The organism is Streptomyces sp. NBC_01381 (genome assembly GCF_026340305.1).
GTDB lineage: Bacteria > Actinomycetota > Actinomycetes > Streptomycetales > Streptomycetaceae > Streptomyces.
The window spans coordinates 3,929,601-4,042,643 of the sequence record NZ_JAPEPI010000001.1; the positions used below are offsets into that span (position 1 = coordinate 3,929,601).

The 113,043-nt window shown below is 70.5% G+C and carries 107 protein-coding genes and 1 riboswitch (2 of these 108 running past the window's edge); of the genes, 76 read left to right on the forward strand and 31 right to left on the reverse strand.

Translation table 11 applies throughout. The features are described from left to right. From OG453_RS18355 to OG453_RS18395, 9 genes are all read left to right on the forward strand, one after another. Positions 1 to 445, forward strand: the 3' portion of a protein-coding gene (locus OG453_RS18355; protein ID WP_190082512.1) for a YebC/PmpR family DNA-binding transcriptional regulator. Its footprint begins 308 nt before the window's first position; only the last 445 of its 753 coding nucleotides appear in the window; its start codon lies beyond the left edge, outside the window; its stop codon occupies positions 443 to 445. Positions 446 to 576: 131 nt separating this feature from the next. Further along, positions 577 to 1,134: a crossover junction endodeoxyribonuclease RuvC gene (gene ruvC, locus OG453_RS18360; RefSeq protein WP_266868987.1), complete on the forward strand. Its 558-nt coding sequence runs from the start codon at positions 577 to 579 to the stop codon at positions 1,132 to 1,134. Further along, complete coding sequence (ruvA, locus tag OG453_RS18365; protein ID WP_266868988.1) at positions 1,131 to 1,739, forward strand: Holliday junction branch migration protein RuvA; 609 nt, start codon at positions 1,131 to 1,133, stop codon at positions 1,737 to 1,739. Before ruvC ends, ruvA begins: the two co-directional genes overlap by 4 nt. Positions 1,740 to 1,776: 37 nt before the next feature. Then, positions 1,777 to 2,859, forward strand: a complete 1,083-nt coding sequence (gene ruvB / locus OG453_RS18370) for a Holliday junction branch migration DNA helicase RuvB (RefSeq protein WP_266868989.1) — start codon at positions 1,777 to 1,779, stop codon at positions 2,857 to 2,859. Between the two features lie 165 nt (positions 2,860 to 3,024). After that, on the forward strand, positions 3,025 to 3,492 hold the full coding sequence (gene yajC, locus OG453_RS18375) for a preprotein translocase subunit YajC (RefSeq protein ID WP_266868990.1): 468 nt from the start codon (positions 3,025 to 3,027) through the stop codon (positions 3,490 to 3,492). A 169-nt stretch (positions 3,493 to 3,661) separates the two neighbouring features. Continuing rightward, entirely contained in the window at positions 3,662 to 5,419 is a 1,758-nt protein-coding gene (secD, locus tag OG453_RS18380) for a protein translocase subunit SecD (protein ID WP_266868992.1), read from the forward strand. Position 5,420: 1 nt separating this feature from the next. Further along, complete coding sequence (gene secF / locus OG453_RS18385) at positions 5,421 to 6,542, forward strand: protein translocase subunit SecF (RefSeq protein ID WP_266868993.1); 1,122 nt, start codon at positions 5,421 to 5,423, stop codon at positions 6,540 to 6,542. Continuing rightward, on the forward strand, positions 6,539 to 7,087 hold the full coding sequence (locus OG453_RS18390) for an adenine phosphoribosyltransferase (RefSeq protein WP_266868994.1): 549 nt from the start codon (positions 6,539 to 6,541) through the stop codon (positions 7,085 to 7,087). Before secF ends, OG453_RS18390 begins: the two co-directional genes overlap by 4 nt. Positions 7,088 to 7,305: 218 nt before the next feature. After that, positions 7,306 to 9,900: a bifunctional (p)ppGpp synthetase/guanosine-3',5'-bis(diphosphate) 3'-pyrophosphohydrolase gene (locus OG453_RS18395; RefSeq protein ID WP_266868995.1), complete on the forward strand. Its 2,595-nt coding sequence runs from the start codon at positions 7,306 to 7,308 to the stop codon at positions 9,898 to 9,900. A 69-nt stretch (positions 9,901 to 9,969) separates the two neighbouring features. On the opposite strand, the gene OG453_RS18400 is transcribed toward OG453_RS18395, so the two are convergent. After that, the gene (locus tag OG453_RS18400; protein ID WP_266868996.1) at positions 9,970 to 11,202 is read right to left on the reverse strand and encodes a DUF349 domain-containing protein; all 1,233 of its coding nucleotides are present in this window, start codon (positions 11,200 to 11,202) and stop codon (positions 9,970 to 9,972) included. 134 nt (positions 11,203 to 11,336) lie between these two features. Further along, positions 11,337 to 12,158: a peptidylprolyl isomerase gene (locus tag OG453_RS18405; RefSeq protein ID WP_266868997.1), complete on the reverse strand. Its 822-nt coding sequence runs from the start codon at positions 12,156 to 12,158 to the stop codon at positions 11,337 to 11,339. A gap of 142 nt (positions 12,159 to 12,300) precedes the next feature. On the opposite strand from OG453_RS18405, the gene OG453_RS18410 reads away from it, so the two are divergent. The 5 genes from OG453_RS18410 (at position 12,301) to rpsD (ending at position 17,493) form a co-directional block, all read left to right on the forward strand. Beyond that, positions 12,301 to 13,008: an MBL fold metallo-hydrolase gene (locus OG453_RS18410; RefSeq protein ID WP_266868998.1), complete on the forward strand. Its 708-nt coding sequence runs from the start codon at positions 12,301 to 12,303 to the stop codon at positions 13,006 to 13,008. Between the two features lie 13 nt (positions 13,009 to 13,021). Then, entirely contained in the window at positions 13,022 to 14,284 is a 1,263-nt protein-coding gene (gene hisS / locus OG453_RS18415) for a histidine--tRNA ligase (RefSeq protein ID WP_266869000.1), read from the forward strand. Positions 14,285 to 14,470: 186 nt separating this feature from the next. Beyond that, positions 14,471 to 15,100, forward strand: a complete 630-nt coding sequence (locus OG453_RS18420; RefSeq protein WP_266869001.1) for a vitamin K epoxide reductase family protein — start codon at positions 14,471 to 14,473, stop codon at positions 15,098 to 15,100. Positions 15,101 to 15,146: 46 nt separating this feature from the next. Beyond that, a complete protein-coding gene (locus tag OG453_RS18425; protein ID WP_266869002.1) occupies positions 15,147 to 16,508 on the forward strand; it encodes a replication-associated recombination protein A in 1,362 nt (453 codons plus the stop codon). Positions 16,509 to 16,878: 370 nt separating this feature from the next. Then, on the forward strand, positions 16,879 to 17,493 hold the full coding sequence (rpsD, locus tag OG453_RS18430; RefSeq protein WP_135330893.1) for a 30S ribosomal protein S4: 615 nt from the start codon (positions 16,879 to 16,881) through the stop codon (positions 17,491 to 17,493). Here the strand turns inward: rpsD and OG453_RS18435 are convergent. Continuing rightward, positions 17,481 to 19,658: an AAA family ATPase gene (locus OG453_RS18435; RefSeq protein WP_266869003.1), complete on the reverse strand. Its 2,178-nt coding sequence runs from the start codon at positions 19,656 to 19,658 to the stop codon at positions 17,481 to 17,483. The genes rpsD and OG453_RS18435 overlap by 13 nt on opposite strands. Positions 19,659 to 19,818: 160 nt before the next feature. Here OG453_RS18435 and OG453_RS18440 point away from each other — a divergent pair, with 160 nt between their 5' ends. The 14 genes from OG453_RS18440 to nusB all read left to right on the forward strand — a co-directional run bounded on the left by OG453_RS18440 (position 19,819) and on the right by nusB (position 32,979). Next, positions 19,819 to 20,268: a DUF948 domain-containing protein gene (locus tag OG453_RS18440; RefSeq protein ID WP_135330894.1), complete on the forward strand. Its 450-nt coding sequence runs from the start codon at positions 19,819 to 19,821 to the stop codon at positions 20,266 to 20,268. 7 nt (positions 20,269 to 20,275) lie between these two features. Next, complete coding sequence (locus OG453_RS18445) at positions 20,276 to 20,623, forward strand: DUF6167 family protein (RefSeq protein WP_266869004.1); 348 nt, start codon at positions 20,276 to 20,278, stop codon at positions 20,621 to 20,623. Then, positions 20,623 to 23,292, forward strand: coding sequence for an alanine--tRNA ligase (gene alaS / locus OG453_RS18450; protein ID WP_266869006.1), 2,670 nt, complete (start codon positions 20,623 to 20,625; stop codon positions 23,290 to 23,292). Before OG453_RS18445 ends, alaS begins: the two co-directional genes overlap by 1 nt. A 20-nt stretch (positions 23,293 to 23,312) precedes the next feature. Next, positions 23,313 to 23,777, forward strand: a complete 465-nt coding sequence (gene ruvX / locus OG453_RS18455; protein ID WP_266869918.1) for a Holliday junction resolvase RuvX — start codon at positions 23,313 to 23,315, stop codon at positions 23,775 to 23,777. A gap of 124 nt (positions 23,778 to 23,901) precedes the next feature. Further along, a complete protein-coding gene (mltG, locus tag OG453_RS18460; RefSeq protein ID WP_266869007.1) occupies positions 23,902 to 25,596 on the forward strand; it encodes an endolytic transglycosylase MltG in 1,695 nt (564 codons plus the stop codon). Next, positions 25,586 to 26,419, forward strand: a complete 834-nt coding sequence (locus tag OG453_RS18465) for a shikimate dehydrogenase (RefSeq protein ID WP_266869008.1) — start codon at positions 25,586 to 25,588, stop codon at positions 26,417 to 26,419. The genes mltG and OG453_RS18465 overlap by 11 nt, the downstream gene beginning before the upstream one ends. A 54-nt stretch (positions 26,420 to 26,473) precedes the next feature. After that, positions 26,474 to 26,698: a hypothetical protein gene (locus OG453_RS18470; protein ID WP_266869009.1), complete on the forward strand. Its 225-nt coding sequence runs from the start codon at positions 26,474 to 26,476 to the stop codon at positions 26,696 to 26,698. 129 nt (positions 26,699 to 26,827) lie between these two features. Then, entirely contained in the window at positions 26,828 to 28,012 is a 1,185-nt protein-coding gene (gene aroC, locus OG453_RS18475; RefSeq protein WP_266869010.1) for a chorismate synthase, read from the forward strand. Continuing rightward, on the forward strand, positions 28,009 to 28,524 hold the full coding sequence (locus OG453_RS18480; RefSeq protein ID WP_266869011.1) for a shikimate kinase: 516 nt from the start codon (positions 28,009 to 28,011) through the stop codon (positions 28,522 to 28,524). Before aroC ends, OG453_RS18480 begins: the two co-directional genes overlap by 4 nt. Before the next feature lie 5 nt (positions 28,525 to 28,529). Beyond that, positions 28,530 to 29,624: a 3-dehydroquinate synthase gene (gene aroB / locus OG453_RS18485; RefSeq protein ID WP_266869919.1), complete on the forward strand. Its 1,095-nt coding sequence runs from the start codon at positions 28,530 to 28,532 to the stop codon at positions 29,622 to 29,624. 172 nt (positions 29,625 to 29,796) lie between these two features. After that, the gene (locus tag OG453_RS18490) at positions 29,797 to 30,714 is read left to right on the forward strand and encodes a Pro-rich N-terminal domain-containing protein (protein WP_266869012.1); all 918 of its coding nucleotides are present in this window, start codon (positions 29,797 to 29,799) and stop codon (positions 30,712 to 30,714) included. Between the two features lie 95 nt (positions 30,715 to 30,809). Further along, the gene (locus tag OG453_RS18495; protein WP_266869014.1) at positions 30,810 to 31,916 is read left to right on the forward strand and encodes a M24 family metallopeptidase; all 1,107 of its coding nucleotides are present in this window, start codon (positions 30,810 to 30,812) and stop codon (positions 31,914 to 31,916) included. A 59-nt stretch (positions 31,917 to 31,975) separates the two neighbouring features. Beyond that, on the forward strand, positions 31,976 to 32,542 hold the full coding sequence (gene efp, locus OG453_RS18500) for an elongation factor P (protein WP_266869015.1): 567 nt from the start codon (positions 31,976 to 31,978) through the stop codon (positions 32,540 to 32,542). Between the two features lie 2 nt (positions 32,543 to 32,544). After that, complete coding sequence (gene nusB, locus OG453_RS18505; protein WP_266869016.1) at positions 32,545 to 32,979, forward strand: transcription antitermination factor NusB; 435 nt, start codon at positions 32,545 to 32,547, stop codon at positions 32,977 to 32,979. 201 nt (positions 32,980 to 33,180) lie between these two features. Here the strand turns inward: nusB and bldD are convergent, their stop codons facing one another. Beyond that, positions 33,181 to 33,681 (reverse strand): transcriptional regulator BldD, encoded by a 501-nt coding sequence (bldD, locus tag OG453_RS18510; RefSeq protein WP_135330908.1) that lies wholly within the window; start codon positions 33,679 to 33,681, stop codon positions 33,181 to 33,183. A gap of 223 nt (positions 33,682 to 33,904) precedes the next feature. Between bldD and pyrR the strand changes: the two genes are divergently transcribed. From pyrR to OG453_RS18580, 14 genes are all read left to right on the forward strand, one after another. Beyond that, on the forward strand, positions 33,905 to 34,477 hold the full coding sequence (gene pyrR, locus OG453_RS18515; RefSeq protein ID WP_266869017.1) for a bifunctional pyr operon transcriptional regulator/uracil phosphoribosyltransferase PyrR: 573 nt from the start codon (positions 33,905 to 33,907) through the stop codon (positions 34,475 to 34,477). Between the two features lie 81 nt (positions 34,478 to 34,558). Next, positions 34,559 to 35,545, forward strand: a complete 987-nt coding sequence (locus OG453_RS18520; protein ID WP_266869018.1) for an aspartate carbamoyltransferase catalytic subunit — start codon at positions 34,559 to 34,561, stop codon at positions 35,543 to 35,545. Positions 35,546 to 35,549: 4 nt separating this feature from the next. Then, positions 35,550 to 36,836 (forward strand): dihydroorotase, encoded by a 1,287-nt coding sequence (locus OG453_RS18525; RefSeq protein ID WP_266869020.1) that lies wholly within the window; start codon positions 35,550 to 35,552, stop codon positions 36,834 to 36,836. After that, on the forward strand, positions 36,833 to 37,411 hold the full coding sequence (locus OG453_RS18530; protein WP_266869021.1) for a hypothetical protein: 579 nt from the start codon (positions 36,833 to 36,835) through the stop codon (positions 37,409 to 37,411). Before OG453_RS18525 ends, OG453_RS18530 begins: the two co-directional genes overlap by 4 nt. Then, positions 37,408 to 38,550 (forward strand): glutamine-hydrolyzing carbamoyl-phosphate synthase small subunit, encoded by a 1,143-nt coding sequence (gene carA / locus OG453_RS18535; RefSeq protein ID WP_266869022.1) that lies wholly within the window; start codon positions 37,408 to 37,410, stop codon positions 38,548 to 38,550. The genes OG453_RS18530 and carA overlap by 4 nt, the downstream gene beginning before the upstream one ends. Further along, positions 38,543 to 41,851 carry a carbamoyl-phosphate synthase large subunit gene (carB, locus tag OG453_RS18540; RefSeq protein ID WP_266869023.1) on the forward strand — a complete coding sequence of 1,103 codons (3,309 nt, stop codon included), beginning with the start codon at positions 38,543 to 38,545 and terminating at the stop codon, positions 41,849 to 41,851. Before carA ends, carB begins: the two co-directional genes overlap by 8 nt. Before the next feature lie 54 nt (positions 41,852 to 41,905). Next, positions 41,906 to 43,012, forward strand: coding sequence for a quinone-dependent dihydroorotate dehydrogenase (locus OG453_RS18545; protein WP_266869024.1), 1,107 nt, complete (start codon positions 41,906 to 41,908; stop codon positions 43,010 to 43,012). A 5-nt stretch (positions 43,013 to 43,017) separates the two neighbouring features. Further along, the gene (gene pyrF / locus OG453_RS18550; RefSeq protein WP_266869920.1) at positions 43,018 to 43,863 is read left to right on the forward strand and encodes an orotidine-5'-phosphate decarboxylase; all 846 of its coding nucleotides are present in this window, start codon (positions 43,018 to 43,020) and stop codon (positions 43,861 to 43,863) included. A gap of 331 nt (positions 43,864 to 44,194) precedes the next feature. Further along, entirely contained in the window at positions 44,195 to 44,521 is a 327-nt protein-coding gene (locus OG453_RS18555) for an integration host factor (RefSeq protein WP_055698939.1), read from the forward strand. 38 nt (positions 44,522 to 44,559) lie between these two features. Continuing rightward, positions 44,560 to 45,153, forward strand: a complete 594-nt coding sequence (gmk, locus tag OG453_RS18560) for a guanylate kinase (protein WP_266869026.1) — start codon at positions 44,560 to 44,562, stop codon at positions 45,151 to 45,153. A 70-nt stretch (positions 45,154 to 45,223) separates the two neighbouring features. Then, complete coding sequence (gene rpoZ, locus OG453_RS18565; RefSeq protein ID WP_005319902.1) at positions 45,224 to 45,496, forward strand: DNA-directed RNA polymerase subunit omega; 273 nt, start codon at positions 45,224 to 45,226, stop codon at positions 45,494 to 45,496. Positions 45,497 to 45,628: 132 nt separating this feature from the next. Continuing rightward, positions 45,629 to 46,834 carry a bifunctional phosphopantothenoylcysteine decarboxylase/phosphopantothenate--cysteine ligase CoaBC gene (gene coaBC / locus OG453_RS18570; RefSeq protein WP_266869027.1) on the forward strand — a complete coding sequence of 402 codons (1,206 nt, stop codon included), beginning with the start codon at positions 45,629 to 45,631 and terminating at the stop codon, positions 46,832 to 46,834. A gap of 358 nt (positions 46,835 to 47,192) precedes the next feature. Continuing rightward, positions 47,193 to 48,401, forward strand: a complete 1,209-nt coding sequence (metK, locus tag OG453_RS18575; RefSeq protein WP_266869028.1) for a methionine adenosyltransferase — start codon at positions 47,193 to 47,195, stop codon at positions 48,399 to 48,401. Positions 48,402 to 48,760: 359 nt separating this feature from the next. Beyond that, the gene (locus OG453_RS18580; RefSeq protein WP_266869029.1) at positions 48,761 to 50,920 is read left to right on the forward strand and encodes a primosomal protein N'; all 2,160 of its coding nucleotides are present in this window, start codon (positions 48,761 to 48,763) and stop codon (positions 50,918 to 50,920) included. Between the two features lie 459 nt (positions 50,921 to 51,379). On the opposite strand, the gene OG453_RS18585 is transcribed toward OG453_RS18580, so the two are convergent. Then, on the reverse strand, positions 51,380 to 51,958 hold the full coding sequence (locus OG453_RS18585) for a hypothetical protein (protein WP_266869030.1): 579 nt from the start codon (positions 51,956 to 51,958) through the stop codon (positions 51,380 to 51,382). Between the two features lie 270 nt (positions 51,959 to 52,228). Between OG453_RS18585 and fmt the strand changes: the two genes are divergently transcribed. Both fmt and OG453_RS18595 read left to right on the forward strand, forming a co-directional pair. Then, positions 52,229 to 53,173 carry a methionyl-tRNA formyltransferase gene (gene fmt, locus OG453_RS18590; RefSeq protein WP_266869031.1) on the forward strand — a complete coding sequence of 315 codons (945 nt, stop codon included), beginning with the start codon at positions 52,229 to 52,231 and terminating at the stop codon, positions 53,171 to 53,173. A gap of 34 nt (positions 53,174 to 53,207) precedes the next feature. Further along, entirely contained in the window at positions 53,208 to 54,656 is a 1,449-nt protein-coding gene (locus OG453_RS18595; RefSeq protein ID WP_266869032.1) for an RsmB/NOP family class I SAM-dependent RNA methyltransferase, read from the forward strand. Here the strand turns inward: OG453_RS18595 and OG453_RS18600 are convergent. Further along, positions 54,630 to 56,834 (reverse strand): MMPL family transporter, encoded by a 2,205-nt coding sequence (locus OG453_RS18600; protein WP_266869034.1) that lies wholly within the window; start codon positions 56,832 to 56,834, stop codon positions 54,630 to 54,632. The genes OG453_RS18595 and OG453_RS18600 overlap by 27 nt on opposite strands. A 132-nt stretch (positions 56,835 to 56,966) precedes the next feature. Between OG453_RS18600 and rpe the strand changes: the two genes are divergently transcribed. The 5 genes from rpe to OG453_RS18625 all read left to right on the forward strand — a co-directional run bounded on the left by rpe (position 56,967) and on the right by OG453_RS18625 (position 61,308). Beyond that, positions 56,967 to 57,653, forward strand: coding sequence for a ribulose-phosphate 3-epimerase (gene rpe / locus OG453_RS18605; RefSeq protein ID WP_266869035.1), 687 nt, complete (start codon positions 56,967 to 56,969; stop codon positions 57,651 to 57,653). 158 nt (positions 57,654 to 57,811) lie between these two features. Then, positions 57,812 to 58,858: a sugar-binding transcriptional regulator gene (locus tag OG453_RS18610; protein WP_135329993.1), complete on the forward strand. Its 1,047-nt coding sequence runs from the start codon at positions 57,812 to 57,814 to the stop codon at positions 58,856 to 58,858. A gap of 91 nt (positions 58,859 to 58,949) precedes the next feature. Beyond that, a complete protein-coding gene (locus OG453_RS18615) occupies positions 58,950 to 59,312 on the forward strand; it encodes a ribonuclease domain-containing protein (protein WP_266869036.1) in 363 nt (120 codons plus the stop codon). Next, positions 59,309 to 59,692, forward strand: coding sequence for a barstar family protein (locus OG453_RS18620; protein ID WP_266869037.1), 384 nt, complete (start codon positions 59,309 to 59,311; stop codon positions 59,690 to 59,692). The genes OG453_RS18615 and OG453_RS18620 overlap by 4 nt, the downstream gene beginning before the upstream one ends. A gap of 173 nt (positions 59,693 to 59,865) precedes the next feature. Beyond that, on the forward strand, positions 59,866 to 61,308 hold the full coding sequence (locus OG453_RS18625; RefSeq protein ID WP_266869039.1) for a GuaB1 family IMP dehydrogenase-related protein: 1,443 nt from the start codon (positions 59,866 to 59,868) through the stop codon (positions 61,306 to 61,308). Between the two features lie 79 nt (positions 61,309 to 61,387). Here OG453_RS18625 and OG453_RS18630 read toward each other — a convergent pair whose 3' ends face one another. Further along, entirely contained in the window at positions 61,388 to 62,200 is an 813-nt protein-coding gene (locus OG453_RS18630; RefSeq protein WP_266869040.1) for an NAD(P)H-binding protein, read from the reverse strand. Between the two features lie 80 nt (positions 62,201 to 62,280). Here OG453_RS18630 and OG453_RS18635 point away from each other — a divergent pair, with 80 nt between their 5' ends. Next, the gene (locus tag OG453_RS18635; protein WP_266869041.1) at positions 62,281 to 62,706 is read left to right on the forward strand and encodes a helix-turn-helix domain-containing protein; all 426 of its coding nucleotides are present in this window, start codon (positions 62,281 to 62,283) and stop codon (positions 62,704 to 62,706) included. On the opposite strand, the gene OG453_RS18640 is transcribed toward OG453_RS18635, so the two are convergent. Genes OG453_RS18640 through OG453_RS18660 form a run of 5 tightly spaced genes read right to left on the reverse strand, consistent with a single transcriptional unit; the run spans position 62,685 to position 66,241 of the window. Further along, a complete protein-coding gene (locus tag OG453_RS18640; RefSeq protein ID WP_266869921.1) occupies positions 62,685 to 63,779 on the reverse strand; it encodes a GDSL-type esterase/lipase family protein in 1,095 nt (364 codons plus the stop codon). The genes OG453_RS18635 and OG453_RS18640 overlap by 22 nt on opposite strands. Continuing rightward, positions 63,776 to 63,901, reverse strand: coding sequence for a hypothetical protein (locus tag OG453_RS18645; protein ID WP_266869968.1), 126 nt, complete (start codon positions 63,899 to 63,901; stop codon positions 63,776 to 63,778). Before OG453_RS18645 ends, OG453_RS18640 begins: the two co-directional genes overlap by 4 nt. Before the next feature lie 17 nt (positions 63,902 to 63,918). After that, entirely contained in the window at positions 63,919 to 64,305 is a 387-nt protein-coding gene (locus tag OG453_RS18650) for a hypothetical protein (protein WP_266869042.1), read from the reverse strand. A gap of 17 nt (positions 64,306 to 64,322) precedes the next feature. After that, complete coding sequence (locus OG453_RS18655) at positions 64,323 to 65,129, reverse strand: SDR family NAD(P)-dependent oxidoreductase (RefSeq protein ID WP_266869043.1); 807 nt, start codon at positions 65,127 to 65,129, stop codon at positions 64,323 to 64,325. Continuing rightward, positions 65,126 to 66,241 (reverse strand): LLM class flavin-dependent oxidoreductase, encoded by a 1,116-nt coding sequence (locus OG453_RS18660; protein WP_266869044.1) that lies wholly within the window; start codon positions 66,239 to 66,241, stop codon positions 65,126 to 65,128. The genes OG453_RS18655 and OG453_RS18660 overlap by 4 nt, the downstream gene beginning before the upstream one ends. A 308-nt stretch (positions 66,242 to 66,549) precedes the next feature. Between OG453_RS18660 and OG453_RS18665 the strand changes: the two genes are divergently transcribed. Both OG453_RS18665 and OG453_RS18670 read left to right on the forward strand, forming a co-directional pair. Then, the gene (locus tag OG453_RS18665) at positions 66,550 to 68,019 is read left to right on the forward strand and encodes an amino acid permease (protein ID WP_266869045.1); all 1,470 of its coding nucleotides are present in this window, start codon (positions 66,550 to 66,552) and stop codon (positions 68,017 to 68,019) included. Between the two features lie 10 nt (positions 68,020 to 68,029). Continuing rightward, a complete protein-coding gene (locus OG453_RS18670; protein ID WP_223773496.1) occupies positions 68,030 to 68,485 on the forward strand; it encodes an Lrp/AsnC family transcriptional regulator in 456 nt (151 codons plus the stop codon). A 77-nt stretch (positions 68,486 to 68,562) separates the two neighbouring features. Here the strand turns inward: OG453_RS18670 and OG453_RS18675 are convergent, their stop codons facing one another. Then, positions 68,563 to 69,102: a Repetin gene (locus tag OG453_RS18675; protein ID WP_266869047.1), complete on the reverse strand. Its 540-nt coding sequence runs from the start codon at positions 69,100 to 69,102 to the stop codon at positions 68,563 to 68,565. Between the two features lie 198 nt (positions 69,103 to 69,300). Next, positions 69,301 to 69,924 carry a Repetin gene (locus OG453_RS18680; protein WP_266869048.1) on the reverse strand — a complete coding sequence of 208 codons (624 nt, stop codon included), beginning with the start codon at positions 69,922 to 69,924 and terminating at the stop codon, positions 69,301 to 69,303. Between the two features lie 324 nt (positions 69,925 to 70,248). Here OG453_RS18680 and OG453_RS18685 point away from each other — a divergent pair, with 324 nt between their 5' ends. Further along, positions 70,249 to 71,046 (forward strand): carbon-nitrogen hydrolase family protein, encoded by a 798-nt coding sequence (locus tag OG453_RS18685; RefSeq protein WP_266869049.1) that lies wholly within the window; start codon positions 70,249 to 70,251, stop codon positions 71,044 to 71,046. A gap of 57 nt (positions 71,047 to 71,103) precedes the next feature. Continuing rightward, on the forward strand, positions 71,104 to 72,813 hold the full coding sequence (locus tag OG453_RS18690) for an NAD(P)/FAD-dependent oxidoreductase (RefSeq protein ID WP_266869050.1): 1,710 nt from the start codon (positions 71,104 to 71,106) through the stop codon (positions 72,811 to 72,813). 95 nt (positions 72,814 to 72,908) lie between these two features. Here the strand turns inward: OG453_RS18690 and OG453_RS18695 are convergent, their stop codons facing one another. After that, positions 72,909 to 73,841 (reverse strand): LLM class F420-dependent oxidoreductase, encoded by a 933-nt coding sequence (locus OG453_RS18695; RefSeq protein ID WP_266869052.1) that lies wholly within the window; start codon positions 73,839 to 73,841, stop codon positions 72,909 to 72,911. 84 nt (positions 73,842 to 73,925) lie between these two features. Further along, a complete protein-coding gene (locus OG453_RS18700) occupies positions 73,926 to 74,630 on the reverse strand; it encodes a DUF5995 family protein (protein WP_266869053.1) in 705 nt (234 codons plus the stop codon). A 219-nt stretch (positions 74,631 to 74,849) separates the two neighbouring features. Here OG453_RS18700 and OG453_RS18705 point away from each other — a divergent pair, with 219 nt between their 5' ends. Beyond that, complete coding sequence (locus OG453_RS18705; RefSeq protein ID WP_266869923.1) at positions 74,850 to 75,980, forward strand: glycoside hydrolase family 6 protein; 1,131 nt, start codon at positions 74,850 to 74,852, stop codon at positions 75,978 to 75,980. Here OG453_RS18705 and OG453_RS18710 read toward each other — a convergent pair. Together OG453_RS18710 and OG453_RS18715 are read right to left on the reverse strand one after the other, a co-directional pair. Further along, complete coding sequence (locus OG453_RS18710; RefSeq protein ID WP_266869054.1) at positions 75,959 to 77,377, reverse strand: uracil-xanthine permease family protein; 1,419 nt, start codon at positions 77,375 to 77,377, stop codon at positions 75,959 to 75,961. The two genes, OG453_RS18705 and OG453_RS18710, sit on opposite strands and share 22 nt — an antisense overlap. A gap of 137 nt (positions 77,378 to 77,514) precedes the next feature. Further along, positions 77,515 to 78,726 (reverse strand): MFS transporter, encoded by a 1,212-nt coding sequence (locus tag OG453_RS18715; RefSeq protein ID WP_266869055.1) that lies wholly within the window; start codon positions 78,724 to 78,726, stop codon positions 77,515 to 77,517. A 121-nt stretch (positions 78,727 to 78,847) separates the two neighbouring features. Between OG453_RS18715 and OG453_RS18720 the strand changes: the two genes are divergently transcribed. Then, a complete protein-coding gene (locus OG453_RS18720) occupies positions 78,848 to 80,008 on the forward strand; it encodes an ROK family transcriptional regulator (RefSeq protein WP_266869056.1) in 1,161 nt (386 codons plus the stop codon). Positions 80,009 to 80,091: 83 nt separating this feature from the next. Here the strand turns inward: OG453_RS18720 and OG453_RS18725 are convergent, their stop codons facing one another. Continuing rightward, a complete protein-coding gene (locus OG453_RS18725; protein ID WP_266869057.1) occupies positions 80,092 to 80,847 on the reverse strand; it encodes an SDR family oxidoreductase in 756 nt (251 codons plus the stop codon). Positions 80,848 to 80,914: 67 nt separating this feature from the next. After that, a complete protein-coding gene (locus OG453_RS18730) occupies positions 80,915 to 81,808 on the reverse strand; it encodes an RNA polymerase sigma-70 factor (protein WP_266869058.1) in 894 nt (297 codons plus the stop codon). Between the two features lie 131 nt (positions 81,809 to 81,939). Next, a riboswitch (FMN riboswitch) is annotated at positions 81,940 to 82,070 on the forward strand. A 154-nt stretch (positions 82,071 to 82,224) separates the two neighbouring features. On the opposite strand from OG453_RS18730, the gene ribD reads away from it, so the two are divergent. The 10 genes from ribD (at position 82,225) to OG453_RS18780 (ending at position 90,752) form a co-directional block, all read left to right on the forward strand. Beyond that, positions 82,225 to 83,349, forward strand: coding sequence for a bifunctional diaminohydroxyphosphoribosylaminopyrimidine deaminase/5-amino-6-(5-phosphoribosylamino)uracil reductase RibD (gene ribD / locus OG453_RS18735; RefSeq protein ID WP_266869060.1), 1,125 nt, complete (start codon positions 82,225 to 82,227; stop codon positions 83,347 to 83,349). Continuing rightward, positions 83,350 to 83,982, forward strand: a complete 633-nt coding sequence (locus OG453_RS18740) for a riboflavin synthase (RefSeq protein WP_266869061.1) — start codon at positions 83,350 to 83,352, stop codon at positions 83,980 to 83,982. 56 nt (positions 83,983 to 84,038) lie between these two features. Beyond that, positions 84,039 to 84,626 carry a nicotinamide mononucleotide transporter family protein gene (locus OG453_RS18745; RefSeq protein ID WP_266869924.1) on the forward strand — a complete coding sequence of 196 codons (588 nt, stop codon included), beginning with the start codon at positions 84,039 to 84,041 and terminating at the stop codon, positions 84,624 to 84,626. Further along, complete coding sequence (locus tag OG453_RS18750; RefSeq protein ID WP_266869062.1) at positions 84,623 to 85,921, forward strand: bifunctional 3,4-dihydroxy-2-butanone-4-phosphate synthase/GTP cyclohydrolase II; 1,299 nt, start codon at positions 84,623 to 84,625, stop codon at positions 85,919 to 85,921. The genes OG453_RS18745 and OG453_RS18750 overlap by 4 nt, the downstream gene beginning before the upstream one ends. A gap of 42 nt (positions 85,922 to 85,963) precedes the next feature. After that, positions 85,964 to 86,449 (forward strand): 6,7-dimethyl-8-ribityllumazine synthase, encoded by a 486-nt coding sequence (ribH, locus tag OG453_RS18755; protein WP_266869063.1) that lies wholly within the window; start codon positions 85,964 to 85,966, stop codon positions 86,447 to 86,449. A gap of 34 nt (positions 86,450 to 86,483) precedes the next feature. Further along, positions 86,484 to 86,756: a phosphoribosyl-ATP diphosphatase gene (locus tag OG453_RS18760; protein ID WP_135330016.1), complete on the forward strand. Its 273-nt coding sequence runs from the start codon at positions 86,484 to 86,486 to the stop codon at positions 86,754 to 86,756. 53 nt (positions 86,757 to 86,809) lie between these two features. Next, positions 86,810 to 87,658 (forward strand): ATP phosphoribosyltransferase, encoded by an 849-nt coding sequence (gene hisG, locus OG453_RS18765; RefSeq protein WP_266869064.1) that lies wholly within the window; start codon positions 86,810 to 86,812, stop codon positions 87,656 to 87,658. Positions 87,659 to 87,681: 23 nt separating this feature from the next. Beyond that, entirely contained in the window at positions 87,682 to 88,128 is a 447-nt protein-coding gene (locus OG453_RS18770) for a PH domain-containing protein (protein ID WP_266869065.1), read from the forward strand. Positions 88,129 to 88,326: 198 nt separating this feature from the next. Beyond that, positions 88,327 to 89,676 carry a hemolysin family protein gene (locus OG453_RS18775; RefSeq protein WP_266869066.1) on the forward strand — a complete coding sequence of 450 codons (1,350 nt, stop codon included), beginning with the start codon at positions 88,327 to 88,329 and terminating at the stop codon, positions 89,674 to 89,676. Next, positions 89,673 to 90,752 carry a hemolysin family protein gene (locus tag OG453_RS18780; RefSeq protein WP_266869068.1) on the forward strand — a complete coding sequence of 360 codons (1,080 nt, stop codon included), beginning with the start codon at positions 89,673 to 89,675 and terminating at the stop codon, positions 90,750 to 90,752. The genes OG453_RS18775 and OG453_RS18780 overlap by 4 nt, the downstream gene beginning before the upstream one ends. A 9-nt stretch (positions 90,753 to 90,761) precedes the next feature. Here OG453_RS18780 and OG453_RS18785 read toward each other — a convergent pair whose 3' ends face one another. Then, a complete protein-coding gene (locus OG453_RS18785; RefSeq protein ID WP_266869069.1) occupies positions 90,762 to 92,633 on the reverse strand; it encodes an AAA family ATPase in 1,872 nt (623 codons plus the stop codon). 438 nt (positions 92,634 to 93,071) lie between these two features. Further along, entirely contained in the window at positions 93,072 to 93,716 is a 645-nt protein-coding gene (locus tag OG453_RS18790; protein WP_266869070.1) for a uridine kinase, read from the reverse strand. A 227-nt stretch (positions 93,717 to 93,943) separates the two neighbouring features. Between OG453_RS18790 and OG453_RS18795 the strand changes: the two genes are divergently transcribed. Next, on the forward strand, positions 93,944 to 95,308 hold the full coding sequence (locus tag OG453_RS18795) for a peptidase C39 family protein (protein WP_266869071.1): 1,365 nt from the start codon (positions 93,944 to 93,946) through the stop codon (positions 95,306 to 95,308). A 53-nt stretch (positions 95,309 to 95,361) separates the two neighbouring features. Here OG453_RS18795 and OG453_RS18800 read toward each other — a convergent pair whose 3' ends face one another. After that, a complete protein-coding gene (locus OG453_RS18800; protein ID WP_266869072.1) occupies positions 95,362 to 95,721 on the reverse strand; it encodes a hypothetical protein in 360 nt (119 codons plus the stop codon). A gap of 128 nt (positions 95,722 to 95,849) precedes the next feature. Beyond that, positions 95,850 to 97,328 carry a M1 family metallopeptidase gene (locus tag OG453_RS18805; protein ID WP_266869073.1) on the reverse strand — a complete coding sequence of 493 codons (1,479 nt, stop codon included), beginning with the start codon at positions 97,326 to 97,328 and terminating at the stop codon, positions 95,850 to 95,852. Positions 97,329 to 97,581: 253 nt separating this feature from the next. On the opposite strand from OG453_RS18805, the gene OG453_RS18810 reads away from it, so the two are divergent. Continuing rightward, positions 97,582 to 97,734: an SCO1431 family membrane protein gene (locus tag OG453_RS18810; protein WP_266869074.1), complete on the forward strand. Its 153-nt coding sequence runs from the start codon at positions 97,582 to 97,584 to the stop codon at positions 97,732 to 97,734. On the opposite strand, the gene OG453_RS18815 is transcribed toward OG453_RS18810, so the two are convergent. From OG453_RS18815 to OG453_RS18825, 3 genes are all read right to left on the reverse strand, one after another. Continuing rightward, positions 97,712 to 98,626, reverse strand: coding sequence for a hypothetical protein (locus OG453_RS18815; protein WP_266869075.1), 915 nt, complete (start codon positions 98,624 to 98,626; stop codon positions 97,712 to 97,714). The two genes, OG453_RS18810 and OG453_RS18815, sit on opposite strands and share 23 nt — an antisense overlap. Positions 98,627 to 98,642: 16 nt before the next feature. Continuing rightward, complete coding sequence (locus OG453_RS18820) at positions 98,643 to 99,539, reverse strand: DUF6114 domain-containing protein (protein WP_266869925.1); 897 nt, start codon at positions 99,537 to 99,539, stop codon at positions 98,643 to 98,645. Between the two features lie 71 nt (positions 99,540 to 99,610). Beyond that, positions 99,611 to 100,225, reverse strand: coding sequence for a DUF6230 family protein (locus OG453_RS18825; protein WP_266869076.1), 615 nt, complete (start codon positions 100,223 to 100,225; stop codon positions 99,611 to 99,613). A gap of 177 nt (positions 100,226 to 100,402) precedes the next feature. Here OG453_RS18825 and OG453_RS18830 point away from each other — a divergent pair, with 177 nt between their 5' ends. Further along, on the forward strand, positions 100,403 to 100,990 hold the full coding sequence (locus OG453_RS18830) for a TetR/AcrR family transcriptional regulator (RefSeq protein WP_266869077.1): 588 nt from the start codon (positions 100,403 to 100,405) through the stop codon (positions 100,988 to 100,990). 54 nt (positions 100,991 to 101,044) lie between these two features. On the opposite strand, the gene OG453_RS18835 is transcribed toward OG453_RS18830, so the two are convergent. Then, a complete protein-coding gene (locus OG453_RS18835) occupies positions 101,045 to 102,307 on the reverse strand; it encodes a glycoside hydrolase family 18 protein (protein ID WP_266869078.1) in 1,263 nt (420 codons plus the stop codon). A gap of 384 nt (positions 102,308 to 102,691) precedes the next feature. Here OG453_RS18835 and OG453_RS18840 point away from each other — a divergent pair, with 384 nt between their 5' ends. The 3 genes from OG453_RS18840 (at position 102,692) to OG453_RS18850 (ending at position 106,644) form a co-directional block, all read left to right on the forward strand. Further along, complete coding sequence (locus OG453_RS18840) at positions 102,692 to 103,864, forward strand: acyl-CoA dehydrogenase family protein (protein ID WP_266869079.1); 1,173 nt, start codon at positions 102,692 to 102,694, stop codon at positions 103,862 to 103,864. A gap of 531 nt (positions 103,865 to 104,395) precedes the next feature. Beyond that, the gene (locus OG453_RS18845; protein ID WP_266869080.1) at positions 104,396 to 105,523 is read left to right on the forward strand and encodes a hypothetical protein; all 1,128 of its coding nucleotides are present in this window, start codon (positions 104,396 to 104,398) and stop codon (positions 105,521 to 105,523) included. Between the two features lie 29 nt (positions 105,524 to 105,552). Beyond that, complete coding sequence (locus OG453_RS18850; protein ID WP_266869081.1) at positions 105,553 to 106,644, forward strand: phosphotransferase family protein; 1,092 nt, start codon at positions 105,553 to 105,555, stop codon at positions 106,642 to 106,644. A gap of 4 nt (positions 106,645 to 106,648) precedes the next feature. On the opposite strand, the gene OG453_RS18855 is transcribed toward OG453_RS18850, so the two are convergent. After that, positions 106,649 to 107,110, reverse strand: coding sequence for a hypothetical protein (locus OG453_RS18855; protein ID WP_266869082.1), 462 nt, complete (start codon positions 107,108 to 107,110; stop codon positions 106,649 to 106,651). A 199-nt stretch (positions 107,111 to 107,309) separates the two neighbouring features. Here OG453_RS18855 and OG453_RS18860 point away from each other — a divergent pair, with 199 nt between their 5' ends. The 4 genes from OG453_RS18860 (at position 107,310) to fxsA (ending at position 111,425) form a co-directional block, all read left to right on the forward strand. After that, a complete protein-coding gene (locus tag OG453_RS18860; RefSeq protein ID WP_030789227.1) occupies positions 107,310 to 107,750 on the forward strand; it encodes an Lrp/AsnC family transcriptional regulator in 441 nt (146 codons plus the stop codon). Positions 107,751 to 107,807: 57 nt separating this feature from the next. Further along, positions 107,808 to 109,451 (forward strand): amidohydrolase, encoded by a 1,644-nt coding sequence (locus OG453_RS18865; protein WP_266869083.1) that lies wholly within the window; start codon positions 107,808 to 107,810, stop codon positions 109,449 to 109,451. Between the two features lie 489 nt (positions 109,452 to 109,940). Next, on the forward strand, positions 109,941 to 110,732 hold the full coding sequence (locus OG453_RS18870) for a polyprenol monophosphomannose synthase (RefSeq protein ID WP_266869084.1): 792 nt from the start codon (positions 109,941 to 109,943) through the stop codon (positions 110,730 to 110,732). Positions 110,733 to 110,849: 117 nt separating this feature from the next. Then, the gene (gene fxsA, locus OG453_RS18875) at positions 110,850 to 111,425 is read left to right on the forward strand and encodes an FxsA family membrane protein (protein ID WP_266869085.1); all 576 of its coding nucleotides are present in this window, start codon (positions 110,850 to 110,852) and stop codon (positions 111,423 to 111,425) included. Between the two features lie 86 nt (positions 111,426 to 111,511). Here the strand turns inward: fxsA and OG453_RS18880 are convergent, their stop codons facing one another. Further along, positions 111,512 to 111,886 carry an RNA polymerase-binding protein RbpA gene (locus OG453_RS18880; RefSeq protein ID WP_030360404.1) on the reverse strand — a complete coding sequence of 125 codons (375 nt, stop codon included), beginning with the start codon at positions 111,884 to 111,886 and terminating at the stop codon, positions 111,512 to 111,514. Between the two features lie 256 nt (positions 111,887 to 112,142). After that, on the reverse strand, positions 112,143 to 113,043 hold the 3' portion of the coding sequence (locus OG453_RS18885) for an MFS transporter (protein WP_266869086.1). 452 nt of this gene lie beyond the right edge of the window; only the last 901 of its 1,353 coding nucleotides appear in the window; the start codon falls outside the window, past its right edge; it ends in the stop codon at positions 112,143 to 112,145.

A 113,043-nucleotide genomic window follows, 5' to 3' on the forward strand; every position in this document is an offset into this window, starting at 1 on the left:
CACCGACAACCGCAACCGCGCCGCATCGGACGTCCGCGTCGCCATGACCCGCAACGGCGGCTCCATGGCCGACCCGGGCTCCGTCTCGTACCTGTTCAACCGCAAGGGCGTCGTGATCGTCCCCAAGGGCGAGCTGTCCGAGGACGACGTCCTGGGCGCGGTCCTTGACGCGGGCGCCGAAGAGGTCAACGACCTCGGTGAGTCCTTCGAGGTGCTCTCCGAGGCCACCGACATGGTCGCGGTCCGCACCGCGCTCCAGGACGCCGGGATCGAATACGACTCGGCCGACGCCAACTTCGTCCCGACCATGCAGGTCGAGCTGGACGAAGAGGGCGCGCGCAAGATCTTCAAGCTGATCGACGCGCTCGAGGACAGCGACGACGTGCAGAACGTCTTCGCCAACTTCGATGTGAGCGACGAGGTCATGGAGAAGGTCGACGCGTAGCGCTGCCGCGAGCTGAGCAGTTTCGGCGGGCCGGGTGGGACACACGTCCACCGGCCCGCCGCTGTTGTCAGTGGCAGCGGATAGCCTGGCGTGAAGTTCGAAGATCACCGCGGCGACGAGGGGAGGCGCGCATGCGCGTACTGGGGGTGGACCCCGGGCTGACCCGGTGCGGCGTCGGCGTCGTCGACGGGGTCGCCGGGCGACCACTGACCATGCGCGGCGTCGGTGTCGTACGGACGCCGCCGGACGCCGAGTTGGGCCACCGCCTCGTCGCCATCGAGCAGGGCATCGAGCAATGGCTCGACGAGCACGAGCCCGAAGTCCTCGCCGTGGAGCGGGTGTTCAGCCAGCACAACGTCCGTACGGTGATGGGCACGGCCCAGGCGAGCGCCGTCGCCATGCTGTGCGCGTCGCGCCGCGGCATCCCCGTCGCCCTGCACACGCCCAGCGAGGTCAAGGCCGCCGTCACCGGCAGCGGCCGGGCCGACAAGGCGCAGGTCGGCGCGATGGTCACACGGCTGCTCCGGCTCGACGCACCGCCCAAGCCCGCCGACGCGGCGGACGCCCTCGCCCTCGCCATCTGTCACATCTGGCGCGCCCCCGCGCAGAACCGCCTCCAGCAGGCCGTGGCCCAGAACCGCCTCCAGCAGGCCGCAGCCCTGCACGCATCGAAAGGCCGTACCGCATGATCGCCTTCGTCAGCGGCCCCGTCGCCGCCCTCGCCCCCGATGCCGCGGTGGTCGAGGTCGGCGGCATCGGCATGGCCGTCCAGTGCACGCCGAACACGCTCTCCACACTCCGCGTCGGCCAGCAGACCAAGCTCGCCACGTCCCTGGTCGTACGGGAGGACTCGCTCACCCTGTACGGCTTCGCGGACGACGACGAGCGGCAGACCTTCGAGCTCCTTCAGACCGCGAGCGGTGTCGGACCGCGCCTTGCCCAGGCGATGCTCGCCGTGCACAGCCCCGACGCCCTGCGCCGCGCGGTCGCCACCGGTGACGAGAAGGCGCTCACCGCCGTCCCCGGCATCGGCAAGAAGGGCGCCCAGAAGCTGCTCCTGGAGTACAAGGACCGGCTCGGCGAGCCCCTCGGCACGGGCGGCCCTGCGATCGGCAAGGCCGTCACCTCCGGCTGGAGCGACCAGCTGCACGCGGCACTGATCGGCCTCGGGTACGCGACCCGCGAGGCCGACGAGGCGGTCGCCGCCGTCACCCCGCAGGCCGAGGCGTCCGAGAAGCCGCAGGTGGGCCAGCTCCTGAAGGCCGCCCTGCAGACGCTGAACCGCACCCGCTAGCCCACCGACCACCCGAACCACACCGCGAGGCGACCTCATGAACTGGGACGAGACCACCGACGACACGACCACACCGGCGGGTGCGGCCGAGCGTCTTGTCGGTGCGTCCGCCGACGGCGAGGACCAGGCGGTCGAGGCGGCGCTGCGCCCCAAGGACCTGGACGAGTTCATCGGCCAGGAGAAGGTCCGCGAACAGCTCGACCTGGTCCTGCGCGCGGCCCGAGCGCGGGGCGCCACCGCCGACCACGTACTGCTTTCCGGCGCCCCGGGCCTCGGCAAGACCACCCTCTCCATGATCATCGCGGCCGAGATGGGCGCCCCGATCCGCATCACCAGCGGCCCGGCCATCCAGCACGCGGGCGACCTCGCGGCGATCCTCTCCTCCCTCCAGGAGGGCGAGGTCCTCTTCCTCGACGAGATCCACCGGATGTCGCGGCCCGCCGAGGAGATGCTCTATATGGCGATGGAGGACTTCCGCGTCGACGTCATCGTCGGCAAGGGCCCCGGCGCCACCGCCATCCCGCTGGAACTGCCGCCCTTCACCCTGGTCGGCGCCACCACCCGCGCGGGCCTTCTGCCGCCGCCGCTGCGCGACCGCTTCGGCTTCACCGCCCACATGGAGTTCTACGAGCCCGCCGAGCTGGAGCGGGTGGTCCACCGCTCCGCACAGCTGCTCGACGTGGCCATCGACCCGGCCGGCGCCGCCGAGATCGCCGGGCGCTCCCGCGGCACGCCCCGTATCGCCAACCGTCTGCTGCGCCGCGTACGCGACTATGCGCAGGTCAAGGCCGACGGCGAGATCGACAGGGACATCGCGGGCGCGGCCCTGAAGGTCTACGAGGTGGACGGCCGCGGCCTCGACCGCCTCGACCGGGCCGTCCTGGAGGCCCTGCTCAAACTGTTCGGCGGCGGACCCGTGGGTCTGTCGACGCTCGCCGTCGCCGTGGGGGAGGAGCGCGAGACGGTCGAAGAGGTGGCCGAGCCCTTCCTGGTACGGGAGGGACTCCTCGCCCGCACGCCCCGCGGCCGCGTCGCGACGCCCGCGGCATGGGCGCATCTCGGCCTTGTTCCCCCGCGTCAGGCGGGCGGAATCGGACAAGGGGACCTGTTCGGGGCGTGACGGCGCGCGTACTCGCACGGTCAGGAACTGCGGTGCCATGCTGAGCGTTGTTCGTTAGGTGCGGACTCGCTTAGACTCCGCCGATGCCGTCCCTTGCGGGCGGCGTGCCCACCCCCGTCCATCAGGCCGCTTACCTGCGCGGTCATGCGAAGGAAACTCCGTCCCGTGAATATCGTGACCCTCCTCCCCTTCATCGTGCTCATCGGGGCCATGTTCCTGATGACGCGGTCCGCCAAGAAGAAGCAGCAGGCGGCCGCGGCGATGCGCAATGAGATGCAGCCCGGCACCGGCATCCGCACGATCGGGGGCATGTACGCCACCGTCAAGGAGGTTCACGACGACGCGGTCCTCCTTGAGGTGGCTCCGGGCGTGCACGCGTTTTACGCGAAGAACGCCGTCGGCGCCGTCCTCGAGGACGACGAGTACAACCGCATCGTCCACGGCGTGGGTGCCGACCTGAAGTCGGACACCCCCATCGTTCCGGACGACGCCTCCTCCCTGACCGAGACCGACGAGCCCGCCGCCGACGCTTCCGACGACTCGCCCATCGACCTCGGCAAGAAGGACGCGGACACCGCTCCCGAGGACGACGCAGAGCCGAAGAAGACCGACGGCGAGTCCGACGCGAAGTAGCCACCACCGGGGTCCGTGGGGCGCGCCGCTCGCGCCGCCACGGTCCCCGCAGTGCGTGGGTTTCGTGACGGGTCTCGACACCATTTCATGGCCGCCCACCTGGGAACTCCCCGCTCAGTGACGGGGCAGGGCACCGGACGCCGGGCGGTTGGACAGGGAGAACGAGAAGGTGGCAGCACCTAAGAAGGGCCGAAGGCAGAGCGCCCCGGGCAAGCCGGGCCGCTCTTTGGTCTTCATCCTGATCGCCCTCGTGGCGCTCACCGGGGGGATGTTCCTTTCCGGGAACACCACGCCCCGCCTCGGCATCGACCTCGCCGGCGGTACGAGCATCACGCTCCAGGCGAAGAACGAGCCCGGCCAGAAGAACGCGATCAACCCGACCAACATGAACACCGCGGTCAGCATCATCAACAACCGCGTCAATGGTCTGGGTGTGTCCGAGGCCGAGGTGCAGACCCAGGGCGCAGACAACATCATCGTCAACATCCCCAAGGGCACGAACGAGAAGCAGGCGCGCGAGCAGGTCGGCACGACCGCTCAGCTCTACTTCCGTCCCGTCCTGACGGTGGCCCCCGGCGAGCCCACCCCCGAGCCGTCCGCCTCCTCGTCCGGCAAGGGCACGGACAAGGACAAGGACAAGGCGACCGAGAAGGGCGAGGACAAGGCGACGCCCTCCTCGACCCCCACGGCGACGCCCACCTCCCAGGGCCGCGCCGTCACCGACGGCCTGAAGGCCGACGCCACCCCGTCCCCCAAGTCCTCGGACAAGGGCGGCGACAAGGACAAGGCGGCGCCGACCCCCACCCCGTCGGCCGACCCGGCCACCGCGGCCCTGCAGAAGAAGTTCACCGAGCTCGACTGCACCGACAAGGCGCAGCGCGGCAAGGTCGGCGACGGCATCAAGCCGTCCGAGCAGACCATCGCCTGTGGCAAGAACAACGCCGGGCAGTGGGAGAAGTACGTACTCGGCCCGGCCGAGCTGAACGGCAAGGACGTCGACGACGCCAAGGCCAGCATCAGCCAGCAGAGCGGCGCCTGGATCGTCAACATGGACTTCACGAAGGACGGCTCGAAGAAGTTCTCGAAGACCACCAGCAAGCTCTCGCAGCAGCAGCCTCCGATGAACCAGTTCGCCATCGTCCTCGACGGCGAAGTGGCCTCGGCCCCCAGCGTCAACACGACCCTGAGCGCCAACGCCGAGATCTCCGGCAGCTTCACCCAGGAGTCGGCCCAGGACCTCGCCAACATCCTGTCGTACGGCGCTCTGCCGCTCACCTTCCACGAGCAGAGCGTCACCACGGTGAGCCCGGCCCTCGGCGGCGAGCAGCTGCACGCCGGTCTGATCGCCGGCGCCATCGGCCTCGCGCTGGTCATCATCTACCTGGTGGTCTACTACCGGGGCCTGTCGCTCATCGCCATCGCGAGCCTCCTGGTCTCGGCGGCCCTCACGTACACCCTGATGACGCTGCTCGGCCCGGCCATCAGCTTCACCCTGAACCTGCCCGCGGTGTGTGGTGCGATCGTTGCGATCGGCATCACGGCGGACTCGTTCATCGTGTTCTTCGAACGCGTCAGGGACGAGGTCCGAGAGGGACGCACGCTGCGGCCCGCCGTCGAGCGCGCCTGGCCGCGTGCCCGGCGCACCATCCTGGTCTCCGACTTCGTGTCGTTCCTCGCGGCCGCGGTGCTCTTCGTCGTCACGGTCGGCAAGGTCCAGGGCTTCGCGTTCACGCTCGGCCTGACCACCCTGCTCGACGTCGTCGTGGTCTTCTTCTTCACCAAGCCGCTGATGACGCTCATGGCACGGAAGCCGTTCTTCGCGAACGGCCACAAGTGGTCCGGCCTCGACCCGAAGCGGCTCGGCGCCAAGCCCCCGCTGCGCCGCACCCGCCGCACCACCGCCCCCGTCGACCCGAAGGAGGCGTGAGATGTCGAAGCTCGGCAATCTCGGCGCCAGGCTCTACCGCGGCGAGGTCGGCTATGACTTCGTCGGCAAGCGCAAGATCTGGTACGGCATCTCGATACTGATCACCATCACGGCGATCGTCGGCCTCGCGGTGCGCGGCCTGAACATGGGCATCGAGTTCGAGGGCGGTGCCGTCTTCAACACCGCGAAGACCAACGTCTCGGTCGCGCAGGCGGAGCGGTACGCGGAGGACGCCTCCGGCCACGACGCGGTCGTCCAGGAGCTCGGCTCCGGCGGTCTGCGCATCCAGGTCGCCGGTGTGGACACCGCCAAGTCCGACCAGATCAAGGCCGATCTGGCGAAGAACATGGACATCAAGTCCACCGACCTCGTGGGCCCCAGTTGGGGTGAGCAGATCAGCCAGAAGGCCTGGACGGGCCTGATCATCTTCATGGTTCTCGTGGTGATCTATCTGGCGATCGCCTTCGAGTGGCGGATGGCGCTTGCCGCGCTGATCGCCCTGGTGCACGACATCACGATCACCGTCGGTGTGTACGCACTGGTCGGCTTCGAGGTCACCCAGGGCACGATCATCGGTCTGCTGACGATCCTCGGTTATTCGCTGTACGACACGGTCGTGGTGTTCGACAGCTTGAAGGAGCAGTCGAAGGACCTCACCAAGCAGACCCGGTGGACCTACAGCGAGGTCGCCAACCGCAGCATCAACAGCACCCTGGTGCGCTCGATCAACACCACGGTCGTCGCGCTCCTGCCGGTCGCCGGTCTGCTCTTCATCGGTGGCGGCTTCCTCGGCGCGGGCATGCTCAACGACATCTCGCTGTCGCTGTTCGTCGGCCTCGCGGCCGGTGCGTACTCCTCGATCTTCATCGCCACGCCGCTCGTCGCCGACCTCAAGGAGACCGAGCCGCAGATGAAGGCGCTCAAGAAGCGCGTCCTCGCCAAGCGTGCCGCCGCGGCGGCCAAGGGCGAATCCGCGGAGAGCGCCGACAGCGCGGAGCAGGGTGACGACGAGGCGGAGGACCGGGTGCCGGAGGACGCCGCCCCCGCGGGCGTCGTCGGCCCGCGCACCCAGCCCACCTCCCGGGGCCGAGGCCGCGGCCGTCCCTCGGGGAAGCGTCGATGACCGAGACGACCGCAACCACGGAGCTGCTGCTCAGCCGCATCCGGGACGTCGCGGACTACCCGGAGCCGGGCGTGATGTTCAAGGACATCACCCCGCTCCTGGCGGACCCGGCGGCGTTCGCGGCGCTCACTGAGGCCTTCGCGGACCTCGCCGTGCGGCACGGCGCCACCAAGGTCGTCGGCCTGGAGGCCCGCGGCTTCATCCTCGGCGCCCCCGTCGCGCTCAGCGCCGGGCTCGGCTTCATCCCCGTACGCAAGGCGGGCAAGCTCCCCGGAGCGACGCTCAGCCAGGCCTACGACCTGGAGTACGGCAGCGCCGAGATCGAGGTGCACGCCGAGGACCTCGCCGCCGACGACCGCGTCATGGTCATCGACGACGTCCTGGCGACCGGCGGCACCGCCGAGGCGTCGCTGCGGCTGATCCGCCGGGCCGGCGCGCAGGTCGCCGGTGTGGCGGTGCTCATGGAGCTCGGCTTCCTGGGCGGCCGCGCCAAGCTGGAGACCGCCCTTGAGGGCGCCCCGCTGGAGGCCCTGATCACGGTCTGAGCCGACCCGCGCACACCCCGAGGCGGGCCCGGAGGAATCCGGTGCCCGCCTCGGGTGTTTCCCCCGTAGAGACCTCAGGTTCGCCGTGTGGAGAACCTCAGGTGTTTCTCCCGTTGAGCCCCGTCTCACGGGCTGAGGGCGAGCCGAAGGTCCAGGATCGATACCATGGGCTCTTCGGGGCCTGACCGGGGGACCCGGATCGCGCACAGGGAGCGCTCTTGCCAGACGAGTCCAAGGCACTCACCGCCGCCAAGGCCGCAGAGCAGGCCGAGCGCGCGGCGGCGAGCACTGCCGCGCCCGCGCAGAACGCGACGCCCGCGAAGAACGCGCAGAGCGCGACGCCCGCGAAGCCGCCGGAGAGCGCGGCCCCCAGCACCACGTCCGCACCGGGCACGCCCGGCGGCAGCGCTCAGCGAGACAAGCCCGCCGAGCAGCCGCGCCCCAAGCCCTCCACCGAGGCCCGCCCCGGCAGCACGACCCCGGCGATCCGCCCCACCGCGGCCAAGAACGAGCGCTCCGGCTCCTCCAACCGCGTCCGTGCCCGCCTGGCCAGGCTCGGCGTCCAGCGCTCGAACCCGTACAACCCGGTCCTGGAGCCGCTGCTGCGGATAGTGCGCAGCAACGACCCCAAGATCGAGACGGCCACGCTGCGCCAGATCGAGAAGGCCTACCAGGTCGCCGAGCGCTGGCACCGCGGCCAGAAGCGCAAGAGCGGCGACCCGTACATCACGCACCCGCTCGCCGTGACGACCATCCTCGCCGAGCTGGGGATGGATCCGGCCACCCTGATGGCGGGGCTGCTCCACGACACCGTCGAGGACACCGAGTACGGCCTCGACACCCTCAAGCGGGACTTCGGCGACCAGGTCGCGCTGCTCGTCGACGGCGTCACCAAGCTCGACAAGGTCAAGTTCGGCGAGGCCGCGCAGGCCGAGACCGTGCGCAAGATGGTCGTCGCCATGGCCAAGGACCCTCGCGTCCTGGTCATCAAGCTCGCCGACCGCCTGCACAACATGCGCACGATGCGGTACCTGAAGCGCGAGAAGCAGGAGAAGAAGGCCCGCGAGACGCTGGAGATCTACGCTCCGCTGGCGCACCGCCTCGGCATGAACACCATCAAGTGGGAGCTGGAGGACCTCGCCTTCGCGATCCTCTACCCCAAGATGTACGACGAGATCGTGCGGCTGGTGGCCGAGCGGGCGCCCAAGCGCGACGAGTACCTGGCCATAGTGACCGACGAGGTCCAGGCCGACCTGCGCGCCGCCCGCATCAAGGCCACCGTCACCGGCCGCCCGAAGCACTACTACAGCGTCTACCAGAAGATGATCGTGCGAGGCCGCGACTTCGCCGAGATCTATGACCTGGTGGGTATTCGGGTCCTTGTCGATACGGTCCGCGACTGTTACGCGGCGCTCGGCACGGTGCACGCGCGATGGAATCCGGTCCCCGGCCGGTTCAAGGACTACATCGCGATGCCCAAGTTCAACATGTACCAGTCGCTGCACACGACGGTGATCGGCCCCAGCGGCAAGCCCGTCGAGCTCCAGATCCGTACGTTCGACATGCACCGCCGCGCCGAGTACGGCATCGCCGCGCACTGGAAGTACAAGCAGGAGCCGTCCGCCGGTGCCTCCAAGGTGCGTACGGACGTACCGAAGAAGACCGGTGGCAAGGACGACCACCTCAACGACATGGCGTGGCTGCGCCAGCTCCTGGACTGGCAGAAGGAGACCGAGGACCCCAGCGAGTTCCTCGAGTCGCTGCGCTTCGACCTGTCGCGCAACGAGGTCTTCGTCTTCACCCCGAAGGGCGACGTCATAGCGCTCCCCGCGGGCGCGACCCCTGTCGACTTCTCGTACGCGGTGCACACCGAGGTCGGTCACCGCACCATAGGAGCACGGGTCAACGGACGGCTCGTGCCGCTCGAATCGACCCTGGACAACGGCGACTTGGTGGAGGTCTTCACCTCCAAGGCGGCAGGCGCGGGCCCGTCCCGCGACTGGCTGGGCTTCGTCAAGTCGCCGCGGGCGCGCAACAAGATCCGCGCGTGGTTCTCCAAGGAGCGCCGCGAGGAGGCCATCGAGCAGGGCAAGGACGCCATCGCGCGGGCCATGCGCAAGCAGAACCTGCCGATCCAGCGGATCCTCACCGGGGACTCACTGGTCACCCTCGCCCACGAGATGCGCTACCCCGACATCTCCTCGCTGTACGCGGCGATCGGCGAGGGACACGTCACCGCGCAGTCCGTCGTGCAGAAGCTCGTCCAGGCGCTCGGCGGCGAGGAGGCCGCCAACGAGGACATCGCCGAGAGCGCGCCGCCCGCCCGCGGCCGCAGCAAGCGCCGGGCCAACGCCGACCCGGGTGTGGTGGTCAAGGGCGTCGAGGACGTCTGGGTCAAGCTGGCCCGCTGCTGTACGCCCGTCCCCGGCGACCCCATCATCGGCTTCGTCACGCGCGGCAGCGGCGTATCGGTTCACCGCAGCGACTGCGTCAACGTCGATTCGCTCTCGCGCGAGCCCGAGCGGATCCTCGAGGTCGAGTGGGCGCCCACCCAGTCGTCGGTCTTCCTGGTCGCCATCCAGGTGGAGGCACTGGACCGCTCCCGGCTGCTCTCGGACGTCACGCGCATCCTCTCGGACCAGCACGTGAACATCCTGTCCGCGGCCGTGCAGACCTCCCGCGACCGCGTCGCCACGTCCCGCTTCACCTTCGAGATGGGCGACCCCAAGCACTTGGGGCACGTCCTCAAGGCGGTCAGGGGAGTCGAGGGCGTGTACGACGTGTACAGGGTGACGTCGGCCCGCAGGCCGTAAACGGTCTCCTACGTAGAGGGGCTCCCGTACGCGATGTACGGGAGCCCCTCTACGTAGACAGCGAAAAACTCAGCCGCCGAACTCGTGCAGGCCCTTCAGCGCCTGGTCGAGCAGCGCCTGGCGGCCGTCGAGCTCCCGCTGGAGCTTGTCGGCCTTGGCGTTGTTGCCCGCGGCACGAGCCTTCTCGATCTGGTCGGTCAGCTTGTCGACCGCGGCCTGCAGCTGGCCGGTGAGACCCTCGGCACGCGCGCGTGCCTCCGGGTTCGTGCGCCGCCACTCGGCCTCTTCGGAGTCCTGCAGGGCCCGCTCCACCGCGTGCATCCGGCCTTCGACCTTCGGCCGCGCGTCACGCGGGACGTGGCCGATGGCCTCCCACCGCTCGTTGATCGAACGGAACGCCGCACGCGCCGACTTGAGGTCCTTCACCGGGACGAGCTTCTCGGCCTCCTCGGCCAGCTCCTCCTTCAGCTTCAGGTTCTCCGTCTGCTCGGCGTCACGCTCCGCGAAGACCGAGCTGCGCGCCGCGAAGAACACGTCCTGGGCGCCGCGGAAGCGGTTCCACAGATCGTCCTCGTGCTCGCGCTGGGCGCGGCCCGCGGCCTTCCACTCGGTCATCAGATCGCGGTACCGCGCGGCCGTCGGACCCCAGTCGGTCGACCCGGAGAGCGCCTCGGCCTCGCCGACCAGACGCTCCTTGGTCTTGCGGGCCTCCTCGCGCTGGGCGTCCAGCGAGGCGAAGTGGGCCTTGCGGCGCTTGGAGAACGCCGAGCGGGCGTGCGAGAAGCGGTGCCACAGCTCGTCGTCCGACTTGCGGTCGAGGCGCGGCAGACCCTTCCAGGTGTCCACCAGGGCGCGCAGGCGTTCGCCCGCCGCCCGCCACTGCTCGCTCTGCGCGAGCTCCTCGGCCTCGACGACCAGCGCCTCCTTGGCGTGCCGCGCCTCGTCCGACTGCTTGGCCTTCTGGACCTTGCGCTCCTCGCGGCGCGCCTCCACCGTCTCGACGAGCTTGTCCAGACGCGTGCTCAAGGCGTCCAGATCGCCGACCGCGTGCGCCTCGTCCACCTGCTGGCGCAGATGGTCGATGGCGGTCATGGCGTCCTTGGCCGACAGGTCCGTCGTCTTCACCCGGCGCTCGAGAAGTCCGATCTCGACGACCAGACCGTCGTATTTGCGCTCGAAGTAGGCCAGGGCCTCGTCAGGAGACCCTGCTTTCCACGAACCGACCTCGCGCTCGCTGCCGTCGGCCTTGCGCACATACACGGTCCCCGTCTCGTCGACGCGGCCCCACGGGTCGCTGCTCACAGCGCCTCCTCCACATGATGCCTGCGCAGGGCCTCGGGGCCCCCGGCATCGTCCACAGTTTCGTCACCGCCAACATAGGCGACCGGCGGGGCGGCTGTCCGCATCCCGCGCGTCCGAAGTTTGCCTGGCGGGGGTCAGGATTTCGACACGGTCGCCTTGTTGATGACGACCGTCGCGTTCGGGGCGCCCTCGCCCTGCCCGGTGCTCTCGCCGGCGTCGGCGATCTTCTTGAGCACCTTCATCCCGGAATCGGAAATGGTCCCGAACGGTGTGTAGTCGGGCGGCAGCTGACTGTCCTGGTAGACCAGGAAGAACTGGCTGCCTCCGGTGTCCCGGCCCTTCTTCTCCTGGGCGTTGTACTGGTTGGCCATCGCGACCGTGCCCGCCGGATACACGTTCCCCTTCAGGCTCTTGTCCTTGAGGTTCTCGTCCGGGATCGAGTAGCCGGGGCCGCCCTTGCCGGTGCCCTTCGGGTCGCCGCACTGGAGGACGTAGATGCCGCCCGAGACGAGCCGGTGGCACTTCGTGTGGTCCAGATAGCCCTTGTTCACCAGGAAGTTGAAGGAGTTGACCGTGTGCGGGGCCTTCGCCGCCGACAAGTTCAGGTCGATGTCGCCGCAGGTGGTGCTCAGCTTCATCGCGTAGTCGGCCGACTTGTCGATCGTGAGCGCCGGCTCCTTCTTGAAGCTCAGCGGCTTCACTTTGCCGCCCGCGGGCTTCTCGCAGGGGTCCGGCTGCTTGGTGGGGCTCGCGCTCGCCTCGTCCTTCGGCTTGCCGTCGTCGTCGAAGGCTCCCGCCGCGTACGACACCGCGCCGCCGGCCACGACCACCGCGAGCGCCGATGCGATCACCGCGTTGCGCATCCGCGCCCTGCGTCGCGCGGCCTCCCGGCGCTGCTGCTGCCGCAAGAACTTCTCCCGGGCGAGCTGACGCCGCCGCTGATCGTTGCTGACCACCGGGTTCTCTCTCCTCTGCTGGGGACCGCTTCGTGTGCCCCGTACCGTATATGGGTTAGCTGTGGAATCGGCAGCGCCGGTAGGCTCTGATCTGCCGCGACCTGCGCGGTCACCTCCGCCGGACGACGAACGAAGGACGATCGTGCTCATTGCCGGGTTTCCCGCCGGGGCCTGGGGGACCAACTGCTACTTGGTCGCCCCCGCCGCAGGCGAGGAGTGCGTGATCATCGACCCGGGCCACCAGGCCGCCCAGGGCGTCGAGGACGCACTCAAGAAGCATCGGCTCAAGCCCGTCGCGGTCATCCTCACCCATGGCCACATCGACCATGTCGCCTCGGTCGTCCCGGTCTGCGGAGCCAACGACGTACCCGCGTGGATCCACCCCGAGGACCGGTACATGCTGAGCGACCCGGAGAAGGCCATAGGTCGTTCCTTCGGCGCGCAGTTGATGGGCGAGCTGACCGTGGGGGAGCCCGCCGACGTCAAGGAGCTGACCGACGGCGCGCAGCTGAAGCTGGCCGGACTCGACTTCTCCGTCGCGCACGCGCCGGGCCATACGAAGGGGTCGGTGACCTTCCAGCTCCCCGAGTCCGCCGAGGTTCCCTCGGTGTTCTTCTCGGGCGATCTGCTCTTCGCCGGCTCCATCGGACGCACCGACATGCCCGGCGGATCGCACGCCGAGATCCTCGAGTCGCTGGCGCGTGTGTGCCTGCCGCTCGACGACTCGACCGTGGTCCTGCCCGGTCACAACGAGCACACGACCATTGGCCGTGAGCGCGCCACCAACCCGTATCTGCGCCAGGTGGCCGCCGGCCTGGGAGCCGAAGCGGCTCCCCGACGAGGAATGTGACGAGAGAACTCCCGTGAGCACCTTCAAGGCCCCCAAGGGCACCTACGACCTGCTTCCGCCGTACTCCGCGAAGTACCTCGCGGTCCGCGAGGCGATCGCGGCACCGCTGCGGAACTCCGGTTACGGATACGTGGAGACTCCCGGCTTCGAGAACGTCGAGCTGTTCTCGCGCGGCGTCGGCGAGTCCACCGACATCGTCTCCAAGGAGATGTACGCCTTCGAGACCAAGGGCGGCGACCAGCTCGCGCTGCGCCCCGAGGGCACCGCGTCCGTGCTGCGCGCGGCCCTGGAGGCCAACCTCCACAAGGCGGGCAACCTCCCCGTCAAGCTCTGGTACTCCGGCTCGTACTACCGCTACGAGCGTCCGCAGAAGGGCCGCTACAGGCACTTCTCGCAGGTCGGCGCCGAAGCGATCGGCGCGGAGGACCCTGCCCTGGACGCCGAGTTGATCATCCTGGCCGACCAGGCGTACCGCGCGCTCGGCCTGAAGCAGTTCCGCATCCTCCTCAACTCGCTGGGCGACAAGGAGTGCCGCCCCGTCTACCGCGCCGCGCTGCAGGACTTCCTGCGCGCGCTCGACCTGGACGAGGAGACACGTCGACGTATCGACATCAACCCGCTCCGCGTCCTGGACGACAAGCGTGACGACGTCCAGAAGCAGCTGGTCGGCGCCCCGATGCTGCGCGACTACCTGTGCGACGCCTGCAAGGCGTACCACGAGCAGGTGCGCGAGCTCCTGACGGCGGAAGGCGTCGCGTACGAGGACGACGCGAAGCTGGTCCGCGGCCTGGACTACTACACGCGCACGACCTTCGAGTTCGTCCACGACGGCCTCGGCTCGCAGTCCGCGGTGGGCGGCGGCGGCCGCTACGACGGCCTGTCCGAGATGATCGGCGGCCCCTCGCTGCCGTCCGTCGGCTGGGCGCTCGGCGTGGACCGCACGGTCCTCGCCCTGGAGGCGGAGGGCGTCGAGCTCGAACTGCCCTCGGCGACCAGTGTGTTCGCGGTGCCGCTCGGCGAGGAGGCCAGGCGGGTCCTGTTCTCCAAGGTGACGGAGCTGCGCAGGGCGGGCGTCGCGGCGGACTTCTCGTACGGCGGGAAGGGCCTCAAGGGCGCGATGAAGAACGCCAATCGCAGCGGGGCGCGCTTCACGGTCGTCGCCGGTGAGCGTGACCTCGCCGAGGGCGTCGTGCAGCTCAAGGACATGGAGTCCGGGGAGCAGACGGCGGTCGCGGTGGACGGGATCGTGGCGGAGCTGAAGTCCAGGCTGAGCTGAACCTGGGGGCGTTGGGGCGGGAACCTCGCTCCAACGCCCCGAACCGCATCGCGCCAACCGAACGCCCGGGGACCTCCGTGCGTACCTCCTTATGTCCATCGAACGGTGGACACCCGGTCGAGTGCGGCACAATGTGCGTGCCCGCAGGCCACCCACAAGCGACGGAACGGCGTGATGAGCAAAACGATGTCAGCGAAGGACGATGCCCTGGACGGCGGGGAGCGGACGGACGTTCCGGGTGCCGTCGGCGGGAGCCGCGCACTTGCCCTGCTCCTGGTGATCACGGGCGCGGCCGGTCTGCTCGCCTCCTGGGTGATCACCATCGACAAGTTCGAGCTCCTGAAGGACCCGAACTTCCAGCCGGGCTGCAGCATCAACCCCATCGTCGCCTGCGGCAGCATCATGAAGAGCGAGCAGGCCGAGGCCTTCGGGTTCCCCAACCCGATGCTGGGCCTTGTCACTTACGCCATCATCATCGGCGTCGGCATGAGCCTGCTCGCCGGCGCCCGCTTCCCGCGCTGGTACTGGCTGACCATGAACGCGGGCATGCTCTTCGGCGTCGAATTCTGCACCTGGCTGATGATCCAGTCGCTGTACGAGATCAACGCGCTCTGCCTGTGGTGCTGCCTGGCCTGGGTCGCCACGCTCCTGATGTTCTGGTACGTCACGTCCTTCAACGTCCGCAAGGGCTTCCTGCCAGCCCCGGGCTGGGTCAAGAGCTTCTTCGAGGACTTCAGCTGGGCCCTGCCGGTGATGCACATCGGCGTCATCGCGATGCTGATCCTCACGCGCTGGGGCGCCGACCTCTGGGCCTGACCGGCGCCCGGAGGGATTGTCAGTGGGGTGACATAGGGTTCTGGACGTGGAGCCCGACCTGTTCACCGCCGCAGCCGAAGACCGCCAGGAGAAGGACCCGTCCAGCAGTCCCCTGGCCGTCCGGATGCGCCCGCGCACCCTCGACGAAGTCGTCGGCCAGCAGCATCTGCTGAAGCCGGGCTCGCCCCTGCGCCGCCTCGTCGGCGAGGGCGGGGGAGGGCCCGCAGGACCGTCCTCGGTATTCCTGTGGGGCCCGCCCGGCATCGGCAAGACGACGTTGGCGTACGTCGTCTCGAAGGCCACGAACAAGCGCTTCGTCGAGCTCTCCGCGATCACCGCGGGCGTCAAGGAAGTGCGCGCGGTCATCGACGGCGCCCGCAGGGCGATGGGCGGCCACGGCAAGGAGACCGTCCTCTTCCTCGACGAGATCCACCGCTTCAGCAAGGCCCAGCAGGACTCCCTGCTCCCTGCGGTCGAGAACCGCTGGGTCACGCTGATCGCGGCGACCACCGAGAACCCGTACTTCTCGATCATCTCCCCGCTGCTCTCGCGCTCCCTGCTGCTCACCCTCGAGCCGCTCACCGACGACGACCTGCGCGGCCTGCTGCGCCGGGCGCTCAGCGCCGAGCGGGGCCTCGGCGAAGCGGTCACGCTGCCCGACGAGGCCGAGGCACATCTGCTGCGCATCGCCGGCGGCGACGCCCGGCGCGCGCTCACCGCCCTGGAGGCGGGCGCGGGCTCGGCCCTCGCCAAGGGCGAGAAGGAGATCACCCTTCAGACCCTGGAGGAGTCGGTCGACCGGGCCGCCGTGAAGTACGACCGCGACGGCGACCAGCACTATGACGTCGCGAGCGCCCTGATCAAGTCCATCCGCGGCTCCGACGTGGACGCGGCGCTGCACTATCTGGCCCGCATGATCGAGGCGGGCGAGGACCCCCGCTTCATCGCCCGGCGCCTGATGATCTCCGCCAGCGAGGACATCGGCCTCGCCGACCCCACGGCCCTGCCCACGGCTGTCGCAGCCGCCCAGGCCGTGGCCATGATCGGCTTCCCGGAGGCCGCGCTCACCCTCAGCCACGCGACGATCGCCCTCGCCCTCGCCCCGAAGTCGAACGCCGCGACGATCGCGATCCAGCAGGCCCAGGCGGACGTCCGCGCGGGCCTCGCAGGACCCGTCCCGCCCCATCTGCGCGACGGCCACTACAAGGGCGCGGCCAAGCTCGGCCACGCCCAGGGCTACGTGTATCCGCACGACGTCCCGGGCGGCATCGCGGCCCAGCAGTACGCCCCGGACGCCATCGAGGGCAAGCGCTACTACCAGCCCACGAGGTACGGCGGAGAGGCGCGGTACGCCGACGTGGTCGAGCGGGTCCGCGCCCGCCTCAAGGGCGAGCAGCCCGAGGCCTAGCCAGGTCCCGGGCCCCGCGGCTGAGGCACGCGCGCCCACCCGGTACACTTGCCCGCAGTGCTGCGTCCCGTGTCCGGTCTCGTACCGGCACCACCAGAACGGGACATCCAGCCGGAGCCCCGGACCTCACGGTCCAGGAATCTCCAGGAGCGTCGCGCACCGTCGAAGGTGTCGCGGGCAGCCCACCACCATCTCATACTCCGGGAAACGGTCGGTGGGCCACTCGCGTGCTGCACGTATGTGCCCAGACCAGGGAGCGGCTGCCCGCCGGATCCAGATCCACCGGATCCGATGGGTTTCCCAGGCTGCGGATTGCGACCTCCCTTAACCCTGGTGAAGCCGTATTCACAGAGAACAGAGAGGTTGGTTCATGCCGAACCAGTCCCGCCCCAAGGTCAAGAAGTCGCGTGCCCTCGGCATCGCGCTGACCCCGAAGGCCGTCAAGTACTTCGAGGCCCGTCCCTACCCGCCGGGCGAGCACGGCCGTGGGCGCAAGCAGAACTCGGACTACAAGGTCCGTCTGCTCGAGAAGCAGCGTCTGCGCGCGCAGTACGACATCAGCGAGAAGCAGATGGCCCGTGCCTACGACCGCGCCAAGAAGGCCGAAGGCAAGACCGGTGAGGCCCTGGTCATCGAGCTGGAGCGTCGTCTCGACGCCCTGGTTCTGCGTTCGGGCATCGCCCGCACGATCTACCAGGCCCGCCAGATGGTCAGCCACGGCCACGTCGAGGTCAACGGCGGCAAGGTCGACAAGCCGTCGTTCCGCGTCCGTCCCGACGACGTCGTGATGATCCGCGAGCGCAGCCGCGAGAAGCCGCTGTTCCAGGTCGCGCGTGAGGGTGGCTTCGCCCCCGACGGCGAGACCCCGCGTTACCTCCAGGTCAACCTGAAGGCCCTGGCCTTCCGTCTGGACCGTGACCCGAACCGCAAGGAGATCCCCGTGATCTGCGACGAGCAGCTCGTCGTCGAGTACTACGCCCGCTGACCCGGACGTAGCTCTCCCTGCTTCAGCCCGTCGCCCGGCCGCCCCTCGAGGGCGGTCGGGCGACGGGTTTTTGCGTGCTCGGGGCCGCTGCCGAGGGCCCGCGCCACCGCCGCGTCGGGCGTGAGCCGCGCCCCGGCGTCCCGGCACTCCTCGTAGCGCGCGTCGCCCAGCCGCTCCCTGGCCTGCGACTCGCACAGCACATGCGGCCCGCCGAAGTACTCGGAGCCGAACAGCGGCTGGCCCACCGAAGGCCAGATGCGGGACGCGGCACCCTGCAGCACCGCCGCCTCGGCGGGATCGCCGTCCGCCACGGTGAACAGGGCAAGCAGCTCGATCGCGAGCACCGTGCCCAGCAGATCGTGGAAGGAGTGGTCCAGGGCCAGGCACCGCTTCACCAGGTCACGGGCGGTGGCCGCCTCGCCGCGCGTCCAGGCCGCGAAGCCGAGGACATACAGCGCGTACGCGAGAGTCCAAAGCTCGCCGTGGTCCTCGCAGACCCGGCGTACGTCCTCGCACAGGTCGACCGCGTCGGCCAGATCACCCCGGAAGGCCAGCACCATCGCCAGCTCGACCTGGCCCATCAGGACATTGCTGTTCAGCTCGCCGATCGCGTGGTACTGGTCGAGGGCCGAGCGCAGCAAGGCTTCCGCGCGCGGCATGTCGTCGCCGAGCAGCGCGAGGCACCCGATGCGGTGCACGGCGTACGCGGCGGCGACGGCGCTGCCGGTACGTTCCGCCTCGTCCCTGCACTCCTGCAGCGCGCCGAGCGCGGCGACCGTGTCGCCCTGCAGGACCGCCACATAGCCAAGGACCCACAGCGCCTTCAGCCGGGAGTCGTCATGGCCGCCGTCCAGCTCAAGGGCGCGGTCCAGCCAGTGCCTGCCCTCCGCGAGGCGCCCGCAGCCGACCCAGTAGAACCACAGGCTGCCCGCCAGGTACTGGCCCAGATGCGTCTCGTCCGGCTCGGTCAGGCAGTACTCCAACGCGCCCCGCAGATTGGGCAGTTCGCAGCCGACGAGCGCGGCGACCCGCGCCTGCCGGGGCGAGAACCAGTCCAGCTCGCACCAGGTGGCGAGCCCCATGTACCAGTCACGGTGGCGGCGCCGCATCCGGGCGTCGTCGCCCGTCGCCGCCAGCCAGTCGGCGCCGTACGCCCGGACCGTGTCGAGCATGCGGTAGCGCACGCCTGTCGGTCCTTCCTCGCGGGTCACCACGGACTGCGCGAGCAGCTCGCCGAGCACGTCCAGGACGTCGTCGGAGCGCAGCCCGTCGCCGCTGCAGACGTACTCGGCCGCCTCCAGGTCGAAGGGGCCGCAGAACACCGAGAGCCGCGACCACAGCAGCCGTTCGTCGGCCGTGCACAGCTCATGGCTCCAGCCGATGGCCGTACGCAGGGTCTGGTGCCGCGGCGGTGCGTCCCGCCGGATTCCCGTCAGGAGCCCGAACCGGTCGTCGAGCCGGTCGAGCAGCTGCGCCGGCGACAGCGACCGCAGCCGCCCGGCCGCCAGCTCGACAGCCAGTGGGATCCCGTCGAGGCGGCGGCACAGCTCCGCCACGTCGACGCCGTTCTCCTCGTCCAGGGTGAAGCCGGCGAGGCCCGCGGCCGCACGGTCGGCGAAGAGCGCGGCCGCGTCCGCGGTGGGCAGCGGCGCCAGCGGGAAGATCCGCTCGCCGCCGGTGTCCAGGGGCCGACGCCCCACCGCGAGGACCCGAAGACCGGGGGAGCGCACCAGCAGATCCCGCACCAGCGAGGCACAGGCGTCCACCAGGTGCTCGAACCCGTCGATGACGAGCAGGACGTCCCGCTCCGCGAGATGGTCGAGCAGCACCTGGCGCGGCGGCCGGTGCGTGTGGTCGGTGAGGCGCAGCGCGTCGGCGACCGCGTGCTCCACCAGATCCGGGTCGCGTACGGCGGCGAGCTCCACCAGCCAGGCGCCGTCGCGGGGAGAGGCGTCCGCGGCGACCCGGCTGGCGAGGCGCGACTTGCCGACCCCGCCGACGCCGGTCACCGTGACCAGGCGTCCGGCCGCCAACGCCGAGGCGAGATCCGCGAGTTCGGCCGACCGTCCGATGAAGGCGTTGAGCTCCAGGGGGAGGTTGCCGGTTCGTGCCGCGGAGGCGGAAGAAACGTACCGGCGGTCGCCTGGGCGCTGATCGCGTCGCATGGGATACGGAGCGTACTCATCCGTAAGCAGTCAGTACAATCAGTTCGCGCAACTCCCTTGACCGTACGCGGTAATGCGGTGCGGAGCCGTCGCCCCGGCGCGATAGGGTCGGGGGACAACTTTTTGATGTTCAGGGCCGATGTTCAGGGAGCGGTGCACAGTGTCCGGTGGAGAGGTGGCCGGGATTCTCGTGGCCGTCTTCTGGGCGATCCTGGTCTCCTTCCTGGCCGTGGTGCTGGTGAGGCTGGCCCAGACGCTCAGGGCGACCACCAAGCTCGTCGCGGAAGTGACCGAGCAGGCCGTCCCGCTCCTCGCGGACGCCTCCACCGCCGTGCGCTCCGCGCAGACCCAGATCGACCGGGTCGACGCCATCGCGTCCGACGTCCAGGAAGTGACGTCGAACGCCTCCGCGCTCTCCACGACGGTGGCCTCCACCTTCGGCGGGCCCCTCGTCAAGGTCGCGGCGTTCGGCTACGGGGTGCGCAGGGCCCTGGGCCGCAAGGCAGGACCCGAATCAAACAATGTGCCCCCGGCGCCCGCCCGACGTACCGTGATCGTGGGGCGCACGGTGCCCTCCGCGCGGCGACGGGGCAAGCGGAAGAAGGACTGACGCAGCGATGTTCCGCCGTACGTTCTGGTTCACCGCGGGCGCCGCTGCCGGTGTGTGGGCCACCACCAAGGTCAACCGCAAGCTCAAGAAGCTGACCCCCGAGAGCCTCGCCGCGCAGGCCGCGAACAAGGCGATCGACGCCGGTCACCGCTTGAAGGACTTCGCACTCGACGTGCGGGACGGCATGGTCGAGCGCGAGTCCGAACTCGGCGAGGCGCTGGGCCTGAACCGCCACCCCGACGCCGAACTCCCCGCGCAGCGGCGCTTCGCGGTCATCGAGAACCACAGCGACAAGAACAAAACGAAGTACCTCGAGAACACGAAGTTCTCGCACAACCGGAATGAGGACCACTGATGGAGTCGGCAGAAATTCGTCGCCGCTGGCTGAGCTTCTTCGAGGAGCGCGGGCACACCGTCGTCCCTTCGGCGTCGCTCATCGCGGACGACCCGACTCTGCTCCTCGTCCCGGCCGGCATGGTGCCCTTCAAGCCCTACTTCCTGGGTGAGGTCAAGCCGCAGTTCTCGCGCGCCACGAGCGTGCAGAAGTGCGTGCGTACGCCGGACATCGAAGAGGTCGGCAAGACCACCCGGCACGGCACGTTCTTCCAGATGTGCGGCAACTTCTCCTTCGGCGACTACTTCAAGGAAGGCGCCATCAAGTACGCCTGGGAGCTGCTCACCAGCTCCGTGGCGGACGGTGGCTACGGCCTCGACCCCGAGCGCCTCTGGGTGACGGTCTACCTGGACGACGACGAGGCCGAGACGATCTGGCGCGAGAAGGTCGGCGTCCCCGCCGAGCGCATCCAGCGCCTGGGCAAGAAGGACAACTACTGGTCCATGGGCGTCCCCGGACCCTGTGGCCCCTGCTCCGAGATCAACTACGACCGCGGCCCCGAGTTCGGCGTCGAGGGCGGCCCGGCCGTCAACGACGAGCGCTACGTGGAGATCTGGAACCTGGTCTTCATGCAGTACGAGCGCGGCGAGGGCACCTCGAAGGAGGACTTCGAGATCCTCGGCGAGCTGCCCAGCAAGAACATCGACACCGGCCTCGGCCTCGAGCGTCTCGCCATGATCCTGCAGGGCGTGCAGAACATGTACGAGACCGACACCCTGCGCGTCATCATGGACACGGCCACCGAGCTGACCGGCGTGCGCTACGGCGCCGAGCAGGGCTCGGACGTCTCCCTGCGCGTCGTCGCCGACCACATGCGTACGTCCGTGATGCTCATCGGCGACGGCGTGACGCCCGGCAACGAGGGCCGCGGCTATGTGCTGCGCCGCATCATGCGCCGTGCCATCCGCAACATGCGGCTCATGGGCGCCACGGGCCCGGTCGTCGCGGAGCTCGTCGACACGGTCATCAAGTCGATGGGCGAGCAGTACCCCGAGCTCCAGACCGACCGCAAGCGCATCGAGACCGTCGCCCTCGCCGAAGAGGCCGCCTTCCTCAAGGCCCTCAAGGGCGGCACGAACATCCTCGACACCGCCGTCACCGAGACCAAGGCCGCCGGCGGCAAGGTCCTCTCCGGCGACAAGGCGTTCCTGCTGCACGACACGTGGGGCTTCCCGATCGACCTCACCCTGGAGATGGCCGCCGAACAGGGCCTCTCCGTGGACGAGGACGGCTTCCGGCGCCTGATGAAGGAGCAGCGGGAGCGCGCCAAGGCCGACGCCCAGGCCAAGAAGACCGGCCACGCCGACCTCGGCGCCTACCGCGAGATCGCCGACGCCTCCGGCGCCACCGACTTCACCGGCTACACCCTCACGGAGAACGAGGCCGTGATCGTGGGCCTCCTCGTCGACGGCGTCTCGTCCCCGGCCGCCCGCGAGGGCGACGAGGTCGAGGTCGTCCTCGACCGCACCCCCTTCTACGCCGAGGGCGGCGGCCAGATCGCCGACTCCGGCCGCATCCGGCTCGACAACGGCGCCGTCGTCGAGATCCGTGACGTACAGAAGCCGGTCCCCGGCGTGCACGTCCACAAGGGTGTCGTCCAGGTCGGCGAGATCACCGTCGGCGACCAGGTCTGGGCCTCGATCGACAGGCACCGCCGCAATGCCATCGCCCGCGCCCACTCCGCCACGCACCTCACGCACCAGGCGCTGCGCGACGCGCTCGGCCCCACGGCCGCCCAGGCCGGCTCCGAGAACCAGCCGGGCCGCTTCCGCTTCGACTTCGGCTCCCCGTCCGCCGTACCCACGGTGGTCATGACGGACGTCGAGCAGAAGATCAACGAAGTGCTTTCGCGTGAACTCGACGTGCAGGCCGAGGTCATGTCGATCGACGACGCCAAGAAGCAGGGCGCCATCGCCGAGTTCGGCGAGAAGTACGGCGAGCGCGTGCGCGTCGTCACCATCGGCGACTTCTCCAAGGAGCTGTGTGGAGGGACGCACGTCCACAACACCGCCCAGCTGGGTCTGGTGAAGCTGCTCGGCGAATCGTCCATCGGTTCGGGCGTGCGCCGCATCGAGGCCCTGGTCGGCGTCGACGCGTACAACTTCCTGGCCAAGGAGCACACGGTCGTCGCCCAGCTCCAGGAGCTGGTCAAGGGCCGCGCCGAGGAGCTGCCCGAGAAGATCTCCGCCATGCTCGGCAAGCTGAAGGACGCCGAGAAGGAGATCGAGAAGTTCCGCGCGGAGAAGGTCCTCGCGGCCGCCGCCGGTCTCGTCGACTCCGCCAAGGACGTACGCGGCGTCGCGCTCGTCACCGGCCAGGTGCCGGACGGCACGGGTGCCGACGACCTGCGCAAGTTGGTCCTCGACGTACGCGGCCGCATCCCGGGCGACCGCCCGGCCGTGGTCGCCCTCTTCACCACGGCCAACGGCCGCCCGCTGACGGTCATCGCCACCAACGAGGCCGCCCGCGAGCGCGGCCTCAAGGCCGGCGACCTGGTCCGTACGGCCGCCAAGACCCTCGGTGGCGGTGGCGGCGGCAAGCCGGACGTCGCGCAGGGCGGCGGCCAGAACCCGGCCGCCATCGGCGACGCCATGGCCGCCGTCGAGCGCCTCGTCACCGAGACGGCCTGATGTCCGATTCCGCAGGGGGCATGCGCCGGGGCCGACGCCTCGCGATCGACGTCGGCGATGCCCGCATCGGGGTCGCATCGTGCGACCCCGACGGGATCCTCGCCACTCCGGTGGAGACGGTGCCGGGACGCGATGTCCCGGCCGCCCAGCGCCGGTTGAAGCAGCTCGTCGACGAGTACGAGCCAATCGAGATCGTCGTCGGCCTCCCTCGCTCCCTCAAGGGGGGCGAGGGCCCGGCGGCCGTCAAGGTCCGCGCCTTCACCCAGGACCTCGCCCGCATGGTGGCACCCGTACCGGTGCGCCTGCTGGACGAGAGGATGACCACAGTGACGGCGAGTCAGGGCCTGCGCGCCTCGGGCGTGAAGTCCAAAAAGGGCAGGTCTGTCATCGATCAGGCGGCCGCCGTCATCATCCTTCAGCAGGCCCTGGAGTCCGAACGGGCGTCAGGTAAAGCTCCGGGCGAGGGCGTCGAAGTGGTCATCTGATCGCGATACGGTAACGTTCCGCGCGATGCGGCGGCGTTCGAACAGCTGCCGCACAGCATCAAGAGGCGGATCGGTTGCCCTCCTATCCAGTCGGCGGCCCCGCCTCGCGGCATGTAGGGGATCGATGACTGAGTATGGCCGGGGCCCAGGCTCCGAACCGTGGCATCCCGAGGACCCGTTGTACGGGGACGGCGGATGGGGAGGACAGGCGCCCGCGGGCGGCCCGTCCACCTACGGCGGCCAGGGGCAGTACCACCCGCAGCAGCCGCATCATCCTCAGCAGCACCCCCAGCAGCACCCTCAGCAGTCCCAGTACGACGACTGGAGCACGGGCCAGCAGCAGGCCTACGGTCAGCAGCAGTACGACGGCACGGGCGCCCAGCAGCAGTACGACGGTACCGGTGCGCAGCAGCAGTACAACGGTGGCTGGGACACCGGCCGGCAGGGCCAGGTCCCTTACGGCGGCGACCCGGTGGACCCCTACGGCGGTCAGCCGGGTGGCTACGCCGGGGAGAGCGCCGACTACTACGGCACCCCCGATGCGTACCCGCCGCCGGAGCCGCCGCACCGCCGCCGCCCGGCCCCCGAGCCAGAGCCGGACTGGGATCCGGGCCCCGACCAGGGCGAGCACGCCTTCTTCTCGGGCGCCGACGACGATGACGACGACCACGACGACGAGCCGGGTCGCAAGGGCGGCCGCGGGGACCGTCGCGGCGGCCGGGGCGGCAAGAAGCCGAAGAAGCGCCGCAGCGGCTGCGCCTGCCTGGTCGTGACGCTGGTCTTCGCCGGCGGTCTCGGCGGGGTCGGCTATTTCGGCTATCAGTTCTATCAGGACCGATTCGGTACGTCGCCCGATTACGCGGGCGAGGGAACCGGAACCGCCACCGTGGACATCCCCAAGGGTTCCGGCGGTTATGTCATCGGCCAGAAGCTGAAGGACGCCGGGGTCGTCAAGAGCGTGGACGCCTTTGTGTCTGCGCAGGCGCAGAACCCCAAGGGTGAGTCGATTCAGGCGGGCGTCTATGTCCTGAAGAAGGAAATGTCGGCGAAGAGTGCCGTCGAATTGATGCTGAGCCCGACGAGCAGGAATAATTTGATTATTCCTGAGGGTCGGCGCAATTCCTGGGTCTACGCGCAGATCGACACCCGCCTGGATCTCGACAAGGGGACGACGGCGGGCATTGCCAAGAAGGAATGGAAGAGTCTCGGACTTCCGGACTGGGCGAACACGAGCAAGGACATCAAGGATCCGCTCGAAGGCTTCCTGTACCCGTCCAGCTATCCGGTCGCCAAGGGGCAGAAGCCCGAGGCCGTCCTCAAGAAGATGGTGGCCCAAGCCAGCGTGAAGTATGACGAGTTGGGCCTTAAGTCCAAGGCGGACGCGCTGCAGCTAGGGGACCCGCTGCAGGTCCTCACGGTGGCCAGCTTGGTGCAGGCTGAGGGCATGACGCACGACGACTTCAAGAAGATGGCGGCTGTCGTCTACAACCGTCTGAAGACGTCCAACACTGTCACCAACCAGAAGCTTGAGTTCGACTCGACGTACAACTACCTCAAGGGCCAGAGCGAGATCAACATCCCGATCTCAAAGATCCGCAGCGATCCCGACCCGTACAACACCTACTACCACAAGGGCCTCCCGCCGGGACCGATCGGAAACCCGGGCGACGAAGCGCTGAAGGCCACAGTGGATCCGGACGACGGTGGCTGGATGTTCTTCATCTCCGTCGACGGAAAGAAGACGCAGTTCACCAAGACGCTCTCCGAGCACGAGAAGCTGGTCGCGGAATTCAATGAACGGCAGAAGAATGGCGACTGAGAGTGGCCGCCGAGCGGCGGTGCTCGGCTCCCCGATCGCCCATTCCCTCTCCCCGGTGCTGCACCGCGCCGCATACGGGGAGCTGGGTCTTGCCGACTGGACGTACGACCTGTTCGAGGTCGACGAGGCGGCGCTGCCCGGCTTCATCGCCGGGCTCGGCCCCGAGTGGGCCGGGCTTTCCCTGACGATGCCGCTCAAGCGCGCCGTGATCCCGCTGCTCGACGAGGTCAGCGAGACCGCGGCCTCCGTCGAGGCGGTCAACACGGTCGTCTGCACGGATGACGGCCGGCGCGTCGGGGACAACACCGACATCCCCGGCATGGTCGCCGCCCTGCGCGAGCGCGGTATCGAGCAGGTCGAGTCCGCGGCGATCCTCGGCGCGGGCGCCACCGCGTCGTCCGCGCTTGCCGCGCTCGCGCGGATCTGCACGGGCGAGGTCGTCGCGTACGTACGCAGTGAGGCGCGCGCCGCCGAGATGCGGCAGTGGGGCGAGCGGCTCGATGTGGAGGTGCGGACGGCGGACTGGGCGGACGCCGAGCGTGCGCTGAGCGCGCCCCTGGTGATCGCCACGACTCCGGCGGGCACGACCGACGCGCTCTCGAAGGCCGTGCCCGAGCGGCCCGCCACCCTCTTCGACGTGCTGTACGACCCGTGGCCCACCGCGCTCGCGGCCCGCTGGTCGGGGTACGGCGGTGCGGTCGTCAGCGGTCTCGACCTGCTCGTGCACCAGGCGGTGCTGCAGGTCGAGCAGATGACGGGGCGGGCTCCCGCGCCGCTCGACGTGATGCGGAAGGCCGGGGAACACGCGCTCGACGGACGTTAAGATCCACTCTGTTCGGCAGCGATCAGGGGGAGTGCATCGTCGATGGAGAGTGTCGTGTCCGCGGCCGGGAACGGGGTGACGCTGGCCTCGGGCCGGTGGGACGTTTTCCAGCTGCTGATCCAGTTCCTGGCCCGGTTCCTGCTGCTGCGGTTCCTGCCGGTCTGGCTGCAGTTGACCATCTTCGGCCTTGTTCTGACCGCCGCTGTCACGGTATGGGCCGTCTGGCGCGCGAGGGCGAACGCCGGGCCCGGGGCGGCTGCCGCGGAGGCCGAGGACTGAGTGGCGTCGTCCGGCTGGTGGACCAGGGGCCGGGTCCCGGGCCCCGGCGTGGGAGGATCAGACGTGGCGGGCCAGGGCCGCGCACCCGGCCGCGCCACGCAGTTCCAGGCGCGAGCATGAGGAGCACCGTTGAGCAGGTTGCGTTGGCTGACCGCGGGCGAGTCCCACGGACCCGCACTTGTGGCGACGCTGGAGGGTCTTCCCGCCGGCGTGCCGATCACCACGGAGATGGTGGCCGACCACCTGGCCCGGCGGCGCCTCGGCTATGGGCGCGGTGCGCGCATGAAGTTCGAGCGCGACGAGGTCACCTTCCTGGGCGGCGTCCGGCACGGCCTGACCATGGGCTCGCCGATCGCGATCATGGTGGGCAACACCGAGTGGCCCAAGTGGGAACAGGTCATGGCGGCCGACCCGGTCGACCCGGAGATCCTCGCCGACCTGGCTCGCAACGCCCCGCTGACCCGCCCCCGGCCCGGCCACGCCGACCTCGCGGGCATGCAGAAGTACGGCTTCGACGAAGCCCGGCCGATCCTGGAGCGCGCTTCCGCCCGCGAGACCGCGGCCCGCGTCGCGCTCGGCGCGGTGGCCCGCTCGTACCTGAAGGAGACGGCCGGGATCGAGATCGTCAGCCATGTGACCGAGCTGGCGGCGGCCAAGGCCCCCTACGGCGTCTACCCGACCCCCGCCGACGTCGACAAGCTCGACGCCGACCCGGTGCGCTGCCTCGACGCCGACGCGTCGAAGGCGATGGTCGCCGAGATCGACCAGGCCCACAAGGACGGCGACACCCTGGGGGGTGTGGTCGAGGTGCTCGCGTACGGCGTCCCGGTCGGGCTCGGCTCGCACGTGCACTGGGACCGTCGGCTCGACGCGCGGCTCGCCGCCGCACTCATGGGCATCCAGGCCATCAAGGGCGTCGAGGTCGGCGACGGCTTCGAGCTCGCGCGGGTGCCGGGCTCCAAGGCGCACGACGAGATCGTCTCCACCGACGAGGGCATCAAGCGCACCTCCGGCCGCTCCGGCGGCACCGAGGGCGGTCTGACCACCGGTGAACTGCTGCGCGTCCGCGCCGCGATGAAGCCCATCGCGACCGTGCCGCGCGCGCTCGCCACCGTCGACGTCGCCACCGGCGAGGCCACCAAGGCCCACCACCAGCGCTCCGACGTGTGTGCCGTTCCCGCGGCCGGCATCGTCGCCGAGGCGATGGTCGCGCTCGTCCTGGCCGACGCCGTCGCCGAGAAGTTCGGCGGCGACAGCGTGCCCGAGACCCGGCGGAACGTGACGTCGTACCTCGACAACCTCCAGATCCGGTGACCGGCCCGCAGATCGTTCTGGTCGGGCCCATGGGCGTGGGCAAGTCGACGGTGGGCGCGCTGCTCGCCGAGCGGCTCGACGCCGCCTACCGGGACACCGACGCCGACATCGTGGCCGCCCAGGGCCGGGAGATCGCGGACATCTTCGTGGACGAGGGTGAGCCGTACTTCCGTGAGGTCGAGCGGGATGCCGTGCGTACGGCGCTTGCCGAGCACGAGGGGATCCTCGCCCTCGGCGGGGGCGCGATTCTCGACGAGTCGACCCGGGCGCTGCTCGCGTCGCAGCCCGTCGTCTATCTCTCGATGGACGTCGAGGAGGCGGTCAAGCGCACCGGCCTGAACGTCGCGCGGCCGCTGCTCGCGGTCAACCCGCGCAAGCAGTGGCGCGAACTCATGGACGCCCGCCGCCACTTGTACGCCGAAGTGGCCCGCGCCGTCGTCGCCACCGACGACCGCACCCCCGAAGAGGTCGCCCAAGCGGTCCTCGACGCACTGGAGTTGAAGGAAGCATGACGGAGATTTCGGGGCAGGCGCCCACCCGTATCCAGGTCGGCGGCACCGCGGGCACCGAGCCGTACGAGGTGCTCGTCGGGATGCAGCTCCTCGGTGAGCTGCCGGGCCTGATCGGCGAGCAGACCAAGCGCGTCGCGATCATCCACCCCGAGGCGCTCGCCGAGACCGGTGACGCGCTCCGCCAGGACCTGGCGGACCAGGGGTACGAGGTCGTCGCGATCCAGGTGCCGAACGCCGAGGAGGCCAAGACCGCCGAGGTCGCCGCGTACTGCTGGAAGGCCCTTGGTCAGTCCGGCTTCACCCGCAGCGACATCGTCATCGGTGTCGGGGGCGGCGCCACCACCGACCTCGCCGGGTTCGTGGCCGCGACGTGGCTGCGCGGGGTGCGCTGGATCGCCGTACCGACGACCGTGCTCGGCATGGTGGACGCGGCGGTCGGCGGCAAGACCGGCATCAACACGGCCGAGGGCAAGAACCTGGTCGGGGCGTTCCACCCGCCGGCCGGTGTGCTCTGCGACCTGGCCGCGCTGGACTCGCTGCCGGTCAACGACTTCGTGTCCGGGCTCGCGGAGATCATCAAGGCCGGATTCATCGCCGACCCGACGATCCTCGAACTGATCGAGGAGGACCCCCAGGCGGCGCGCAGCCCCAAGGGCCCGCACACCGCTGAGCTGATCGAGCGCTCCATCAAGGTCAAGGCCGAGGTCGTCTCCGGCGACCTCAAGGAGGCCGGCCTGCGCGAGATCCTCAACTACGGGCACACCCTCGCCCACGCCATCGAGAAGAACGAGCGCTACAAGTGGCGGCACGGCGCCGCCGTCTCCGTGGGCATGGCCTTCGCGGCCGAACTCGGCCGCCTGGCCGGGCGCCTGGACGACGCGACCGCCGACCGGCACCGCACCGTCCTGGAGTCGGTCGGGCTGCCGCTGAGCTACCGCTACGACCAGTGGCCCAAGCTCCTGGAGACCATGAAGGTCGACAAGAAGTCCCGCGGTGACCTGCTGCGGTTCATCGTCCTTGACGGCCTCGGCAAGCCGACCGTCCTGGAGGGCCCCGACCCGGCGGTCCTGCTCGCCGCGTACGGCGAAGTGGCGAACTAGAGCGCCTGAGCGGCGCACTGGATCACCAGTGTGACGCACTAGAACAAGCCACGGGCACCCTGCGGCTTCCCCGGCCGTTCACACAACGTCGGCCGGGGAAGGTACCGTTCGGTACGGGTGGCCCCGGCCGCCGCCCGACCAGCGTCAGTCGCACGAGACGGAGTGGCACCGGATGCAGCACGCAGTGGGATCTCCGCTGCCGCCGCCCCATCAGCCGGGGCACGGACCGGCCACCGGCTGGTCCCCGGCCGCACACCACCCGAGCGGTCCGCCGCCGGGTGCCGCGCCGGGCGGCCCCCCGCCTCCCGCACCGGGCTTCGCGGGCGCGCCGGGCACGGCCCAGCACCCGCACGCCCCGACGCCGCAGCACGCGGGCCCGGGCGTCCCGCAGCCCCAGCACAACCACGTCCCCGGCGTCCCCGGCGCTCCCGTGCCGCCGACCCCGGACACGACGGGCCACATCCAGCTCCCGCCCGGCGGCCCCGTCGCCATGCCGAGCCCGCCGCCCGGCATGGCCCAGGCGGACACCGGGGCCACCACGCTCGCCGTCCTGCTGATCGGCCCCGCGGGTGCGGGCAAGACGAGCGTCGCCAAGTTCTGGGCTGAACACCGCCGTGTGCCGACGGCCCACATCAGCCTCGACGACGTACGCGAATGGGTGCGCTCGGGCTTCGCGGACCCCCAGTCGGGCTGGAACGACCACTCGGAGGCCCAGTACCGCCTGGCCCGCCGCACCTGCGGCTTCGCCGCGCGCAACTTCCTGGCCAACGGCATCTCCTGCATCCTCGACGACGCGGTCTTCCCCGACCGCCCGGTCGTCGGCCTCGGCGGCTGGAAGCGCCACGTGGGCCCCGGCCTGCTGCCCGTCGTCCTCCTCCCCGGCCTGGAGATCGTCCTGGAGCGCAACGCGGAGCGCAGCGGCAACCGCCGCCTCACGGACGAGGAAGTGGCCCGCATCCACGGCCGCATGGCCGGCTGGTACGGCTCGGGCCTCCCGATCATCGACAACTCCCAACTGGACGTCCCCGCAACGGCCCGAGTCCTGGACGACGTCCTGGCCCGCTCGATCGCGAGCCCGCCGAAGTGGTAGCGCGGGCCCCCGCCTGACGCCTCGGGGACGTCCCGGGCCGCTCGGTCGGGTGCGCTGAACGGGCCGTCCGTCGCCGCCGCTCATAGGCTCGTCCCATGTCAGAGGTCTACGCGGCCCGCCGTGAGCGGCTGAGGGAGCGTTGTGCCGCGGGTGGCAGCGCGTCGGCGTTGGTGTCCCGTCCCGCCAACGTGCGGTATCTCGCGGGGGCGGCGCCCCTCGGGGCTGTGCTTCTGCTGGGCAGGGGCGAGGATCTGCTGGTCTGCGGGCGGCCGCCCGGTGACGAGCAGGGTGCGGGGCGGCCCGACGAGGCGCTGCGCGTGCAGGTGCTCGACGGGCCCGGTGGGGATCCCGCCGTGGCGGGCGCCGACTTCGCGGCAGCGCAGGGCGTCGAGACGCTCGCCGTGGAGGAGCACCACCTGACGGTCGCCCGGCATCGCGCGATGGGTTCGGTCGCGCCCCGGCTGCGTCTCGCGGATCTCGGGGGAGCGGTCGAGCAGCTGCGGCTGATCAAGGACGAGGAGGAGATCTCCTGTCTGCGGATCGCCTCCGAGATCGCGGACCAGGCGCTGAGCGAGCTCCTGGAGTCGATTCTCGTGGGGCGGACCGAGCGTCACCTCGCGCTGGAACTGGAACGTCGACTTGTCGACCACGGTGCGGACGGGCCCGCCTTTGCGACCTCCGTCGGCACCGGACCCAACTCCGGGCGCGGCGGCCACCGCCCCTCCGACCGGCGCGTCGAGGAGGGCGACTTCCTCTCCGTATGCCTGGGCGCGATCTACGGCGGCTACCGTTGCGAGATCGGGCGTACGTTCGTCATCGGTACGTCGCCCGCGGACTGGCAGATCGAGTTGTACGACCTCGTCTTCGCCGCTCAGCGGGCGGGCAGGGAGGCGCTCGGGCCGGGTGCCGCCTACCGTGACATCGACCGCGCGGCACGGCACGTACTGGACTCGGCGGGGTATGCGGACGGCCTTGCTCCACTGATGGGACACGGGCTGGGGCTCGAAATCGACGAGGACCCGCAGTTGGCGCCCGCGGCCATGGGTAAACTGGACGTCTGCGTGCCGGTCACCGTCGAACCGGGGGTTCACCTCCCGGGACGGGGTGGTGTCCGGATCGATGACACGCTCGTCGTGCGCCCCGAGGCGGACGGCGGACCCGAGCTACTCACCATTACGACCAAGGAGCTGCTCGCGCTCTAGCTTTCAGCTGTTGCGCGTGCCCCGGGGTCGTCCACGTCAGTCCAGGAGATTCCGCAACCGTGGCTTCCACGAACGACCTCAAGAACGGCCTGGTGCTCAAGCTCGACGGGGGCCAGCTCTGGTCCGTCGTCGAGTTCCAGCACGTCAAGCCCGGCAAGGGCCCCGCCTTTGTGCGCACCAAGCTCAAGAACGTGCTGTCCGGCAAGGTCGTCGACAAGACCTTCAACGCCGGCGTCAAGGTCGAGACGGCCACGATCGACAAGCGCGACATGCAGTTCTCGTACATGGACGGCGACTACTTCGTCTTCATGGACATGGAGACCTACGACCAGCTGCACGTCGACCGCAAGGCCGTCGGTGACGCCGCCAACTTCCTGATCGAGGGCTTCACCGCCACCGTCGCGCAGCACGAGGGCGCGGTGCTCTTCGTCGAGCTGCCGGCCGCCGTCGAGCTCGTCGTGAAGGAGACCGAGCCCGGCGTCCAGGGCGACCGCTCCACCGGCGGCACCAAGCCCGCCACGCTGGAGACCGACCACCAGATCCAGGTGCCGCTCTTCATCACCACCGGCGAGAAGATCAAGGTCGACACCCGCGACAGCAGCTACCTCGGCCGGGTGAACAGCTAACCGTGGCTGCTCGTAATACGGCCCGCAAGCGCGCCTTCCAGATCCTCTTCGAGGCCGACCAGCGGGGGGCCGACGTCGTGACGGTCCTCGCGGACTGGGTGCGCCACTCGCGGTCCGACACCCGGCAGCCGCCGGTGAGCGAGTACACCATGGAGCTGGTCGAGGGGTACGCGGAGCACGCGCGCCACATCGACGAGCTGATCTCCCAGTACGCCGTCGGGTGGACCCTCGACCGGATGCCGGTCGTGGACCGCAACATCCTGCGGCTCGGCGCGTACGAGCTGATCTGGGTGGACGGGACGCCCGACGCGGTGGTCCTGGACGAGGCCGTCCAGCTCGCCAAGGAGTTCTCGACGGACGATTCGCCGTCCTTCGTCAACGGCCTTCTCGGCCGTTTCAAGGACCTCAAGCCGGGGCTGCGACGCGACGAGTCGTGACCTGAGCTCACAGGCCGTACAGAGGGCCCGCAGCCACGCGCTGCGGGCCCTCTGGCGTACGCGGGCGACCACGGGCGCCCCAGGGGTGCCCGTGGGTCTCCCAGGCGCTCCTCGGGGCGCACAAAGCCGCCGGGGTGGCCGGAACCGATCGGTTCCGGCCACCCCGGCGGCACGTTTCTGCTGAGCTCTTCCCTTGCGGGATCAGACGTCGTCGTGGGCGACGGCGCGACGCGCGTCGGCGTCCAGGACGCCCCAGCTGATCAGCTGCTCGGTGAGGACCGAGGGCGACTGGTCGTAGATGACGGCGAGGGTGCGCAGGTCGTCCTGGCGGATCGAGAGCACCTTGCCGTTGTAGTCACCGCGCTGCGACTGGATCGTGGCCGCGTACCGCTGGAGGGGGCCCGCCTTCTCGGCCGGCACGTGCGCGAGGCGCTCCAGGTCGAGGACGAGCTTGGGCGGCGGCTCGGCGGCGCCGCCCGGAGCGGTACCGGGCAGCAGCTCCTGGACCGGGACTCCGTAGAAGTCCGCCAGCTCGGCGAGGCGCTGTACGGTCACGGCGCGGTCGCCGCGCTCGTACGAGCCGACCACTACCGCCTTCCAGCGACCCTGGGACTTTTCCTCGACGCCGTGGAGGGAAAGGCCCTGCTGGGTGCGGATGGCGCGGAGCTTGGCCCCGAGCTGTTTGGCGTATTCGCTGGACATAAAGCTCCCCGGACGCTGGGACAACGTGCGGCTCCGCCGCGCTGCTGGTAACTCACTGTGAGGTTACGCAGCGTTACTTGGCTGCGTCAAGCCGAATGGTCCGTACCGCCCCTTCCGAGGGGGGTCGTGACCGGCGGTGTTGCCACTGCTGGTACCGTTGATGGCGCAAATCCGACGTCCTTTAAGGTCCGTCCCGTGAGGCGGAGAAGGAGGTCCGTTTCATATGGACACGCACGACACGAATGAACCCGATGTCGCCCGGCCCGTGCTCGAAGGCCCGGACATCGCACGGGTGTTGACCCGTATCGCCCACGAGATCGTCGAGCGCGCCAAGGGCGCGGACGATGTGGTGCTGCTCGGCATTCCCACCCGCGGCGTCTTCCTCGCCCGGCGCCTCGCCGAGAAGCTCGAAGAGATCACCGGACGGAAGATCCCGGTCGGCTCACTCGACATCACCATGTACCGCGACGATCTGCGCATGCATCCGCCGCGCGCACTCGCCCGCACCGAGATCCCCGGTGACGGCATCGACGGCCGCCTCGTCGTCCTCGTCGACGACGTGCTCTTCTCCGGTCGCACCATCCGCGCCGCCCTCGACGGTCTGAACGACATCGGGCGCCCGCGCGCGGTGCAGCTCGCCGTCCTCGTCGACCGCGGCCACCGCGAACTCCCGATCCGCGCCGACTACGTCGGCAAGAACCTCCCCACGTCGCTGCGGGAGACGGTCAAGGTGCAGCTCGCCGAGGAGGACGGCCGGGACGCCGTACTGCTCGGTGCCAAGCCCGCCTCCGCGTAAGACCGGCTTCCCCACGGGCCCCGGGGCACACCCCTGCGCGCCCGCGTGCCCGCACACCTCCTCATCACGGAGTACACCCAGATGATGCGACACCTCATCTCGGCCGCCGACCTCACCCGCGACGACGCCGTTCTCATCCTCGACACCGCCGAGGAGATGGCCCGGGTCGCCGACCGGCCGATCAAGAAGCTGCCCGCGCTGCGCGGCCGTACGATCTGCAACCTCTTCTTCGAGGACTCGACCCGGACCCGGATCTCCTTCGAAGCCGCCGAGAAGCGCCTCTCCGCGGATGTCATCAACTTCGCCGCCAAGGGATCCAGCGTCTCCAAGGGCGAATCCCTGAAGGACACCGCCCAGACCCTGGAGGCGATGGGCGTCGACGCCGTCGTCATCCGGCACGGCGCGTCCGGCGCCCCCTACCGGCTCGCCACCTCCGGCTGGATCGACGCCCCCGTGATCAACGCGGGCGACGGCACCCACCAGCACCCCACGCAGGCCCTGCTGGACGCCTTCACCATGCGGCGCCGCCTCGTCGGCAAGGACGAGGGCCTCGGCCAGGACCTCAGCGGCAAGCGCGTCACCCTCGTCGGCGACGTCCTGCACAGCCGCGTCGCGCGCTCCAACGTCGACCTGCTGCACACCCTCGGCGCCGAGGTCACCCTGGTCGCCCCGCCCACGCTCGTGCCGGTCGGCGTGGAGAGCTGGCCCTGCGACGTGTCGTACGACCTGGACCGGGTGCTCCCGAAGTCCGACGCCGTGATGATGCTGCGGGTGCAGCGCGAGCGCATGAACGCCGCGTTCTTCCCCACCGAGCGCGAGTACTCGCGCCGCTACGGCCTGGACGGCGAGCGCATGGCGAAGATGCCCGCGCACGCCATCGTGATGCACCCCGGCCCGATGGTCCGCGGCATGGAGATCACCGCCGAGGTCGCCGACTCCGACCGCTGCACGGTCATCGAGCAGGTCGCCAACGGCGTCCACACCCGGATGGCCGTTCTCTATCTGCTCCTGGGCGGGAATGAACCCGCCGTCACCCACACCCGCCCCACCGGTTCCGAGGAGAAGTAAGACCATGAGCAAGACCCTGATCCGTGGTGCGAAGGTCCTTGGCGGCGAGCCCCAGGACGTCCTGATCGACGGCGAGACCATCATCGAGGTCGGCACCGGCATCGACGCGGGCGACGCCACCGTCGTCGAGGCCGAGGGCAAGGTCCTGCTGCCCGGCCTCGTCGACCTGCACACGCACCTGCGCGAGCCCGGCCGCGAGGACTCCGAGACCGTCCTGACCGGCACGCGGGCCGCAGCCAGCGGTGGCTACACCGCCGTGTTCGCCATGGCCAACACCTTCCCGGTCGCCGACACCGCCGGCGTCGTCGAGCAGGTCTACCGCCTGGGCAAGGAGTCCGGCTACGCGGACGTGCAGCCGATCGGCGCCGTCACCGTGGGCCTTGAGGGCAAGAAGCTCGCCGAGCTCGGCGCCATGCACGAGTCCGCCGCCGGAGTCACCGTCTTCTCCGACGACGGCAAGTGCGTCGACGACGCCGTGATCATGCGCCGTGCCCTGGAGTACGTGAAGGCCTTCAACGGCGTCGTCGCCCAGCACGCGCAGGAGCCCCGCCTCACCGAGGGCGCCCAGATGAACGAGGGCGTCGTCTCCGCGGAGCTCGGCCTCGGCGGCTGGCCCGCCGTCGCCGAGGAGTCGATCATCGCGCGTGACGTGCTGCTCGCCGAGCACGTCGGCTCGCGGGTGCACATCTGCCACCTGTCGACCGCCGGGTCCGTCGAGATCGTCCGCTGGGCGAAGTCGCGCGGCATCGACGTGACGGCGGAGGTCACGCCGCACCACCTCCTCCTCACCGACGAGCTGGTCCGCTCGTACAACCCCGTCTACAAGGTCAACCCGCCGCTGCGCACCGAGCGCGACGTGATGGCGCTGCGCGAGGCGCTCGCCGACGGCACCATCGACATCGTCGCCACCGACCACGCGCCGCACCCGCACGAGGACAAGGACTGCGAGTGGGCCGCGGCCGCCATGGGCATGGTGGGCCTGGAGACCGCGCTCTCCGTCGTCCAGCAGACGATGGTCGAGACGGGCCTGCTCACCTGGGCCGCGGTCGCCGACCGGATGTCCGTCAAGCCCGCCGAGATCGGCGGGGCGTTGGGCCACGGCCGGCCCGTCTCGGAGGGTGAGCCCGCGAACCTCACGCTCGTCGATCCGGCATACCGTGGGGTCGTGGACCCCGCGGGCTTCGCCTCGCGCAGCGGCAACACCCCCTACGAGGGCCGTGAGCTGCCGGGCCGCGTGACGCACACGTGGCTGCGGGGCCGCGCCACGCTCGTCGACGGGAAGCTCGCGTGACATCTCTTCTGGAACTGGCCGCCGAGAAGGAATCGGCGGACGTGACCGACTGGGCCGCCCGCGCCGGCTGGGTCGTCGGACTCCTTCTCTTCATCGCGCTCGTCTACTGGCTGATGCGCGAGGGCTGGAAGTGGCGCGGCACGCTCCAGAGCGACCTGCCGCCGCTTCCCGTGGTGCCGGATGACGCGGGCCCGGCGAAACTTGAGCTCAGCGGCCGCTACCACGGCTCGACCTCGGCAGGGCAGTGGCTCGACCGCATCGTGGCGCACGGTCTCGGCACCCGCAGCCGCGTGGAGCTGACGCTCACGGACGCGGGCCTCGATGTCGTACGCCCCGGGGCCGCCGACTTCTTCGTCCCGGTGGCCCAGCTGCGCGAGGCCCGCCTCGACAAGGGCATCGCCGGCAAGGTCCTGGCCGAGGGCGGACTGCTGATCGTCACGTGGGAGCACGGCGAGAAGCTGATCGACTCCGGCTTCCGCTCGGACCACGCGGCCGAGCAGGCCGAGTGGGTCGAGGCCATCAACAACATGATCAACACCAGCACAACCGAAACGAAGGAAGGCACCGCACGATGACGACCTCCACCAGGGGAGCCAGCAAGGTTCCCGCCGTACTCGTCCTGGAGGACGGCCGCATCTTCCGCGGCCGCGCCTACGGGGCCGTGGGGGAGACCTTCGGCGAAGCGGTGTTCTCCACCGGCATGACCGGCTACCAGGAGACGCTGACCGACCCCTCGTACCACCGCCAGGTCGTCGTCATGACGGCCCCGCACGTCGGCAACACCGGCGTCAACGACGAGGACCCCGAGTCGAAGCGGATCTGGGTCGCCGGATACGTCGTGCGTGACCCCGCGCGCGTGTCCTCCAACTGGCGCTCCCAGCGCACCCTCGACGAGGAACTCGTCAACCAGGGCGTCGTGGGCATCAGCGGCATCGACACGCGTGCGCTCACCCGCCACCTGCGCGAGCGCGGCGCGATGCGGGTCGGCATCTTCTCCGGCAACGCGCTTCCGGATGCGGGCGTCATGCTCGCCGAGGTCCGCCAGCAGCCCGAGATGAAGGGCTCGAACCTCGCCGCGGAGGTCGCCACCAAGGAGACGTACGTCGTCCCCGCGATCGGCGAGAAGCGCTTCACCGTCGCCGCCGTCGACCTCGGCATCAAGGGCATGACCCCGCACCGCATGGCCGAGCGCGGCATCGAGGTGCACGTTCTGCCCGCGACCGCGACCGCCGATGACATCTACGCGGTCGAGCCCGACGGCGTGTTCTTCTCCAACGGTCCCGGTGACCCGGCGACCGCGGACGGCCCCGTTGCCGTCATGCGAGCCGTCCTGGAGCGCAAGACGCCGCTGTTCGGCATCTGCTTCGGAAACCAGATCCTCGGCCGCGCCCTGGGCTTTGGCACGTACAAGCTGAAGTACGGCCACCGCGGCATCAACCAGCCGGTGCAGGACCGCACCACCGGCAAGGTCGAGGTCACCGCGCACAACCACGGCTTCGCCGTGGACGCGCCGCTCGACAAGGCGAGCGAGACGCCGTTCGGCCGCGCCGAGGTCTCCCACGTCTGCCTCAACGACAGCGTCGTGGAGGGGCTGCAGCTGCTCGACCAGCCGGCCTTCTCCGTCCAGTACCACCCCGAAGCGGCTGCAGGACCGCACGACGCCGCGTACCTCTTCGACCGCTTCGTATCCCTGATGGAGGGCCAGCGTGCCTAAGCGCACCGATATCCAGTCCGTCCTGGTCATCGGCTCCGGCCCGATCGTCATCGGCCAGGCAGCGGAGTTCGACTACTCCGGCACCCAGGCCTGCCGCGTGCTCAAGGCCGAGGGCCTGCGCGTCATCCTGGTCAACTCCAACCCGGCGACGATCATGACCGACCCGGAGATCGCCGACGCCACGTACGTCGAGCCGATCACCCCCGAGTTCGTCGAGAAGATCATCGCGAAGGAGCGCCCCGACGCGCTGCTTCCGACGCTGGGCGGCCAGACGGCCCTCAACACGGCGATCTCGATGCACGAGCAGGGTGTGCTCGAGAAGTACGGCGTCGAGCTCATCGGCGCCAACGTCGAGGCGATCAACAAGGGCGAGGACCGCGACCTCTTCAAGGGCGTCGTCGAAGAGGTCAACAAGAAGATCGGGCACGGCGAGTCCGCCCGCTCGTACATCTGCCACTCCATGGACGACGTCCTCAAGGGCGTCGACGAGCTCGGCGGCTACCCCGTGGTCGTCCGCCCGTCCTTCACCATGGGCGGCGCCGGTTCCGGCTTCGCGCACGACGAGGAGGAGCTGCGCCGCATCGCCGGACAGGGCCTCACGCTCTCGCCGACCACCGAGGTGCTCCTGGAGGAGTCCATCCTCGGCTGGAAGGAGTACGAGCTGGAGCTGATGCGCGACAAGCACGACAACGTGGTGGTCGTCTGCTCCATCGAGAACTTCGACCCGATGGGCGTGCACACCGGCGACTCGATCACCGTCGCGCCCGCGATGACGCTGACCGACCGCGAGTACCAGACCCTGCGCGACGTCGGCATCGCGATCATCCGCGAGGTCGGTGTCGACACCGGCGGCTGCAACATCCAGTTCGCCATCGACCCGACGGACGGCCGGGTCATCGTCATCGAGATGAACCCGCGCGTCTCGCGCTCCTCCGCGCTCGCGTCGAAGGCCACCGGCTTCCCGATCGCGAAGATCGCAGCGAAGCTGGCCGTCGGCTACACGCTGGACGAGATCCCGAACGACATCACCGAGAAGACCCCGGCCTCCTTCGAGCCGACCCTCGACTACGTAGTGGTCAAGGCGCCGCGTTTCGCCTTCGAGAAGTTCCCGTCGGCGGACTCGACCCTGACGACCACCATGAAGTCGGTCGGCGAGGCCATGGCGATCGGCCGCAACTTCACCGAGGCGCTGCAGAAGGCGCTGCGGTCGCTGGAGAAGAAGGGCTCGCAGTTCACCTTCGTGGGCGAGCCCGGCGACAAGGCGGAGCTTCTGGCGGAGGCCGTGCGGCCGACCGACGGGCGCATCAACTCCGTCATGCAGGCCATCCGCGCCGGAGCCACCCCCGAGGAGGTCTTCGAGTCCACGAAGATCGACCCGTGGTTCGTCGACCAGCTCTTCCTGATCAAGGAGATCGCGGACGAGCTGACCGCCGCCGAGCGCCTGGACGCCGACCTCCTCGCCGAGGCCAAGCGGCACGGCTTCTCCGACGCGCAGATCGCCGAGATCCGCGGCCTGCGCGAGGACGTCGTCCGCGAGGTGCGGCACGCCCTCGGTGTCCGCCCGGTCTACAAGACGGTCGACACCTGCGCCGCCGAGTTCGCCGCCAACACGCCGTACTTCTACTCCTCGTACGACGAGGAGAACGAGGTCGCCAAGCGCGACAAGCCCGCGGTGATCATCCTGGGCTCGGGCCCCAACCGCATCGGCCAGGGCATCGAGTTCGACTACTCCTGCGTCCACGCCTCCTTCGCGCTGAGCGACGCGGGCTACGAGACCGTGATGGTCAACTGCAACCCCGAGACCGTCTCCACGGACTACGACACCTCCGACCGGCTGTACTTCGAGCCGCTCACGCTCGAGGACGTCCTGGAGATCGTCAACGCCGAGGCACAGGCCGGGCCGATCGCGGGCGTCATCGTCCAGCTCGGCGGCCAGACCCCGCTGGGCCTCTCGCAGGCCCTGAAGGACAACGGCGTGCCGGTCGTGGGCACCTCGCCCGAGGCCATCCACGCCGCCGAGGACCGCGGCGCCTTCGGCCGCGTGCTCGCCGAGGCCGGCCTGCCCGCGCCCAAGCACGGCACCGCCACCACCTTCGCCGAGGCCAAGGCCATCGCCGACGAGATCGGCTACCCCGTCCTCGTCCGCCCGTCGTACGTGCTCGGCGGCCGCGGCATGGAGATCGTGTACGACGAGACCCGCCTCTCCTCGTACATCGAGGAGTCGACCGAGATCAGCCCCTCGCGGCCGGTCCTCGTCGACCGCTTCCTCGACGACGCGATCGAGATCGACGTGGACGCGCTCTACGACGGCACCGAGCTCTACCTCGGCGGCGTCATGGAGCACATCGAGGAGGCCGGCATCCACTCCGGCGACTCGGCGTGCGCGCTGCCCCCGATCACGCTCGGCGGCTACGACATCAAGCGCCTTCGCGCCTCCACGGAGGGCATCGCCAAGGGCGTCGGCGTCCGCGGGCTCATCAACATCCAGTTCGCGATGGCCGGCGACATTCTGTACGTCCTCGAGGCCAACCCGCGTGCCTCGCGCACCGTCCCCTTCACCTCGAAGGCGACCGCGGTGCCGCTGGCCAAGGCCGCCGCGCGCATCTCGCTCGGCGCGACCATCGCCGAGCTGCGCGCCGAGGGCATGCTGCCCGCGACCGGCGACGGCGGCACGCTGCCGATGGACGCGCCGATCTCGGTGAAGGAAGCCGTCATGCCGTGGAGCCGCTTCCGCGACATCCACGGGCGTGGCGTCGACACGGTCCTCGGCCCGGAGATGCGCTCCACCGGTGAAGTCATGGGCATCGACTCGGTGTTCGGCACCGCGTACGCCAAGTCGCAGGCGGGCGCCTACGGTCCGCTGCCGACCAAGGGCCGCGCCTTCATCTCCGTCGCCAACCGCGACAAGCGCTCGATGATCTTCCCGGCGCGTGAACTGGTCGCGCACGGCTTCGAGTTGCTCGCCACGTCCGGTACGGCCGAGGTGCTCAAGCGCAACGGCATCAACGCCACCGTCGTGCGCAAGCAGTCCGAGGGCGAGGGCCCGAACGGCGAGAAGACGATCGTCCAGCTGATCCACGACGGCGGCGTCGACCTCATCGTCAACACCCCGTACGGCACCGGCGGCCGCCTCGACGGCTACGACATCCGTACGGCCGCCGTGTCCCGCTCCGTGCCGTGCCTGACGACGGTCCAGGCGCTCGCCGCCGCCGTCCAGGGCATCGACGCGCTCAACCACGGGGACGTGGGCGTCCGTTCACTCCAGGAACACGCGGAGCATCTGACCGCGGCCCGCGACTAGCAGCCCACTAGGGGGACACCGATCCGGTGTCCCCCTTCTGGTGAGGACACCTCCATGTACAAACTCTTCTTCAACCTCGTCTTCAAGCGCATGGACCCGGAGCAGGCCCACTACATGGCCTTCCGCTGGATCCGGCTCACGGCCCGCATCCCCGTGCTGCGCACCTTCGTCGCGGCCGTCCTCGCGCCGCGCCACAAGGAGCTGCGCACCGAGGCCTTCGGGCTGCGGATGCACGGTCCCTTCGGGCTCGCGGCGGGCTTCGACAAGAACGCCGTCGCGATCGACGGCATGTCGATGCTGGGCTTCGACCACATCGAGATCGGCACCGTCACGGGGGAGCCGCAGCCCGGCAACCCCAAGAAGCGGCTGTTCCGCCTCGTGGCGGACCGCGCGCTGATCAACCGCATGGGCTTCAACAACGAGGGCTCGGCGGCCGTGGCCGAGCGCCTGGGCGCCCGGAAGGCCGTCTTCAAGACGGTCGTGGGCGTCAACATCGGCAAGACCAAGGTCGTGCCCGAGGAGGAGGCCGCCGGCGACTACGTGAAGTCGACCGAGCGGCTCGCCGCCCACGCCGACTACCTCGTGGTCAACGTGTCGTCCCCGAACACCCCCGGCCTGCGCAACCTCCAGGCCACGGAGTCGCTGCGCCCGCTCCTGACCGCCGTACGCGAGGCGGCCGACCGGAGCGTCACCGGGCGGCGCGTGCCGCTCCTCGTGAAGATCGCCCCCGACCTGGCGGACGAGGACATCGACGCGGTGGCGGACCTGGCCGTCGAGCTCGGCCTGGACGGCATCATCGCCACGAACACGACCATCGCCCGCGAAGGACTCGGTTTGCAATCCGAACCTTCGCTCTACGGAGAGACCGGCGGGCTCTCCGGGGCTCCGCTCAAGGAGCGCTCCCTCGAAGTCCTGCGCCGCCTCTACGCGCGCGTGGGCGACCGCATCACGCTCGTGGGCGTCGGCGGCATCGAGAACGCCGAGGACGCCTGGCAGCGGATCCTCGCCGGCGCCACCCTGGTCCAGGGCTACAGCGCGTTCATCTACGAAGGGCCCTTCTGGGGCCGCGCGATCCACAAGGGCCTCGCCGCGCGCCTTGGGGCGAGCCCGTACGCCACCCTCGCCGACGCCGTCGGCGCCGACGTGAGGAAGCCCGAATGACCAGCATGAGTGCCCTTGAACCCTTCGGTACGCGCCTGAGCCGGGCCATGGACGAGCGCGGCCCGCTCTGCGTCGGCATCGACCCGCACGCGTCCCTGCTGTCCGCCTGGGGGCTGAACGACGACATCGCGGGCCTGGAGCGGTTCACGGGGACGGTGGTCGAGGCCCTCGCCGGGACCGTCGCCGTCTTCAAGCCGCAGAGCGCGTTCTTCGAGCGCTTCGGGTCGCGCGGCATCGCCGTACTGGAGAAGGCGGTCCAGGAGCTGCGCGCGGCCGGTGCCCTGGTGGTCATGGACGCCAAGCGCGGCGACATCGGCTCGACCATGGCCGCGTACGCGGAGACCTTCCTGCACAAGGACTCGCCGCTGTTCAGCGACGCGCTCACGGTCTCGCCCTACCTGGGCTACGGCTCGCTGAAGCCGGCCGTCGACCTGGCGCGTGAGAACGGCACCGGCCTCTTCGTGCTCGCCCTCACCTCGAACCCCGAGGGCGCCGAGGTGCAGCACGCGGTGCGCGAGGACGGGCGCACGGTCGGCGCGACGATGCTGGGTCACCTGGCCGCCGAGAACGCCGGTGCACAGCCCCTGGGGTCCTTCGGCGCCGTCGTCGGGGCGACCCTGGGGGACCTGTCCTCCTACGACCTCGCGATCAACGGCCCGCTGCTCGCCCCCGGGATCGGGGCTCAGGGGGCCACGCCCGCGGATCTGCCGGGTGTCTTCGGGGCGTCCGTACGCAATGTCGTGCCGACCGTCAGCCGCGGCGTCCTGCGGCACGGTCCCGACGTGGCGGGGCTGCGTGACGCGGCCGCCCGTTTCGCGGACGAGATCCGTGCGGCCGTCGCTTCTGCCTGAGATCGCTCTCTCCGCCCCGTTCCGGACTTCCGGAGCCGGGGCGGAGGTGTTTTTACGCCCTCGGAGGACGCCTCGGGACGGGCGCATGCGTTTCGTTGATGGCTCACCAGGCCAAATCCGGGGCGAAATGCCCGATATGTACGGCTCGACAGAGGCTGACCAGGACTTTTCGTCTGTTCTCGCTGACTCCGGCCGTCATGGCCGCTAGTCTCCGACGAGAGCGAACGGGCAAGCGCTTAGCAGGCGCGTTGCACGTTGCTCACCAGGTGTGGGGCGACTAGGTTCCTCACCGGTCCGTATCCGACAGTTCGACATCCGAGGTGACGTAGGCGTGGCTCTTCCGCCCCTTACCCCTGAACAGCGCGCAGCCGCGCTCGAAAAGGCCGCCGCGGCTCGCCGGGAGCGGGCCGAGGTCAAGAATCGACTCAAGCACTCCGGCGCCTCGCTTCACGAGGTCATCAAGCAGGGTCAGGAGAACGATGTCATCGGCAAGATGAAGGTCTCCGCCCTCCTGGAGTCACTGCCCGGCGTGGGCAAGGTCCGCGCCAAGCAGATCATGGAGCGTCTTGGCATCTCCGAGAGTCGCCGCGTGCGCGGTCTCGGCTCGAATCAGATCGCATCACTGGAGCGTGAGTTCGGCGGCAGTGCCGCTGGCTGATGTTCTCAGGCACTCCTGAGAACCTGGATAATCGCTGCATGGCTGCAACATCCCGGGGGACGACCCCCGTGCCCCCGGACGTACGTCCGCGGCTGACCGTGCTCTCCGGCCCCTCCGGGGTCGGCAAGAGCACGGTCGTCGCTCATATGCGCAAGGAACACCCCGAGGTCTGGCTCTCGGTCTCGGCCACGACCCGCAAGCCGCGGCCCGGCGAAAAGCACGGCGTCCAGTATTTCTTCGTCTCCGACGAGGAAATGGACAAGCTGATCGCCAATGGCGAGCTGCTCGAATGGGCCGAGTTCGCGGGAAACCGCTATGGCACACCGCGGGCCGCGGTGATCGAGCGCCTGGAGGCGGGCGAGCCCGTTCTCCTGGAAATCGATCTGCAGGGCGCGCGCCTGGTGCGCGATTCGATGCCCGAGGCGCAGCTGGTCTTCCTCGCCCCGCCGAGCTGGGACGAGCTGGTCCGCCGGCTCACCGGCCGCGGGACCGAGGCGCCCGAGGTCATCGAGCGCAGGCTCGAGGCCGCGAAGACCGAACTCGCCGCCGAGGAAGAGTTCGATACGACCCTGGTCAATACCTCCGTCGAGGACGTGGCCCGTGAGCTGCTAGCCTTGATGAAAGTTGTTTGATCTTCACCACGGTTCGACCATCATGGCTCGACCACAGTTTGATCTTCATTTCCCCATCGGAAGGCAGAGCGTGTCCTCTTCCATCACCGCGCCCGAGGGCATCATCAACCCGCCGATTGATGAGCTGCTCGAAGCTACCGACTCGAAGTACAGCCTCGTGATCTACGCCGCCAAGCGCGCGCGCCAGATCAACGCGTACTACTCGCAGCTCGGTGAGGGCCTGCTGGAGTACGTCGGCCCCCTGGTGGACACGCACGTCCACGAGAAGCCGCTCTCGATCGCGCTCCGCGAGATCAACGCGGGTCTGCTGACGTCCGAGGCCATCGAGGGCCCGGCCCAGTAGGCATCAGTTTTCTCTGAGCATTTCTTTGGCCACAGGCCCGGCAGCGCGACTGTCGGGCCTGTGGTGTGTCATGGAGTCGTACGTTGAGTCGTACGTTTTCCGAGTGTGGGGATCCGAGTGCGGGGAGGCACCGTGGGCAAGCCCAAGGTCGTTCTGGGGGTCAGTGGCGGGATCGCCGCGTACAAGGCCTGTGAGTTGCTGCGGCGGCTCACCGAGTCGGGCCACGACGTACGCGTCGTGCCGACCGATTCGGCGCTGCACTTCGTGGGGGCCGCGACCTGGTCGGCGCTGTCCGGCAACCCGGTCTCGACCGAGGTGTGGGACTCCGTCCACGAGGTGCCGCACGTCCGGATCGGTCAGGCGGCCGACGTCGTCATCGTCGCCCCGGCGACCGCCGACATGATGGCGAAGGCGGCCCACGGCCTCGCCGACGACCTCCTGACGAACACGCTCCTGACCGCCCGCTGTCCGGTGATCTTCGCACCCGCGATGCACACGGAGATGTGGGAGCACCCCGCCACCCAGGAGAACGTCGCCACGCTCCGCCGCCGCGGCGCCCTCGTCATCGAGCCCGCCGTCGGCCGCCTCACCGGCGTGGACACGGGCAAGGGCCGCTTCCCCGAGCCCGCCGAGCTCTTCGAGGTCGTACGCCGTGTCCTCGCACGCGGCGACCTGGCCCGCGACCTCACGGGACGGCACGTGGTGGTCAGCGCGGGCGGGACGCGCGAGCCGCTCGACCCGGTCCGCTTCCTCGGCAACCGCTCCTCCGGCAAGCAGGGCTACGCGCTCGCGCGCAGCGCGGCCGCCCGGGGAGCCAGGGTCACGCTGCTCTCGGCGAACGCCGCGCTGCCGGACCCGGCGGGCGTGGACGTCGTGCCCGTCGGCACGGCCGTCCAGCTCCGCGAGGCGGTCCTCAAGGCCGCGGCGGACGCCGACGCGGTGGTGATGGCCGCCGCCGTGGCCGACTTCCGGCCCGAGACGTACGCGACCGGGAAGATCAAGAAGAAGGACGGGCAGGAGCCGGCCCCGATCGCCCTGGTCCGCAACCCCGACATCCTGGCCGAGATCGCGGGTGACCGCCCGCGCCCGGGCCAGGTGGTCGTCGGCTTCGCCGCCGAGACCGACGACGTCCTCGCCAACGGCCGCGCCAAGCTGGCGCGCAAGGGCTGCGATCTGCTGGTCGTCAACGAGGTCGGCGAACGCAAGACGTTCGGCTCCGAGGAGAACGAGGCGGTCGTGCTCGGCGCGGACGGCAGTGAGACGCCGGTGCCGTACGGCCCGAAGGAAGCGCTGGCGGACACCGTCTGGGATCTGGTGGCGGAACGCCTGACGAAGTAGTCGCCGAACGTTCAGTGAGGGAAGTGATCGTTGAACGTCTGGTGAAGTCGGGGCGTAACCTCGAGAAAGCAGGAGAGGATCGGCCTTCCGATGTAAGGGGCGCAAACCCCGAGGTGGGATGTCACATTCGCCCCACTGGGCGCGTCAAACCCGGGAAATTCGGGCGCGAGGCCCTCTGGTGGAGACCGATCGTCGTACCGCACAATGCAGTGCCGCAGGTCACAGCGCTCCCAAGTGGCGAGACACGTGGTCCGGCGGCCCAGTACGACCGATAAACTGGTCTCGGACGACGCCGAGCGCAGCTCTCGGCCCGTCCACCAATGATCAGCCAGCAGCCGCTGCAACCACAGGGAGCGATGTGTCCCGCCGTCTCTTCACCTCGGAGTCTGTGACCGAGGGTCACCCCGACAAGATCGCTGACCAGATCAGCGACACCATTCTCGACGCGCTTCTGCGGGAGGACCCGAAGTCCCGGGTCGCCGTGGAGACGCTGATCACCACCGGCCTCGTGCACGTCGCCGGCGAGGTGACCACCAAGGCCTACGCGCCGATCGCCCAGCTCGTGCGCGAGAAGATCCTCGAGATCGGTTACGACTCTTCGAAGAAGGGCTTCGACGGCGCCTCCTGTGGCGTCTCGGTGTCCATCGGTTCGCAGTCCCCCGACATCGCGCAGGGCGTCGACACGGCGTACGAGAAGCGCGTCGAGGGTGACGAGGACGAGCTCGACAAGCAGGGCGCGGGCGACCAGGGCCTGATGTTCGGCTACGCGTGCGACGAGACGCCGGAGCTGATGCCGCTCCCGATCCACCTCGCGCACCGTCTGTCGCGCCGCCTGTCCGAGGTCCGCAAGAACGGCACCATCCCCTACCTCCGCCCCGACGGCAAGACCCAGGTCACCATCGAGTACGACGGCGACAAGGCCGTCCGCCTCGACACGGTCGTCGTCTCGTCCCAGCACGCGTCGGACATCGACCTGGACTCGCTCCTGGCCCCCGACATCCGTGAGTTCGTGGTCGAGCCGGAGCTGAAGGCCCTCCTCGAGGACGGCATCAAGCTGGAGACCGAGGGCTACCGCCTCCTGGTCAACCCGACCGGCCGCTTCGAGATCGGCGGCCCGATGGGCGACGCCGGCCTCACCGGTCGCAAGATCATCATCGACACGTACGGCGGCATGGCTCGCCACGGCGGCGGCGCCTTCTCCGGCAAGGACCCGTCGAAGGTGGACCGTTCGGCGGCGTACGCGATGCGCTGGGTCGCCAAGAACGTCGTCGCGGCCGGCCTCGCGGCCCGCTGCGAGGTCCAGGTCGCCTACGCGATCGGCAAGGCCGAGCCGGTGGGCCTGTTCGTGGAGACCTTCGGCACGGCCACGGTCGACACCGACAAGATCGAGGCCGCCATCGCCGAGGTCTTCGACCTCCGCCCGGCCGCGATCATCCGCGACCTGGACCTGCTCCGCCCGATCTACTCCCAGACCGCGGCGTACGGCCACTTCGGCCGCGCGATTCCCGACTTCACGTGGGAGCGGACGGACCGGGTCGAGGCGTTGCGGAAGGCTGCGGGGCTGTAGGATCCGCGCTTCATCAGGCTCTGGGGCCCGGCTCTCCTTCGGGAGGGCCGGGCCTTCGTCGTTGGCGGGCACCTGGTGGGTGGGTCGTCGCGGAGGGAAAGGGTTGGCGCGGCCGGTCCGGTGCTTCGTAGGGTGGTGCTCTCCCAGTCCTGGGAGAGCTGACTGTCGAGGCGCCCGGTGCGATGGCTGCGGGTACTTCCGGGAGATGACTCCCTCGCAGGTTCGAATCCTGCTGCCGGTCTTCGATCGGTATGGCCGAGTGGGCGATGGCAGAAGCGCCCTTGGTGGCGTTCGTGATCCGCGGCCGGCTTGATCTCGGGCGCCCGGCAGTGTCAGTGCGGTCTGGTAGGAATGCAGCTGTGAGCAGGGAGAACGGGTCGGGTGTGGGTGAGGGTGCCGAGAGTGGGGTGCCCGAGCCCGAGCAGCTTGCGTTGATTCGGGACAGTGTGCGCAAGGCCAAGGTGCCGCGGGCCAAGCCGCGGACGTGGCGGGGGGCCGCGGTGGCCAAGGAGTTGCCCGTGGCGCGGGTTCTTGTCGACAAAGGGGTGCTGCATCTCGATCGGTACTTCGACTATGCCGTGCCCGAGGAATTGGATGAGCAGGCGCAGCCCGGGGTGCGGGTTCGGGTGCGGTTCGGGGCCGGGGCGCGGAATGTGCGGGGCGGGCGGCGTGAGGGTGGGGGGTTGATCGACGGGTTTCTTGTGGAGCGGGTTGCCGAGTCGGATTACTCCGGGCCGTTGGCCGCCCTGGCGCAGGTCGTTTCGCCTGAGCCTGTGCTCGATGCGGAGCTGTTGGGGCTTGCCCGGGCTGTTGCCGATCGGTACGCGGGGAGCCTTGCGGATGTGCTGCAACTGGCCGTTCCGCCTCGGCATGCGCGGGCAGAGGCGCAGGAGATGGGGGAGGCGCCGGTGCCTCCCGCTGTTCCTGATGTGGGGAGTTGGCGGCGGTACGGGCATGGGGCGGAGTTCTTGGGGGCGCTTGCCTCCGGGGGTGCGCCGAGGGCCGTGTGGACCGCGCTGCCGGGGCCCGAGTGGGCCGAGGAGATCGCGCGGGCCGTACAGGCGACGCTCGCCTCGGGGCGGGGGGCGTTGGTCGTCGTGCCCGCCGGGCGGCCTGCTGCCCGGGTCGACGCGGCGCTGACCGCGTTGATGGGGCCGGGGCAGCATGCCGTGCTGACCGCCGATGCCGGGCAGGAGAAGCGGTATCGGGAGTGGCTCTCCGTGCGGCGGGGGGCCGTGCGGGCCGTTGTCGGGACGCGGGCCGCGATGTTCGCGCCGGTGCGGAATCTGGGGCTCGTTGTCGTGTGGGACGACGGGGATGCCAGTCACAGCGATGACAACGCGCCCTTCCCGCATGTGCGGGAAGTCCTTGAGCTGCGGGCGTCGCGGGACAAGTGCGGGTTCTTGTTGGGTAGTTGGAGTTGCACCGTTGAGGCGGCCCAGCTCGTCGAGAGCGGGTGGGCCGCGCCGCTCGTCGCCGATCGTGAGCAGGTGCGGGGGGCCGCGCCGCTCGTACGGACGGTGGGGGACGGGGATCTTGCTCGGGACGAGGCGGCGCGGGCCGCGCGGTTGCCGACTCTGGCGTGGAGTGTGGTGCGGGAGGGGCTGAAGCATGGGCCCGTGCTCGTGCAGGTGCCGCGGCGGGGGTATGTGCCCCGGCTCGCGTGCGAGCGGTGCCGGGAGCCCGCGCGGTGCCGGCGGTGTGCCGGGCCGCTGGAGGCGCAGGGCAGTGGGGCCGCGCTGCGGTGCGGCTGGTGCGGGGTGGAGGAGGCCGCTTGGCACTGCGGTTCCTGTGGTGGATTCCGGCTGCGGGCGCAGATTGTGGGGGCGCGACGTACGGCTGAGGAGCTGGGGCGGGCGTTTCCGGCCGTGCCGGTGCGGACTTCGGGGCGGGAGCAGGTGCTTGACACCGTGGCGGGGGCGCCCGCGCTGGTGGTGAGTACGCCGGGGGCGGAGCCTGTTGCCGAGGGTGGGTACGCGGCTGCGCTGCTGCTTGACGGGTGGGCCATGTTGGGGCGGCCTGATCTGCGGGCGGGGGAGGACGCGTTGCGGCGGTGGATCGGGGCGGCTTCCCTGGTGCGACCGCAGGGTGTCGGGGGGACCGTGGTGGTCGTCGCCGAGCCGACGCTGCGGCCTGTGCAGGCGTTGGTGCGGTGGGATCCCGTGGGGCATGCGGTGCGGGAGCTTGCGGAGCGGGCGGAGCTGGGGTTTCCGCCGGTGTCGCGGATGGCTGCGGTGTCGGGGGCTCCGGAGGTGCTTTCCGCGTTTCTCGCGGGGGTTGAACTTCCGGCGGATGCTGTTGTGTTGGGGCCTGTTCCGGTGCGTGATGCGGTGCCGGGGGGTGGGCGTCGGGCTGGGGGTGCGCCTGTTGGGGAGGCTTGGGAGCGGGTGTTGATTCGGGTGCCGCCGGGGAGTGGGGCCGCGCTTGCCGCTTCGTTGAAGGTGGCGCAGGCGGGGCGGATGGCCCGCGGGGCGGCGGAGCCTGTGCGGATTCGGGTGGACCCGTTGGATATCGGCTAGGCCTTGCTGTCCTCGCCGCGGTCGTCTCGCCTGCGGCGGGCCTCGCCTCCGGCGTTGGTGCGCGGTGTTGTGCCGGTGCTTGCCGCCTTGTTGTGTCGGGGCCCGGCGGCTGTGCGTTGTGCCCACCCGTTCCGCCGTGCGGAACGCCTGCCCACAACGCGGACGGCGGATTGTTGAGGGTGGGGGCGGTGTGCGGAGCGCCTGCCCGCAACGAGGGCGGCCGGTCGGCCTGGGCGTGTGGAACGCCTGCCCACAACGAGGGTGGCCGGTTGGCCGGGGTGTGCGGAATGGCTGGCCGCAACGGGGGACGGCCGGTCGGTCGGGCGTGGTGTGCGGGGCGGATGGGCGCAGCGAGAGCCGCCGGTCGCGTACGGGCGTCGTGCTAGGTGCGGCAGAGGGCCCGCATAGCGCTGCCCCCCGCCCTCGGAAGGGGGGAGGCAGCTAAGTGTCAGGTAAGGGCTAGCCGTTGCGGGGGCTGGGGAAGGCTGGGGGGCGGGGGTCTTCTCGGAGGGCGGAGCTGCCTGCCGTCGGCTGGGTCGGCATCGCGCGGGCCGCGGGGACCGAAGGCACGGAGGGGAGTTGCGCGCCGACCGGGACCGGTGGCCGGGCGGCGGTCGCGGTCGCGGCAGCAGCCGCGGTTGACGGTGCTGCCTCCGTAGCGCGCTCCGCCTCGGCCGCCGCCTGCGTCGTGGCCCTGCGAGCTCCGTAACGGCGGTGCACCGCCTGCTTGGTGACCCCGAGGGCCGAGCCCACCGCGTCCCACGAGAAGCCCAGCGAGCGGTCGAAGTCCACTGCCGCGGTGACCAGCGTCTCGACGCTGTCCCGCAGTTCCTGGGCGAGGCGGACGGTCGGGGCGGGGGCCCGCCCGTACACGACGAAACCCGCGGACGGGCTGGAGCGGCGCGGGCGGTAGACGTTGCCGAGCTGGGCGGTGAGGGTGCGCAGTGCGTCCACCTGCCGGCGGACCCGCTCGATGTCCCGCACCAGGAGGTGCAGGCTGGCCCGTGCCTGGGCGTCGTGGGTTGCGTGGTCGGCCATGAACAAGCCTCTCGAACCGGCGTTGAAAAGGATTCGGGCCGCATCCGCGGCCCACTGTGGTCAACTCTTTCTTGACCAACGCGCTAGCTCGTGTGGGGTCACGGTGCAGGGGCGTATGCGCATATGCACAGGGCGCGCGTCCATGCGTACGCCCCCGGGAGGGGAACGGCCACGGCCCGGGCGGGCGCCCCGAGGAGAGCGGCCAGGGAGCGCGGCTCATAGACTGGTGCGCTCCCGTCATGTTCCCGCCCGAGAGGCCGACAGCCACCGATGAAGCTCGTCTTCGCAGGCACCCCCGAAGTCGCCGTCCCCGCCCTGGACGCCCTGATCGCCTCCGGCCGGCACGAGGTGGCCGCCGTCGTCACGCGCCCCGACGCCCCGGCGGGCCGCGGCCGCAGGCTCGTCGCGAGCCCGGTCGCGCAGCGTGCGGAGGAGGCCGGCATCGAGGTCCTCAAGCCCGCGAAGCCGCGTGACGAGGAGTTTCTGGCGCGGTTGCGGGAGATCGGGCCCGACTGCTGCCCTGTCGTCGCGTATGGAGCCCTGCTGCCTCAGGTGGCCCTCGACGTGCCGGCGCGTGGCTGGGTCAATCTGCACTTCTCGCTGCTGCCCGCCTGGCGCGGCGCCGCGCCCGTTCAGCACGCCCTGATGGCGGGGGATGAAATCACGGGCGCCTCCACCTTCCTGATCGAGCGGGGGCTGGACTCCGGGCCGGTGTACGGGACCGTCACCGAGGTCGTCCGGCCCACCGACACCAGCGGTGACCTGCTCACCCGCCTCGCCTTCGCGGGCGCCGGGCTGCTCGCCGCCACCATGGACGGCATCGAGGACGGCTCCCTGAAGGCCGTGCCGCAGCCCGCTGACGGCATCACCCTCGCGCCGAAGATCACCGTCGAGGACGCCGAGGTGGACTGGGCGGCCCCGGCCCTGCGCGTCGACCGCGTGGTGCGCGGCTGCACGCCCGCGCCCGGCGCCTGGACCGTCTTCCGCGAGGAGCGGCTGAAGATCATCCAGGCCGCGCTCGCCCCGGACCGCACCGACCTGGCGCCCGGTGAGCTCTTCGCCGCCAAGAACAACGTGTACGTCGGCTCCGGTTCGCACGCCGTGGAGCTGCTCTGGGTCCAGCCGCAGGGCAAGAAGCCGATGCGCGGCGCGGACTGGGCGCGCGGGGTGCGGATCGCCCCGGGCGAGCGGGTCGGCGCCACCGACGTACGCTGAACGAATACGCCTCATCACCATCAGCGGAGCACCTTTGAACGACCAGCCAGGCCGGCCTCCCCGCAAGCAGGGGAAGCCCGGCAAGCCCCACCGCCGTCCCAAGAAGGACCCCGTCCGCTTCCTCGCCTTCGAGGCGCTGCGGGCCGTCGACGAACGCGATGCGTACGCGAATCTTGTCCTGCCGCCGCTGCTGCGCAAGGCACGGGACAAGGGTGACTTCGACGCGCGTGACGCTGCGCTCGCCACCGAGTTGGTCTACGGCACGCTGCGCAGGCAGGGAACGTACGACGCGATCGTGGCGGCCTGCATCGACCGGCCGCTGCGGGAGGTCGACCCGCCGGTCCTGGACGTGCTGAACATGGGGGTGCATCAGCTGCTCGGGACGCGTATCCCGACGCACGCCGCGGTCTCCGCCTCCGTCGAGCTCGCGCGCGTCGTCCTCGGCGACGGGCGGGCCAAGTTCGTCAACGCGGTCCTTCGCAAGGTCGCCGCCGACGATCTCGACGGGTGGCTGGAGAAGGTCGCGCCGCCCTACGACGAGGACGCCGAGGACCATCTCGCCGTCGTCCACTCGCACCCCCGCTGGGTCGTCTCGGCACTCTGGGACTCGCTGGGCGGCGGGCGCGCCGGGATCGAGGACCTGCTCGAGGCCGACAACGAACGGCCCGAGGTGACGCTCGTGGCCCGCCCCGGCCGCTCCACCGCCGACGAACTGCTCGACTCCGTCGGCGAGGAGTCCGCGCTGCCGGGCCGCTGGTCGCCGTATGCCGTGCGGCTCAGCGAGGGCGGCGAGCCCGGCGCGATCGGGGCCGTGCGCGAGGGGAACGCGGGCGTCCAGGACGAGGGCAGCCAGCTCGTCGCCATCGCACTCGCGAACGCCCCGCTGGAAGGGCGCGACGAGAAGTGGCTTGACGGCTGTGCCGGGCCCGGCGGCAAGGCCGCCATGCTCGCCGGTCTCGCCACGCAGCGCGGCGCGGCCCTGCTCGCCGCCGAGAAGCAGCCGCACCGGGCCCGCCTCGTCGCGCAGGCGCTGCGCGGCAACCCCGGCCCGTATCAGGTCATCACCGCCGACGGCACCCGGCCGCCGTGGCAGCCCGGCACCTTCGACCGGGTCCTGATGGACGTGCCCTGCACCGGACTCGGCGCCCTGCGCCGCCGCCCCGAGGCCCGTTGGCGGCGCCGCCCTGAGGACCTCGACGGCTTCGCGCCGCTGCAACGGGGGCTGCTGCGCACGGCGTTGGAGTCCGTGCGCGTCGGCGGCGTCGTCGGCTACGCGACCTGTTCACCGCATCTGGCGGAGACGCGTGCCGTCGTGGACGACGTACTGAAGCACCTTGAGGGTGCCGAGGGTGCCGAACTCATCGACGCGCGCCCGCTGTTGCCCGGCGTCCCGGCGCTGGGCGACGGACCCGACATCCAGCTGTGGCCGCATCTGCACGGCACGGACGCGATGTACCTAGCGCTGATCCGGCGCACCGCCTGAGCCTGCTTCCGCCGCCTGAGCAGGGGCCGCCGGGTCCTTGCTCAGGGGGTGCGGCCACCACACCTTCGGGCCCACGTCCAGGAACAACGCGGTGACCAGGACGGACCGCACGATGAAGGTGTCGAGCAGGACGCCGAGTGCGACCGCGAAGCCGATCTCGGCGAACGCCACCATTGGGAGCGTGCCGAGCGCGGCGAAGGTGCCCGCGAGGACGAGGCCCGCCGATGTGATCACCGCGCCGGTCGCGGCGAGGCCCGTCAGCACGCCCGCACGGGTGCCCTGGTGGCCCGCTTCCTCACGGATACGGGTCGACAGGAAGATGTTGTAGTCGATGCCGAGCGCCACCAGGAACACGAAGACGAAGAGTGGGAAGTCCGTCGACTCACCTGCGTAGTCGAAGATGTACCGGAAGGCGAGCGCGCTGAGGCCCAGCGCGGCGGAGAAGGACAGCACGACCGTCCCGATCAGCAGCAGTGGCGCGACAAGGGCCCGCAGCAGCACGCAGAGGATCATCAGGACGACCACCAGGACGAGCGGGATGACCAGCTTGTTGTCGTGGGTCGTTGCCTTGTCCATGTCCAGGAGGGCGGCCGTGCCGCCGCCCACCATCGCGTCCGCGTCGGGCACGGCGTGCACCGCGTCGCGGACCCGCTCCACGGTCTGCTTGGCGGCCTCGCTGTCGGCCGGGTCGGTCGGGGTCGCCTCGAACAGGACCCGGCCGTCGGCCTCCGCCTTCGACCCCGGTGGCACGCCGATGCTCGCCGGGTCGACGCCGGGTGTCGCTGCGACGGCGCGGCCCACCGCCTCGCCCTGGCCTGTGTTCGCCACGATCACCAGTGGGTCGCCGCTGCCCGCGGGGAAGTACTCGGCCTGCACCTCCTGGCCCACGATCGAGTCGGGCTTCTCCGTGAACGAGTCCGCGTTGCTGAGCCCCTCGGCCCGCAGCTGCGTCAGACCGAACGCCATCGCCGCCAGAGCCACCGCCGTGACCGTCCAGGTCAGCCGGGGCCGGTGGGCGATACGGACGCCCGTGCGGGCCCAGACGCCGTGCTCGGTGGGCTCGTCCGAGCCCACGTGCGGGATCAGCGGCCAGAACAGCCACCGGCCACAGACGACCAGGAGGGCGGGGAAGAGCGACAGCATCGCAAGGAGGGCGACCGCGACGCCGATGGCCGCGACGGGGCCGAGGCCCCGCGTCGAGTTCATGTCGGCGGTCAGCAGGACCAGCATGCTCAGGACGACCGTGGCGCCCGACGCGATGACCGCGGGCCCCGCCCGGTGCAGGGCGAGCTGCATCGCCTCATGCCGGTCCTCGTGGCGGCGCAGCTCCTCGCGGTACCGGGCGACCAGGAGCAGGGCATAGTCCGTCCCCGCGCCGAAGACGAGGACCGTGAGGATGCCGGCGCTCTGGCCGTTGACCGTCAGGCCGCCGTACTCCGCCAGGAGGTAGATCAGCGCCTGCGCCGCGAACAGCGAGACGATCACGGAGATCAGTGGCACCAGGAGCAGAATCGGACTGCGGTAGGTGACCAGCAGGATCACGATGACGACGGAGCCCGCCGCGAGCAGCAGCGTCGAGTCGATGCCCTCGAACGCCTCGGAGAAGTCCGCCGACGTACCGCCGGGCCCGGTGATGTGCACCGCGAGCCCGTCCGAACCCTCGCCCACGTCCTCGCGGATGGAGTCGACGGCGGGCCCGATCCGCTCCCAGCCCTTCTCGTCCATCGTGATGGGTACGAAGATCTGGGCCGCCTCGGCGCTGTTCGGGTCCTTGGTGTCGAAGACGGGGCCGCGGGTCTCCGCGCCGCGGATGCCGTGGTCGCTCAGCTGCTTGAGCTCGCTGACGTCCTTGGTGATCTGCGCGCGGTCCTGCGCGGTCAGGCCGCCCTCACGGGCGTACACGACGACCGCGGGAATCTGCTCCGGCCTGAAGTCCTCGGAGATTTCCAGGACTTGGGTGGACTCGGCGGAGCCGGGCAGCCAGGAAGAGGCCTGGTTGTCCTGGGCGTCCGTGAGCTTCTGGGCGAGGGGTGCCGCGACGACGATCACCACCAGCCAGAACAGCACCACAAGCCACTTGGTGCGCTTCCCGCACACCAGCCAGGCCACACCGCGGCCCGCCTGGCGCTGTCCTTCCGGCTGTACTCCTGGCTGCTTGTCCGTCCGCTCGTCCGGCATGGCTACCCCCGCTGCCCCACGTCGTGCCGGTGGACCGAACAGCATGGCACGCGGTCCATGGTCAAGAGGGCCTCTCCGCTCACGCTACGGACGGCGGTGAGCAACGGGCGCCGGGCATGGCAGGCTTGGGGCATGGCCGTGCAGATCAACCCCAGCATCCTGTCCGCGGATTTCGCCCGTCTTGCCGAGGAGGCAAAGGCGGTCGAAGGTGCCGACTGGCTCCATGTCGACGTCATGGACAACCACTTCGTCCCTAACCTCACCCTTGGGGTGCCGGTCGTAGAGTCCTTGGCCCGTGCGACGGATACGCCGCTGGACTGCCATCTGATGATCGAGGACCCCGATCGCTGGGCTCCCCAGTACGTCGAAGCGGGCGCCGGATCCGTCACCTTTCACGCGGAGGCGGCTGCCGCGCCCGTCCGCCTGGCCCGTGAGATCCGCGCCAAGGGGGCCCGCGCCTCCATGGCGCTGAAGCCCGCGACGCCCATCGAGCCGTACGAGGACTTGCTCCCCGAGCTCGACATGCTGCTCATCATGACGGTCGAGCCCGGATTCGGCGGTCAGGCGTTCCTCGACATCATGCTGCCGAAGATTCGCCGGACCCGCGAGTTGATCAGCAAGCACGGCCTCGAACTCTGGCTCCAGGTGGACGGCGGCGTCTCGGCGGCGACCATCGAGCGCTGCGCCGACGCGGGAGCCGACGTCTTCGTCGCCGGTTCCGCCGTCTACGGCGCGAAGGACCCGGCAGCGGCGGTACGTGCATTGCGCAGCCAAGCGGCCGACTCGACCGCGGCGGCCGCATGGGCATGCGGCCACTGAGCCACGGGAACGTGAACGCAGTCCTTCAGGGCTGATCAAGCACGCCGGATCTGCAAGGATGAACGGCGAACCCAGGTTGCGCTGCGGCAACGCGCTCGAAACCGCAGCAACACGCGTGAAGCCGCAGAAATGCGTGTGAATGTGTGAACGACAATTGAGTGAATGACAGTGAGGAGATCGTCGTGTCGACGGGCGGCCGGTCAGCCATGCGGATGGGACCCGCGGAGCTGGTGCAGGCGGCGGCCATGGCCCGCCGCTTCTATCTCGAGGGCAAGTCCAAGATCCAGATCGCGGAGGAGTTCGGCGTCAGCCGCTTCAAGGTGGCCCGGGTCCTGGAGACCGCGCTCGAGCGTGATCTCGTACGGATCGAGATCCGTGTGCCCGCGGAGCTGGACGCCGAGCGCTCGGACGCGCTGCGCGCCCGCTACGGCCTGCGGCACGCGGTCGTCGTGGAGTCGCCGGCTCCCACCGAGGAGATCGACGATTCCCCCGACCCCGAGAACCTCGGCGAGGTCGCGGCCGATCTGCTCGGCGAGCTGGTCACCGAGGGCGATGTGCTCGGCCTCGCGTGGGGCCGCTCGACCATCCACATGGCGGCCGCGCTCGATCAGCTGCCGCCGTGCACGGTCGTGCAGTTGACGGGTGTGTACGACGCCGGGACCGCCGAGCGCGGTTCGGTCGAGGCCGTGCGGCGGGCCGCGCAGGTCTCCGGCGGCGAGGCCCACCCGATCTATGCGCCGATGCTGCTTCCCGACCCGGCCACGGCCGCCGCGCTGCGGAACCAGACGGGGATCGCGCGGGCCTTTGAGTACTTCGACAAGGTCACCGTCGCCGCCGTCTCCATCGGCTCCTGGGAGCCCGGTATCTCGACGGTGCACGACATGCTGTCCGACGAGGAGCGTGCCCATTACGCCTCGCTGGGTGTGGCCGCGGAGATGTCCGCGCACCTTTTCGACGCCGAGGGGCGTCGGGTGGGGCGGGACCTGGGGGAGCGGTGCATCACTGTCGAAGCCGACCGGCTTCGGCGGATTCCTGAGGTTGTGGCGATTGCCGGGGGGCAGCGGAAGGCTGCTGCCATTGACGCGGTGCTGCGTTCGGGCCTCGTGACCAGCTTGGTCACGGATACCGCTGCCGCCGATCAGTTGTTGGTCATGGGGCCGACGCCGCATCCCGCGTTGGATCGGGCGGATCCGGACGGTAGTTGATTTCACTGCGGGGCGTGGGGGCTTGTCGCGCAGTTCCCCGCGCCCCTTACGGGGCGCTGCAGTGCAGGGACGGCTATGACAGCATCTGCCCATGGCGTCCCGGTTTGTTCCCCGCGTTCTGGCGGCGCTGCTTGTCGGTCTCGTCGTTCTCGTCAGCGGATGCTCATCGGGCAGCGGCATGGACACCGTCCATGTCGATCGCCTGCCCCCTGAAGCCCGGCGGACCTTGCGGCTCATCGATGACGGTGGGCCGTTTCCGTATGCCAAGGACGGGGCTGTTTTCGGCAACTTCGAGGGCGAGTTGCCGAAGCAGCGGCGCGGCTACTACCACGAGTACACCGTGCCCACCCCCGGCGAACGCGACCGCGGCGCACGGCGGATCGTCACCGGAAGCGGCGACGAGGTCTACTACACCGACGACCACTACGCGTCCTTCAAGGCGGTACTGAGATGACGTCCGAACCCCTCGTGCCCCTGCTCGACGCCGCGCGCGGTGCCGGTCTGAGCACCGTCTCGCTCGATCTGAGCGGTGTGAGCGACAAGCGCGGCTTCATGGACCGCTGCGCCCGCGCGCTCGATCTGCCCGACTGGTTCGGCCACAACTGGGACGCGCTCGCCGACTGCCTCAGCGACCTGCCCCGGGTGCCGTCCACGCCCGGCCTCCTGCTGGTCGTCTCCGGCTGGCAGGCGTACGCGGAGGCCGCGCCCCAGGAGTGGATCGTCGCCCAGGAGGTGTTCACCGACGCGGTGGCGTACGCGCGTGAGCGGAGCACCGGCCTGGAGATCATTCTCGCGTTCGGGCCCGCGGCCGCCACGGAGCGTGGCGGGGCGTGAGCCGAGTGTTCCGCTTGTGGGGGCCGCTTGGACGATCCGACCAGGGGCCCCGTGACCTGCCTGGGTGATCATCCCAGGCGGTTCGACCCCCGCGGCATGGGACACTGAAGTACGTGCTTTTCCCCCGGCTAACTGTCCGGGGGCCACCTCTGATCGACTGGGATGAGCAGCACGTGCGCTTCCTCAATGACATCCAGCCTGCGTACGACCTGACGTACGACGACGTCTTCATGGTGCCGAGGCGCTCCGCCGTCGGCTCGCGTCAGGGCGTAGACCTTTCGTCGCCGGACGGCACCGGCACCACGATCCCGCTGGTCGTCGCCAACATGACCGCGATCGCCGGCCGCCGCATGGCCGAGACCGTCGCCCGCCGCGGTGGTCTCGTCGTGATCCCGCAGGACATTCCGATCGAGGTCGTCACCGACGTCATCGCCTGGGTCAAGACGCGCCACCACGTCCTGGACACCCCGATCGTGCTGGCCCCCCACCAGACCGTCGCGGACGCGCTGGCACTGCTGCCCAAGCGCGCGCACAACGCCGGTGTCGTCGTGGACGAGGACCAGAAGCCGGTCGGCGTCGTCACCGACACGGACCTGAACGGCGTGGACCGCTTCACCCAGCTCTCCGAGGTCATGTCCAGGGACCTCGTGCTGCTCGACGCGGACATCGACCCGCGCGACGCCTTCAACAAGCTGGACCACGCGAACCGCCGCTACGCGCCCGCCGTGGACAAGGACGGCCGCCTGGCCGGCATCCTGACCCGCACCGGCGCCCTGCGCGCGACCCTCTACTCGCCCGCCCTCGACGCCGACGGCAAGCTGCGCATCGCCGCCGCCGTCGGCATCAACGGCGACGTCGCGGCCAAGGCCAAGCAGCTCCTCGACGCGGGCGCCGACACGATCGTCGTCGACACCGCGCACGGCCACCAGGAATCGATGATCGCCGCGGTCAAGGCCGTGCGCGGACTCGACCCGCAGGTGCCGATCGTCGCGGGCAACATCGTCGCCGCCGAGGGCGTCCGGGATCTCATCGAGGCCGGTGCCGACATCATCAAGGTGGGTGTCGGTCCCGGCGCCATGTGCACCACGCGCATGATGACCGGCGTCGGCCGGCCGCAGTTCTCCGCGGTGCTCGAATGCGCCGCCGAGGCCAAGAAGTTCGGCAAGCACGTGTGGGCCGACGGCGGTGTCCGGCACCCGCGTGACGTCGCGATGGCGCTGGCCGCCGGTGCGGCGAACGTCATGATCGGTTCGTGGTTCGCGGGTACGTACGAGTCCCCGGGCGACCTGCAGCAGGATGCCAACGGCCGCCTCTACAAGGAGTCGTTCGGCATGGCCTCGGCGCGTGCGGTGAAGAACCGCACCAGCGAGGAGTCGGCGTACGACCGTGCCCGCAAGGCGCTCTTCGAGGAGGGCATCTCGACCTCCCGGATGTTCCTCGACCCGGAGCGTCCCGGTGTCGAGGATCTGATCGACTCGATCATCGCCGGTGTTCGTTCCTCTTGCACGTACGCCGGCGCCGGCTCGCTCGAGGAGTTTGCGGAGCGGGCGACCGTGGGTGTGCAGAGCGCTGCGGGTTACGCGGAGGGCAAGCCTCTGCACGCCAGCTGGAGCTAGGCGCTCCGCGGGGAGCTGTGCGATTCGACTGCGGTTGCGTCGTGGCTTGTCGCGCAGTTCCCCGCGCCCCTTTGGGGCGCTAGCCCCGGAGTGCGGTCCTGTACGCCTCTATCGGCGGGCGGGGTGCCCTGCCCAGCAGGGATCGCAGTGCCCCGCGGTCCTCGACCCCCGTGCCGTCCAGGAAACCCCCTGCTATCGCCGAGTACGTGCTCAGGAGCATCGGTACCTGGAAGGGCAGTGCCTGGCCGGCCGCGGTGATCGCCTCGCGGGTCGCGGTGAGGGTGCCGGGTTCGTACGAGCCGTTGAGTGCCGCGGCCAACTCCTCGCCGCCCAGGGGCTGTTCGCCGACGAGTTCGTAGGTGCGGCCCGCGTGCGGGGACGGATCCGTCGCCACCCGTACCGCGGCCTCGGCCAGGTCGTCGCGGGCCACGGCTGCGAGTCGGCCATCGCCCAGGGGCGCGGCGATGGTGCCGTCGGGGCCCGGTGCCGCGATGGCGGCAAGGAACTCCGCGTACAGGCCGTTGCGCAGCACCGTCCAGTCGAGCGAGGAGCGGCGCAGTCTGCGTTCGGTCCAGCGGTGCGCGAGCGCGTACGTCAGATGGTCGCCGTCGCCGCTGAGGCTGGTGTAGACGAGGTGCCGGACGCCCGCCTTCTCCGCGGCCGAGATCGCGGCCTCGTGGCGGGCGACGACCACGTCGTCCTCGGCGGCCCCGGCGGAGATGACCAGGAGCGTGTCCACTCCGCCGAAGTCCAGGGACGCCGCATCGTCGAAGTCGACGCGGCGGCCGCCGGGAGCGGGGTGGCGGCTGCCGATGACGACGTCGTCGCGGCCCGCGAGGCGGGTGGTGACGAGCTTGCCGAGGGCGCCCGTGGCGCCGGTGATCATGAGCATGGGAAGGTTCCCCCGTGGTGAGTGGTTGTGCCTGTGACCATGGTGATCGGCGGCGCGCTGCCGCATAAGGAGGCACTTTCATGTCAGCAGGGCACACCGCGGTAACCACCCCGCCGGCTCGTGAGGCGGTCGTCGAGCCGGTGATCAGCTGTGAGACCCCGCAGGACGAGTGCGGGGTGCGGGATGTCCTGGACCGGCTCGGCGACAAGTGGTCCGTGTACGTGGTGGTCGAACTCGCCTCGGGCGTCCTGCGGTTCAAGGAGCTGCAGCGCCGGATCCACGGCGGCATCTCGCAGCGGATGCTCACCCTGACCGTGCGCCGTCTGGAGCGCGACGGGCTGGTCAAGCGCACGGTCTACCCGACGATTCCGCCGCAGGTCGAGTATGAGCTGACCGAGATGGGCCACAGCCTCACCCACCTCGTCAAGGCACTCGCCGACTGGTCCATCGACCACCGTCCGGCGATCGCCGCCGCCCGCGAGTCCTACGACGCGGTCCAGGGCTGACCGCGGCGCAGGGCCGCCGCCACCGCGTCCGCGAGCAGGCCGTGGCCCGCGTCCCCCGGATGTACGCCGTCCACCAGATGCCGGGATTCCAGGAGACCGCCGCCGGGGAGCAGTGCGGCCCCCGCGTCCCCGGCCGCCCGTTCCACCGCGGAGCGCAGCTCGCCGAGCGTGGCGCCCAGGGCGTTCGGCACCGACTCGGCGTCCGGGCGCAGCACGGGGGAGAGGACGAGGAGGGGAACCCCCGGGTGCCCCTGGCGCACCAGGGTCAGGAACGCCCGTGTCGTCTCGTGGAGCAGCGCCGCCGAATGCGGCGTACGGGCCCAGCAGTTCGTGCCGAACGCGACGGTGATGAAGTCGGCCTGCAGGGAGGCGAGTTGCTGCGCGCTCGCGATTTCGCCGCGCGCCGCTCCCGCGTACCCGAGGTTCACCGTGTCCAGGCCGAGCGCCCGTCCGGCGAGCGCGGGCCATGCCAGATGGGGGCGCGACGCCGACCAGCCCTCCGCGATGGAGTCGCCGTAGACGAGCCAGCGCGGTCGCCGTGCGGCGGGCTCGATCGTGCCACCGCCGACGGGGCGCAGGTTGGTGAGGGTGGGGCGCAGCGTCTCCGGCAGATGGAGGGTGAAGTCCCCATCCGGGTAAGGGAGTTCAATCCGCGCCACGTGCGAGCCCGGTGCCGCGGGGGTGTCGAAGGCGGTCTGTGCGCTGACGCCCGGCGGCGTGGGCGTGCCTGGGGCTTGCGCGGGTGCGTCCTGCTGTGAAGGTATGCCGACGGCTTCCGTGCTGCCGCTGCCCCATCGCGCGGGGACGGGGATGCCCGCCTCCTCGCCGGAGTCCGCGAGCAGCGTGAAGACGGGCGGCGCGTTGCGGTACGAGTCCGTATCCGAGGGAGGCGAGGCGGCGTACGCCACCTCCACCGCCCGCACCCCGCGCGCACTGAACTCAAGCCGCACTCCGGCCGGCAGGCCGGCCCGCTCCCAGGTGTCGCCGGGCAGCCGTTCCCGGTCGGCGGGGTCGGCGCGCAGCGGACGGCCGTCCGGTGACCACCATGCGGCGCCCCGTGTGAACTCCCTTATGGCGCACCGCCGGTGGGTACTGCGGCGGGGAGGTTCGCCCGTTCCTGGGTGTCGCCGGGCAGTCGGTCGCGGTCGGTCGGGTCGGCGGGCTGCACGCGGCCGTCCGGTGCCCGCCATGCCACGCCTCGCGTGAACTCCCTCACTGCGCACCGCCGGTGGGTACCTCGGCCGGAAGGCCCGCCCGCTCCCCGGTGTCGCCGGGCAGTCGTTCCCGGTCGGCGGGGTCGGCGCGCAGTGCACAGCCGTGCGGTGACCACCATGCGGCGCCTCGCGTGAACTCCCTCACTGCGCACTGCCGATGGGCACCCCGGCCGCAAGGCCCGCCCGGCAGCCGGTCCCGGTCCGTCGGGTCGGCGCGCCGCACGCGGCCGTCCGGTGACCACCATGCCGCGTCCCGTGTGAACTCCCTCACCCGTGCACCGCCCGCGCTGAACTCAAGCCGCACCCCGTCCGGGAGGCCCGCCCGCTCCCAGGTGTCGGCGGGATCGGTGCGCACCGGGCGGCCATCACGTGCCCACCACGCCATGCCCCGCACGAACTCCCTCACCGCGCGCCCCCGATCGTCGGGTAGGGGAACTTCACGCCGACCCCGCCGTCCACGACGAGCGTCTGCCCGGTGACGTACGACGAGAGCGGCGAGGCGAAGAAGAGCAGGGCGGACGCGATGTCCGAGGTTTCGGCGACGCGGTTCAGCGGCGCGTTGCGGGCGTTGTGCTCGCGGCCCTCTTCGCCGATCAGGGCCGCCACCCGTGGGGTCCACACGACGCCGGGCGCCACCGCGTTGACCCGCACCCCGCACGGGCCGTACTCCACCGCCGCCGAGCGGACCAGCGAGACAAGGCCCGCCTTGGCCGCGCCGTACGCCGCGTGCAGGGGCGCCCCCGTGAGGCCCGACACCGATGCCACGAAGACCAGCGGGCCGCCGCCCGCTTCGGCGAGCGCCTCGCCGCCGTACTGGACGGCCAGCCAGGCGTGCCGCAGGACCATCGAGAAGTGCCAGTCCCAGGACTCGTCGTCCAGCTCCGCCAGGGGTGTGTAGCGGGCCATGCCGACGATGTCGATGACGCCGCCGACCGGGCCCAACTCCCTTTGGGCGTACGCGAAAAGGTCCCTCACCTCCTCGCGGTGCGTCACGTCCGCGACGTACGCGGCGGAGTCCGTCTCGGCGGCGACCGCCTCCGCTCGGTCCTTGTCGACGTCCACGCAGAGCAGCCGTGCCCCCGCCGCCGTGAGGGCGTGCGCGGTCTGGCGGCCGATGCCGTTGCCCGCGCCGAGCAGGACGAAGACGCGGCCGTCCAGGCGGTGCAGGGAGGCGTAGTCGGGGACGGGGGAGGTGTCGGGCGCCGTCATCGGGCCGCCTTGCGGGGTCGGTACGACGCCAGTTCCGGGATGACTTCCTTGCCCAGGATCTCGATCGTGCGCAGGATCTCCTGATGCTCCAGATAGCCCCACTGGACGTAACAGATGAGCTGGTCGATGCCGAGGTCGGCGTAGTGCTTGGCCTTGCGGACGATGGTTTCCGCGTCGCCGATGAGGATCATGTCGCCGTCGTTGAACTCCTGGACGGGGACGCTGCCTTCGATGATCGGGGTGAGGAGCGGGAAGGTCCGCTCGCGCTCCTCCGTGTTCAAGTGCGGCAGTTCCCAGTCGAGCGTGAACTGGGCGAGATTGCGGTACCACCAGGCGACCGAGTCCCAGACCCGCTGCGAGGGACGGTCCGTCGCGTGCACGAGGGTGTACGCGCTGACGCGGTTCGTCGTGACGTCCGTGATCGGTGCCGGCGTGCGCGCCGCCTCGCGGTAGGCCCTCACCTGCCGGGCCATTGCTTCGAGCGGCTGCATGATCGAGAAGGAGAGAAGGCCGAGGCCCGCGGCGCCCGCCACCTCCGCCGAGCCGGGGGACGTGGCCGCCATCCAGCACGGTGGGTGCGGGTCCTGGACCGGCTTCGGGGTCACCATCCGGCGGGGGAAGGTGAAGCGCTCCGACTCGTACGCGAAGTACTCCTCGCGCCACATGCCCGTCACGATCTCGATCGCCTCGCGCCAGTCGGAGCGCGACTGCTCCCTGTCGACGCCGAAAGCCGTCTGCTCCATGGGAGTTGAGCGGCCGGTGCCCCACTCCACACGGCCGTCCGAGAGCACGTCCACCGCCGCGACCTTCTCCGCGATCCGCTGCGGCGGAGTGAAGCCGAAGGGGGTGAGCGTCACGCCGAAACCGAGGCGGATGCGTTCGGTCAGTGCCGCGAGGTGGCCGAGCAGGACCTCCGGCGCGGGGCAGTGCGAGCGGCCCTCGCGGAAGTGGTGCTCGACGGCCCACACCGTGCGGAAGCCCACCCGGTCCGCGAGCCGGATCTGCTCCACGGCCTCGCGGTAGGCGCGCTGTTCGGCGGTGCGCTGGCCGTGCGGATGGGGTCCGTTCCAGGGCTTCGGTACGTCGATCTCGTACAGCACATCGAGGTCCATGGCCTGCTGCCTCCCTCTCGACCGGGGTGCACGATGGGGGAGATCTGACGAAGTGTCAACCACTTCCCCTGAGCCCCGGAACGCAACGGACGAAACGGACCGCGCAACGAAGACCCGCAGGAATCGGAAGTACGCAACGATCATCCGCTGCTGCGCAAGGTTGCTGCATTACGTGAGTGAAGCCTGACTCATAGAGTCATCCGCTGTACGTGGTGTGGCGGGGACCGCCTGCTCGGCGGTCCCCATCCATACGTGGGGTGCTGCCGCCGGTCCCGCCGCCCTGACCGGCAGCGATGAAGGAGCCATGCGTGCTCGACCAAGGCGCACCCCCGCAGAACCGCCCAAGCCCCCCGGGAGCCGCCGGGCTTGGCAGCCGTCTCATGCGGCGCAAGCCGGTGGAAGCCCTGGTCGCGGAGGGCGGCCAGGGTGATGGCGGCTCGCTGCGGCGCTCCCTCGGCATGTGGCAGCTGACCATGATCAGCATCGGTGCCACGCTCGGCACCGGCATCTTCGTCGTCCTCGGCGAGAGCGTCCCCAAGGCCGGACCCGCCATCACCATCTCCTTCGTGATCGCCGGCCTCACCGCCCTCTTCTCGGCCCTCTCGTACGCCGAGCTGGCCGGCTCCATACCGGTCGCCGGCTCCTCCTACTCGTACGCGTACGCAACGATGGGCGAACTCATCGCCTGGGTCTGCGGCTGGTGCCTGGTCCTGGAGTACGGCGTGTCCGTGGCGGCCGTGGCCGTCGGCTGGGGCGAGTACCTCAACGAGCTGCTCGACGGCACCATCGGTGTCACCATCCCCGACGCGCTCTCCGCGGCGCCCGGCGAGGTCGACGGCGCGATCATCAACCTGCCCGGCCTGATCGTCGTGCTGCTCGCCATGGTGTTCCTGCTGGGCGGCGCCAAGGAGTCGGCGCTGGCCAACACGATCATGGTCATCGTGAAGATCGCCGCGCTCGTGCTCTTCTGCACCATCGGCTTCATGGGCTTCAAGTCCGGTAACTACTCCGACTTCATGCCGCTCGGCACGGCCGGGGTCAGCGCCGCCGCCGCGAGCCTCTTCTTCTCGTACATCGGCTTCGACGCCGCATCCACCGCCGGTGAGGAGGCGAAGAACCCGCAGCGTGACCTGCCCCGCGCGATCATGCTCTCGCTGATCATCGTCACCGCGCTCTACGTCCTGGTCGCCGCCGTCGCCGTCGGCGCCTGGAACTGGAAGGACTTCGAGGGTTCCGAGGCCACGCTCGCCGCGATCATGAACGACGTCACCGGGCAGAGCATGTGGGGCACGATCCTCGCCGCCGGCGCGGTCATCTCCATCGCGTCCGTCGTCCTGACCGTCCTCTACGGCCAGACCCGCGTCCTGTTCGCCATGTCCCGCGACGGCCTGGTCCCCAAGGTGTTCGGCAAGGTCAGCAAGAAGACGGGCACGCCCCGCGTGAACACCGTCATCGTGTCGCTGTTCTGCGCCGCCCTCGCCTCGGTGATCCCGCTCGGCAAGCTCGTCGACGCCACCAGCATCGGTACGCTCTTCGCCTTCGGCCTGGTCAACATCGCCGTGATCGTGCTGCGCCGGACCCGCCCGGACATGCCGCGCACCTTCCGCGTGCCGCTGGGCTGGCTCTTCCCGGTCCTCGGCTTCGGCTTCTGCGCGTACAACATGTTCAGCCTCGACTCCATCACCTGGACGGTCTTCGGTGTCTGGATGGCCGTCGGCCTCGTGTTCTACTTCCTGTACGGCATGAGCCGCTCCCGATTGGCCACAGCAGAGAAGTGATCCACCCCCAGTGCGACTGAACGATCTCGACGAACGCATTGTGCACGCCCTCGCCGAGGACGCCCGCCGTTCCTACGCCGACATCGGCCAGCTGGTCGGACTCTCCGCGCCTGCCGTGAAGCGGCGCGTGGACCGGCTGCGGGCGACCGGGGCCATCACGGGGTTCACCGTGCGGGTGGACCCCGCGGCCCTGGGGTGGGAGACCGAGGGGTTCATCGAGATCTACTGTCGCCGCAATACCTCGCCGGAGGCGATCAAGCGGGGGCTTGAGCGGTATCCGGAGATTGCGTCCGCGTCCACCGTTACCGGGGACGCGGACGCGATCGTTCAGGTTTTTGCTGCGGATATGCGGCATTTTGAGCGGGTGCTGGAGCGCATTGCGGGGGAGCCGTTTGTGGAGCGGACCCGGTCTGTGCTGGTGCTTTCGCCGTTGATGCGGCGGTTTTCGTCCGGGTCGCCTGCGTAGTTCGCCGACTGCGGGTTGTCTTGGGTTGCTCGCGCAGTTCCCCGCGCCCCTGACGGGGCGCCCCCTGCGTTTGCTTCCTACGGAAGCACCTTGAAACTGCCGCTTCCCGGCCTCGTCTTCTCGAACGGGGCCGCGCTCACGCACTTGGGCATGTCGTCCGGCAGGTCGTTCGGGATGCCGACCATCGCCCAGCTGTAGCCGAAGCCGTCCTGCTTGCCCTTGTCGTGGACCGTCAGGCCGACCCGCTTGCCGACGGACTCCTTCAAGACGCCGTCCGCCTTGGTGACCACCGCCGAAACCGTGGCGACCTTTCCGCCGGTCAGCAGGCAGTCCACCCGTGCCTCGGCCGAGCCGCCCCACTTGGGGTTCTCCATGTAGTGGCTGAACTTGATCGTGCCGTGGGCCTTGCCCGGATCGTTCTTGTCCTTCGCGTCCAGACGGGCGTCGAAGGTGAACGTGATCTCGTCGCCCTTCGGGCGGTCGATCATCGCGGTGCCGGTCAGTGCGGCCGCCTCTCGGTGCTGCGCGTCCGACGCGACGGCCGGTACCGCAACGCCGGTGGCGAGCACGACCAGGACTCCCAAGGCTGCGGCGACACGGGTACGGGTCAAGGTCATGAGGGGTCCTCCGTCTGCGGTGGCTTCGCCCGGTCGCTCCGGGCGGGATCAACGCTCTCGTGCACCGGCGCCCCGCGCATCGCACGCGAGGCGGTGATCGCCTCCGCCGCGCGGCGGGGACGCCGGCTTGTCGGGCCCTCCCCGGGGAGGAGCCGCCAGACCCCCGTCCGGGCGGCTCCTCGTCCGTGGTCGCGCCGGTCAGTTCGTCGGGTACGGCACCTTCCACGGCACGACCTGGAAGTCGCCGGTGCCCTGCCTGACCTTCTCGTGCGGCGCGGAGCTGGTGCACTTGGTCAGCTTCTTGGTGCCGTCGGGGCGTCCCACGGCCGCCCAGCTGTAGCCGACGCGGTCCTTCTTGCCCTGGTCGTGGACGGTGAAGCCGACGCGGCCGCCCTTGATGTCCTTGAGGTTGGAGTCGGTGATGATGCCGGTCGCCGTGGCCACCTTGCCGCCCGTCATCAGGCAGTCGATGCGGCCCTTCGCCCAGCCGCCCTTGCCGCCCGGCTTCTCCAGGTGGACGAAGCGGAAGGTGCCGGTGGCCTTCGACGGGTCGCGGTTGTCCTTCGCCGCCAGATGCGCGTCAAAGGTGAACGTCACGTCCTCGGTGGTCTTGCGGTACATCTTCGCCGAGCCGGTGAGCGCGGCGGCCTCACGGGGCTTGGCCTGGGGCTCGGCCTGCGCCTCGGCATGTGACGCGGAGCGCGCCGAGTCGTCGCCGGAAGCGACGGCCACACCCGCCGCGCCCGCCGTCATGAGGAGCGCGGCGCCCACGGCGATGACGCGGGGGTAATTGCGGGTGCTTGGCGCGGTCGTGCGGCTCATGGAAGTCCTCCGTCTGCGAGGCCGTTCACCCGGCGTTTCCGGGTGAGATCACGCTCTCGCGGAAGGGGGGTCCGGCACGTCCGGCCACGGGCGGGACTCCGCTTCCGCCGCGCGGCGGGGGCCCGTCGCGGACCCCTGCACCCGGAGGAGGACACCCCCGATACCCGGGGCGCACGGCGCCGCGCAACGAATCGCCGCCCCTGGCCCGCCATGCGCAACAGATCGCGCGGCAGCCCGCAACGCTCGCGCCTTGTCCGGGCAAGGCCGCCGACCGTACCGTCTAACGGACCCCACCGTCCCCTTCGTACGCCATGAGGATCCGCCATGCCTGCGCTGCGCACCGCCCTGCTCCAGAGCTCAGGGCAGCTCGGATCCGTCGCCGAGAACCTGAAGGGGCTCGACGACGCGGCGGGCCGCGCCGCCGCCGCGGGGGCGGGGCTGCTCGTGGCGCCCGAGCTCTTTCTGACCGGCTACGCGATCGGCGACGACATCCCGCGCCTGGCCGAGCCCGCCGACGGTCCTTCGGCCGCCGCCATCGCCGAGATCGCCGTACGTCATGGTGTCGCCGTCGCCTATGGCTACCCCGAGCGCGACGGCGAGCGGGTCTTCAATTCCGTCCAGCTGATCGGCCCCGACGGCACCCGCCTGGCGAACTACCGCAAGACCCACCTCTTCGGCTGCTTCGAGCGCGACCACTTCACCCCGGGTGAGCAGGCCGTCGTCCAGGCCGAGCTCGGCGGTCTGCGGATCGGCCTGATGATCTGCTACGACGTGGAGTTCCCGGAGAACGTCCGCGCGCACGCCCTGGCCGGCACGGACCTGCTGCTGGTGCCCACGGCCCAGATGCACCCCTTCCAGTTCGTCGCCGACTCCGTCGTGCCGGTGCGGGCCTTCGAGAACCAGATGTACGTGGCGTACGTCAACCGGGTCGGCAAGGAAGGGGAGTTCGAGTTCGTCGGGCTCTCCACGCTCGCCGGTCCCGACGGCGTCGCCCGCGCCCGCGCCGGACGGGACGAGCAGCTGGTGTTCGGCGACGCCGACCCGGAGTTCCTGGCCGCGTCGCGCGAGAACAACCCCTATCTGCGCGACCGCCGCCCGGGTCTGTACGCGTCGCTGATCTGACCCCTCCCGAGCTTCCCCTTCTTCTGTTCTGCCGTTCCCGCAAGGAGTCCGTACCCCATGACGTCCACGGTGCCCAATGCCGTCCAGCACACCGACGCGCAGCCGCCGATCACCATGTTCGGTCCCGACTTCCCCTACGCGTACGACGACTTCCTCGCGCACCCGGCGGGCCTGGGCCAGATACCGGCGACCGAGCACGGCACCGAGGTCGCCGTCATCGGCGGCGGCCTCTCCGGCATCATCGCCGCGTACGAGCTGATGAAGATGGGCCTCAAGCCCGTCGTCTACGAGGCCGACCAGATCGGCGGCCGCCTTCGCACCGTCGGCTTCGAGGGCTGCGACGACTCGCTCACCGCCGAGATGGGCGCGATGCGCTTCCCGCCGTCCTCGACGGCGCTGCAGCACTACATCGACCTGGTCGGCCTGAAGACCAAGGCGTTCCCCAACCCCCTCGCGGAGTCGACCCCTTCGACGGTCGTCGACCTCAAGGGCGAGTCCCACTACGCGACGTCCGTCGACGACCTGCCGCAGGTCTACCGCGACGTGATGAACGCCTGGAACGCCTGTCTGGAGGAGGGCGCGGACTTCTCCGACATGAACCGCGCCCTGCGCGAGCGCGACGTGCCCAAGATCCGCGAGATCTGGTCCAAGCTCGTCGAGAAGCTCGACAACCAGACCTTCTACGGCTTCCTCTGCGACTCCGAGGCCTTCAAGTCCTTCCGGCACCGCGAGATCTTCGGCCAGGTCGGCTTCGGCACCGGCGGCTGGGACACCGACTTCCCCAACTCCATCCTGGAGATCCTGCGGGTCGTCTACACCGAGGCCGACGACTACCACCGCGGCATCGTCGGCGGCAGCCAGCAGCTGCCGCTTCGCCTGTGGGAGCGCGAGCCGCAGAAGATCGTGCACTGGGATCTCGGTACGTCCCTGAAGTCGCTGCACGAGGGCGGCGAGCCCAAGCCCGCCGTGACGCGGCTCGACCGCACCGCGGGCAACCGGGTCACCGTGACGGACGCCTCCGGCGACATCCGCACGTATCCTGCGGCGATCTTCACCGCCCAGTCCTGGATGCTGCTCTCCAAGATCGCGTGCGACGACTCGCTCTTCCCCATCGACCACTGGACGGCGATGGAGCGGACCCACTACATGGAGTCCTCCAAGCTCTTCGTCCCGGTCGACCGGCCCTTCTGGCTGGACAAGGCCGTCGACGACAGGGGAAACCCGACCGGGCGTGACGTCATGTCGATGACGCTGACGGACCGCATGACCCGGGGCACCTACCTGCTCGACGACGGGCCGGACAAGCCCGCCGTCATCTGCCTCTCCTACACCTGGTGCGACGACAGCCTGAAGTGGCTGCCGCTGTCGGCGAACGAGCGCATGGAAGTCATGCTGAAGTCGCTCGGCGAGATCTACCCGAAGGTCGACATCAGGAAGCACATCATCGGTAACCCGGTGACGGTGTCGTGGGAGAACGAGCCCTACTTCATGGGCGCCTTCAAGGCGAACCTGCCGGGGCACTACCGCTACCAGCGGCGGCTGTTCACGCACTTCATGCAGGATCGCCTGCCGGCGGACAAGCGGGGGATCTTCCTCGCCGGGGATGACATTTCCTGGACGGCGGGATGGGCGGAGGGCGCCGTGACGACTGCGCTGAACGCTGTGTGGGGCGTTATGAACCACTTCGGCGGGGGGACGGACTCGACCAATCCCGGGCCCGGGGATGTGTACGACGAGATTGCGCCCGTCGAGTTGCCTGAAGACTGATCGATAGCGCCGTTTTGCCTGGGGCGCGTGGGAGTGTGGCGGTCCGTTGTGGCTGGTCGCGCAGTTCCCCGCGCCCCTTCGGGGCGCGCCCCCCCTTACACCCCGGCTGCTCGCGCCGCCTCGTACACCTCTGCCGCCAAGTCCTTCAGTTCCTCGCCGTCCCTTGCGCTGCCCTGCAGTTCGATGAGGATCTCCTCCACCGCGCCCACCGCGGCGTGTGCCGCCAGGTCCTCGATGATCTGGGCGACGTTGCCCTGGAAGGGGGCGCGGCTCTCGCCCTCGTACGGCTTCGCCGTGTAGCGCGTGTTGACCCGCAGGACGCTCTGGATCGGCTCCTTGCGCCCCTGCTCGGCGGCGGCCTCCTGGACCTGCTGCCACTGTTTGGCGAGCGCGTCGGCGCCCATGCCGATCGGCATCCAGCCGTCCGCACGTGTGACGAGCCTGCGCAGTGCTCGCGGGCTGTTGGCGGGCAGCAGGATCGGGATGGGGCGGGCCGGCTTCGGACCGACCACGGCCGACGTGATGGTCGTCAGCTCGCCCTCGTACGACACCGGGTCCGGGCCCCAGACCGCATGGCAGACGTCGATCAGCTCGTCGAGGACCTTGCCGCGCTTCTTGAAGGGGGCCATGCTCGCCGCCGCGTACTCGTCGAGCGACCAGCCCGTGCCCAGGCCCGCGACGACCCGGCCGCCGCTCGCCGCGTCCAGGCTGGCCAGGGAGCGCGCCAGCTGGAACGGCACGTGCAGCGGGGCGACCAGGACGCTGGTGCCCAGGCGGGCCCGCTCCGTGACGGCCGCGGCCAGCGTCAGGGTGATCAGCGGGTCGGGCACCGAGCGGTAGGTGTCGGGCCAGGGCAGGCCCTCTATGCCGTAGAGCCCCTGGGTGGCGGGCTCGGGGAACAGGATGCGTTCGTAGACCCACAGACTCTCGTACCCGATCTCCTCGGCGGCTCGGGCGACCGCCGGGACGTCCTGTCCCATGCTGTACTGCCGGCCCTGCGGGAGGCTCAGTCCGAGTCGAGTGGCCATGGTGGTGCTCCTTCGCATCAGGGGTCCCACGCGTCAACGTACGGCGATCGCAGGGGAGTTCCTCAGGAGGGAGGACTGGCCGGATCAGTCCGGCAGCGGGGTGAGCAGCATGCGGCCCACGAGGCCCGCCGCACCGTCCAGGCGCGTACGCAACTCCTCGGCCACGCCCGGGAGTCCACGCAGCGCCCACAGGGCCCGCGCCGCCGCCCACGCTCCGTCCCTGGCCCGCTCCAGGCTCCAGGAGCCCACCAGATGGGTCAGGGGATCGGCGATCTGGAAGAGATCGGGGCCCGGCATCAGATCCTCGCGGATGCGCTCTTCCAGCGAGACGAGGATGTCGCCCACGCGATCGAACTCGTCCTCGACGTCCGCCGGTTCGCAGCCGAGCGTACGACAGGTGTCCACGACGGCCAGCGGCAGATCGTGCCCGATGTGCGCGTTGATGCCCGCGAGCGCGAACTGCAGCGGACGTACACCGGGATGGCGGCGGAACTGCAGCAGGGGCCGCCAGCACGCCGGCGACCTGTGCTGGTCGGCCGCCGCGTCGACGGCCCGCAGATAGCGCTCGGCGAACAGCACGTCCAGCGTGATCGCGGTCCCCGAGTCGGCGAACCGGCCGCTGTCCAGGTGCCGGTCGACCTCTTCGGTGACCGAGAGATAGACCCCGTTGAAGACGCCGACCCCGTCGCCCGACGGGAGGTCCGCACCGAGCGCGCGCATCCGCGTCACCACCCCGTCAACCCCCTGTGCCGGGCCTGTGAACTCCGCAAACCGCTCCAACTGCGCCATGGTGGCAGGGTCCCAGTCATAGGCTGGCCCGAGTGTCACCGCACCGGGCGCTTCCCCAGAACGGGGGAACGGCGTCCGTGTGTGCCCCTGGGGAGGGGAGCTGTACACCGTGTCCGGGGGGACACGGGGAGGGGGAGGAGCAGCACCGTGTCAGGCAATCGCGCACGACATCGCGCCGGACGACGGGCCGAGCGCAGGAGCGCCGCCCGCCATGGGGTCATGGTGGCGGCGGCCTCGGTGGTGGCCGCCGTCGGCACCGTCACGGGCATGGTGTCCGCGCTCGACGAGGGCGGTGGCAAGGACCGGGCGCGCCCGAAGGTGACGAAGTCGCCGACGCTCGAACCGCTGCCCGCGGTGCCGACGCCGTCCGCTTCCGAGTCCTCGGCGAAGCCGTCCCCCGCCAAGTCCTCCGCGAAGCCGAAGCCGAAGCCGAAGCCTGAGCCGAAACCGAAACCGAAGCCGTCGACGCGGCGCGCGGAGAAGCCGTCCGCCAACTCCCTCTACCGGTACGGCGATTCGCAGGTGCTCGACTGGGTCAGGGCCAACCGCGGCGACCCGCGGCGGCCGCTCATAGAGTCGAAGATCGCCGACCAGCCGGCCGCCGTGTGGTTCGCCGACTACTCGCCGGGGACCATCACGTCACGCGTGCGGGCCGTGACGTCGGGGGCCGGGGGCCGGGTGCCCGTCGTCGTTCCGTACGCGATACCGGACCGGGACTGCGGGGGAGCCTCGGAAGGCGGGGCGCCGGATCTCGCCGCGTACGACGCGTGGATCGAGAAGTTCGCCGCGGGGCTCGGCTCCGGCGAGGTCATCGTCATCCTCGAACCGGACGCGATCGCGCTCTCCGAGTGCCTGTCGGCGGGCGAACGGGCCGACCGGTACGCCTCGCTGGCCCGCGCGGGCCGCACCCTCAAGGCCACCAACCCCAAGGCCCGGGTCTACTACGACGCAGGGCACTCGGGCTGGAACGCCGCGACCAAGCAGGCCGGGCGGCTGCGCGCGGCGGGCGCCGCGTCGGCGGCGTCGTCCGACGGGATCTTCACCAACGTCTCGAACTTCCACCGCACCGCCGACGAGGCCGCCTACGCCCGCAAGGTCCTTGCCGCGCTCGGCGGCCCCTCGGGCCTCGGCGCCGTCATCGACACCAGCCGCAACGGCAACGGCGCCCCGGCCGACGGCGAGTGGTGCGACCCGGCGGGCCGCAAGCTCGGGCCGAGCCCGACGCTGCGCACCGGCCAGGCCCGTATCGACGCCTATCTGTGGATCAAGCTGCCGGGCGAGTCCGACGGCTGCAAGGGCACGCCGGGGACCTTCACACCCGGGTACGCCTATGACTTGGCGCGTGGCTGAGCGTCGTCCCTGCCCGCTTCCGGATCCGTCTCGTCGTACGAGGATGTGCCCTCGTCGAGCAGGGGCTCCTGCGTCTTGAGGTGCGGGGGCGCGAACGCGCGCAGCACGTGGTAGCCGGTGATCACGACGATCGTGCCGAGTGCGATGCCGCTCAGCTCGAAGTTGTCGGTGATCTTCAGGGAGACGCCGCCGACGCCGATGATGATGCCCGCGGCGGCCGGGACCAGGTTCAGCGGATTGCGCAGATCCACCTTGGCGTTGATCCAGATCTGGGCGCCGAGCAGGCCGATCATGCCGTAGAGGATGACGGTGATGCCGCCGAGCACGCCGCCGGGGATGGCCGCCACGACCGCGCCGAACTTGGGGCAGAGACCGAAGAGCAGGGCGAAGCACGCGGCCGCCCAGTACGCCGCGGTGGAGTAGACGCGGGTCGCGGCCATCACGCCGATGTTCTCGGAGTACGTCGTGTTGGGCGGGCCGCCGACCGCAGTGGAGAGCATGGACGCGGCGCCGTCGGCGGAGATCGCGGTGCCGAGCTTGTCGTCCAGGTCGTCGCCGGTCATCTCGCCGACGGCCTTGACGTGACCCGCGTTCTCGGCGACCAGCGCGATCACGACGGGCAGTGCGACGAGGATCGCCGACCACTCGAAGCTCGGGGCGTGGAAGGACGGCAGGCCGATCCAGTCGGCGTTGCCGACGGCGGAGAGGTCCAGGCGCCAGTGGTCGACGACCTTGCCGGAGCCGTCCGTCGAGTGGATCTTGCCGAAGACCAGGTCGAGGGCCCAGGAGAGGGCGTACCCGAAGATCAGCCCCAGGAAGATCGCGATGCGTGACCAGAAACCGCGCAGGCACACCACGGCCAGACCGGTGAACAGCATCACCAGGAGGGCCGTCCACTGGTCCTGCGGCCAGTACGTGGACGCGGTGACCGGCGCCAGGTTGAAGCCGATGAGCATGACGACGGCGCCGGTGACGATCGGGGGCATTGCGGCATGGATGATCCGCGCGCCGAACTTCTGGACGGCCAGACCCACCAGGAAGAGCGCGGCGCCGACCACGAAGACCGCGCCCGTCACGGTCGCGGAGGAGCCGCCCTGCGCGCGGATGACGGCGGCCACGCCCACGAAGGAGAGCGAACAGCCCAGGTAGCTGGGCACCCGGCCGCGCGTGGCGAGCAGGAAGATGACGGTCGCGACGCCCGACATCATGATCGCCAGGTTCGGGTCGAGGCCCATCAGGACGGGCGCCACGAACGACGCACCGAACATGGCGACGACGTGCTGGGCGCCGAGCCCGAAGGTCCGCGGCCAGGAGAGCCGCTCGTCAGGTCGGACGACGGCTCCGGGCGCGGGGGTGCGCCCGTCTCCGTGCAGTCTCCAGCGCACGCCGAGATCCATGGTTCTGTTCCGCCTTCTGTGCGCCCGACCTGTTGTCAAGACCTGAATGAGTCAGCGCAATGTTAAACGGGCGTAAGGTCCGCGGATGCTCGGCAGGTGTTTCAGGCGACGGCCGGTTCCGGCAGGCGACGGCGGGTTCAGGCCTTCGGGCCCGGTGCCGCCGCGTCCGCCGCGGCGACCGGCGTGGCGTCGCGGCCGTCCGTGCGCAGGACGCCCGCGAACACCGCGAGCCCGCAGGCCAGCACCGTCACCAGGCCGAAGGAGACGACCAGGCTCGTCGCGTCGGCGAGCGTGCCGATCGCCGACGGGGCGATCAGCCCCGATGTGTACGTGATGGTCGCGACGCCCGCGATGGCCTGACTGGGGTTCGGGCCGCTGCGCCCGGCCGCGGCGAAGGCGAGCGGCACCACGACCGCGATGCCGAGTCCCATCAGGGCGAACCCGCCCATGGCCATGGCCGGATGGGGCGCAGCCACCACGAGCACCCCGCCGAGCGCCGCGACCACGCCGCCGACCCGCACCGTGCGCACCGCCCCGAACCGGTCCACCACCGCATCGCCCGCGAGCCGCGCGATCGCCATGGTGAGCGTGAACCCGGTGGTGCAGGCCGCGGCAAGACCGGCCGAGCTGTCCAGGACGTCCCGCAGATAGACCGCCGACCAGTCCAGGCTCGCGCCCTCCGCGAAGACCGCGCAGAAGCCGACCGCGCCGATGAGCAGGGCCGACTTGGGCGGCAGCGAGAAACGCGGCGGCGCCTCCTCCTCGGGGGCCGCCTGCAGGTCGAGCACGCCCTGGCAGGCGACGAGGCCGATCGCGGTGAGCGCCACGGCGGCGAGCGCGTGGTGCAGCCGGGCGTCCGCGCCCAGGTGGGCCGCGACCGTGCCCGCCGCGGAGCCGATCAGGGCGCCGACGCTCCACATGCCGTGCAGGCCCGACATGATCGACTTCTTCATACGGGTCTCGATCTCGACGCCGAGCGCGTTCATCGCCACGTCCGACATGCCCGCCGTGGCGCCGTACACGAACAGGGCCAGGCAGAGCGTGAGCAGGTTCGGCGCGAGCGAGGGCAGGATCAGCGCCATCGTCCACAGGGCGAGCAGGCCGCGCAGCGCCGTGCGGGCGCCGAAGCGGTGGCTGACCCAGCCGGCCAGCGGCATCGCCACCGACGCGCCGATCGCGGGGAAAGCCAGGGCCAGGCCGAGGAGGCCCGCGCTGAGGTCGGCGTGTTCCTGGATCCAGGGGACGCGGGTGGCGAAGGAGCCCGTGACGGCGCCGTGGACACAGAAGACGGCGGCCACGGCGTACCGCGCCCGCTTCAACTGCCGTGCGTCGTAGACCACTTCACTCATCGATGCTCCGCCCCTCCCAGCGTGCTGCCCCGCTACGGCGACAGGTACCGCCCCGCTACGGCGACGTAAACTATCAGGAACCCTGCCTGATAAATAGCAGCTTTATGGAAGGATCCCCGGCATGCCCGCATCACCGAGCACCGCCCGGGCCATCAACGACCGGCTCGCCCTGGGGCTCCTGCAGCGCGAAGGACCGCTGACGGCCAACCAGTTGAAGCAGCTGACCGGCCTGTCCCGGCCGTCGGTCGCCGATCTCGTCGAGCGCCTGCAGGGCTCGGGACTGATCACGGTGGTGGGGGAGGCGGGCGCGCAGCGCCGGGGCCCCAACGCCCGGCTGTACGGGATCGTCGCCGACCGGGCCCACCTCGCGGCCCTCGACGTACGCACCGGAGGCCTCTCCGTGGTGGTCACCGATCTGCTCGGCGCGGTGCTCGCCGAGGCGTCGCTGCCCATCGGCGGCGACACCGGGACCGAGCCCGCCGTGGAGCGCGCCGTCGCCCTCGTCGAGCGCACCGCCCACGAGGGCGGTGCCCGGCGGCTGCACACCGTGGGCATCGGCGCCCCCGGCCTGATCGACCCCGCATCCGGCGAACTGCGCGACACCACGTCGCTGCCCGCCTGGCACCGCAGGCTCGCGGGCGCGCTCCAGGAGCGGCTGGCGGCCCGCGTCCTCGTCGAGAACGAGACCAACCTCGCCGCCCGTGCCGAACAGCGCGAAGGCGCCGCCAGGGACCGCGACACCTTCGTCCTGCTCTGGCTCGGCGAGGGCGTCGGTGCCGCCGTCGTCCTCGACGGGGCGCTGCGCCGCGGCGCCTCGGGCGGTACCGGGGAGATCGGCTTCCTGCCCGTGCCCGGCACCGCGTCGCTGCCGTCCGCCACCGGCTGCGACGGCGGCTTCCACTCGCTGGCCTGCGCCGCCGCGCTGCGCGAACTCGGCGCCGAGCACGGGCTCCTGAAACCGGGGGAGAGCGCCGCCGACGTGCTGGGCCGTGCCGTCGCGACCGGCCACGGCGGCTATCTCGACGCGGCCGCCGACCGGATCGCCGTCGGCGCCGCCGCGATGGCCGCCATCCTCGACCCCGGCTGCGTCGTCCTCGGCGGCGAGCTGGGCCGGGCGGGCGGCGACGCGCTGGCCGTCCGCGTCGGGGAGCGCGTCACCGCCATGTCCCCCCTGCGTACCGAGGTCAGGGCGAGCACGCTGGGCGGCTCCGCCGTGCTGCGGGGGGCGCTGCTTGCCGCGAGGGAGGCGGCGCAGGAGGAGTTGTTCGGGCCGGGGCGCTGAACCCTCCGGGGCGGCAGGCGGCGGTGGGCGCACCGTCTGTCACCGGCTTCGCCGAGTTCGTCCTCAAACGCCGGACGGGCTGACTATTGCTCGCCCTGTTGCCCCCCGAACCGACCCGCCAGGAACTCCTCGAACGTCCCCTTCCCCACAGCCCGTTCGGGCGCCAGGTGGCCGCCCTCGCGGAACGCCCGGTACGTCTTGCCCGCGAGCCGCAGCGGCACCAGCGGGCGCTTCTTGCCGCTCGCCCGCAGATAGGCGCGGGCGAGGTCCGGGAACGTACGCACCTCGGGTCCGCCCATGTCCTCGACCCGCCCGGCGGGCGGCGCCACCGCCAACTCGGCCAGCCGGTCCGCCACTTCGCCGACCTCGACCGGCTGGTCGCCGACCCCCGACGGCAGCAGCATCACCGGCAGCTTCGCCGAACTCCGCAAGACCTGCAGGACGAGATCGTGGAACTGCGTGGTCCGCAGCACCGTCCAGCCGAGCCCCGACTCCTCGATCAGCCGCTCCACGGCGAGCTTCGTCTTGTAGTAGCCCAGCGGCACCCGGTCGACGCCGACGATCGAGATGTAGACGAGGTGCCCGACGCCGGCCCGCCGCGCGGCCTCGATCAGATGGCGTGCGGCCTGCTCGTCGCCCCCGCGCGGGCTGCTCGCACAGTGCACGATCACGTCCGCGCCCGCCATGGCCGCGTCGAGCCCCGTGCCATCCCGCAGATCGACGGCGTACGACGGGGAACGGCGGCTCAGGACGCGTACGTCATGGCTGTCCGCCCGCAGTCGCTCAACCACCGGGCGGCCGAGGGTTCCCGTGCCGCCGGTCACCAGGATCGTGGTCATCGCAAGGCTCCTTCGCTGTCGGGGACGCCGCACCGGCGTCCGTCACCAGCTGAGAACCGGGCAGTGATCAGGAATGTGACAGCTGCCCGTCCACGAAGCCGAGCTTGTCAGGATTGACCACCGCCCGCAGGGCGCTGACCAGGCCGTCATCCCGGAAGTCGAACGTCGCGACGCCCACCACCGTGCCTCCCAGCGTCGCCACGATCGCGGGCCCGCCGTTGACCTCGGCGTACGCGAGATCCATGGCCCGGCCGAAGTTCTCCATGCCGCCCACCAGGAAGCGCAGCACCTTCTCGCGCCCGACGATCGGCCTGCGCGCGGCGGTGACCTTGCCGCCGCCGTCGCCCCACCACGTCACGTCCGCAGCGAGCACCTTCTCCAGGCCCGCCAGATCGCCGTCACGGGCCGCAGCGATGAACGACTCCACGAACTCCTGGCGCCGCTCGGCCGCGGCCTCGAACCGCGCCTGCTCTTCGGTCACCGCCAGCGTGGCCCTGCGGTACAGCTGGCGACAGTTGGCCTCGCCGATGTCGAGCACTCCCGCGATCTCCCGGTGGCTGTAGGCGAACGCCTCCCGCAGCACGAACACCGCGCGCTCCACCGGAGTGAGCCGCTCGAGCAGGATCAGCAGCGCCATCGACACCGCGTCCCGCTGCTCCGCCGACTCCAGGGGGCCGAGCGCACCGCCGGACGTGATCACCGGCTCCGGCAGCCAGGGCCCCACGTACTGCTCACGCCGGGCCCGCGCCGAGGTCAGCCTGTTCAGACAGAGGTTGGTGACGACCTTGGCCAGCCAGGCCGCGGGCCGGCCGATGTCATCGCGCCGGGCGCCGCTCCACCGCAGATACGCGTCCTGGACGGTGTCCTCGGCCTCCTGCGCGGAGCCGAGCATGCGGTAGGCGAGGGAGAACATCCGGGGGCGGTGGGACTCGAACTCTTCGGCGAGTGATGCTGTCGTCACGCGTTCAGCGTGCCAGAGAGCGGTGCATCGCAGCCGGTCAAAGCGGTACGAGCGGCTCCTGTGAGCCAGGCCACAGGGGTTCGCCCGTATGGGCGTCGATCAGGCGTGGCAGACTGGCCTCGTACCAAAAGCAGCGCACTCCGGGGTCGGTGTAATTCCGAACCGGCGGTTATAGTCCGCGACCCGGTCGCCTCCAGCGACCGGTTGACCAGGTGAAATTCCTGGACCGACGGTGAAAGTCCGGATGGGAGGCAGTGCGCGGCGGGCGGGCATTCGTGCACGTCGCCGAGTGGCTTGTTTTTGGGATACCCGTTTCTTTCGGGTTCCCCAGGGAGAAGTCTCGTTTTCCGGCGTCGCTCCCGATGCCGCAGTCCGTACGTTCTGTCGTCATCGACAGGCCCCGGAGTCCGTGCCCTATGAGGCAGGAGGACCCGGTGGCCACCGCAGCCGCAGCGAACGACCATGAGCGCATCGCCATGCGCCGCGCCATCACGCTCGCCGCTCTCGGACTCGGTTCCACCAGCCCCAATCCGGTCGTCGGCTGCGTCATCATCGACGCCTCGGGCCGGACCGTCGGCGAGGGCCATCACCAGCGCGCGGGCGGCCCGCACGCCGAGGTCCACGCCCTGCGCGCGGCCGGCGACAAGGCCCGCGGCGCGACCGCCCTGGTCACCCTCGAACCCTGCAACCACACCGGACGCACGGGACCCTGCGCCCAGGCGCTCATCGACGCCGGGATCGCCCGCGTCGTCTACGCGGTCGGCGACCCGAACCCCACCGCGACCGGCGGCGCGCAGCGACTGCGTACCGCCGGAATCGACGTGGAATCGGGCCTGTTGGAGGACGAGGCCGCCGCGGGGAACGCCGCCTGGCTGACCTCCGTGCGGCTCGGCCGCCCGTACGTCACCTGGAAGTACGCCGCGACACTCGACGGCCGTATCGCCGCCGCCGACGGCACGAGCCGCTGGATCACCTCCGCCGAGGCCCGCGCCGACGTGCACCGGCTGCGCGCCGAGTGCGACGCGGTCGTGGTCGGCTCCGGCACCCAGCGCGCCGACGACCCGCACCTCGCCGTACGGGGCATTGAGGGCGCCGTGCAGCCGCTGCGCGTCGTCGTCGACACCAACGCCACCGCCGTCACGCCCGGAGCCCGCGTCCTGGACGACGCCGCGCCCACGCTCGTCGCGGTCGCCGAGGACGCGAGCGCCGACCTTGAAGCACTTGAAGCCGAAACGGTGCGACTCCCGCGCGCGGAGGGTGGGTTGGACATCCAAACCCTCCTCGCCGAGCTCCACGCGCGCGGGGTGCGATCCGTACTCCTCGAAGGCGGGCCGACGCTCGCCGGAGCGTTTGTCGCCGCGGGCGCCGTCGACCGCGTCGTCGGCTATCTCGCCCCCGTGCTGCTCGGCGCGGGCCCCGCCGCCCTGGCCGGCGGCGGAATCACGACCATCACCGATGCGTTGCGCCTCGACGTGAGCGAGAGCGTCCGCATCGGCCCCGATCTGCGCATCACCGCCACCCTTGCAGCGAAGGAGCACTGAGTGTTCACCGGAATCGTCGAAGAGCTGGGCGAGATCACCGCCGTCGAGAAGCTGGCCGACGCCTCGCGCTTCCGCCTCCGTGGCCCCGTCGTCACCGAAGGCGCGAAGCACGGCGACTCCATCGCGGTCAACGGCGTCTGTCTGACGGTCGTGGAGCACGAGGGCGACGAGTTCACCGCCGATGTGATGGCCGAGACGCTCGACCGCTCCAGCCTCGGCGCGCTCGCGGTCGGCTCGCGGGTCAACCTGGAGCGGCCCACGGCCGTCGGTGACCGCCTCGGCGGGCACATCGTGCAGGGCCACGTGGACGGCACCGGCGAGATCGTCGAGCGCAAGCCGTCCGAGAACTGGGAGATCGTCAAGGTCTCGCTCCCCGCAGGACTCGCCCGCTACGTGGTGGAGAAGGGCTCCATCACGGTGGACGGCGTGAGCCTGACCGTCGTCGACGCGGGACCCGACTACTTCACCATCAGCCTCATCCCCACCACCCTCGCGCTGACCACGCTCGGCATCAAGCAGCCCGGCGACCCGGTCAACCTCGAGGTCGACGTCATCGCGAAGTACGTCGAGCGGATGCTCGGCGACCGCATCCACGCGCCCGCTCCCGCCGCCGCTCAGGAGGCCACGAAGTGAACTGGCTCAACTCCGAAGCCTTCACGGCCTTCGGGCAGCATGTGATCTGGTCCGACATGGTGGGCAACACCGTCGGCCTGATCGCCCTCGCCCTCGGCTGGCGGCGCTCCATATGGACCTGGCCCGCCCAGTTCCTGTCCGGCGTCATCCTCGTCGCCGCGTACGCGTCCGCGCAGCTCTCCGGCGGCGTCGGCAAGCAGCTGCTCGTCATCGGCGTCGCCCTGTGGGGCTGGCGGCTGTGGACCAACGGCAAGCAGCAGGCGCAGGACGGCTCCATCGCCGTCCGGTTCGCGACCTGGAAGGAGCGCGGCGTGCTGCTCGGCGGCACCGCCGTCGGCACCCTCGCGGTCGGCGCCCTGTTCTCCGCCGTACCCGATCTGTCCTGGAACCCCTGGCCCGACGCCTACATCTTCGTCGGCACGCTCGCCGCGATGGTCGCCCAGGCGCGCGGTCTCGTCGAGTTCTGGTTCGCCTGGCTGCTGGTCGACGTGGTCGGCGTGCCGCTCGCGTTCAGCAGCGGCCTCGCCTTCTCCGGCCTTGTGTACGTCATCTACCTCGCCCTCGTCCTGTGGGGCCTGCGCGACTGGTGGCTGCGGTCGCGCACCGCGTCCTCGCAGCCCGTCATGGAAGGAGCCCCGGCATGACTGCGGCACCTGTTTGGTACAGCACGGGTCATGGAGAAGACGCCTCTGACCTGGCCCTCGACCCCGTAGAGGCGGCCATCCGCGACATCGCCGCCGGGCGGCCCGTCGTGGTCGTCGACGACGAGGACCGGGAGAACGAGGGCGACCTCGTCATCGCCGCCGAGAAGGCGACCCCCGAGATCATCGCGTTCATGATGAGCGAGTGCCGCGGCCTGATCTGCGCGCCCATGGAGGGCGACGAGCTGGACCGCCTCCAGCTCCCGCAGATGGTCGAGAACAACACCGAGTCGATGCGGACGGCCTTCACCGTCTCCGTCGACGCGAGCGCCGCGCACGGCGTCACCACCGGCATCTCGGCCGCCGACCGCGCCACCACGCTCCAGATGCTCGCGGCGGGCGCCTTCGAGCCGACCGACTTCGTACGGCCCGGCCACATCTTCCCGCTGCGCGCCAAGTCCGGCGGCGTCCTGGCGCGCAACGGCCACACCGAGGCCGCGGTCGACCTGGCCCGGCTCGCGGGCCTGCGCCCCGCCGGGGCCATCGTCGAGATCGCGGGCGAGGACGGCACGATGCTCCGCCTGCCGGAGCTGATCCCGTTCGCCCGCAAGCACGGCCTGACGATCATCTCCATCGAGGACCTGATCGCCTACCGCCGCTCCTCCGAGCCGACGGTCCGCCGCGAGGCCGAGGTCCGCCTGCCCACCGCGTTCGGCGAGTTCACGGCGTACGGCTATCGCTCCACCGTCGACGGCGTGGAGCACGTCGCCCTGGTCCACGGCGACATCGGCGAGGGCGACGACGTCCTGGTCCGCATCCACTCCGAGTGCCTGACCGGCGACGTCTTCCACTCGCTGCGCTGCGACTGCGGCCCCCAGCTCGAGGCGTCCATGCGGCGCATCACGGAGGAGGGACGCGGCGTCGTGGTCTATCTCCGCGGCCACGAGGGGCGCGGCATCGGCCTGCTGTCCAAGCTGCGCGCCTACGAACTCCAGGAGCGCGGCAGCGACACCCTGGACGCCAACCTGGAGCTCGGCCTGCCCGCCGACGCCAGGGACTACGGCGCCGGCGCCAGGATCCTCGACGACCTCGGCGTCCGCAGCCTGCGCCTGATGACCAACAACCCCGACAAGACCGACGCGGTCGTCCGGCACGGCCTGAAGGTCACCGGACGCGAGCCCATGGCGGTCCACGCGGGCGAGCACAACCTCCGCTACCTGCGCACCAAGCGGGACCGGATGGGGCACGACCTGCCCGGGCTCGACACGCCCGAGGTGTCGGCCTGCGGCAACCAGTAAGTACTGACGCAAGAAATCCCGTACAAGAACCAGGAGAAGCGCGTGAGCGGCAAGGGTGCACCCGAACTGAGCGTGAAGAACTGCGGCGACCTGCGGGTCGCGGTGATCGCCGCGCAGTGGCACGAGAAGGTCATGGACGGCCTCGTCGACGGCGCGCTGCGCGCCCTGCACGAGCTCGGCATCGACGAGCCGACCGTCCTGCGCGTGCCCGGCAGCTTCGAGCTGCCGGTCGTCGCCAAGGTCCTCGCGGGCCGCGGCTACGACGCGATCGTGGCGCTCGGCGTCGTCATCCGCGGCGGCACCCCGCACTTCGAGTACGTGTGCCAGGGCGTCACCCAGGGCCTCACGCAGGTCAGCATCGACACCGGGGTGCCCGTCGGCTTCGGCGTGCTGACCTGTGACACCGAGGAGCAGGCCCTGGACCGCGCGGGCATCGAGGGCTCCCGCGAGGACAAGGGGCACGAAGCGGTCACCGCGGCCGTCGCCACGGCGACCACGCTGCGTTCCGTGTCCGAGCCCTGGCGGTGAGCGGGCCGAGGAGCCGCGTAAAGTAAGCGACATCATGTCCAAGAAGACTTTCGAGGAGCTCTTCGCCGAGCTCCAGCACAAGGCCGCCAACGGCGACCCCGCAACCTCCCGCACCGCCGAGCTGGTCGACAAGGGCGTCCATGCCATCGGCAAGAAGGTCGTCGAGGAGGCCGCCGAAGTCTGGATGGCCGCCGAGCACGAGGGCAAGGAAGCCGCCGCCGAGGAGATCTCGCAGCTCCTGTACCACGTGCAGGTGATGATGGTCGCCCGCGGCATCTCGCTCGACGACGTGTACGCCCATCTCTGAGCCGTACGCCCAAGCCCGACCCGACTCCCCTTAACGCAAAGGAATCCCGCCTCATGCTGCGCATCGCCGTCCCCAACAAGGGTTCACTGTCCGGACCTGCGTCGGCGATGCTCCATGAGGCCGGATACCAGCAGCGCAAGGAGTCCAAGGAGCTCGTCCTCGTCGACCCCGAGAACGAGGTCGAGTTCTTCTACCTGCGGCCCAAGGACATCGCGATCTACGTCGCGACCGGCAGGCTCGACATCGGCATCACCGGCCAGGACCTCCTGGTCGACTCCGGTGCCGACGCCGAGCCGATCCTGCCGCTCGGCTTCGCCCGCTCCACCTTCCGGTTCGCCGCGAAGCCGGGCACGGCCGACAGCATCGAGGACCTCGAAGGCAAGACCGTCGCGACCTCGTACGAGGGAATCGTCGCCAAGCACCTCGCGGACAACGGCGTGGCCGCCTCCGTCGTGCACCTGGACGGCGCCGTCGAGACCGCGATCGAACTGGGCGTCGCCCAGGTCATCGCGGACGTCGTGGAGACCGGCACCTCGCTGCGGAACGCGGGCCTCGAGGTCTTCGGCGAGCCGATCATGAAGTCCGAGGCGGTCGTCATCCGGCGCACCGGCGCGGACGGCGACGACCCGAAGGTGCAGCAGTTCCTGCGCCGCCTGCAGGGCGTCCTGGTCGCCAGGTCGTACGTGATGATGGACTACGACTGCCGCGCCGAGCACCTGGAGCGGGCCGTCGCCCTCACTCCCGGTCTTGAGTCGCCGACGATCTCGCCGCTGCACAACGAGGGCTGGGTCGCCGTGCGCTCCATGGTCCCGGCCAAGGAGGCGCAGCGCGTCATGGACGACCTGTACGACCTCGGGGCGCGCGCGATCCTGACCACGGCCATCCACGCCTGCCGCCTCTGATGACCCGGCAGGAGACCCCGGCCATGCCCGACCAGACGCACCTTCCCGCCCTTCCCGTCACGTTCCGGCCCGGCCGGACCAGGGCCGTGCTGCTCACCGCGGGAGCCGCGATCCTCGTGGTCCTCACGGTGATCGCCCTGCTCATCCCGGGCCTCAGCCCGGGGGAGCGGACCAGTTTCATCTTCACCGGCGCCCTGCTCTTCGGCGTGCTCGCGCTCCTGAGCAGGCCGAAGGTCGTCGCCGACGAGTCGGGCGTGACCGTCGTCAACATCGCCACCAGCAGGCGCCTCGCCTGGGCCGAGATCGTCCAGGTGAACCTGCGCCCCGGCGACCCGTGGGTGTTCCTCAACCTCAGCGACGGCACGAGCCTGCCCGCGATGGGCATCCAGCCCGGCATCGCCAAGGCACAGGCCATCGCCGACGCCCGAGCCCTGCGCGCCCTCGCCGACGCCCGCACCCCGCGGGGCTGACGCTTCGGGCCGGGTCTTGATTAATCTGGTGGCGGGGCACGCCCGGTGTGCCGCCCCGCCCCTGACGGGCCCGCCCGGCCCCCAGGGGCTCCTGCTACCCGAGGAGTGACTCCCTCCGGCGATGGACGGTTCGTCCTGTAGTACATGCGCCGCCCCCTCCCGACATACCGGGACTGGTCTGACCAGGGAGGCGGCGGCATGACGACTTCCCTGCTGCTTCTCGGGGCGGCATTTCTGCTGATTCTCGCCAACGGCTTCTTCGTGGCCGCCGAGTTCGGGCTCGTCACCGTGGAGCGCCCGGACGCGGAGAAGGCCGCCGCCGACGGCGACCGACGGGCCCGTACGGTCGTCGCCGCCCTCAAGGAGCTGTCCTTCCAGCTCTCCGGCACCCAGCTCGGCATCACCATCACCTCGCTCGTGGTCGGCATGCTCGCCGAGCCGGCGCTCGCGCATCTGTTCGCGGGTCCGTTCACGGCGACCGGCCTTCCGGAAGGCGCCGTACCGGGTGTCTCCGTAGTGGTCGGCATGCTGCTCGCGTCCGCCGTGCAGATGGTGATCGGCGAGCTCGTCCCGAAGAACTGGGCGGTGTCGCGGCCGCTGCAGGTCGCGCGCTTCGTCGCGGGTCCGCAGCATGTCTTCGCGCGGCTCTTCAGGCCCGTGATCTCGCTCCTGAACGCCGTCGCCAACCGGATCGTGCGGGTGTTCGGCGTGGAGCCCGCCGACGAGCTGGCCTCGGCCCGCACCCCCGGCGAGCTGGTCTCCCTGGCCCGGCACTCGGCGCAGGCGGGCACCCTCGAACAGGACACCGCGGACCTGTTCGTACGGACCCTCTCCCTCGGCGAGCTGACCGCGCAGCACGTGATGACACCGCGCGTGAAGGTCAGCGCGCTGCAGACGTCGGCGACCGCCCAGGACGTGGTGAACCTGACCCGTGCCACGGGACTCTCGCGCTTCCCCGTCTACCGCGAGCGGATCGACGAGATCGTCGGCATGGTGCACCTCAAGGACGCCCTGGCGGTCCCGGCGCACGAGCGGCTGCGGACGCCTGCGGGCCGTATCGCGCAGGTACCGCTCCAGGTCCCGGAGACGCTGCCCGTGCAGCAGCTTCTTGAGCAGCTGCGCAGTGAGCAGCCGATAGCCGTCGTCGTCGACGAGTACGGCGGCACGGCCGGTGTGGTCACCCTGGAGGACATCGTCGAGGAGCTCGTCGGCGAGGTCCGCGACGAGCACGACCTGCACGATCTGCCGGAACTCGCGGCGGCACCGGCGGAGGACGGCCGTCCCGCCTGGGACGCCGACGGCAGCTGCCGGGTCGACACGCTCCAGCGGATAGGGCTCGACGTGCCCGAGGGGCCGTACGAGACCGTGGCAGGCCTCGTCGCCGATCTGCTCGGCCGTATCCCCGCCCCCGGAGACCGGGCCGAACTTCCCGGCTGGCGGCTCGCGGTGCGCCAGGTCGATCACTACCGCGCGGAGCGGGTACGCCTCGTACGGACCGCGGACATCAGCGGTGCCCCCCAGGCACAGGTCGCGGAGGCCGTCCGATGAGCGTGCTCCAACTCCTGTTCGCCCTGCTCCTGGTGCTCGCGAACGGCTTCTTCGTGGGGGCCGAGTTCGCGCTCGTCTCCGTACGCCGCAGCCAGATCGAGCCGCTGAACACCAAGCGGGCCCGCCAGGTCCTCTACGGCCTCGAACATCTGCCGCAGATGATGGCGGCCGCCCAGTTCGGCATCACCATCTGCTCGCTGACGCTCGGCGCGGTCGCCGAACCGACCGTCGCGCATCTCCTGGAGCCCGTCTTCGAGGCGGCGCACATCCCCGAGGGGATCATCCATCCGCTCGGGTACGCCATCGCGCTCGCCGTCGTCGTCTTCCTCCACCTCGTCATCGGCGAGATGGTCCCGAAGAACCTCGCGATGGCGGCCCCGGAGAAGACCGCGCTGTGGTTCAGCCCCGGCCTTGTCGCCTTCGCCCGGCTGTGCCGGCCGGTCACGGTGGCGCTCGGGGCGTGCGCCAGGCTCGTCCTGAAGCTCTTCCGGGTCGAGCCCAAGGACGAGGTCGAGGCGGTCTTCACCAGCGAGCAGCTCAACCGGCTCGTCGGCGACTCCGGCCAGGCCGGACTGCTCGAACCCGAGGAGCAGGAGCGCCTGGAGGACGCCCTGGAGCTGGGCTCGCGCCCGGTGACGGACGTCCTGCTCGACCGGGCGTCCCTGGTCACCGTGGGCGCCTCGGTCACCCCGAGCCAGGTCATCGAGCTCACCGGGCGCACCGGCTACTCCCGCTTTCCGGTCTGCGCGGAGAACGGCGCCTTCATGGGCTACCTGCACGTGAAGGACGTACTGGATCTGACCGATGGCGCGGAGACGGACCGGGCGGTGCCGCAGCAGGTCTGGCGCCCCATGACGACCCTGCGCGCCGAACTCCCGCTGGACGACGCCCTGACGGTGATGCGCCGCGCCGCCACGCATCTGGCGCAGGTGGCCGACGCGTCGGGCAAGGTGCTCGGCCTGGTCGCCCTGGAGGACGTCCTCGAGCTCCTGGTCGGCGAGGTCCGCGACCCGGCGCACCGGGTGTCGGTGCCCCGCAGGCCCCAGGAGGTGCGGGACAGCGCCCTGGTCGGCTGAGCCTCGCGGTCACATCCGGGGCGGGTCCTGCGGGCCCCGCCCCGAAAGGACCTCTCCGTACGCCTGCATGAGGTCCGGAAGGCGCAGTGTCGACAAGTCGTCGCGGTCCGGCTCTCCGGGATAGCCGGACAGGCGCAGGTCGCGGTAGGCGCAGCTCTTCTCGTAGAGCGTGCGCAGGAAGCGGCCGTTGCCCAGCTCGTCGATCCAGGACTGGTCGACGACATGGCCGCTGATGGAGCGCAGCTCGTCCAGGGCCTCCTCGTCCCACACATCCCCGTTGTCGGCGGCGAGGACCTCGCCGATGGCGGTGAGCTCCAGAGGGCGGTACGAGGGGAAGTCGACCCGGGTCGTGAAGCGGGACGAGAGGCCGGGGTTGGCGGCGAGCAGCCGGTCCATGCCCTCGGGGTAGCCGGCCAGGATCACGACCAGGTGGTCGCGGTTGTCCTCGGCGCGCTTGAGGAGGACCTGCAGGGCTTCGTCGCCGTACGCGTCGCCCTTGCCGTAGCCCGAGTTGGAGAGCGAGTACGCCTCGTCCACGAAGAGGACGCCGCCGATCGCCGAGTCGATCAGTTCATTGGCCTTCACGGCGGTCTGGCCCAGATACTCGCCGACCAGGTCCGCGCGCTGCGCCTCCACCAGGTGGTCGCCGCCGAGCAGGCCGAGCGCGTAGAACGCCCTGCCCAGGATGCGGGCCACCGTGGTCTTGCCGGTGCCCGAGGGGCCCGAGAAGACGAAGTGTCGTTTCGGCGGCTGCACGGGCAGCCCTTGCGCGGCCCGCAGGCGCGCCATGTTCAGCTGCGCCGACAGCGCCTTGACCTGGCGCTTCACCGGCTCCAGGCCGACCATCCGCTCCAGCTCGGCGAGGGCCGCCTCCAGGAGCGCGGGGTCCGTCGGGCCCGGCGGCAGCTGTGGCAGCCCCGGCTGGACCGGGATCACGGCCTTCTCGCGCACCGCGTCGGTCTCGGACGGGCCGCCGCCGGGCGGCAGTTCGGGCTCGGTGACCTTCAGGTCGCGGCCCTCCGTGCCGAAGAGCGGGTCGATGCCGTCCGGGGCGTCCATCACGTCCTGCCCGAAGCCGGAGAGGGCGATCGACGCCAGGTCGGTGACCTCGTCGTACCCGTCGCCCTCGGCGATCGCCGCGAGCCGCGCCGAGGTGTCCATGAACGCCGGGTCCACCCGGTGCACCGCCCGGTACAGCGGCAGCGCCGCCGCCGAGCGGCCGGTGCCCTCGTGGGCGCGGGCCAGCCAGTAGCGCAGCTCCTTGCGCTGCGGCTGCTCGCTGCGGCAGCGCATCAGGGCGGCGGACAGGAGCGGCTCGGCCTGCCCGTACATCTCCAGGCGTACGCGGGCCATTCCGCCGAAGAGTCCGGCCTCGATGCCCAGCATCGCGTCGTCGATGAGCGAGTCCGTGTGCCGGACCAACTGCTCCCAGTCCTTGACCAGATAGGACCGGCAGGCGTGCAGGAAGCGCACCTGCGGGTCCGCGTCGACCGGCGGCAGGCCCGCCAACGCCCGGTCCAGCTCCGGGACATGGCGCCCGTCGAGCCAGTGCGAGGCGTGCGCGAGCAGCAGATCGCGCGTGCTCTCCAGGACGGGCTGCACCCACCAGCCGAGCCAGTACCAGGAGTTGAGTGTGCGCCCGTGCCGGGCGCGCTGCTCCCCGAACCGGTCCCGGTGCTGGAACATCCGAAGGAGTGCTGTCGTCGTGTCGATGCGCAGTGCGTGCAGTCCGAGCCAGCCGTCGGCCATCCCCGGATCCATCCGCACCGCGGCCCGGAACTCCTCCTCCGCCTGGGGATAGGCGCCCATCGTGTAGGCGTCGACGCCCCTGATCCAGGCGAGGTCGGCCGGGGCGGGTGAGCCCTGCGTGCCGAAGTCCATCACGTCCCCCACAAACCGTGCCCCCGTTTACCGCCAGGCCGGTGCCCGTCGGCAACTTCGCTGAACCGCCGTGCTGCGGACGGGAGTTGTCTCGGTGCGCAGAGCAGCCGTCCGTAAGCCGCACCGAAAGGCATCGTACCTGCGGGGGAGCGCTCGGCCGTAGGGTGCCGCAGCGCGGGATCAGCCAGGTCGGGCCGGGTGAGGCGGCACGCGGTCGTCACCGAGTGTGAGCGAATGGCGGCTCGGAGCGCCCGGAATCTGGGCGAGGAGGCAGAACGAAGCCCCCGATCACGGGGGAACAACCGGGGGCTTCGCGTCTGCGGGCGGCCCCGAAAGGCCGCACATTCAGAACGTAAGTCCTGTAAGGGCCCTCGGTCAAGCGGAGTTGAGGCACTCATGGAAACTCGGCCGAACTTCCGGAAGTGACTTTCCGGAGGTTCAGCGCACCGCGGACGGCCCTTCACCGTGCGTGACGATTTGGCTCTGCACTGCGGTCTCATCAGGCCCCGCGAGCACCTCATATCCCTCGCGACACTGTCGTACCAAAGAGTGCGCGAAGGGCCTTGAGGGGTCTTCGGAGAAGTGCCGGCGCTCCGCTGGTTCCCACCCGTCCCAGAAGTCACTCTGCTCCGCCCCGTCACGGTGGCGCCCCCGCTCCCACGCCTCTTCCCGGGGCAGCTCCATCCACAGGAGCCGCGCGAGGAACGGGCGCAGCGCTCGGCGGCCCGCGCCGACACCTTCGAGGATGACCACGGGCGCGGGCGGCAGGGTGCGGGTCTCGGGGCCGAAGCGTCGCGCGTGCCAGTCGTACGTCTCGTAGCGCGCGCGCTCACCGCGCGAGAGCGGCACGATCACCTGCCGCCGCAGCCGCTCCGTCCACCCGAAGAGCTCGTCGTGGCTCGCGATGTCGTCCAGGCGCACCACGGGGGCGTCGTCAAGGGCATCGGCCAGGCGCAGGGCGAAGGTCGACTTGCCGGAGCCCGCGTGTCCGTCGACGCCGACGAGGCGGACGGGGCCGCAGGAGGGCGGCAGGCGCCGCAGGGCGTCGGCGACGTGGGACAGGGGTGTGGCGTGTGCGGTCATCGCTCACCAGCGTACGGGGGCGGAGCCCGCCGCTTCACGGGTGCGGAATGTGCCGCTCCGCGCGCCGTCCCTGCTCACGCCAGTGGTCGAGGCCAATATTGGTGGCAGCGGTGGTCCCCGAAGCGCTGGCAGAAGTCGGCGTGCAGCAGCCATAGTTGGCCTACCGCGTGTACCTGACCTGCCCCTTCCGGATCCGTCCGGAACCCACGTCGACTGGGGGTCCCGCCATGGACCGAGCTGATGACATGTCCCGCAGAACCGTCCTCGCCGCGGCCGCCGCACTGGCCGCCGTCACCGCAGGCACCGGCACCGCGCTGGCCGCGGGCGGCCGGGCGGCGGCTCCGCGGGCGCAGCGGCCTGTGAGCAACCGCTTCTGGACGTCGTACGCGGACTGGAGCGCCGGCACCGCGAAGGGCACCCGCGCCGTTGCCGGGGCCCGTCCCGCCGTGGAGATCGCCAAGGCCGCGGGCCGCACCGACTACGCCGATCCGCACACCGGCACGACTGCCACCTGGGAGTACGCCCAGTGGACATCGCCGGTGCACCGTCCCACCGTCCCCGCCACGGAGGTCGTCGCCTCCTGGAACGCCCGTACGCCCGCCGGCACCTGGCTCCAGGTGGAGCTGCAGGGAACGTACTCGGACGGGAAGAAGACCCCCTGGTACGTCCTGGGGCGCTGGACCTCGGGTGACGACGACAAGAAGGACATCCGCCGCACCTCGGTCGACGACCAGAGCGACGGCAAGTCCAGCATCTGGACGGACACCTTCTCCATCGACGACACGACGACGGGCCTGCGCCTCGCCTCCTACCGCCTGCGCCTGACGCTGTACCGCAAGCCGGGCGCCACGGTGACGCCCACCGTGTGGCGGCTCGGCGCGATGGCGTCCGCAGTGCCCGACCGCTTCACGGTGCCGGCGTCGAAGCCGGGCCCGGCCAAGGAGCTGTCGGTCCCGCGCTACTCGCAGGAGATCCACGCCGGGCAGTACCCGGAGTACGACAACGGCGGCGAGGCCTGGTGCAGCCCCACCTCCTCGCAGATGATCATAGAGTTCTGGGGCCGCAAGCCGACCGCGGACGATCTCGCCTGGGTCGACCCCTCCTACGCCGACCCGCAGGTGTGCCACGCGGCCCGCCACACCTTCGACTACCAGTACGCGGGCTGCGGCAACTGGCCCTTCAACGCGGCCTACGCGTCGACGTACAAGGACCTCCAGGGCGTCGTCACCCGCCTCGACTCGCTCACCGAACTGGAGTCGCTGATCGCCGCGGGCATCCCGGCCATAACGTCCCAGTCGTTCATCAAGGAGGAGCTGACCGGCGCCGGTTACGGCACGGCGGGTCACCTCATGACGGTGATCGGCTTCACGGCGGACGGCGACGTGATCGCCAACGACCCGGCGTCACCGACCAATCCGGCGGTGCGCCGCGTCTACAAGAGGCGCGAGTGGGAGAACATCTGGCTCAGGACCAAGCGCTACAACGCGTCCGGCAAGGTCGTCTCCGGCACCGGAGGCGTCTGCTATCTGTACTTCCCGGCGAAGCTCTCCGCCGCCCAGAAGTCGGCGCTGGCGGCCGTGGGCATCCGCTGACCGCGTGACGAGGGGCCCCACCCGAAGCCGGGTGGGGCCCCTCGTGCGCGGGATCAGTTCAGCGCCGCCGAAGTGGCGTAGTAGAACGTCATCTTGGGCCAGCCGCGGGACATGGCGATCTCGTTGAACGCGTCCACGATCTCCATCGGGGTGATCTGCTTCGCGGCGGGCGCGTTCTCGACCCTGATCTTGAACGACATCTGCATCATCGCGTCGATGTCGCCGATGCTGACGTCGCCCGCGAACTCGGTGCCGTTCGCGATGTTGGCGTCCGACGACTGGGCCGCGTCCGCCTGGGCCGCTTCGGCCGGCTCGCCATCGGCGGCATGCGCCGACCCGGCTCCCGCCAGGGCGGCACCCGCCGCGGCGCTGCCCGAGTAGCCCAGTAGGGCACGTCTGGAAACTCCGGTCATGGTCCCCTCCTCATACACACTGATCTCCCCCCTGGAGATCAACTGTGAGCATATGGACGGACATGACGCCGCGGAGCCGAACGAGATCATCCGCTTCGTCCGGTCCCGCGGAGTACGTCACAAGGACATCACTTCGCCGGATCCACCACCCAGTCCGGGTGCCCCGGCATCGGCGGTGTCTTCGAGCCGTAGAGCCAGGGCCGCAGGAAGCCTTCGAGGTCCTCGCCCGCGACCTTCGACGCCAGGTCGATGTACTGCTGTGTGCTCGCCGTCTTCCCCCGGTAGGTGCTGATCCACGCCCGCTCGATCTTCTGGAACGTCGCGTCGCCGACCTGCTCGCGCAGCGCGTACAGGACCAGGGCCGAGCCGTCGTAGCGCATGCGCTTGAAGAGGTTCGGCTCGGTCGGCTCTGCGGGGGCGCCGAAGTCGCGGCGCCACTGGTCATGGGCCTGGTACGCGGTCTTCATCGCGGCCTCGAAGCTGTCGCCGCCGTGCTCTTCGGAGTACATCCGTTCGTAGAAGCGGGCATGGCCCTCGCTCACCCACAGGTCGGACCAGCTCGCCAGGGCGACGCTGTCGCCGAACCACTGGTGGGTCAGCTCGTGCACCATGTTCCGCTCGGCGTCGACCTTCGTGCCGAGGAGGTCGGCCTTCGGGATCAGGGAGAGCGTCTGGGTCTCCAGGGCAACCGCCAGGTCCGTGTCGCCGACCAGGAGGCCGTACCGGTTGAACGGGTAGGGGCCCAGCCTCTCCTGAAGCCACGTCAGATGATCCGGGGTGAGCTTGCGGTACTCCGCCGTCGGCTCGACCAGGGCGTCGGGGACGACGTCCCGCAGCGGAAGGCCGCCGGGACCCTTGGAGTCGATCAGCTTGAACTTGCCGACCGCCATCTGGACGAGCTGCGTGGACAGCGGCTGCTCGGAGTCGTACGTCCAGCGCACCCGGTCACCGGGGCGCTCGGTGCGGTCGACCAGCCTGCCGTTGGCGACCGCAGTCAGGTCCTTCGGCGTGGTGATGCGGAAGGTGATCGGCGCCCGCTGGCTGGGGTGGTCGTTCGCCGGGAAGATCAGCCGGGCCCCGTTCGGCTGCGGATAGACCACCGTGCCGTCGGCCGTGGGTATCCAGCCGTAGTCCTCGATGGCATCGTCGCGGTGCCGCGTCTGGGTCGGGTCGGCGGTGTACGTGACCTTCGCGGTGAACGAACTGCCCTTGGCTATCGGGGACTTGGGCGTGACGGTCAGCTCGTCGCCGTCGCGGGACGTGCCCGCCGTCGAGCCGTTGACCTTGACGCCGTGCAGGGTGTTGCCGCCGAAGTCCAGGTTGAAGCGGGACAGCGACTGCGTGGCGGTGGCCTTGATCGTCGCCGTCGCCTCGAACGGCGTCTTCGGGGCCTGCCAGTCGAAGTCGAGGGTGTAGCGGTCGACCCGGTATCCGCCGTTGCCGTCCAGCGGGAACATCGGGTCGCCCAGGCCCGGCGCTCCGGGTGACGGGGCGGGCGGTGCGGACGGCGCGGCCTGCGAGACCGTTCCTGTGAGGGCGGCCGTCACGGTGACGGCCGCCACGAGGGCGAGCCGTGCTCTGCGGCTGGGCGTCCGGTACGTGCTCATCGGAAACCTTTCGGTCGGATGGTTGCGCGGACGAGCCGGCGGGAAGATGCCCCGCCGTTCGTAGTGAGACGCACGGCCGACGGCCCCGGTTGTACCGGGCGCCGGGACCTGGCCTCCCGGGTGCCGCGTGGGCCCGGCGGCGTGTGACCAAGCGACGCGTGACCAAGCTCTCGCCCGCGACGGCGGAATCCGGTGGCATGGTGGACGGGTCAGTGGGGGGATGCCACTGCCGACCGATGTAGCGAGAGTTGCCATGACTGCGAGCACAGCCACCGCCACCGCGCCCCGTGCGGTCACCCGCACCGGCGGCCCCAAGGAAGACGGCCCGAAGATCCTCGAGCATGTGCTCGGCTGGACCCTTGTCGTCGTCCTCGCGATGCTGGTCACGCAGACCGGGCTGATGTGACCTCGGTCTCGTAGCTCTCCGCGGTCCGGTCCAGATCCGCCCGCCAGTGCCGGTGCGGCACGCCCACCAGGCCGTACAGCCACCGCACGGGCGAGCGCCGCGACAGCAGGGTGACGCCCGCGAGCACCGCGAACAGCGGAAGCCCGATCCACCCGCCGACGAGGCGCACCAGGACACTCGCGACCAGCGCGCCCAGGAACGGCAGGCCGTAGACCCCGGCCGCCGCGATGGCGATCGCCAGGACCCTGTGCACCTTGCGGTCCTCGTCGGCGCCCGGCAGCGACCAGCCCTCCATCAGCCAGCCGATCTCGGTGAGCAGCATGGTGCCGATCACCGCCGCGCCGAAGATCAGCAGCGCCAGGAACGTGCCGGACGTCAGGAAGTCCAGTACGTGGTTGACGACACTGTCCTGTCGCCACCGCGCGAAGCCCCGTGCGCCGGGCGCGAGGAACCGCTCGTACCCCCGGCCGTCCCAGCCGTGCACCAGCGTCCCGAAGAGCAGGAAGTAGCCGCCCACGCACTGGAGATACGCCCAGTAGCCGGCCCCCACGAGGACGAGCGCCTGCGCCACCAGGAACCCGAGGACGGCGGCCACCGGGATCCCGCCCGCGTAGAACAGCACGAACCCCGCCCACACCCCCTCGTGCCCGTCCGCGACGTGCATGGTCGCCCACGCCGGGTTCTGCCACAGCAGGAAGAGCCCCGTCGGGACAAGCAGCACCGCCGCGAAGAGCACCGTGAGCGCCAGATACGGATTGGCGGCGCGGCTGCGGGTGCGCGGGCCCTCGCCCGCGTTGATCCGCTCCCACACCTGCAACTGCCGCCCCGCGGACATCGCGAACGTCGCGCCGATCGCGTACGCCCAGAACAGGGCGGCCTGGATCTGGATCATGCGCGGGCCTCCGCCGTCATGGGCTCGCCCGCAGGGTGAGCCCGTCCGTGACGATCAAGTCCGATGTGACCAGGGCCTGTTCGGCGCTCACGTCCGTCATGAAGACGAACGGCGGCACGACGGGCGGCACCGGCAGCTTGTCGGGCGTGAAGGTCAGACAGAGCAGCCCCTCCAAACAGCCCTTGAACTTGGTCAGATAGAGCGTGACCGAGCCGCTGAGGTCCAAGGTGTCGGCGCCCAGGGCGAGTTCACGGCTCCCGTCGCGGGTCTTCAGGCGGTAGTCGGTGAGCGACGCGGCCTTCATCCGCAGCACCATGACCTTCAACGGGCCCTCGGCCGTGGGGATCTCGCGTACGCCGGCCAGGGTGAAGCCCTGCGGTGCGAAGAGGGTGGTGGTGACGGTCGGCGGCGTGCTCGGCGCCACGATCGCCTCCCCGGGAGCCGCCTTGGCCGGGCTCCCGTTCATGATCCCGGCGAGGATCAGCACGGGAAGGAGCACGGCGAGCGTCCGCGTGCCCTGCCCGTCCCGCACCTTCGGCACCTCGGGCGACTCCTCGTCCCCCTCCGGGACCGGCGTCCAGCCGAAGCCCATGGCGCTGCCCGCGATGCCGAGCACCATGCCCACCAGGAACCCGCCGAGGTTGGTGGCCGCGAACGAAAGCACCGACAGGATCAGGGCGTTGACGCTCACATAGTGGTGGGCGTGCGGAAGCAGCCACAGGAAGATCCCCGCGGTGATCAGCGCGAGCCCGATGCCGATCGCGGCGAGCCCGCCGAGCCCCAGGCTGACCAGGACGGTCAGCGGCGACAGCGGCACGAGCAGCAGCTCGGCGCCGCCCAGGACCAGCAGCAGACCGCCCCAGAAGGGGCGGGTCCGCCGCCATCGGCGCAGCACCCGGCGCGGCTCCCGCAGCGGAAGGCGCTCGTCGAGCCAGCCGCCGCCGTCACGCCCGAACGCCTTGACCCCGGCTCTTCGGCCGCCGGTCAGAAGCACTTCTTGCCGCCGACGCTGACGTCGAGCTTCATGCCCTTGAGCCGGAAGTTCCCGCCGGTCGCCGACCAGGCGTGCGACTTCACGCCGGACACGGTGATGTCGCCGGCCTGCAGGCCGAACTTCCCCTTCTCGCCCTTGACCCCGGGCACTTCGTCGAGCGTGGAGGCGTCCCGGCCGATCTGGGCCGTGCCGAAGCGGGCGTCGCCCTCCAGATCCTCGCCGTCGATCACGAGGTTGCTCGCCGTGACCTGGCCGGCCTCGCCGCCCGCGGTCAGCTTGAACACCACCGTGCCCACCGGGGTCTTGACCTCGGCGGCCTGGCAGATGTCGGACAGCGTCGCGTCACCGATCCCGAGGAGCGCCACCGGGTGCCCCTTGCCGTCGATGTCCCGGTCGGTCTGTACGTAGGAGGAAAGGCCCTGGCTGGTGAGTTTCCCCGACGACACCTGGAAGCTGGTGCCCGAGACGGCGAAGGACGCGGCGAGCGCGCCCTCGGCCATCACAGAGGCCATCGCGCCGACGGCCAGGACGGCCGGCAGGGCCACAACGGCCGTCTTCTTCCAGGAAGTTCTGCCTTCGCGTACCGCGCTGCGTGCTGCGCCCACTGTCTTCCTCCCGTACGTCGTTCCGCGTGCACAGGCGTGCGTAAGGGGAGTGCGTGAAGCGCCGTCGGGAGCCGAACCGGCAGGTGGCACGGTTCTGCCATACTGCGGACATCCCGAGGCAGTTGGAGACTAGGGCCGAAATTGAATAATAGTCAACAGCGTGGCACCGACCGCTCCGTGGCGCGCCGCGCCGAACTCATCACCATCGGCCGGAAGTTGTTTGCCGACACGTCCTACGACGCGCTGTCGATGGACGACATCGCGAAGCAGGCGGGCGTCGCCAAAGGGCTGATCTACTACTACTTCAAGTCCAAGCGCGGGTACTACCTCGCGATCATCGAGGACTCCGTCGCCGACCTGGTCGCCCGCGCCGGACGCCACGACGACCTGCCGCCCGTCGAGCGGGTGCAGCGCACCATCGACGGCTATCTGCGCTACGCCGAGCACCACCAGGCCGCCTACCGCACCATCATCAGCGGCGGCGTCGGCTTCGACGCCGAGGTGCACGCCATACGGGACGGTGTGCGCGAGGCGCTGATCGGCACGATCGCCGAAGGGGCGTACGGCCGCAGCGACATCCCGCGGCTCGCGCGCACCGCGCTGCTCGGCTGGCTGTGCAGCGCCGAGGGCATCACGCTCGACTGGATCGGCCACCGGGAGCTGGCCCGCGAGACGGTCTGCGACCTGCTCGTCCGCACCCTCGGTGACACACTGCGCGTCATCGAGGACTTCGAGCCGTCGTTTCCGGCCCCGGCGCGGCCATGAGGACGGGGCGGGAGCCGCCGACCGGCTCCCGCCCCGAATCCCCCGTGCGAACGGTCAGTTGATGGACTTGATCAACTCACCGTCGGACGTGTCTCCGCTGAGCTCCCAGAAGAACGTGCCGCCGAGGCCCTGCTGGTTCTTGTAGTCCATCTTCCCCGCGATGGTCGCCGGGGTGTCGTAGCTCCACCAGTTGGTGCCGCAGTGCGCGTACGCGGTCCCGCCGACCGTGCCGTTGGCCGGGCACTTGGTCTTCAGTTCCTTGTAGTCGTCGATGCCCTGCTCGTACTTGCCCGCGGCCGGTCCGGTCGCGGTGCCGCCGGGCTCCTTCTGCGTGACGCCCGTCCAGCCGCGGCCGTAGAAGCCGATCCCGAGAAGCAGCTTCTCGGACGGAACGCCGAGCGCCTTCAGCTTCTTGATCGTGGCGTCGGAGTTGTAGGACTCCTTGGGTATGCCGCCGTACGAGGTGAGCGGCGAGTGCGGGGCGGTCGGGCCCTGCGCGTCCCAGGCGCCGAAGAAGTCGTACGTCATCGGGTTGTACCAGTCGACGTACTGGGCGGCGCCCGCGTAGTCGGCGGCGTCGATCTTGCCGCCGTCCGACGCGTCCGCCGGGATCGCCGCGGTCACGAGATTGCCGCTGCCGAACTTCGAACGGACCGCGGACATCAGGTTCTTGTACGCCTCGCGCCCGCTGGTGTCACAGGTCAGGCCGCAGGCGTTGGGGTACTCCCAGTCGATGTCGATGCCGTCGAAGACATCGGCCCACTTGGAATTCTCGACCAGGTCGTAGCAGGACTGGGCGAAGGCCTCGGGGTTCTTCGCCGCCTCGGTGAACCCGCCCGACCAGGTCCAGCCGCCGAACGACCAGAGGACCTTCAGGTTCGGGTTCTCCTTCTTCAGCTTGCGCAGCTGGTTGAAGTTGCCGCGCAGCTCCTGGTCCCAGGTGTCGGCGACGCCGTCCACCGACTGGTCGGCGGTGTACGCCTTGTCGGTCGCCGCGTAGGCGTCGCCCATGGCGCACTTGCCGCCCTGGACGTTGCCGAAGGCGTAGTTGATGTGCGTGAGCTTGGCGGCCGAGCCGGACGTCTTGACGTTCTTGACGTGGTAGTTCCGGTCGTAGACACCCCATTCGGTGAAGTATCCGACGACCTTGGAACCGGCGGCGGCCTTCGTCGCCTTCGTGGCCTTTGTCGCGGAGTCCTTGCCCTGCCCGGCGGCGGCGCTGCCCGCACCGGCCAGCAGACCGGCGCCGAGTGCGGCGCAACAGGCGGTGGCGAGGAGCGCCTTGAACCGGGCGCGGGGGGTGTGCGGTCTGAGCATCGTGTCTCCTCGTGGGGGGGAAACAGGGAGGGGGGAAGTGGTGCAGCTGTGGACCTGTGTTGCGCGTCTTGGCATGAACGCGTTAAGACGCTCGGGGGAACAGTAGGAGGACTAGACCAGTGCGGTCAATGGTTCGTACCAATCCCGTGATCGTCCGCGGTCGTCCGTGATCGCCTGCGATCGCCTGTGATCTTCGGCTATCTTTTGAGTAAGCGGTCGTTAACCAGTGACTGGCTGCCGCCGATCGGGCATACTCAACGCGCCACAGCCGCTGGTCAGCCGCTTCCGTGACCCGGAAGGAGACCCCGGCCCGGCATCGTTTCCCGGCGGCGTCGCCTCACCCTGGTGGCGCCCGCCGCAGCGCCCGACAGGGAGGAGAGCGTCATGCCCGACCACGCCCCGCAGCCGGTGGACCGTCAGCTGCCCACGGATGAGGCCAGGGATCTGCTCTCGCTGGTCCGGGACATCGCCCAGCGCGAGATCGCCCCGGACGCGGCCGAGCAAGAGGACGCCGGGCACTTCCCGCGCGAGGTCTTCACCCTGCTTTCCGAGTCCGGACTGCTCGGTCTTCCGTACGACTCGGAATTCGGCGGCGGCGACCAGCCGTACGAGGTCTACCTGCAGGTCCTTGAGGAACTCGCCGCAGCCCGGCTCACCGTCGGCCTCGGCGTCAGCGTCCACTCCCTGTCCTGCCACGCGCTCGCCGGCTACGGCACCAAGGAGCAGCAGAGCGAGCATCTGCCCGCGATGCTCGGCGGCGGACTGCTCGGGGCGTACTGCCTCTCCGAGCCCGCGTCGGGTTCGGACGCGGCGTCCCTGCGGACCAAGGCCGTGCGGGACGGCGACGACTGGGTTCTCACCGGTACGAAGGCGTGGATCACGCACGGCGGGGTCGCCGACTTCTACACCGTCCTTGCCCGCACCGGCGGCGAGGGGGCGCGCGGCATCTCCGCGTTCCTGGTGCCGGGCGACGCCGAGGGCCTGAACGCGGCGGTGCCGGAGAAGAAGATGGGCATGAAGGGCTCGCCCACCGCCCAGATCAACTTCGACGGGGTACGGGTGTCCGATGCCCGCCGCATCGGCGAGGAGGGCCAGGGCTTCGCGATCGCGCTGTCCGCGCTCGACTCGGGGCGGCTCGGCATCGCGGCCTGTGCCGTCGGCGTGGCCCAGGCAGCGCTGGACGCGGCGCTTTCGTACGCCACCGAGCGGCGGCAGTTCGGCCGGCCGATCGCGGACTTCCAAGGCCTTCGGTTCATGCTCGCGGACATGGCGACGCAGATCGAGGCGGGCCGGGCGCTCTATCTCGCCGCCGCCAGGCTGCGCGACGCGGGCAGGCCGTTCTCCAAGCAGGCGGCCATGGCCAAGCTGTTGTGCACGGACGCCGCGATGAAGGTCACGACGGACGCCGTGCAGGTGCTCGGCGGCTATGGCTACACCGCGGACTTCCCGGTGGAGCGCTTCATGCGCGAGGCCAAGGTGCTGCAGATCGTCGAGGGCACCAATCAGATCCAGCGGATGGTCATCGCCCGTCACCTCGCGGGTCCCGACTCGCGCTGAACTGCCCGCGCCTGACCGGCGGCGCCGCGAGCCGGACCCACTCCGGGTCGTGGCGCCCCGGCAGCGTCTTGCCGCGCTCGGCCCAATTCCGGATCAGGGCACGGTAGATGGGCGGGTCCTGCAACTGCGGCTGGGGTGGCTGTGGCGGCTGGGGGGACTGAGTGCGCTGAGGCGGCTGAGGGCGCTGCGGTGACGGGGGGCGCTGGGGGTATTGGGGAACCGATTCTGCGGGGGGTGTGGGGGCCGGCAGCAGGGGGCGCCTGCGACGGCCGGTCGGCGGGAGCGCGGCGGGCATCGGCGTGGGGGTGGTCATGCCGGGCCAACGCGCACCGAGCCGGACAGGTCACCGCCGGTCGGAATCGAGCGTCAGTTCTCGACGTGCCCGTGCGTTGATGTGCGGGCGCCCTGTGGGAACGCGGGCTGACACGTGTCTGGCTCCGTCGCGCGGTCTGACGTACCGTCAACTCCGCGCCGGGGGCTGTTGACCTGCCCCGCGCACTCGCAACTGCCGTGCGCCCAGGGAGGTTTGCCGTGGCAGAGGACCGTCCCGTTCCGCTCGACGAGTACCCGATCCACCAAGTCCCGCTCTCGATGAAGCACGTCGCGACCGGCGACCGCAACGCCTACGACCGCTGCATCTTCCACCTCTTCGACCACGAGGGCCGCGCGCTCCTCATCCTCGGGCTCGGCGTCTACCCGAACGTCGGGGTGATCGACGCCTACGCCACCCTGCGGACCGGGGATACGCTGCACGCCGTACGCGCATCGGACGCGCTCGGCGACGACCGGATGAACCTCTCCGTCGGCCCGCTGAGCATCACCGTCGACGAGCCGCTGCGACGCCTGCGCCTGAGGTGCGCCGCCGATCCCGGCGACCCCGACTCCCTCTCGTACGACATCACTTGGTCCGCGGGCTTCCCCGCCCTGTGGGAGCCCCACCACATCCAGCGGCGCGGCGACCGGCTCTCCCTCGAAGGGCGCCGCTTCGTGCAGGCGGGCGGCTGCTCCGGGCAGATCCGCATCGGGGGCGAGGAGATCGCGGTGAAGGCGGGGGAGTGGACCGCGACCCGCGACCGGAGCTGGGGCGTGCGGCCGATACCCGGCGAGGAACGCGGGCGTCTGGAGGAGGAGTTCGGCACCGAGGGCTTCCACTGGATCTGGAGCCCGGTGCGCTTCGACGACCGCTTCCTCATGGTCATCACCCAGGAGGACGCGGACGGTCACCGCACCCTCAACGAGGCGACACTCGTCCGCGAAGGCCACCGCGACCGCCAACTCGGCTGGCCCCAGGCCGACATCACCTACCGCTCCGGCACCCGCCACCCCGAGCGCGCCGTCATCCACCTGACCGACCCCGACGACCGCAAGCCCCTGGAGCTCGGCGTCGAGGTCCTCGCCTCCCTGCCGCTCGCCGTGGGCGCCGGCTATCCGCCCGCCGACGACTGGCAGCACGGCACCTGGCAGGGGCGCGGCTGGAGCGACCGGCGCGCCTACGACCTGTCGGACCCCTCAGCGCACCCCATGGCCGCGTACGGAGTCATCGACCACGCCGCCCGTTTCACCCTCAACGGGCAGACGGGGTACGGCATTTTCGAGCACGGCAGCTTCGGCCGCCACGACCCGAGCGGCTTCACCGGCTTCGACTCCGTCGCCCCCTGAGATCCGCAGCCAAGGAGAGGAGCTCCGCGATGGCCACAGCACCCCGCCCCCGCACCACCACCCGCGACCCCGAGGAGCTGGCCCGCCGCCTCACCGCCTGGCTCGCCACGCGGCTGCCCGGCGCCAAGGCCACCGGCGTGCGGGTCCCCGAGTCCAACGGCATGTCGAGCGAGACCCTGCTCTTCGACATCGAGCACCCCGAACCACCGCTGCGGGCCTGCGCGTTGCGCGTGGCGGCGGACCCGGCCGCGTACACGATCTTCCCGGTCTACGACCTGCCGCGCCAGCACCGCACGATGCGGCTGGTCGCCGAGCGCACCGATCTGCCGGTGCCGCGCGTGCTCTGGCTGGAGGAGGACCCGGGGCCGCTGGGCGCACCCTTCTTCGTCATGGAGCGGGTCGAGGGCCGCGTGCCACCGGACGTCATGCCCTATACGTACGAGGGGAATTGGCTGCACGCGGCGAGCGACGCCGAACGCGCTCACCTGGAGGAGGCGTCGATCGGCCTGGTCGCCCGCCTGCACGACCAAGTGCCGGTCGAGGAGGCCCAGTTCCTCGCGCTGCCGGGCGATGGCAGCCCGCTGCGCCGGCACGTCGCCGCCCAACGCGCCTACTACGCCTGGGTGGTCGACGGTCTGCCGCGCTCACCGCTCATCGAGAGCGCCTTCGACCGGCTCGATGAAATGTGGCCCGACGAAGAGGGCGACGCCGTCCTCAACTGGGGTGACGCGCGCATCGGCAACGTCATCTACGACGGCTTCGAACCCGCGGCCGTCCTCGACTGGGAGATGGCGGCGCTCGCACCCCGCGAGGTCGACCTCGGCTGGCTGGTCTATCTGCACCGCTTCTTCCAGGACCTGACGGTGAGCTTCGGGCAGGACGGTCTGCCGGACTTCCTGCGCCGGGACCGCATCGAGGAGCGCTACGCCCAACTGACCGGCCACACACCGCGGTCCATGGACTTCCACACGCTGTATGCGGCGCTGCGGCACGCCATCGTCATGCTCCGCGTCGCCTACCGCCAGGTGCACTTCGGCGAGGCCGCGGTCCCCGAGGATCCGGACACGCTGATCCTGCACCACGCCAGCCTGGCGGCCATGGTGCAGGGCAGCTACTGGTGAACGCTCAGGCGGCCGAGCGCCGGACCTGCCGGGGCACGCTCAGCGGGCGCGAGCCCTGGCCGCCGACGTGCGAGAAGGGCTGGGTCCGCCAGTCGAGTCCCTGAGGGAGCGTCAACAGCAGGGCGGTGTCCTGCTCCTGAGCCTCCATCGACTCGTCGGCGGGCGCCGCGTCGGCCGCCGCGCGGCCCGTGCCCGCGCAGACCGTGAGCCCGAACGGGTTCCACGGAGTGGGGCACAGCGCGTGCTCGGGCAGCACGTCCTCGTCGGCCAGGAGCGCGATCGGCTGCGCGCAGTCCGGGCACGTCACGCGATACATCTCGAAGGTGTCGTACGCGTCGAAGTCGGCGCCGTGCTCGGCCGGTTCGGAACCCGGTTCGACGCCCTCCGATGCGAGGGCGGACGCGGATTCATCGGAGCGCTGCTGCTTGCTGCGGGCAGAGCGACCGGGGCGCTTCAAGTTCTGCATGGGAATCTCCCCCTTGGGTGGGCCGAGAAGGCGCTGCGGCCTCGACCACAGCAAGCACTTCCCGTCCCGTCGTAGAGGTAATCGTGGCATCCCTTTGGACACAGTCACAGGCATGTGGCGTTCGTCACATGCCGGAAGAAGATGTCCGACGTCGGCTCTCAGGTATCCGGAGGGATCAAGAGCCCTGTAGGTTCGGCGCATGGAGGAGCTGGACCGACAGATCGTGCAGCTGCTCGTCAAGGACGGGCGGATGAGCTACACCGACTTGGGCAAGGCCACGGGCCTGTCCACATCGGCCGTGCACCAGCGGGTACGCCGCCTGGAGCAGCGCGGTGTCATCCGTGGCTACGCCGCGGTCGTGGACCCCGAAGCCGTCGGGCTGCCGCTCACGGCCTTCATCTCGGTGAAGCCCTTCGACCCCAGCGCGCCCGACGACATCGCCGAACGCCTCGCCGGCGTCCCGGAGATCGAGGCGTGCCACAGCGTGGCGGGCGACGAGAACTACATCCTCAAGGTGCGCGTGGCGACGCCCCTGGAGCTGGAACACCTGCTGAGCCGGCTGCGCGCCCTGGCCGGCGTCTCGACGCGGACGACGGTCGTGCTCTCCACCCCCTACGAGGCGCGGCCCCCGCAGGTCTGAGAAGGCCGCGGGCGCCCCCTGTGCGGGGCGCGCACCGGCAGGGGCCAGACTGGTCCCATGATGGAGAGCACCGCCCCCCAGAACCCCCCTCAGGGTCACCGCACCGTGCTGCTGCGCGGCGGAGACGTCCACAGCCCCGCCGACCCGTTCGCCACGGCGATGGTCGTCGAACGCGGGCACGTCGCCTGGGTGGGATCCGAAGGGGCGGCCGACGCGTTCGCCGACGGTGTGGACGAGATCGTCGACCTGGAGGGAGCTCTCGTCACCCCGGCGTTCACCGATGCGCATGTGCACACGACCGCCACCGGCCTCGCCCTGACGGGACTCGACCTGACGGGTGCGCGCTCCCTCGACGAGGCGCTCACCCTCGTCCGCGAACACACCGCCGCACGCCCGCACGACCGCGTCCTGCTCGGCCACGGCTGGGACGCCGCCCGCTGGCCCGGCGGCCGCCCGCCCACCCGCGTGGAGCTCGACGAGGCGACCGGCGGCCGCCCTCTCTACCTCTCCCGCATCGACGTCCACTCGGCGGTCGTCACCACCGCGCTCCTCGACCTCGTCCCCGGCGTCACCGGGCGAACCGGCTTCCAGGTGGACGCCCCGCTGACCGCCGACGCCCACCACGCGGTGCGCGCCGCCGCCCTCGGCGCGCTCACCCCGCAGCAGCGCACCGATGCCCAGCGCGCGGCCCTGCGGCGCGCTGCCTCGCTCGGCATCGGCTCCGTGCACGAGTGCGCGGGACCCGACATCTCCGGCGAGGACGACCTGACCGGACTGCTCCGCCTGGCCGCGGGCGAGGCCGGACCGCGCGTCGTCGGCTACTGGGCCGAGCAGGGCGCGGAAGGCATCGCCCGTGCAAAGGAACTGGGTGCGGTCGGCGCCGCGGGCGACCTCTTCGTCGACGGCGCCCTCGGCTCGCACACCGCCTGCCTGCACGAGCCGTACGCCGACGCCGGCCACACCGGCACCGCCTACCTGGACGCCGCCGCCGTCGCCGCGCACGTCATCGCCTGCACCGAGGCCGGCGTCCAGGCCGGTTTCCACGCCATCGGCGACGCCGCAATGACCGCCGTCGTCGAGGGCATCCGCGCCGCATCCGAGAAGGTCGGCCTGCCCCGCGTCTGCGCCGCCAGGCACCGCGTCGAACACGCCGAGATGCTCACCCCCGAGACGATCGCCGCCTTCGCCGAGCTGGGCCTCACCGCGTCCGTGCAGCCCGCCTTCGACGCCCTGTGGGGCGGGGACGACGGCATGTACGTCCAGCGCCTCGGCGCCGAGCGGGCCCGCACCCTCAACCCGTACGCCGCCCTGCTGCGCACCGGCGTCCCGCTCGCCTTCGGCTCCGACAGCCCCGTCACCCCGCTCGACCCCTGGGGCACCGTCCGCGCCGCCGCCTTCCACCGGACCCTCGAACACCGCGTCTCCGTACGTGCCGCGTTCACCGCCCACACGCGGGGCGGCTGGCGGGCCATCGGCCGGGACGACGCGGGCGTCCTGGTGCCGGGCGCACCCGCGGACTACGCCGTGTGGCGCACCGACGACCTGGTCGTCCAGGCGCCCGACGACCGCGTCGCCCGCTGGTCCACCGACCCGCGCTCCGGAACGCCGGGACTGCCCGATCTGACGCCGGGGGCCGAGCTGCCCGTCTGCCTGCGCACGGTCGTGTTCGGGCAGCCGGTCTTCGTGCGGCCGGACGAGTGATGTCCCCGCGGTGTGTACGGCCGATCGCGGCCCTTCGCCGTCTCCCGCGACCTGCGCATCCGCCGCACTGACCTGGCTGTCTCTCCAAACGGCCCAGGTCAAACGGCTATTGACAGAACGCCGCCGTCGGCCGGTAGGTTCGGCCGGGTCCACCACAGGACGTCCGACCGGGGAACCTCCACGCAGCCGTCGAACGCCGCTGGGCCATGGGAGGTGTGCCGCACCGGCGCACCACCACTGGGAGCCAGGTCCAGCGCCCGTGCCACGGACGCGAGGGAACGTTCCACCGAGTCGGCGGGTGTGACCCGGGTGGGGCCCGGACGCTCAGTAGACAACGGCTCTCGGTCGACCCGCAGCCAGCGGGCCCCAGGTCGGCCCGAAGGGTGCCGGGCCCCGATCCGCAGTACTCCGTTCATCTGCCCGTGCCGCCGTGGCCACTCCGGACGCGGCCACTATGGTGGTCCTCTGCGTACGAACGAAGGGGCAGTAGTGAACGACGGCGGTGGGGTCTCCGAAACCGGTGACCAGGGGAGGCAGTTCGGCCCGCTCGGCATGGCCTTGGTGATCATTCCGACCTACAACGAGGCGGAGAACATCCAGTCCATCGTCGGCCGTGTCCGGGCCGCCGTGCCCGATGTGCACATCCTCGTCGCCGACGACAACAGCCCCGACGGCACCGGCAAGATCGCCGATGAGCTCGCGGTCGACGACGACCAGGTCCACGTACTGCACCGCAAGGGCAAGGAAGGCCTCGGCGCCGCCTACCTGGCGGGCTTCCGGTGGGGGCTCGACCACGACTACGGCGTGATCGTCGAGATGGATGCCGACGGCTCCCACCAGCCGGAGGAGCTGCCCCGGCTGCTCACCGCCCTCAAGGGCGCCGACCTGGTCCTCGGCTCGCGCTGGGTGCCCGGCGGACGCATCGTGAACTGGCCCAAGTACCGCGAGTTCATCTCCCGCGGCGGCAGCACCTACTCCCGGCTGATGCTCGACGTGCCGCTGCGCGACATCACCGGGGGCTATCGCGCGTTCCGCCGCGAGACCCTCGAAGGCATCGGCCTCGACGAGGTCGCGTCGCAGGGCTACTGCTTCCAGGTCGACCTGGCCCGCCGGGCCATCAAGGCCGGGTACCACGTCGTCGAGGTGCCGATCACGTTCATCGAGCGCGAACACGGCGACAGCAAGATGAGCCAGGACATCGTCGCCGAGGCGCTCTGGCGCGTCACGGCGTGGGGCGTGGGCGAGCGCGTAGGCCGCGTCACGGGCCGCAAGCCCCGCTGAGCCACTGAGTCACGCTGAGGCCCGCACCGGCCCCCACAGGGGGCCGCGTGCCCCTGAGCGGCGCTTATTGATCATCCCCTTATGCCGGACTGAACCGGGCCCAGGCACACTGGAGCCATGACGACTGGCGTACCGCCCACCCGACCCGCCCGGCCCCGGCGCTCCCGCGTCCTGAGGTTCCTGCCGCTCGGCATCGCCGCGTGGCTGGTCCTGGAGATCTGGCTGCTGACCGTCGTGGCGGGCGCCGCCGGCGGGCTCACGGTCTTCCTGCTGCTCGTGGCCGGTGTGGTGCTCGGCGGCGTGGTCATCAAGCGCGCCGGACGCCGGGCCTTCCAGGAGCTCAGCGAGACCCTGCAACAGCAGCAGAGCGGCCTGACGCCCCCCACCGCCGAGCGGGGCGGCGGCAACGCCCTGACGATGCTGGGCGGGCTGCTGCTCATCCTGCCGGGGCTGATCTCCGACGCCCTGGGACTGGTTCTGCTGGTGCCGCCCGTCCAGAAGGCCGTGAGCCGTTTCGCGGAGCGGGCCATCGAGCGCAAGGTCCGCGAGGCCACCCCCGGCGGCCTCGGCGACGCCTTCCAGCAGGCGCGCATGCACCGCCCGGACGGCAAGGTCGTCCAGGGCGAGGTCATCAGGGACGACGAGCCGCCGACAAGGGGGCCGCGCCCGGACGACCCGCAGCTCCCGCACTGAGCCCGCGGACGGGCACGCATACGAAGGCCGGGGCCCTGCTGAGCAGGGCCCCGGCCTTCGTATGTGCGGTGTTGTTCAGTTCGCCGTCAGGCGGACTTGCGGCTGTCCCGCGGGTGCACCGCGATGTTCATGGCTCCTGACCGGAGCACCGCGAGGCGCTCCTCCAGGACCTCCTCGAGTTCCTCTCGAGTACGGCGCTCCATGAGCATGTCCCAGTGCGTACGCGCAGGCTTCCCCTTCTTCTCCTCAGGTCCATCGCCGTCAACAAGGAGTGCCTGGGCCCCGCAGACCTTGCACTCCCACTCCGGCGGGATTTCCGCCTCTACCGAGAAGGGCATCTCAAATCGATGCCCGTTCTGGCATGCGTACTCCACGGCCTGGCGCGGAGCCAAGTCGATGCCGCGGTCGGTCTCGTAGCTGGTCACCACGAGGCGCGTGCCGCGAAGAGCTCGCTCACTCATGAATCGTGCCTCCCGGGCTTGTCGCCCACAGGACAGGTGTCGCTGTCGTCGTCATCCGGTCAACGTCCGGTCGGCGGTAAAGATTCCCGTTCAGGGTCATGCGTCGCCGTCGTATGCCGCCCCTTGTTGTACCCACCAGCGCCCGGTTTGTCACATCTAGTCAAAGATGTCACCCAGCGTTTCTGAATGCTCATCGCGCAGTAACGGTCCGCCTGGTAGGCCAAACGCGTACACTACCGCCCTTTGGCTTCAGTTGCTAAATCCTGTCGGGTACGGGATTTCCCGCGTCGCGCACCGCACGCCGTACGGGCACCTGCGCGAGCAGCACGAAACCGATCACGAAGAAGGCCACCAGCGAGATGATCGCGTCCCGATAGCTCCCCGTGAGCTGGAACGTCAGGCCGAACACCAGGGGCCCCAGCCAGGCCATGCCGCGATCGCTGATCTCGTACGCGGAGAAGTACTCGGCCTCCTTGCCCGCAGGAACCAGATGCGAGAACAGGGACCGCGAGAGGGCCTGGGTGCCGCCGAGCACCAGACCGATCCCCGCGGCGAGCACGAAGAACCACACCGGCGCCCCCGAGGGCAGGAAATACCCGGCGCCGATCGTCACCGTCCACGCGACCAGCGAGCCCAGGATCGTGCGCTTGGCCCCGTACGTACGGGCGAGCCGCCCCATGCCGAGCGCGCCCGCCACCGCGAGCAGCTGCACCAGCAGGACCGCCACGATCAGCGTCGACTGGCCGAGGCCCAGCTCCTCCGAGCCGTACACGGACGCCTGGGAGATCACCGTCTGCACGCCGTCGTTGTAGACGAGGTACGCCAGGAGGAAGGCGAGGGTGTGCGGGTGGCGGCGCATGTCGCGCACGGTCGACGCCAGCTGCCGCCAGCCGCGTCCCGCCGTCTCCGAAGGCGGAGCCTTGCGGTCGCGCAGCCTTCGTAGCGGTACGAGCGTGAACGCGCCCCACCACACACCCGCCGACGCCAGACAGATGCGCACGGCCGTCGCCTCGGAGACACCGAAGGTGTCATGCGCCAGGAACAGGACCAGATTCGCCACCAGGACGAGCGCGCCCGACGCGTAGCCGAACGCCCAGCCGCGCGAGGAGACGGCGTCGCGCTCCTCAGGTGTCGCGATCTGCGGCAGGTAGGAGTTG

What these genes read in the sequence shown, in the direction of transcription:
- ruvC (WP_266868987.1), top strand. Translation starts at nt 577, where the DNA reads ATGCGCGTACTGGGGGTGGACCCCGGGCTGACCCGGTGCGGCGTCGGC.
- ruvA (WP_266868988.1), top strand. Translation starts at nt 1,131, where the DNA reads ATGATCGCCTTCGTCAGCGGCCCCGTCGCCGCCCTCGCCCCCGATGCC.
- ruvB (WP_266868989.1), top strand. Translation starts at nt 1,777, where the DNA reads ATGAACTGGGACGAGACCACCGACGACACGACCACACCGGCGGGTGCG.
- secF (WP_266868993.1), top strand. Translation starts at nt 5,421, where the DNA reads ATGTCGAAGCTCGGCAATCTCGGCGCCAGGCTCTACCGCGGCGAGGTC.
- OG453_RS18390 (WP_266868994.1), top strand. Translation starts at nt 6,539, where the DNA reads ATGACCGAGACGACCGCAACCACGGAGCTGCTGCTCAGCCGCATCCGG.
- OG453_RS18420 (WP_266869001.1), top strand. Translation starts at nt 14,471, where the DNA reads ATGTCAGCGAAGGACGATGCCCTGGACGGCGGGGAGCGGACGGACGTT.
- rpsD (WP_135330893.1), top strand. Translation starts at nt 16,879, where the DNA reads ATGCCGAACCAGTCCCGCCCCAAGGTCAAGAAGTCGCGTGCCCTCGGC.
- OG453_RS18435 (WP_266869003.1), bottom strand. Translation starts at nt 19,658, where the DNA reads ATGCGACGCGATCAGCGCCCAGGCGACCGCCGGTACGTTTCTTCCGCC.
- OG453_RS18445 (WP_266869004.1), top strand. Translation starts at nt 20,276, where the DNA reads ATGTTCCGCCGTACGTTCTGGTTCACCGCGGGCGCCGCTGCCGGTGTG.
- alaS (WP_266869006.1), top strand. Translation starts at nt 20,623, where the DNA reads ATGGAGTCGGCAGAAATTCGTCGCCGCTGGCTGAGCTTCTTCGAGGAG.
- ruvX (WP_266869918.1), top strand. Translation starts at nt 23,313, where the DNA reads ATGCGCCGGGGCCGACGCCTCGCGATCGACGTCGGCGATGCCCGCATC.
- mltG (WP_266869007.1), top strand. Translation starts at nt 23,902, where the DNA reads ATGACTGAGTATGGCCGGGGCCCAGGCTCCGAACCGTGGCATCCCGAG.
- OG453_RS18465 (WP_266869008.1), top strand. Translation starts at nt 25,586, where the DNA reads ATGGCGACTGAGAGTGGCCGCCGAGCGGCGGTGCTCGGCTCCCCGATC.
- OG453_RS18490 (WP_266869012.1), top strand. Translation starts at nt 29,797, where the DNA reads ATGCAGCACGCAGTGGGATCTCCGCTGCCGCCGCCCCATCAGCCGGGG.
- OG453_RS18495 (WP_266869014.1), top strand. Translation starts at nt 30,810, where the DNA reads ATGTCAGAGGTCTACGCGGCCCGCCGTGAGCGGCTGAGGGAGCGTTGT.
- bldD (WP_135330908.1), bottom strand. Translation starts at nt 33,681, where the DNA reads ATGTCCAGCGAATACGCCAAACAGCTCGGGGCCAAGCTCCGCGCCATC.
- pyrR (WP_266869017.1), top strand. Translation starts at nt 33,905, where the DNA reads ATGGACACGCACGACACGAATGAACCCGATGTCGCCCGGCCCGTGCTC.
- OG453_RS18520 (WP_266869018.1), top strand. Translation starts at nt 34,559, where the DNA reads ATGATGCGACACCTCATCTCGGCCGCCGACCTCACCCGCGACGACGCC.
- OG453_RS18525 (WP_266869020.1), top strand. Translation starts at nt 35,550, where the DNA reads ATGAGCAAGACCCTGATCCGTGGTGCGAAGGTCCTTGGCGGCGAGCCC.
- carA (WP_266869022.1), top strand. Translation starts at nt 37,408, where the DNA reads ATGACGACCTCCACCAGGGGAGCCAGCAAGGTTCCCGCCGTACTCGTC.
- OG453_RS18545 (WP_266869024.1), top strand. Translation starts at nt 41,906, where the DNA reads ATGTACAAACTCTTCTTCAACCTCGTCTTCAAGCGCATGGACCCGGAG.
- pyrF (WP_266869920.1), top strand. Translation starts at nt 43,018, where the DNA reads ATGAGTGCCCTTGAACCCTTCGGTACGCGCCTGAGCCGGGCCATGGAC.
- gmk (WP_266869026.1), top strand. Translation starts at nt 44,560, where the DNA reads ATGGCTGCAACATCCCGGGGGACGACCCCCGTGCCCCCGGACGTACGT.
- OG453_RS18585 (WP_266869030.1), bottom strand. Translation starts at nt 51,958, where the DNA reads ATGGCCGACCACGCAACCCACGACGCCCAGGCACGGGCCAGCCTGCAC.
- fmt (WP_266869031.1), top strand. Translation starts at nt 52,229, where the DNA reads ATGAAGCTCGTCTTCGCAGGCACCCCCGAAGTCGCCGTCCCCGCCCTG.
- OG453_RS18600 (WP_266869034.1), bottom strand. Translation starts at nt 56,834, where the DNA reads ATGCCGGACGAGCGGACGGACAAGCAGCCAGGAGTACAGCCGGAAGGA.
- rpe (WP_266869035.1), top strand. Translation starts at nt 56,967, where the DNA reads ATGGCCGTGCAGATCAACCCCAGCATCCTGTCCGCGGATTTCGCCCGT.
- OG453_RS18615 (WP_266869036.1), top strand. Translation starts at nt 58,950, where the DNA reads ATGGCGTCCCGGTTTGTTCCCCGCGTTCTGGCGGCGCTGCTTGTCGGT.
- OG453_RS18620 (WP_266869037.1), top strand. Translation starts at nt 59,309, where the DNA reads ATGACGTCCGAACCCCTCGTGCCCCTGCTCGACGCCGCGCGCGGTGCC.
- OG453_RS18630 (WP_266869040.1), bottom strand. Translation starts at nt 62,200, where the DNA reads ATGCTCATGATCACCGGCGCCACGGGCGCCCTCGGCAAGCTCGTCACC.
- OG453_RS18635 (WP_266869041.1), top strand. Translation starts at nt 62,281, where the DNA reads ATGTCAGCAGGGCACACCGCGGTAACCACCCCGCCGGCTCGTGAGGCG.
- OG453_RS18650 (WP_266869042.1), bottom strand. Translation starts at nt 64,305, where the DNA reads ATGGCGTGGTGGGCACGTGATGGCCGCCCGGTGCGCACCGATCCCGCC.
- OG453_RS18655 (WP_266869043.1), bottom strand. Translation starts at nt 65,129, where the DNA reads ATGACGGCGCCCGACACCTCCCCCGTCCCCGACTACGCCTCCCTGCAC.
- OG453_RS18660 (WP_266869044.1), bottom strand. Translation starts at nt 66,241, where the DNA reads ATGGACCTCGATGTGCTGTACGAGATCGACGTACCGAAGCCCTGGAAC.
- OG453_RS18675 (WP_266869047.1), bottom strand. Translation starts at nt 69,102, where the DNA reads ATGACCTTGACCCGTACCCGTGTCGCCGCAGCCTTGGGAGTCCTGGTC.
- OG453_RS18680 (WP_266869048.1), bottom strand. Translation starts at nt 69,924, where the DNA reads ATGAGCCGCACGACCGCGCCAAGCACCCGCAATTACCCCCGCGTCATC.
- OG453_RS18685 (WP_266869049.1), top strand. Translation starts at nt 70,249, where the DNA reads ATGCCTGCGCTGCGCACCGCCCTGCTCCAGAGCTCAGGGCAGCTCGGA.
- OG453_RS18690 (WP_266869050.1), top strand. Translation starts at nt 71,104, where the DNA reads ATGACGTCCACGGTGCCCAATGCCGTCCAGCACACCGACGCGCAGCCG.
- OG453_RS18695 (WP_266869052.1), bottom strand. Translation starts at nt 73,841, where the DNA reads ATGGCCACTCGACTCGGACTGAGCCTCCCGCAGGGCCGGCAGTACAGC.
- OG453_RS18700 (WP_266869053.1), bottom strand. Translation starts at nt 74,630, where the DNA reads ATGGCGCAGTTGGAGCGGTTTGCGGAGTTCACAGGCCCGGCACAGGGG.
- OG453_RS18705 (WP_266869923.1), top strand. Translation starts at nt 74,850, where the DNA reads ATGGTGGCGGCGGCCTCGGTGGTGGCCGCCGTCGGCACCGTCACGGGC.
- OG453_RS18710 (WP_266869054.1), bottom strand. Translation starts at nt 77,377, where the DNA reads ATGGATCTCGGCGTGCGCTGGAGACTGCACGGAGACGGGCGCACCCCC.
- OG453_RS18715 (WP_266869055.1), bottom strand. Translation starts at nt 78,726, where the DNA reads ATGAGTGAAGTGGTCTACGACGCACGGCAGTTGAAGCGGGCGCGGTAC.
- OG453_RS18720 (WP_266869056.1), top strand. Translation starts at nt 78,848, where the DNA reads ATGCCCGCATCACCGAGCACCGCCCGGGCCATCAACGACCGGCTCGCC.
- OG453_RS18725 (WP_266869057.1), bottom strand. Translation starts at nt 80,847, where the DNA reads ATGACCACGATCCTGGTGACCGGCGGCACGGGAACCCTCGGCCGCCCG.
- ribD (WP_266869060.1), top strand. Translation starts at nt 82,225, where the DNA reads ATGAGGCAGGAGGACCCGGTGGCCACCGCAGCCGCAGCGAACGACCAT.
- OG453_RS18745 (WP_266869924.1), top strand. Translation starts at nt 84,039, where the DNA reads ATGGTGGGCAACACCGTCGGCCTGATCGCCCTCGCCCTCGGCTGGCGG.
- OG453_RS18750 (WP_266869062.1), top strand. Translation starts at nt 84,623, where the DNA reads ATGACTGCGGCACCTGTTTGGTACAGCACGGGTCATGGAGAAGACGCC.
- OG453_RS18760 (WP_135330016.1), top strand. Translation starts at nt 86,484, where the DNA reads ATGTCCAAGAAGACTTTCGAGGAGCTCTTCGCCGAGCTCCAGCACAAG.
- hisG (WP_266869064.1), top strand. Translation starts at nt 86,810, where the DNA reads ATGCTGCGCATCGCCGTCCCCAACAAGGGTTCACTGTCCGGACCTGCG.
- OG453_RS18770 (WP_266869065.1), top strand. Translation starts at nt 87,682, where the DNA reads ATGCCCGACCAGACGCACCTTCCCGCCCTTCCCGTCACGTTCCGGCCC.
- OG453_RS18775 (WP_266869066.1), top strand. Translation starts at nt 88,327, where the DNA reads ATGACGACTTCCCTGCTGCTTCTCGGGGCGGCATTTCTGCTGATTCTC.
- OG453_RS18780 (WP_266869068.1), top strand. Translation starts at nt 89,673, where the DNA reads ATGAGCGTGCTCCAACTCCTGTTCGCCCTGCTCCTGGTGCTCGCGAAC.
- OG453_RS18785 (WP_266869069.1), bottom strand. Translation starts at nt 92,633, where the DNA reads ATGGACTTCGGCACGCAGGGCTCACCCGCCCCGGCCGACCTCGCCTGG.
- OG453_RS18790 (WP_266869070.1), bottom strand. Translation starts at nt 93,716, where the DNA reads ATGACCGCACACGCCACACCCCTGTCCCACGTCGCCGACGCCCTGCGG.
- OG453_RS18795 (WP_266869071.1), top strand. Translation starts at nt 93,944, where the DNA reads ATGGACCGAGCTGATGACATGTCCCGCAGAACCGTCCTCGCCGCGGCC.
- OG453_RS18800 (WP_266869072.1), bottom strand. Translation starts at nt 95,721, where the DNA reads ATGACCGGAGTTTCCAGACGTGCCCTACTGGGCTACTCGGGCAGCGCC.
- OG453_RS18805 (WP_266869073.1), bottom strand. Translation starts at nt 97,328, where the DNA reads ATGAGCACGTACCGGACGCCCAGCCGCAGAGCACGGCTCGCCCTCGTG.
- OG453_RS18810 (WP_266869074.1), top strand. Translation starts at nt 97,582, where the DNA reads ATGACTGCGAGCACAGCCACCGCCACCGCGCCCCGTGCGGTCACCCGC.
- OG453_RS18815 (WP_266869075.1), bottom strand. Translation starts at nt 98,626, where the DNA reads ATGATCCAGATCCAGGCCGCCCTGTTCTGGGCGTACGCGATCGGCGCG.
- OG453_RS18835 (WP_266869078.1), bottom strand. Translation starts at nt 102,307, where the DNA reads ATGCTCAGACCGCACACCCCCCGCGCCCGGTTCAAGGCGCTCCTCGCC.
- OG453_RS18840 (WP_266869079.1), top strand. Translation starts at nt 102,692, where the DNA reads ATGCCCGACCACGCCCCGCAGCCGGTGGACCGTCAGCTGCCCACGGAT.
- OG453_RS18850 (WP_266869081.1), top strand. Translation starts at nt 105,553, where the DNA reads ATGGCCACAGCACCCCGCCCCCGCACCACCACCCGCGACCCCGAGGAG.
- OG453_RS18855 (WP_266869082.1), bottom strand. Translation starts at nt 107,110, where the DNA reads ATGCAGAACTTGAAGCGCCCCGGTCGCTCTGCCCGCAGCAAGCAGCAG.
- OG453_RS18860 (WP_030789227.1), top strand. Translation starts at nt 107,310, where the DNA reads ATGGAGGAGCTGGACCGACAGATCGTGCAGCTGCTCGTCAAGGACGGG.
- OG453_RS18865 (WP_266869083.1), top strand. Translation starts at nt 107,808, where the DNA reads ATGATGGAGAGCACCGCCCCCCAGAACCCCCCTCAGGGTCACCGCACC.
- fxsA (WP_266869085.1), top strand. Translation starts at nt 110,850, where the DNA reads ATGACGACTGGCGTACCGCCCACCCGACCCGCCCGGCCCCGGCGCTCC.
- OG453_RS18880 (WP_030360404.1), bottom strand. Translation starts at nt 111,886, where the DNA reads ATGAGTGAGCGAGCTCTTCGCGGCACGCGCCTCGTGGTGACCAGCTAC.